95 protein-coding genes, 3 rRNA genes, 2 pseudogenes and 1 riboswitch are annotated in these 104,933 nt (G+C 38.2%); of the genes and pseudogenes, 32 read left to right on the top strand and 68 right to left on the bottom strand.

The annotated features are described in order from the left end of the window. Positions 1–93, bottom strand: a 16S ribosomal RNA gene (locus B5473_RS01130); the annotation flags it as partial. A gap of 337 nt (positions 94–430) precedes the next feature. On the opposite strand from B5473_RS01130, the gene B5473_RS01125 reads away from it, so the two are divergent. Beyond that, positions 431–1,918: a carboxypeptidase M32 gene (locus tag B5473_RS01125; protein WP_079523289.1), complete on the top strand. Its 1,488-nt coding sequence runs from the start codon at positions 431–433 to the stop codon at positions 1,916–1,918. Between the two features lie 416 nt (positions 1,919–2,334). Here B5473_RS01125 and B5473_RS01120 read toward each other — a convergent pair whose 3' ends face one another. Beyond that, on the bottom strand, positions 2,335–2,949 hold the full coding sequence (locus tag B5473_RS01120; RefSeq protein WP_079523288.1) for an NUDIX hydrolase: 615 nt from the start codon (positions 2,947–2,949) through the stop codon (positions 2,335–2,337). A 139-nt stretch (positions 2,950–3,088) separates the two neighbouring features. On the opposite strand from B5473_RS01120, the gene B5473_RS01115 reads away from it, so the two are divergent. The 3 genes from B5473_RS01115 to B5473_RS01105 are packed head-to-tail and all read left to right on the top strand — an operon-like array spanning position 3,089 to position 5,597. Beyond that, a complete protein-coding gene (locus B5473_RS01115) occupies positions 3,089–4,066 on the top strand; it encodes an ABC transporter substrate-binding protein (protein ID WP_079523287.1) in 978 nt (325 codons plus the stop codon). Then, positions 4,067–4,813: an ABC transporter ATP-binding protein gene (locus B5473_RS01110; protein WP_079523286.1), complete on the top strand. Its 747-nt coding sequence runs from the start codon at positions 4,067–4,069 to the stop codon at positions 4,811–4,813. Beyond that, a complete protein-coding gene (locus B5473_RS01105; RefSeq protein WP_079523285.1) occupies positions 4,803–5,597 on the top strand; it encodes an ABC transporter permease in 795 nt (264 codons plus the stop codon). The genes B5473_RS01110 and B5473_RS01105 overlap by 11 nt, the downstream gene beginning before the upstream one ends. A gap of 210 nt (positions 5,598–5,807) precedes the next feature. Here the strand turns inward: B5473_RS01105 and B5473_RS01100 are convergent, their stop codons facing one another. Next, positions 5,808–6,314, bottom strand: a complete 507-nt coding sequence (locus B5473_RS01100) for a GNAT family N-acetyltransferase (protein ID WP_079523284.1) — start codon at positions 6,312–6,314, stop codon at positions 5,808–5,810. 191 nt (positions 6,315–6,505) lie between these two features. Between B5473_RS01100 and B5473_RS01095 the strand changes: the two genes are divergently transcribed. Next, the gene (locus tag B5473_RS01095; RefSeq protein WP_079523283.1) at positions 6,506–7,090 is read left to right on the top strand and encodes a helix-turn-helix domain-containing protein; all 585 of its coding nucleotides are present in this window, start codon (positions 6,506–6,508) and stop codon (positions 7,088–7,090) included. Positions 7,091–7,151: 61 nt separating this feature from the next. Here the strand turns inward: B5473_RS01095 and dacB are convergent, their stop codons facing one another. Together dacB and B5473_RS01085 are read right to left on the bottom strand one after the other, a co-directional pair. Next, positions 7,152–8,546, bottom strand: coding sequence for a D-alanyl-D-alanine carboxypeptidase/D-alanyl-D-alanine endopeptidase (gene dacB / locus B5473_RS01090; RefSeq protein WP_079523282.1), 1,395 nt, complete (start codon positions 8,544–8,546; stop codon positions 7,152–7,154). 199 nt (positions 8,547–8,745) lie between these two features. Beyond that, positions 8,746–9,483, bottom strand: a complete 738-nt coding sequence (locus B5473_RS01085) for an SDR family NAD(P)-dependent oxidoreductase (protein ID WP_079523281.1) — start codon at positions 9,481–9,483, stop codon at positions 8,746–8,748. Between the two features lie 199 nt (positions 9,484–9,682). On the opposite strand from B5473_RS01085, the gene B5473_RS01080 reads away from it, so the two are divergent. Beyond that, on the top strand, positions 9,683–10,285 hold the full coding sequence (locus B5473_RS01080) for a TetR/AcrR family transcriptional regulator (protein WP_079523280.1): 603 nt from the start codon (positions 9,683–9,685) through the stop codon (positions 10,283–10,285). A 192-nt stretch (positions 10,286–10,477) separates the two neighbouring features. On the opposite strand, the gene B5473_RS01075 is transcribed toward B5473_RS01080, so the two are convergent. The 7 genes from B5473_RS01075 to B5473_RS01045 all read right to left on the bottom strand — a co-directional run bounded on the left by B5473_RS01075 (position 10,478) and on the right by B5473_RS01045 (position 17,316). Beyond that, entirely contained in the window at positions 10,478–11,239 is a 762-nt protein-coding gene (locus B5473_RS01075; RefSeq protein WP_008407528.1) for an amino acid ABC transporter ATP-binding protein, read from the bottom strand. After that, positions 11,236–11,919: an amino acid ABC transporter permease gene (locus tag B5473_RS01070; RefSeq protein WP_079523279.1), complete on the bottom strand. Its 684-nt coding sequence runs from the start codon at positions 11,917–11,919 to the stop codon at positions 11,236–11,238. Before B5473_RS01070 ends, B5473_RS01075 begins: the two co-directional genes overlap by 4 nt. A gap of 76 nt (positions 11,920–11,995) precedes the next feature. Further along, positions 11,996–12,832 carry a transporter substrate-binding domain-containing protein gene (locus tag B5473_RS01065; RefSeq protein ID WP_079523278.1) on the bottom strand — a complete coding sequence of 279 codons (837 nt, stop codon included), beginning with the start codon at positions 12,830–12,832 and terminating at the stop codon, positions 11,996–11,998. Continuing rightward, positions 12,833–13,357, bottom strand: a complete 525-nt coding sequence (locus B5473_RS01060) for a thioredoxin domain-containing protein (RefSeq protein ID WP_079523277.1) — start codon at positions 13,355–13,357, stop codon at positions 12,833–12,835. 242 nt (positions 13,358–13,599) lie between these two features. Beyond that, positions 13,600–14,442: a sensor domain-containing diguanylate cyclase gene (locus B5473_RS01055; RefSeq protein WP_254865213.1), complete on the bottom strand. Its 843-nt coding sequence runs from the start codon at positions 14,440–14,442 to the stop codon at positions 13,600–13,602. A gap of 325 nt (positions 14,443–14,767) precedes the next feature. Next, positions 14,768–16,183, bottom strand: coding sequence for a purine-cytosine permease family protein (locus B5473_RS01050; protein WP_079523275.1), 1,416 nt, complete (start codon positions 16,181–16,183; stop codon positions 14,768–14,770). A gap of 509 nt (positions 16,184–16,692) precedes the next feature. Continuing rightward, positions 16,693–17,316, bottom strand: coding sequence for a LysE/ArgO family amino acid transporter (locus B5473_RS01045; protein ID WP_079523274.1), 624 nt, complete (start codon positions 17,314–17,316; stop codon positions 16,693–16,695). A 118-nt stretch (positions 17,317–17,434) separates the two neighbouring features. Here B5473_RS01045 and B5473_RS01040 point away from each other — a divergent pair, with 118 nt between their 5' ends. The 8 genes from B5473_RS01040 to B5473_RS01005 all read left to right on the top strand — a co-directional run bounded on the left by B5473_RS01040 (position 17,435) and on the right by B5473_RS01005 (position 24,140). After that, positions 17,435–18,889 carry an aminotransferase-like domain-containing protein gene (locus B5473_RS01040; protein ID WP_079523273.1) on the top strand — a complete coding sequence of 485 codons (1,455 nt, stop codon included), beginning with the start codon at positions 17,435–17,437 and terminating at the stop codon, positions 18,887–18,889. A 190-nt stretch (positions 18,890–19,079) separates the two neighbouring features. Next, on the top strand, positions 19,080–19,469 hold the full coding sequence (gene crcB, locus B5473_RS01035) for a fluoride efflux transporter CrcB (protein WP_254865214.1): 390 nt from the start codon (positions 19,080–19,082) through the stop codon (positions 19,467–19,469). Further along, on the top strand, positions 19,463–19,825 hold the full coding sequence (gene crcB, locus B5473_RS01030; protein WP_079523271.1) for a fluoride efflux transporter CrcB: 363 nt from the start codon (positions 19,463–19,465) through the stop codon (positions 19,823–19,825). The genes crcB (B5473_RS01035) and crcB (B5473_RS01030) overlap by 7 nt, the downstream gene beginning before the upstream one ends. A gap of 109 nt (positions 19,826–19,934) precedes the next feature. Beyond that, positions 19,935–20,387 carry a general stress protein gene (locus tag B5473_RS01025; protein WP_079523270.1) on the top strand — a complete coding sequence of 151 codons (453 nt, stop codon included), beginning with the start codon at positions 19,935–19,937 and terminating at the stop codon, positions 20,385–20,387. Positions 20,388–20,543: 156 nt separating this feature from the next. Beyond that, positions 20,544–20,999 carry a general stress protein gene (locus B5473_RS01020; RefSeq protein ID WP_079523269.1) on the top strand — a complete coding sequence of 152 codons (456 nt, stop codon included), beginning with the start codon at positions 20,544–20,546 and terminating at the stop codon, positions 20,997–20,999. Between the two features lie 167 nt (positions 21,000–21,166). After that, positions 21,167–22,009 (top strand): aldo/keto reductase, encoded by an 843-nt coding sequence (locus B5473_RS01015; protein WP_079523268.1) that lies wholly within the window; start codon positions 21,167–21,169, stop codon positions 22,007–22,009. 109 nt (positions 22,010–22,118) lie between these two features. Further along, positions 22,119–22,218: riboswitch (purine riboswitch) on the top strand. A gap of 51 nt (positions 22,219–22,269) precedes the next feature. Then, entirely contained in the window at positions 22,270–23,463 is a 1,194-nt protein-coding gene (locus B5473_RS01010; protein WP_079523267.1) for an MFS transporter, read from the top strand. Between the two features lie 122 nt (positions 23,464–23,585). Further along, positions 23,586–24,140, top strand: a complete 555-nt coding sequence (locus B5473_RS01005; protein ID WP_079523266.1) for a GNAT family N-acetyltransferase — start codon at positions 23,586–23,588, stop codon at positions 24,138–24,140. A gap of 76 nt (positions 24,141–24,216) precedes the next feature. Here B5473_RS01005 and B5473_RS01000 read toward each other — a convergent pair. The 8 genes and pseudogenes from B5473_RS01000 to B5473_RS00965 form a co-directional block, all read right to left on the bottom strand. After that, a protein-coding gene (locus B5473_RS01000) for an IS3 family transposase (protein WP_439848463.1) occupies positions 24,217–25,547 on the bottom strand; the annotation gives its coding sequence in 2 pieces (ribosomal slippage) (positions 24,217–25,166 and positions 25,166–25,547; 1,332 coding nt in all). A gap of 141 nt (positions 25,548–25,688) precedes the next feature. Further along, the gene (locus tag B5473_RS00995; protein ID WP_079523265.1) at positions 25,689–26,414 is read right to left on the bottom strand and encodes a 3-ketoacyl-ACP reductase; all 726 of its coding nucleotides are present in this window, start codon (positions 26,412–26,414) and stop codon (positions 25,689–25,691) included. Positions 26,415–26,514: 100 nt separating this feature from the next. Next, the gene (locus B5473_RS00990) at positions 26,515–27,000 is read right to left on the bottom strand and encodes a glycosyl-4,4'-diaponeurosporenoate acyltransferase CrtO family protein (protein WP_079523264.1); all 486 of its coding nucleotides are present in this window, start codon (positions 26,998–27,000) and stop codon (positions 26,515–26,517) included. 12 nt (positions 27,001–27,012) lie between these two features. Further along, on the bottom strand, positions 27,013–28,104 hold the full coding sequence (locus B5473_RS00985; RefSeq protein WP_254865211.1) for a glycosyltransferase: 1,092 nt from the start codon (positions 28,102–28,104) through the stop codon (positions 27,013–27,015). Between the two features lie 63 nt (positions 28,105–28,167). Further along, on the bottom strand, positions 28,168–29,661 hold the full coding sequence (locus B5473_RS00980; protein ID WP_079523262.1) for a phytoene desaturase family protein: 1,494 nt from the start codon (positions 29,659–29,661) through the stop codon (positions 28,168–28,170). Positions 29,662–29,689: 28 nt separating this feature from the next. Continuing rightward, positions 29,690–30,532, bottom strand: a pseudogene (locus B5473_RS00975) (phytoene/squalene synthase family protein). 25 nt (positions 30,533–30,557) lie between these two features. Further along, entirely contained in the window at positions 30,558–32,075 is a 1,518-nt protein-coding gene (locus B5473_RS00970; RefSeq protein WP_079523261.1) for a phytoene desaturase family protein, read from the bottom strand. A 590-nt stretch (positions 32,076–32,665) separates the two neighbouring features. Next, on the bottom strand, positions 32,666–37,123 hold the full coding sequence (locus B5473_RS00965) for an S-layer homology domain-containing protein (protein ID WP_176141990.1): 4,458 nt from the start codon (positions 37,121–37,123) through the stop codon (positions 32,666–32,668). Between the two features lie 653 nt (positions 37,124–37,776). On the opposite strand from B5473_RS00965, the gene B5473_RS00960 reads away from it, so the two are divergent. Beyond that, on the top strand, positions 37,777–38,961 hold the full coding sequence (locus B5473_RS00960) for a CaiB/BaiF CoA transferase family protein (protein WP_079523259.1): 1,185 nt from the start codon (positions 37,777–37,779) through the stop codon (positions 38,959–38,961). A 46-nt stretch (positions 38,962–39,007) separates the two neighbouring features. On the opposite strand, the gene B5473_RS00955 is transcribed toward B5473_RS00960, so the two are convergent. The 3 genes from B5473_RS00955 to B5473_RS00945 form a co-directional block, all read right to left on the bottom strand. Then, positions 39,008–40,450 carry a Fe-S-cluster redox enzyme gene (locus B5473_RS00955; protein WP_254865210.1) on the bottom strand — a complete coding sequence of 481 codons (1,443 nt, stop codon included), beginning with the start codon at positions 40,448–40,450 and terminating at the stop codon, positions 39,008–39,010. A gap of 199 nt (positions 40,451–40,649) precedes the next feature. After that, positions 40,650–41,168, bottom strand: coding sequence for a hypothetical protein (locus B5473_RS00950; protein WP_079523257.1), 519 nt, complete (start codon positions 41,166–41,168; stop codon positions 40,650–40,652). A 103-nt stretch (positions 41,169–41,271) separates the two neighbouring features. Continuing rightward, entirely contained in the window at positions 41,272–42,567 is a 1,296-nt protein-coding gene (locus B5473_RS00945; protein WP_439848464.1) for an acetamidase/formamidase family protein, read from the bottom strand. A 252-nt stretch (positions 42,568–42,819) separates the two neighbouring features. Between B5473_RS00945 and B5473_RS00940 the strand changes: the two genes are divergently transcribed. Beyond that, positions 42,820–43,173 (top strand): YbgA family protein, encoded by a 354-nt coding sequence (locus tag B5473_RS00940; protein ID WP_079523255.1) that lies wholly within the window; start codon positions 42,820–42,822, stop codon positions 43,171–43,173. A 60-nt stretch (positions 43,174–43,233) separates the two neighbouring features. Here B5473_RS00940 and B5473_RS00935 read toward each other — a convergent pair whose 3' ends face one another. The 5 genes from B5473_RS00935 to B5473_RS00915 form a co-directional block, all read right to left on the bottom strand. Then, the gene (locus B5473_RS00935) at positions 43,234–44,016 is read right to left on the bottom strand and encodes an SDR family oxidoreductase (protein WP_079523254.1); all 783 of its coding nucleotides are present in this window, start codon (positions 44,014–44,016) and stop codon (positions 43,234–43,236) included. Between the two features lie 159 nt (positions 44,017–44,175). Continuing rightward, entirely contained in the window at positions 44,176–44,685 is a 510-nt protein-coding gene (locus B5473_RS00930) for a hypothetical protein (RefSeq protein ID WP_079523253.1), read from the bottom strand. Positions 44,686–45,457: 772 nt separating this feature from the next. Next, entirely contained in the window at positions 45,458–46,420 is a 963-nt protein-coding gene (locus B5473_RS00925; protein ID WP_079523252.1) for a S8 family peptidase, read from the bottom strand. Continuing rightward, entirely contained in the window at positions 46,410–46,694 is a 285-nt protein-coding gene (locus tag B5473_RS00920) for a hypothetical protein (RefSeq protein ID WP_079523251.1), read from the bottom strand. The genes B5473_RS00925 and B5473_RS00920 overlap by 11 nt, the downstream gene beginning before the upstream one ends. A gap of 14 nt (positions 46,695–46,708) precedes the next feature. After that, a complete protein-coding gene (locus B5473_RS00915) occupies positions 46,709–47,383 on the bottom strand; it encodes an ABC transporter ATP-binding protein (RefSeq protein ID WP_176141989.1) in 675 nt (224 codons plus the stop codon). A 98-nt stretch (positions 47,384–47,481) separates the two neighbouring features. On the opposite strand from B5473_RS00915, the pseudogene B5473_RS00910 reads away from it, so the two are divergent. Next, positions 47,482–49,028 (top strand): annotated as a pseudogene (locus B5473_RS00910) (IS3 family transposase). Positions 49,029–49,188: 160 nt separating this feature from the next. Here the strand turns inward: B5473_RS00910 and B5473_RS00905 are convergent. From B5473_RS00905 to B5473_RS00845, 13 genes are all read right to left on the bottom strand, one after another. Continuing rightward, the gene (locus tag B5473_RS00905; RefSeq protein ID WP_079523249.1) at positions 49,189–50,244 is read right to left on the bottom strand and encodes an ABC transporter ATP-binding protein; all 1,056 of its coding nucleotides are present in this window, start codon (positions 50,242–50,244) and stop codon (positions 49,189–49,191) included. Between the two features lie 28 nt (positions 50,245–50,272). Next, positions 50,273–51,619: a lanthionine synthetase C family protein gene (locus B5473_RS00900; RefSeq protein WP_176141988.1), complete on the bottom strand. Its 1,347-nt coding sequence runs from the start codon at positions 51,617–51,619 to the stop codon at positions 50,273–50,275. A gap of 1 nt (position 51,620) precedes the next feature. Further along, on the bottom strand, positions 51,621–54,662 hold the full coding sequence (locus B5473_RS00895) for a lantibiotic dehydratase (protein WP_176141987.1): 3,042 nt from the start codon (positions 54,660–54,662) through the stop codon (positions 51,621–51,623). 109 nt (positions 54,663–54,771) lie between these two features. After that, on the bottom strand, positions 54,772–54,957 hold the full coding sequence (locus B5473_RS00890) for a hypothetical protein (protein ID WP_079523246.1): 186 nt from the start codon (positions 54,955–54,957) through the stop codon (positions 54,772–54,774). Between the two features lie 37 nt (positions 54,958–54,994). Further along, positions 54,995–55,180 carry an FDLD family class I lanthipeptide gene (locus tag B5473_RS00885; RefSeq protein ID WP_079523245.1) on the bottom strand — a complete coding sequence of 62 codons (186 nt, stop codon included), beginning with the start codon at positions 55,178–55,180 and terminating at the stop codon, positions 54,995–54,997. A gap of 525 nt (positions 55,181–55,705) precedes the next feature. Continuing rightward, positions 55,706–56,287: a hypothetical protein gene (locus B5473_RS00880; protein WP_079523244.1), complete on the bottom strand. Its 582-nt coding sequence runs from the start codon at positions 56,285–56,287 to the stop codon at positions 55,706–55,708. Between the two features lie 16 nt (positions 56,288–56,303). Further along, positions 56,304–57,056 (bottom strand): IS21-like element helper ATPase IstB, encoded by a 753-nt coding sequence (istB, locus tag B5473_RS00875; RefSeq protein ID WP_079523243.1) that lies wholly within the window; start codon positions 57,054–57,056, stop codon positions 56,304–56,306. Position 57,057: 1 nt separating this feature from the next. After that, a complete protein-coding gene (gene istA, locus B5473_RS00870; RefSeq protein ID WP_368483368.1) occupies positions 57,058–58,578 on the bottom strand; it encodes an IS21 family transposase in 1,521 nt (506 codons plus the stop codon). Positions 58,579–58,694: 116 nt separating this feature from the next. After that, the gene (locus B5473_RS00865; protein ID WP_079523241.1) at positions 58,695–59,045 is read right to left on the bottom strand and encodes a helix-turn-helix transcriptional regulator; all 351 of its coding nucleotides are present in this window, start codon (positions 59,043–59,045) and stop codon (positions 58,695–58,697) included. A 989-nt stretch (positions 59,046–60,034) separates the two neighbouring features. Continuing rightward, positions 60,035–61,030, bottom strand: a complete 996-nt coding sequence (locus B5473_RS00860) for a nucleotide kinase (RefSeq protein WP_254865209.1) — start codon at positions 61,028–61,030, stop codon at positions 60,035–60,037. Between the two features lie 167 nt (positions 61,031–61,197). Continuing rightward, on the bottom strand, positions 61,198–63,795 hold the full coding sequence (locus B5473_RS00855; protein WP_079523239.1) for a cation-translocating P-type ATPase: 2,598 nt from the start codon (positions 63,793–63,795) through the stop codon (positions 61,198–61,200). A 226-nt stretch (positions 63,796–64,021) separates the two neighbouring features. Then, complete coding sequence (locus tag B5473_RS00850) at positions 64,022–64,264, bottom strand: spore protein Tlp (protein ID WP_079523238.1); 243 nt, start codon at positions 64,262–64,264, stop codon at positions 64,022–64,024. Positions 64,265–64,860: 596 nt separating this feature from the next. Next, positions 64,861–66,192 (bottom strand): FAD-dependent oxidoreductase, encoded by a 1,332-nt coding sequence (locus tag B5473_RS00845; protein WP_079523237.1) that lies wholly within the window; start codon positions 66,190–66,192, stop codon positions 64,861–64,863. A gap of 291 nt (positions 66,193–66,483) precedes the next feature. Here B5473_RS00845 and B5473_RS00840 point away from each other — a divergent pair, with 291 nt between their 5' ends. The 3 genes from B5473_RS00840 to B5473_RS00830 all read left to right on the top strand — a co-directional run bounded on the left by B5473_RS00840 (position 66,484) and on the right by B5473_RS00830 (position 69,841). After that, positions 66,484–67,422, top strand: a complete 939-nt coding sequence (locus tag B5473_RS00840; RefSeq protein ID WP_079523236.1) for a Gfo/Idh/MocA family protein — start codon at positions 66,484–66,486, stop codon at positions 67,420–67,422. A gap of 154 nt (positions 67,423–67,576) precedes the next feature. After that, positions 67,577–69,178 (top strand): gamma-glutamyltransferase family protein, encoded by a 1,602-nt coding sequence (locus tag B5473_RS00835; protein WP_079523235.1) that lies wholly within the window; start codon positions 67,577–67,579, stop codon positions 69,176–69,178. 207 nt (positions 69,179–69,385) lie between these two features. Then, positions 69,386–69,841: a helix-turn-helix domain-containing protein gene (locus B5473_RS00830; RefSeq protein WP_079523234.1), complete on the top strand. Its 456-nt coding sequence runs from the start codon at positions 69,386–69,388 to the stop codon at positions 69,839–69,841. A 35-nt stretch (positions 69,842–69,876) separates the two neighbouring features. Here B5473_RS00830 and B5473_RS00825 read toward each other — a convergent pair whose 3' ends face one another. After that, on the bottom strand, positions 69,877–70,182 hold the full coding sequence (locus tag B5473_RS00825) for a DUF6509 family protein (RefSeq protein ID WP_079523233.1): 306 nt from the start codon (positions 70,180–70,182) through the stop codon (positions 69,877–69,879). 134 nt (positions 70,183–70,316) lie between these two features. On the opposite strand from B5473_RS00825, the gene B5473_RS00820 reads away from it, so the two are divergent. Beyond that, the gene (locus tag B5473_RS00820) at positions 70,317–71,492 is read left to right on the top strand and encodes an alanyl-tRNA editing protein (RefSeq protein WP_079523232.1); all 1,176 of its coding nucleotides are present in this window, start codon (positions 70,317–70,319) and stop codon (positions 71,490–71,492) included. A 196-nt stretch (positions 71,493–71,688) separates the two neighbouring features. Here B5473_RS00820 and B5473_RS00815 read toward each other — a convergent pair whose 3' ends face one another. The 13 genes from B5473_RS00815 to B5473_RS00755 form a co-directional block, all read right to left on the bottom strand. Next, positions 71,689–72,045 (bottom strand): rhodanese-like domain-containing protein, encoded by a 357-nt coding sequence (locus tag B5473_RS00815; RefSeq protein ID WP_079523231.1) that lies wholly within the window; start codon positions 72,043–72,045, stop codon positions 71,689–71,691. A 172-nt stretch (positions 72,046–72,217) separates the two neighbouring features. After that, complete coding sequence (locus B5473_RS00810; protein ID WP_079523230.1) at positions 72,218–73,036, bottom strand: metallophosphoesterase; 819 nt, start codon at positions 73,034–73,036, stop codon at positions 72,218–72,220. Positions 73,037–73,073: 37 nt separating this feature from the next. Continuing rightward, positions 73,074–73,703: a glucose-6-phosphate isomerase gene (locus B5473_RS00805; protein WP_254865208.1), complete on the bottom strand. Its 630-nt coding sequence runs from the start codon at positions 73,701–73,703 to the stop codon at positions 73,074–73,076. Between the two features lie 38 nt (positions 73,704–73,741). Beyond that, positions 73,742–74,455, bottom strand: a complete 714-nt coding sequence (locus tag B5473_RS00800) for a silver transporter (RefSeq protein WP_079523228.1) — start codon at positions 74,453–74,455, stop codon at positions 73,742–73,744. Next, positions 74,421–75,308, bottom strand: a complete 888-nt coding sequence (locus B5473_RS00795; protein WP_079523227.1) for an ATP-binding cassette domain-containing protein — start codon at positions 75,306–75,308, stop codon at positions 74,421–74,423. The genes B5473_RS00800 and B5473_RS00795 overlap by 35 nt, the downstream gene beginning before the upstream one ends. A gap of 4 nt (positions 75,309–75,312) precedes the next feature. After that, positions 75,313–75,684, bottom strand: coding sequence for a GntR family transcriptional regulator (locus B5473_RS00790; protein ID WP_079523226.1), 372 nt, complete (start codon positions 75,682–75,684; stop codon positions 75,313–75,315). A 484-nt stretch (positions 75,685–76,168) separates the two neighbouring features. Beyond that, complete coding sequence (locus B5473_RS00785) at positions 76,169–76,573, bottom strand: Na+/H+ antiporter subunit G (protein ID WP_079523225.1); 405 nt, start codon at positions 76,571–76,573, stop codon at positions 76,169–76,171. Continuing rightward, a complete protein-coding gene (locus tag B5473_RS00780) occupies positions 76,551–76,835 on the bottom strand; it encodes a Na(+)/H(+) antiporter subunit F1 (RefSeq protein ID WP_008407457.1) in 285 nt (94 codons plus the stop codon). The genes B5473_RS00785 and B5473_RS00780 overlap by 23 nt, the downstream gene beginning before the upstream one ends. Further along, a complete protein-coding gene (locus tag B5473_RS00775; RefSeq protein ID WP_079523224.1) occupies positions 76,832–77,314 on the bottom strand; it encodes a Na+/H+ antiporter subunit E in 483 nt (160 codons plus the stop codon). The genes B5473_RS00780 and B5473_RS00775 overlap by 4 nt, the downstream gene beginning before the upstream one ends. Before the next feature lie 14 nt (positions 77,315–77,328). Further along, positions 77,329–78,813 (bottom strand): Na+/H+ antiporter subunit D, encoded by a 1,485-nt coding sequence (locus B5473_RS00770; RefSeq protein ID WP_008407454.1) that lies wholly within the window; start codon positions 78,811–78,813, stop codon positions 77,329–77,331. Continuing rightward, a complete protein-coding gene (locus B5473_RS00765) occupies positions 78,806–79,144 on the bottom strand; it encodes a Na(+)/H(+) antiporter subunit C (protein WP_008407452.1) in 339 nt (112 codons plus the stop codon). The genes B5473_RS00770 and B5473_RS00765 overlap by 8 nt, the downstream gene beginning before the upstream one ends. A gap of 1 nt (position 79,145) precedes the next feature. Further along, positions 79,146–79,568, bottom strand: coding sequence for a Na(+)/H(+) antiporter subunit B (locus B5473_RS00760; protein ID WP_079523223.1), 423 nt, complete (start codon positions 79,566–79,568; stop codon positions 79,146–79,148). Further along, entirely contained in the window at positions 79,555–81,966 is a 2,412-nt protein-coding gene (locus B5473_RS00755; protein ID WP_079523222.1) for a Na+/H+ antiporter subunit A, read from the bottom strand. Before B5473_RS00755 ends, B5473_RS00760 begins: the two co-directional genes overlap by 14 nt. Positions 81,967–82,299: 333 nt before the next feature. Here B5473_RS00755 and B5473_RS00750 point away from each other — a divergent pair, with 333 nt between their 5' ends. The 5 genes from B5473_RS00750 (at position 82,300) to B5473_RS00730 (ending at position 86,712) form a co-directional block, all read left to right on the top strand. Beyond that, on the top strand, positions 82,300–82,986 hold the full coding sequence (locus B5473_RS00750) for a histidine kinase (protein WP_014825050.1): 687 nt from the start codon (positions 82,300–82,302) through the stop codon (positions 82,984–82,986). Between the two features lie 80 nt (positions 82,987–83,066). Further along, positions 83,067–83,759, top strand: coding sequence for a FadR/GntR family transcriptional regulator (locus B5473_RS00745; protein ID WP_254865207.1), 693 nt, complete (start codon positions 83,067–83,069; stop codon positions 83,757–83,759). A gap of 109 nt (positions 83,760–83,868) precedes the next feature. Continuing rightward, positions 83,869–84,585 (top strand): (Fe-S)-binding protein, encoded by a 717-nt coding sequence (locus tag B5473_RS00740; protein WP_008407443.1) that lies wholly within the window; start codon positions 83,869–83,871, stop codon positions 84,583–84,585. A 22-nt stretch (positions 84,586–84,607) separates the two neighbouring features. Continuing rightward, positions 84,608–86,035 carry a LutB/LldF family L-lactate oxidation iron-sulfur protein gene (locus B5473_RS00735; protein WP_079523221.1) on the top strand — a complete coding sequence of 476 codons (1,428 nt, stop codon included), beginning with the start codon at positions 84,608–84,610 and terminating at the stop codon, positions 86,033–86,035. After that, complete coding sequence (locus tag B5473_RS00730) at positions 86,032–86,712, top strand: LutC/YkgG family protein (protein WP_079523220.1); 681 nt, start codon at positions 86,032–86,034, stop codon at positions 86,710–86,712. Before B5473_RS00735 ends, B5473_RS00730 begins: the two co-directional genes overlap by 4 nt. Before the next feature lie 42 nt (positions 86,713–86,754). Here the strand turns inward: B5473_RS00730 and B5473_RS00725 are convergent, their stop codons facing one another. Further along, positions 86,755–87,954, bottom strand: a complete 1,200-nt coding sequence (locus tag B5473_RS00725) for an MFS transporter (RefSeq protein ID WP_079523219.1) — start codon at positions 87,952–87,954, stop codon at positions 86,755–86,757. Positions 87,955–88,126: 172 nt separating this feature from the next. On the opposite strand from B5473_RS00725, the gene B5473_RS00720 reads away from it, so the two are divergent. After that, positions 88,127–88,807 (top strand): YetF domain-containing protein, encoded by a 681-nt coding sequence (locus tag B5473_RS00720; RefSeq protein WP_079523218.1) that lies wholly within the window; start codon positions 88,127–88,129, stop codon positions 88,805–88,807. 101 nt (positions 88,808–88,908) lie between these two features. Here B5473_RS00720 and B5473_RS00715 read toward each other — a convergent pair whose 3' ends face one another. The 5 genes from B5473_RS00715 to B5473_RS00695 form a co-directional block, all read right to left on the bottom strand. After that, entirely contained in the window at positions 88,909–89,691 is a 783-nt protein-coding gene (locus tag B5473_RS00715; protein ID WP_079523217.1) for an ABC transporter permease, read from the bottom strand. Beyond that, positions 89,678–90,580: an ABC transporter ATP-binding protein gene (locus B5473_RS00710; protein WP_079523216.1), complete on the bottom strand. Its 903-nt coding sequence runs from the start codon at positions 90,578–90,580 to the stop codon at positions 89,678–89,680. Before B5473_RS00710 ends, B5473_RS00715 begins: the two co-directional genes overlap by 14 nt. Further along, the gene (locus B5473_RS00705; RefSeq protein ID WP_008407429.1) at positions 90,577–90,777 is read right to left on the bottom strand and encodes a PLD nuclease N-terminal domain-containing protein; all 201 of its coding nucleotides are present in this window, start codon (positions 90,775–90,777) and stop codon (positions 90,577–90,579) included. Before B5473_RS00705 ends, B5473_RS00710 begins: the two co-directional genes overlap by 4 nt. A gap of 12 nt (positions 90,778–90,789) precedes the next feature. Continuing rightward, complete coding sequence (locus B5473_RS00700) at positions 90,790–91,896, bottom strand: helix-turn-helix domain-containing protein (protein ID WP_079523215.1); 1,107 nt, start codon at positions 91,894–91,896, stop codon at positions 90,790–90,792. A 460-nt stretch (positions 91,897–92,356) separates the two neighbouring features. Continuing rightward, positions 92,357–93,304, bottom strand: coding sequence for a carbohydrate kinase family protein (locus B5473_RS00695; protein WP_079523214.1), 948 nt, complete (start codon positions 93,302–93,304; stop codon positions 92,357–92,359). Between the two features lie 149 nt (positions 93,305–93,453). Here B5473_RS00695 and B5473_RS00690 point away from each other — a divergent pair, with 149 nt between their 5' ends. The 4 genes from B5473_RS00690 to B5473_RS00675 all read left to right on the top strand — a co-directional run bounded on the left by B5473_RS00690 (position 93,454) and on the right by B5473_RS00675 (position 97,543). Next, positions 93,454–94,014, top strand: a complete 561-nt coding sequence (locus B5473_RS00690) for a GNAT family N-acetyltransferase (RefSeq protein WP_079523213.1) — start codon at positions 93,454–93,456, stop codon at positions 94,012–94,014. A gap of 18 nt (positions 94,015–94,032) precedes the next feature. Beyond that, positions 94,033–94,947 carry an EamA family transporter gene (locus B5473_RS00685; protein WP_079523212.1) on the top strand — a complete coding sequence of 305 codons (915 nt, stop codon included), beginning with the start codon at positions 94,033–94,035 and terminating at the stop codon, positions 94,945–94,947. A gap of 132 nt (positions 94,948–95,079) precedes the next feature. Then, complete coding sequence (argH, locus tag B5473_RS00680; protein ID WP_079523211.1) at positions 95,080–96,603, top strand: argininosuccinate lyase; 1,524 nt, start codon at positions 95,080–95,082, stop codon at positions 96,601–96,603. Beyond that, complete coding sequence (locus tag B5473_RS00675; protein ID WP_079523210.1) at positions 96,596–97,543, top strand: N-acetylglucosamine kinase; 948 nt, start codon at positions 96,596–96,598, stop codon at positions 97,541–97,543. The genes argH and B5473_RS00675 overlap by 8 nt, the downstream gene beginning before the upstream one ends. 53 nt (positions 97,544–97,596) lie before the next feature. Here the strand turns inward: B5473_RS00675 and B5473_RS00670 are convergent, their stop codons facing one another. From B5473_RS00670 to aceA, 5 genes are all read right to left on the bottom strand, one after another. Then, positions 97,597–97,977 carry a YkvA family protein gene (locus B5473_RS00670; protein ID WP_079523209.1) on the bottom strand — a complete coding sequence of 127 codons (381 nt, stop codon included), beginning with the start codon at positions 97,975–97,977 and terminating at the stop codon, positions 97,597–97,599. An 85-nt stretch (positions 97,978–98,062) separates the two neighbouring features. After that, positions 98,063–98,773: a glycosyltransferase gene (locus B5473_RS00665; protein ID WP_079523208.1), complete on the bottom strand. Its 711-nt coding sequence runs from the start codon at positions 98,771–98,773 to the stop codon at positions 98,063–98,065. Positions 98,774–98,823: 50 nt separating this feature from the next. Next, complete coding sequence (gene ade, locus B5473_RS00660; RefSeq protein ID WP_079523207.1) at positions 98,824–100,563, bottom strand: adenine deaminase; 1,740 nt, start codon at positions 100,561–100,563, stop codon at positions 98,824–98,826. Positions 100,564–100,681: 118 nt separating this feature from the next. After that, positions 100,682–101,857: a pyridoxal-phosphate-dependent aminotransferase family protein gene (locus tag B5473_RS00655; RefSeq protein WP_079523206.1), complete on the bottom strand. Its 1,176-nt coding sequence runs from the start codon at positions 101,855–101,857 to the stop codon at positions 100,682–100,684. Positions 101,858–102,282: 425 nt separating this feature from the next. Further along, a complete protein-coding gene (gene aceA / locus B5473_RS00650) occupies positions 102,283–103,566 on the bottom strand; it encodes an isocitrate lyase (RefSeq protein ID WP_079523205.1) in 1,284 nt (427 codons plus the stop codon). Positions 103,567–103,781: 215 nt separating this feature from the next. Here aceA and B5473_RS00645 point away from each other — a divergent pair, with 215 nt between their 5' ends. Next, entirely contained in the window at positions 103,782–104,453 is a 672-nt protein-coding gene (locus tag B5473_RS00645) for a LytTR family DNA-binding domain-containing protein (RefSeq protein WP_079523204.1), read from the top strand. Between the two features lie 66 nt (positions 104,454–104,519). On the opposite strand, the gene rrf is transcribed toward B5473_RS00645, so the two are convergent. Together rrf and B5473_RS00635 are read right to left on the bottom strand one after the other, a co-directional pair. Further along, positions 104,520–104,635, bottom strand: a 5S ribosomal RNA gene (gene rrf / locus B5473_RS00640). 185 nt (positions 104,636–104,820) lie between these two features. After that, a 23S ribosomal RNA gene (locus B5473_RS00635) occupies positions 104,821–104,933 on the bottom strand; the annotation flags it as partial.

Raw genomic sequence — 104,933 nt, 5'->3', positions numbered from 1 at the left:
AAGGTGCAAGCACCAATAAAATTTCCGCTCGACTTGCATGTATTAGGCACGCCGCCAGCGTTCGTCCTGAGCCAGGATCAAACTCTCCATAAAAGTAGTTTGAAAGCTCATTTGCTTTGCTAGCGATCCAACTTCGTTAGAAGTTGAAATCTATTGTTTGCTTCATTTAAGAAGCTTGTTTCATTAACGTTGCTTGTTCAGTTTTCAAGGTTCATTTTCTCGTTTGTTATCAGCTCGTTGCTGACGACTATTAGAATATTACACTCCTTTTGATAAACCGTCAACAGTTTTTAAAAACTTTTTTTCACTATTTTTTTTGTTATTAGTTTCTACTTATTTATATATCCTTTGAAAATTATTTTATATTTTATACTAAAAAAACAGATTCCAAGTACTATATAATAAATGTGAAAGGAGTGAGTAACCTATTATGCAACAAACTTTTATTAATTATGTGAAGAAAATGCAAAACTATTCAGAGGCGCTTTCCGTTATTTATTGGGATATGCGTACAGGGGCTCCCCGAAAAGGGTTGGAGCAACGTGCGGAAGTGATCGGAACATTGTCTGCAGAATTATTTGCTCTCCAAACGAGTGACGAACTGGGGAAAATACTGTCTGAGCTTCAAAATGGAAATTTGGACTTTGTGACACAGCGTCTTTATGAAGAAGTTAAGAAAGAATATGACGAGTCTAAAAAGATACCGGCTGAGGAATTTAAAGCTTACACGATTTTAAAAGCGAAATCGGAAGCAGCATGGGAAAAGGCAAAGGAAAAATCAGATTTCCAGATTTTCTTACCGTACTTAAAAGAAGTAATCGATTATCAGAAACGGTTTGTTCAGTACTGGGGTATTAAAAACGGTTCTGCCTATAATACACTATTGGATAAATATGAACCAAATATGACGACGGATAAGCTTGACGTGTTATTTGGTGAGCTGAAGGCTACAATCGTTCCTTTAGTAAAGGCAATCAGTGAATCTAAAAACAAACCGGACACTTCCCTATTATTTAAACGCTTCCCGAAAAGCGGACAACATGCAGCTTCACTGGAATTGCTGAAGCAGCTTGGCTACGACTTTGAAGCAGGTCGGTTAGATGAGACGGTTCATCCATTCATGATCGGTTTAAACAGCGGAGATATCCGGATTACAACAAAGTATGATGAAAATGATTTCCGTTCCGCTGTTTTTGGTACGATTCATGAATGTGGACATGCTTTATACGAGCAAAATATTGATGCCTCATTAAACGGCCTGCCATTATCTACAGGTGCTTCGATGGGAATTCATGAATCTCAATCTTTATTTTATGAAAACATTATCGGACGAAATGAAAGCTTCTGGAAACATCATTACGCTATTTTACAAAAGCATTCTCCTGAACAATTTGGGGACGTACCGGCAGAAGCATTTTTAAAGGCAATCAATTTCTCAGAGCCTTCGTTAATACGTATTGAGGCAGACGAGCTTACTTATCCGCTTCATATAGTGATCCGCTATGAAATTGAGCGAGAGATTTTCAATGGAGATTTACAGGCGGAAGATTTGCCGCGCGTTTGGAATGAAAAATACGAAGAATATTTAGGGATACGTCCGCAAAATGATGCAGAAGGTGTACTGCAGGATATGCACTGGAGTGACGGCAGCTTTGGCTACTTCCCAAGCTATGCGCTAGGTTTCATGTATGCTGCGCAATGGAAATTTGCAATGGATCAGGACATTCCGAACTTCGATGAGCTTTGCGAACGGGGAGAATTAGCACCTATTAAAGATTGGCTAACGAATAAAGTCCATCAATTCGGTGCATTGAAGAAACCGAATGAGTTAATATTGGAAGGTACCGGAGAACCGCTTTCCGCAAAGTATTTGGCTGACTACTTACTGAATAAATATACGCAGCTTTATAATTTGTAGATTTTCAAGCAAGCCTTTCTTAAAAGGTTTGCTTTTTTTATTAAAACCCGCCGCTTTTAATATGCGACGGGTGACTACGGACTTATGAAATTATTTTTTGCAGCAGTTGATAACCTAATCCTTTAAACGCAATATCTAAAGCTGTAGCAATCACAATCGCCACTACAACTCCTATATATAACATCTTTTTCCCTTTCATAAATGCCTCCTGATTCTATGTTTGTTATGATTCCCTGTTCTTTGTACCGCTTTATTTAAGCTATATACGATTCTTCATTTTCTACGTGTCAATATTAGAACAATACACTGATTTTAACATAGGATTTATATATTTTCCCGCCTCATCAAAACTATTAATGATCTAAGGCAATCAAAGGAAAAGGCGTCTCCCCGGTAATAGGAAGACACCTAAATTTTTATTTTAATTTTTCAATAAAGTGCTTTAACAATCGTGCGGTTAAACCCCAAATTGTGTACTTTCCATATTCATAAAACCATTCTTCCATCCGGCTTGAACGCCACTCGTAATTTTCGCCGTTCGCAATTTTATCATACGGAAAATCAATCGGAGGCTTCGGTTCAACCGGAACATAATGCACATACGGCTCATGCGTCAGCAACCAGTTTAACGGGACTGTAAACAGTTCTTCGACTTCATCCTTATTAAATGTGTTCAGTTCCGACTGCTCGATGATTCCGATGAACGGATAGACAACAAAAGCCGGTGATATAACAAATGGACTGAGATTGCCTATTAGTTCAATCGACTGTTGATCGATTCCGAGCTCTTCATGTGTTTCCCGAAGCGCTGCAGCGAGCGGCGATTCATCCGTCTCATCAATTTTTCCGCCCGGAAAGCTAATATCGCCAGGTTGTTTGCGCATTGTTAACGCACGCACCTCAAACAAAATATGCCACTCGCCCTGTTTTTTTACAAGCGGGATGAGCACGGCCGATCGAAAAGCAGTGTCTTCCCCTAAAAACAGAGGCTGCGGTTTTGCAAGCTGTCCTTTCAGATGATTTAAATCCATAACATTCTCCACCTTACTAAATAGTTATCTTTATCGTACCATGACCGCCTTGCATGGTGAAATGGAAATATGGAAGTAACACCTCTCACCCCTTTACTGCATACGATACAACAACACTATTAGAGAAAAGGATGACCAAATGAAATGGCTTAGAACCGCCCTTTTCGTTGGGCTTTTATTGTTGTTGGTCGGCTGTGGACAGAAGGATTTACAGGAAGTAAAAGTAGGCGAAGTAACCCGTTCTATTTTCTACGCTCCTCTTTATGCAGCGATTGAAGAAGGCTTTTTTGAAGATGAAGGTTTATCGATTCAACTGTCAACTATCCCTGGTGGAGACAAAACGATGACCGCGCTTTTATCGGATGGCATTGATATTGCCTTAATTGGAGCTGAAACGTCGGTTTATGTATCAGGGCAAAATCCGAACGATAAAGTAATTAACTTTGCACAGCTTACGCAAACAGACGGAACATTTTTAGTCGCGCGTGATCAGAATGTTGACTTTAGCTGGGATGGTTTAAAAGGCAGCACATTTTTAGGTCAGCGTGTTGGTGGAATGCCGCAAATGGCCGGCGAATTTGTGCTGAAAAAACAAGGGATTGATCCACAAAACGATTTAACTTTGATTCAAAATATCGATTTTGCTAATATTGCGAACGCCTTTGCTTCAGGTACAGGTGATTATGTACAACTTTTCGAACCGACTGCAAGTATTTTTGAACTGCAAGGCATCGGAAAAATCGTCGCTTCATTCGGCGAAGAGCTTGGCGCCATTCCATATACGGTATTTATGGCGAAAGAAAGTACATTCTCTGAAAAAGAAATGATGGATAGCTTTACGAAGGCCCTTTATAAAGCACAAAAGTGGGTTTACGAAGCATCGAGTGCTGACGTGGCAAAAGCGATTGCTCCTTACTTTGAAGATACAGACCAAAAAATTATTGAGCAGGTTGTGACGCGTTACCGTGATCAGGAGTCTTTTGCAAAAGATCCGATTATCGATGAAGAGGAATTCCAAAATCTACTTGATGTAATGACCGAAGCAGGCGTACTGGAGTTTGAGCCAGCATACAAAGATTTAGTAAACCGGTCATTTGCAGATGCGGTTGTGAAGTAAATGACTTATTTGGAAGTGAAAAATGTTACCCATCATTTCTTTAAAGAACAGCAAGTCGCAACAGCTCTTGAAGATGTAAATTTTACAGTTAATTCAGGAGAATTTGTCTCCTTTTTAGGTCCGAGCGGCTGTGGGAAATCCACACTGCTCTCATTACTGGCAGGCTTATTAAAACCAACAACCGGTTCGATTGATTTTGCTGAATCGGATGTTGAAATCGGCTATATGCTTCAGCAGGATTTTTTGTTTCCATGGAAAACAATTGAAGACAATGTCGCACTCGGTTTGAAACTGCTAAAAAAAGAAGAAGATCACTCGATTGTTGATGAATTGCTCGAACAATTCGAATTGGCCCATACGAAAAAGCTTTATCCGCCGCAGCTTTCAGGGGGAATGCGCCAACGTATTGCGCTTGCCCGTACACTCGCCGTGAAACCAACATTACTTTTGCTTGATGAACCGTTTTCTGCACTCGATTTCCGATCCAAACTATCACTTGAAAACTTTGTATCGGATACATTGAAACAATTTTCAACGACTACTATTTTAGTAACGCATGATATTAGCGAAGCCATCGCGATGAGTGATAAAGTATTTATCTTTAGCCCTCGTCCGGGATCTATTGTGAAAAGCTTCATCATCCCACAGGAAGTTCGTGAACTAACACCATTCGAAGCAAGAAATGCCCCTGCTTTCCAAGTACTATTCCAGGAAATATGGAAGGAGCTTGATTCGGATGAATATTGAACAGCTGCAGCAGCAATATAATGAGAAACGGCGACGTGAAAAACGCAAAATTTTCTCTTTCCAAATACTGCTCCTTGTCGGTCTTCTTCTATTTTGGGAGATTACGACACATTTCCGCATACTGGATCCGCTCATTTTCAGTAGTCCACGTGCGGTTGGGAGCCTATTTATCACAAAAATAACGGACGGCACCTTATTCCCGCATATTGCGATTACATTGTTCGAAACCGTTGTTGGCTTTATATTAGGGACTCTTCTTGGGACATTGCTTGCGATTTCCTTATGGTCTTCCAAAACATTTGCCAATGTAATGGACCCCTATCTTGTCGTATTAAATGCAATGCCTAAAGTAGCGATCGGACCGATGATTCTCGTTGTTTTCGGACCGAATATGCTTGCAGTTCTAGTAATGGGTGTGCTCATTTCAGTTATTATTTCGACCATCGTTATTTTTTCAGCTTTTCAGCAAGTAAACGAAAACTATATTAAGGTAATGCAGCTTTTCCGGGCATCCAAATATGAAACATTCCGGCATGTTATTCTTCCTGCCTCTACCCCGACGATTATCTCTACTTTAAAGGTGAATGTCGGCTTGTCATGGGTTGGGGTTATTGTCGGAGAGTTTTTAGTATCATCAAGCGGTCTTGGTTATCTGATTATTTCCGGGTTCCAAGTGTTTAACTTTACGTTAGTATTCTTGGCGCTTCTCATCATTATTGTATTGGCAACGATTATGTATAAAGGCGTTGAACTGATTGAACGAAAGGTATTGGAAAAGCAGTGATTAGTGAGTTGAAGAAGTCGCCGGGGCAAATTGAAAAACATCCATTTTCCTCTGGGGGGAGAAAAGTGGATGTTTTTTTGCTTTTATATGGAGGGAGTGACGAAAACCTCTACTTGGAATTTATATTTTTCCCTTGACGGTTAACATATCCATACGAGGCACTAATTGATGTAGATTGAATTGGAAAATCCATTCGCACCACTGAATCAATTAGCTAAGAAGGTTGAGCTGATAGCCTTTCACAATGATTCCGTCATTCAATGGTTCCAAGTCGCGTTCTGGAACACGTTGGAAGCCCATACTTTCATAAAGAGCAGATGCTTTTGTCATGAATGAAGCTGTATGGAGTCCAATCTGTTCGGAACCTGTTGCTTTCGCTAATTCTAGGCAATGAACAACTAACGCCCGACCGATGCCTTTCCCCCTAATATCAGGATCTACAGAAAGCATGCGAATCTCTGGAAATTCCTGCACATCATCCGTCCAGTCATAGGCTTGAGTGGAGGCAGGAAATAATACGATGCTGCCGACAATAGCTCCATCGGTTTCGGCCACGAAAATCTGGGCATTATTTTTAATGTCGTTATCCGAAAGCAGACTGGTTTTTAATACACCCCAGTGTTCTGGTGAAACGTGCTGTTCGTATTCCCCATATCCTTTTACACGCAATACACGCACTGCCTGAATTTCCTCTTGCTTCATTTCTCTAATTTTCATTTGTTCAAGCCCCTTTATATTGTTTCTCTCATTACTATACCAAAAGGAGAAATTCCTTTTGGAGCCTCCCGGTTGTAATTAAATTTGGAAGCAGCGTATCAAAATACCATTTAACATATTCCAACTCTACGTTCCGTTTGTTGCGAATCGACTTCAATCCTTTTATGCTAAATACAGTAGGAGGGAAACGAATGGATAATGAAAAAATTGGCCAATTAATTTATACATTGCGTAAGGGAAAAGGGATGACACAAAAACAAGTAGCAGATGCACTGTTTTTATCAGACCGCACCATTTCAAAATGGGAAAGAGGGATCGGATGCCCTGACATTACACTTCTCCCTCAGCTCGCTGCCCTCTTCGATATTCCGATAGAAAATTTACTGACAGGTGAAATAAATCAAAACGATTTCGTAGGAGGTAATATGAAAAATTCAAGCTATTATGTATGTCCAAGCTGTTCGAATATCGGTTTAGCAACAGGAAATTTTACAGTTTCGTGCTGCGGACGGAAATTAGAGCCATTAACTGCTGTAAAAGCTACGGACGAACAAAAACTAAGTGTAGAAGAAATCGATATGCAATGGTCCATTTCTGCAGACCACCCAATGACGAAAGACCATTACGTATCATTTATCGCACTGGCAACAGGTGATCAGGTTCAATTGTACAAGCAGTTCCCTGAATGGGCTTTGCAGGCAACGATTCCTCGTAAAAAACACGGGAAACTAATTTGGTTTGACACTCGTGACGGATTATTTTATCAGTATATTTAATGCCTTAATAAACAGTCTCCAACTATTAGACAACAGCTAATAATTGAGACTGTTTTGTTTTTTATACTACCTCAATAATCGCCTTCAACCCTTCATCCAAAAACGGAATCCCCTCTTCCCTTCCTTCAAGCATAATCGAGAAAATGTAGTCTCTCCCGCTTTTTCCTGTTACATAGCCTGATAATGTATTCACTTCATGAATATAGCCTGTTTTAGCGAATATTCGCTGTTGCAGTTCCGGCTCTAAAAAGCGGTCTTTTAATGTTCCGCCTACTAGTCTGTTTATATTCCCTCCAACTGGAAGTGATTCGTAAAAGTTCTGGAAATACGGTTCTTTTTGCAGCACATACAACAGCTCGGATATACCATTTGAGTGCAGACGGTTATGATGTGATAAGCCCGAACCATCAGCAAATTGCCACGTCGCAAAATCAATTTGCTGCTTTTCCAAATAAGCGCGCATTACTTTTAGGCCATGCTCGTAATCGCCTACTCCATGCTTTTGTTTCCCCATCGTTTTCAGGAAAATATCGGCGATGCTGTTATTGCTTAATTTCATAAAAATTGAAAACATCTCCGCGATTGAACGAGACTTATGCGTGTGTATTAGTTTTGCATGGTTTGGCGTTATGCCGCTATCAATGCTTTCTTCCTGTTCAAAACGGATGCCTGCATCTTTGCATAGTTCTTTGAAAAACAGCAGCGTGTTTTTCGTAGGGTCCTGGTGGGACACCCAAACTTTCGCCGTTTCTCCTTCCGGTATTTCACCTGTAATCATAATTTGACTTGTATTATTAATGCGGTGGATTTCCAATGTGTTTTCAGCACTTTTGTCTACTGATTTTGCTTCATTAGAAAGTTGCATACCACTTAAATGCGGGATGACGTTAAAACTCGGCTTTTCTCCGACATTCCCTGCAGTTGCTTCCACAATAATTGTGCTCGCATCAAAATCGTCATTCGGTGACATCGTAATGGGCGAGATACGGGCCCCGTAATAATGGGTTTCCCCTTCATCATCAACACCCGGTGGCAATGTATCACCCGAGAAATATGTATCATCCCCGATTAGCTTACCCTTCACCTGATGGATGCCTTTTTCCCTTAAAACTTCCGCAAAATGCTTAAGTGTCGCTTCATTTATTGTCGGATCACCGTAACCCTTCACGTAAATATCCCCGTTTAACGTGTGGTCCTCAACATTTCCGTCGATATAAATTTCTGTCTTAAACCGGTAGTCCACTCCAAGCTCCGCGATTGCAGCCGCCCCCGTAAGGATTTTCATATTGGACGCAGGACGCATTAAACGATTCCCTCGGTATGTATAAAGAATCTCCCCAGATGTCCGGTCACGCAGCGTAAAAGTGGCCTTATCTCCCCCTAAAATTGTTTCCACTATTTCGTCCAATTTCGTAATTGCATCACCATTTAAGTTCTTCTCTTGAATCTCCTCCATACTAGGCCCCCTAAATTGTTAGAATTTACTGTAAATTTATTCTAACAGAAATATTTAGTTACGGTTAGCAGGAATTGAAGCGGACGAGACTTTCTAATATAAATGAAATTGTTCTAATATCCCACTCAACTGTTCTAATAAAAACAGCAAACACATAAAAAACGCACTTCCAAATTGAAAGTGCGCTTTGAATTAAAAATTATTGAGCTGTATATCCACCATCAACTGTTAAGCTGTTGCCAGTCATGAATGAAGAATCGTCACTTGCCATAAATAATACTGCTTTTGCCATTTCTTCTGCTTGTCCAAGACGTTTCATTGGTGTCATTGAAGCTAATGCCTGTTTGCTTTCTTCCGGAATAATCGGTGTGTCAATGAAGCCTGGGCATAGTGAGTTCACACGAATATTTTGCTCTGCATATTCAAGTGCAAGTGAGCGTGTTAAGTTAATAACCCCACCTTTTGCTGCATTGTATGCTGCCGATCCTGGTGAACCAACCCAGCCGTACATAGAAGCGGTATTGATGATTGACCCTCCGCCAGATTTCAGCATTTCACGGATAGCTTCACGGGCTACTAGGAAAACACCATCTAAGTCAACATTGACTGTGTTGCGCCACTCCGAATATTCCAGTTCATGTGAAGGGAAAACGCGGCCAATGCCTGCATTGTTAAATACTATGTCTACTTTGCCAAATGCTTCAATTGTCTGTTTGAATATATTTGCTACTTCTTCTTCACTTGTAATATTTGCTTTAACAAATAATGCGTCCGCGTTAAGCGCTTTCAATTCCGCTTCGAAAGCTTTACCCTTTTCTTCATTTAAATCAACTAGTACTACTTTAGCACCTTCAGAGACAAATAATTTTGCTGTAGCTGCACCAATACCTGATGCCCCACCTGTGATGACTGCTACTTTACCTTGTAATTTTCCCATCTTTTATTCCTCCTATATAATGAGTCATTGAACACATACATATTTAAGTTAAATTGAACAGAAATAGCAGAAATATGCGCATTTTCTTTACACTTCAATTTTAACAATTCCAATAAATACATCAATCATTAGAATATTGTAAAATGTATAATAAGTAGACACTTACTATTATTTTGTCTTTTTACATGGAGGGAATGTCGTGGAAAATGATACATCCAAAAGAAAAAACCGAACAAAAGAACATTTAAAGTTGGCGTTAATTGACCTTATTAAAAAGAAAGGCTACCATGCGATTTCCGTAAAGGATATTGTCGATCATGCTTCTTACAATCGCAGTACATTTTATGTACATTACCAGGATAAATTTCAATTGGCAGAGGATCTACTTGAAACAATGCTTGCGGGATTGGAAGAATCTGTAGGGAAACCGTATTCTCCTGGTCAAAAAGTATATACGAAAAAACTAAGCGAACCCTCTTTTAATATTATTTCTTACATTTATGATAATCGAAATTTCTTTGAACTGATTAAATACGATGATACATTAACAGGCTTACATACAAAATTTCCTCAAACGATATTAAAAATATACGGGGAGCAGTTTATATTTCAAACAATCAATAATATCCCGGTAAATATGGATTACTTTAAACGATATACTGCATACGGATTTTACGGACTTATTCAAAATTGGATTAACAGCAATTTTAAAGAATCCAAAGTAGAGTTTATAGAAGAAGTCATTGCTTTATCCCAAACACATATTTATTCACTGGAGTTTGTGGGAAAACAAAAACGTTAACCGGTTTGAGGTAAAACAGGAAATAGGATAATTAGCGAAACGGGATCATTACCGTGGATAACATTCAGTTGCTTTAGAAAAATTATTGATCAATTAAAGTCATTAACCTCTCAAAAAACCGATACGTAAATCCGTTTTTCAATTTATCATATCGGTTTTCATTTTATTACGTCATTACATAGGATACTGAATTTAAATGCCATCTCCATCTAAATTATGTAGTGTTAAGTAATTTTTCAAGAAACGTTTTGTTCGTTCGTTTTGGGGGTTCTCGAAAATCTCTTCCGGTGTTCCCTCCTCAATAATATGTCCATCTGCCATGAAAATCACGCGATCTGCTACCTCTTTTGCAAACTCCATTTCGTGAGTTACAACAATCATAGTTCGACCTTGTTTAATAACTGCCTTCATTACGTTTAATACTTCTTCTACAAGCTCTGGATCTAGTGATGAAGTCGGCTCATCAAATAAGATTACATATGGATCAAGTGCAAGTGCTCTGGCTATGCCAACTCGCTGCTGTTGCCCCCCTGAAAGTGCTACAGGATAATTAAGTTCTTTCCCTTTCAGTCCAACCTCAGCTAGTATTTCATATGCTATTTGTTCAGCCTGGTTTTTGGGGATTTTCTTAGTTAGACGCAATGGCTCAGATACATTATGTAAAGCCGTTTTATTTTTAAATAAATTATAGTTTTGAAATACCATTCCCGTTTTTCCACGTAACTTCACTACTTGGGATTTTTGATATTTCTCTAAATTCACTTCTTCGCTATCAATCTGAATAATACCCCTTTCTGGCTTTTCCAAAAAATTTAAGCACCGTAAAAACGTAGATTTTCCTGACCCCGAAGGACCGATAATAGCTAGTACCTCACCATCTTTTAACTCTACGTCAATTCCTTTTAATATCTCAGTGCTTCCATAGCTTTTATGCAAATTTTGAATTTTAATCATTTCGTTGCCTCCTTTCTATAGGGACGCTCTACATAATTTTCAAGTTTTGATTGTAAGTATGCTAATATTACGGTGATAGCCCAATAAATTAAACCAACTGTTAAATAGGCTTCTAGAAATTTATAAGTAACAGCTGATTCTAATTTTGCCCGAGCAAGCATATCTATAACACCAATCGTAAAAGCTAATGAAGTTTCTTTAATCATCATAATGTAATAATTTCCGGATGACGGAATTGCTACACGTAATACTTGTGGCAAAATAACCGTACGTAATCCTTGCCACTTTGTCATGTTTACAGCATCACATGCTTCAAATTGGCCTTTATCGACTGCTAAAAATGCCGAACGAAATACTTCAGATAAATATGCTGCATTTTTAACACTTAACGCAAAAATAACAGCTGTAATAGCATCTAATGAGTTAAAGCTAGGGAATAATTGTGGCATTCCAAAATAGAAAATAAAAATTTGAATAAGCGTTGGAACCCCTCGGAAGTATGAAATAATAACAACTAAAATCTGATAAATAACCGGAACTTTAAAATTAATAATTACTGCAAATATTAGACCAATAATAACCGCTAATATAAATGAAAGAGTTCCCATGTACAAAACAATTGGTAAATACTCAATGATCCTAGGAAAAATATCAATCATATAGCCAAAATCAAAATTCACAAAACCCCTCTTTTCTATTAAAATAAAAATCACAGAAGGCTGTTCAGAGATTACTCTGGACAGCCTACATTAAAAATTATTTATGTGGAATTGTAACGTCAATTGCACTCCACTTATCTGATAACTCTTTTAATGTGCCATTCTCTTGAAGCTTTTGAATTTCTGCACTAAACGCTTCTAAAAACTCTTTGTTTTCTTCAGAGCGTACAAATGGGAAGCCATAATCAAAGTTAACTAAATATTCTTCACCATAAATTTTTAATGGTAAACCTTCATCACGAATACGAGATGCTGCAGTAATTTTCACATCAATAAATGCATCTAATCGACCTAAAGCCACTTCATTATATGTTCCGCTAACATCTTGATATGGTGTAATAATAATCTCACCACCATTTTCTTCATTCCATTTCTCTAAAAATTGATGCAAGTTATTTCCTAATAAAACACCAACTTTTTTACCCTTTAAGTCTTCAATACTGTTAATACTATTATTATCTTCATGAACAACTAGAGTAGCACCTGAATAAGCGTAAGGAGTTGAAAAATCATATTTTGCACGCCGTTCTTCTGTCATTGCAATTAAATTGGATACCGTATCAATTTTTCCAGCATCAAGCATACCAAAGATACCCGAAAACTCAGCAAACTTCCATTTTATTTCATACCCTAAAGCTTCGCCAACTTTTTCTAATACTTCCACGTCATAACCTTGCGCTTTGCCGTCTTCATCCACAGAAATAAAAGGAGGATAGATTCCTGATGAACCAACAACTAAGACGTCCTTTTTCCCGCTATCAGTATTTGTTTCTTTTGCCGTTGAATCCGTTCCATCCTCATCACTACAAGCAGCTAAAAGTAATATGAAAGTACTTAATAAAAATAGAAATGATAATTTCTTTAGACTCTGCATTTAAACTTCCGCCTTTTCTAGTTCTTTATCTATAATTTCCACTAACTCTTCTGCAAAAATCTCACGTGGATATTGGAATTCCAATTCATTGATGAATACAGTTGGCACCATTTTCACATTACGTTCAATTGCCTCAGCAGTAATTAGTAAGCTACGGTCAATATTTGAAAATTCTTCTTTTAAGTTATATTTTTCTTCAATGTATTTCTTTATTTCAAAACTTGAATACTTATCCCATGTTGCCTGATTCTTAAATAGCTCACTAATAATTTCTAATGTTCTTTCTGGATTAGAATAATCTAAATTTGCATTGATTAGCGTTCCAGGCAATAGCATTTCACGTGGCTTATCATAATGCTTTACTACTAATGCTACCTTCTTTTCTGTGAAATACTTTGGTAGCGTATTATCAACTAAATCATAAAACGTAGCACAGTACGGACAAGCGTAATTTAAAAACACTTCAATTTTTACAGGTGCGTTCAAATCGCCAATTACTAAATAATCATTTTTAATTTCTGTCATATTACCCACCCTTTTATTTACTATGAATATTCTAAAAATTCAACATCCATATTGTATACTATATTTATAGGAATTGTAAATAATGTTTTGGAAAAGTTTTCTAACGAACAGCATAGTTAATTTGAAATGGAAGTAGAATTTTCCCATAGCACCTCCCTTTACTATAAAAAAAACTAACCTCAGCCAGCTTTTTGCTTAGAGATTAGTTCCAAAATATATTAAATGAATGATTACTGAAAAATTTATCTGCTCAACAACACCTTTTTCATCTTTTTATTTTTATACATTTTCTGATCGGCTTTATTAAGCAGTTGTCTCATTACACCATATGAAGAAGGTGAATATTCATATCCAATTGAAATGTGGATAGGCGAGAATGGTAAGGTGTTAGAAAATTCCCTCATTTTAGAGCATACATTTTCTATATATTGTTCAACTTCAAAGTTATCTTTATGCGGCATCAAAACTATGAATTCATCTCCGCCAACTCTTGCAACAATCATTTCTTCGTCTGCAAATTTTTTTAAGCAATCGGCTGCTGCAATAATTAACCGGTCTCCCATTTGATGGCCATATTCGTCATTAATTTCTTTCAAGTCATCTAAGTCTGCGACAATTACAGATATAGGGATTGCAATTTCATTAAATTCTTTCTTTTTCAATTGGAAATACTCTCTATTGTACAAACCTGTTAATCCATCATGAGTCGATTTGTATTCCAGCTGCTCCTGCAAAATATATTGACTATGTACGTTTCTGTATACGCCTTGCACTGCAATCACTTTCCCATCTTTGTAGACAGGTGTAGCATATTCTTCAAACCAAATGTATTCTCCTAAATGGTTTTTAAACCTTACTGTTATCGGTTTATCGAAATTAAGTGTTCCCAATTGTTTCTTCCTTAAAATATCGTGGTCATCAGGGTGAACAATATCAAAAATTATATCCGGATTATTTAAATGTTTTTCCAGCGAATTTAGCCCTAAATTACTGTCTATACTTGGGCTTAAATAAAGATATTTTAGTTTCGGGTAAACTTCACAGTAATATAACATATCCCGGATGCCTTCAGTCGTTTCAATCATTGGTTTAAATAAATTTATTTTTTGTTGCAACTTCGCCTTCTCATTGTGCAGACGTATACATAATACGATGAGGCAAATTAATATACCTCCTACAACAATACTCATAAAAATGACCCGCTTTCAATTTAACTCTCCAATAGCCCCAGTAGTATTATTTTACTATAATTATAATTTGATTGTATATATTAAATTCCCTAATAACAAGTACTTTTTGGTATTTTTCTGAAGAGTAAAATCACTATATTTCACCGTTAAACACAACTCCCTAACACCTTAAATAATAAAAACCGTACTCCCATTAAAACGGTAAGTACGGCTCAATTTTTTAACCAATCCAATCCTCTTTCGGAATATCATTTGCTTCTTTCTTGCTATAGTATCGCCCCTTTGTCGCCAACCCTAAAATGACAGTCAGAATTGCTGCCATAAGGGCTGCGAAAAAGGCGGCAGTATTTTGCAGGAAAGTGCCCATATATCCGAGCGCTGCAATTGTACCGATTATAGTTGGGACAATTAAAGCAATGACACCAACCGGGTTCCATTTAAACAGGTTTTCCTGTCTGGATTCGTAATAACGTGTGCCGATTTTCAGCCATTTTTTGAGCACGAGTGCTTCCGTTACGAGAACTGCTGCCCAGCTCATCAGTGCTACACCTTGGAATGTCATCGCAATTTGAAGATGATCGACAATACCACCAAGCATCAAGATCATCGCAATGACACCGCCTACTACTACCCAAAAACGGCGTCCTGGTGTAAAACCAAACATGTTTTCAAAAAAGTTCGAGAGGGAAAGTGAGCTGCTGTAAATATTCGTTATATTAATTCGAACCTGTGTCAGTACCGTGAATACGACACCACCGAGCCCTAATAATGTCACGATATAAACGCCGGGATTAGCTTCGGCGAATTTTACACCGAACCAAATGCCAAGGCCACCCATTACACCAAAACAGAAGATTTGCGGAATAAATCCGATTGCAATTGAACCGACTTTCAAATCTTTCGGTTTCAGGAATCGTGCATAATCCGAGGCAATTAAAGCCGTAAGTCCCATGATACCATGTTGCATTCCGATACATAACAGCAATGCAGTACCACCTATTTGAACACCCTCAGGCATATAGGTCCAGAAATTTCCGGAGTTAAGTGATGGGGTGTTGAAAGCAATAACAATTGCCGTAATGAGGAAGAACCCAAAAATAGGCAATGACCACTTTTGAAGTTTGTCCAATTGTTTAATGCCAAACCAGTTTAACGGAATTACTAAGGAACCAAAGAATACAATTAAAAGCCAGATCGGAATCGCCGGGAAGAATGCATGAACTGCAGCGACTAGAATCATACCTTCAAATGCACAATACATAATAAAGTTTGATGCGTAAATTAATGAGGTTAATGAGGCTCCGATATAACCGAATCCTCCGCGGGATAATAAGTTGACGTTCATGCCGGACTTTGCCGATAAATAAACTATGATGCTTCCAAGAATACCAGCGACAATGATGGCATAACCAGCTGAGATGAGCGCATTGACCGCTCCGAATTGTAGTGCCATGACGCTCCCCATTTGGAAATAGAAGATGGCAGTTGCGATGCCAAACGTTATATTTGTGATACTTAACCAGCCCATTTTGCGCTCTTCACGCGGAACTCGGTCAAAAGTATAGTCACTAGTTGCTTCTTCTTGATATAAGTTTCGTTCTCTTAAATTTTGATCTGCAGTAATCTCAGATCTCATTCAATCAAATCCTTTCTGTACTTATACTTCTTTTGTTTCAAAGGAACATTTAATAGAGGTAGATGGATCTTTTAAGGGAAAGGGCGGTTACGGTAAATCATCTGCAATTGATCCCTTCAATTCAGAAACAAAAAAAGAAATGATTTTTTTACCGCGCAGATAGTCGTGAGCGTAAGTTAAATAGCTCCATTAAATATTCTAACATAATTTAACGCAATTATTTGCGACCTTAGCCCAAGTCGTTCTTTAAGGCTACAAGAAACCCATTCTTTTCCAGGCAATAAAAAAGCTCGAAAAACATAAAATCCCCTTGTTTTCCGAGTACTTATTATAGCCAAGATGACCATCTGTTTATTCTACATATTCTTTTACACTTACCGCAAAATGACTGTTTGAAGTTATTGGTTTCTGAGTTTATAAATGCATTTATAGCATTCCGGTAAGAGTATAATTTTCCTAACACAATATTATTCGTTATTGTAAGCCCGCTAACGGTTCCGTCGTCTTTCCTATTCACCCAGTAATACATAAAACTGATAGCCCATATACAGCGCCATTATCCATATAATTACTGCAGATGTCTTATTAAGATAATTTAGAAATTTGCCGTTCCCGTCAATTTGTCCAATCTTTCTCCCGACAATGGCAAGTGAAAGAAACCATACCCATGATACGACTATACAGGCCAATGTAAACATCCATTTCTCATAACCTGTATAACCTAATGAACTTGTTCCGATTACCCCGATTGTATCCAAAATAGCATGAGGATTAAGAAGCGACACGGATGTAGCAAATGTTATTTGGCGTCGAGCTGAAAATCCTTTTTGTTCCCGCTTTGAATTTATCGTAGGGTTGTCTTTCCATATCACCCATCCCATATACGCTAAGAATAAAAACCCTGCTAAAAATAACAGCAATTTCAACCATTCAAAACTAAAAACTATTACCGATACTCCGGCTACTGCCAAATAAATTAAAATCGTATCACAAATGCCTGCTGTTATTACTGCGGGCAATGCCTTCATAAAATTCGTATGGGTTGCACCTTGATTAAAAATAAATACATTTTGAACACCTAAAGGCAAAATTAAGCCAAACGCCAATAGGATTCCATGAATTAATGGTTCCACTTTCATTCCTCCAGTTCTTTTTAAGAATACCGATGAAGAATTATCTTGTCTCCAACCAATTGGATGGGAACTAACCCAACCATTTGTTACAATGGAGAAAAAAGAATGGAGAAAAAGGATGCCTGAAATTGATTGGAAACCTCAAAAATGTTCATCCGTACCTTTACATCAGCAAATAACGAACTACTTGAAAAACAAAATAATCAATGGGGAATGGACAATCGGCACAAAAATTCCCCCACAAAGAAATTTGGCAAAATTATTTGAAGTCAATCGCAGTACAATCGTCTTTGCTCTTGAGGAGTTAGTGGCTGATGGATTGATTGAAACTAAAATTGGCAGTGGAACGACTGTCATTAATAATACATGGGGTCTGCTAGCGTCTCCCCCACCTCCCGATTGGAGTCATTATGTTAGATCAGGGATGCACAAACCTAATATCTCCATTATCCAAAAAATAAATGAAGCGGAAACCCAACCCCACATTATTAGGCTCGGAACAGGGGAACTTTCACCAGATTTATTACCTCACAAACAAATGAAACTACTTCTTAATCTCGACAATACACAGGCTCTTTCACTTAGTTATTTGGAACCTAAAGGGAGTCTGGCTTTAAGAAGAACCATTAGCCGGCATTTAAAAGGAAAGAATATCGATGCGTCCGCGGAGTCAATTTTAATCGTTTCAGGAGGTCTTCAAGCATTGCAGCTGATCTCTATCGGCTTATTGAAAAAAGGTTCGACAATACTCTACGAATCTCCATCCTATTTGAATTCAGTCCATGTCTTTCAATCAGCAGGAATGAATTTACTGGGGATTTCACTTGATGAAGAAGGCATGGAGTATAAGACAATTAGCCGGTTAAAGCGCCAACACCAAGCTGCCTTATTGTATACGATTCCAACCTTTCACAATCCTACCGGGACGTTAATGTCCGAAAAAAGAAGAAGGGAATTATTAAATATCTGTCAAACAGAGGCAATTCCTATTATTGAAGACGATGTTTATGGAGACCTATCTTTTGAAGGACCTCCTCCAAAGCCAATAAAAGCTGATGATGTACAAGGTAATGTCCTTTATATAGGTAGTGTGTCTAAAGCATTAAGTCCTGGTTTACGAATAGGATGGATTGTTGGTCCTGAAGCTGTTATCGAACGCCTTGCAGATATAAAAATGCAAACAGATTATGGGTCAAGTTCCTTATCGCAATATGTAGTAGAAAAAATGATTTCAAGTGGATTGTACGAAGAATCTTTGAGAGAAATTAAAATAGAATTGAAATTAAGAAGGGACTTCACTCTTAAAATTTTAGGCAGGTATTTTTCAGAACTGGCAACTTGGAATATACCAACAGGAGGTTTTTATATTTGGCTCAAATTAAATGCCGGAATCTCTACACGTAAATTGTTTGAGGTTGCCCTTCGAGAAGGTATCCTACTTAATCCGGGAAGTGTGTATGATAAAAACGATGATCAGCATCTTCGCCTATCATATTCATACGCTTCAATTGATCAATTGGAAAAAGGATTGATTCAGTTAGCAAACCTTATCAGAAACCTTGATGAACAATAATCTATATGTTTTTTATTTGTTTATCTTCTTTAAAGCAACTTGACTTACCATTAATTGATAAATTAATGTAATCAATAGAACATGATAGGCGAGAAAGTTCGCCCTTAACGGCCTATAGACGAATGACTCCTGTCAGTTTAGTGAACTGGCGGGAGTCTGTTTTATTTAAGGGAGGTTACTGGATTTGCAAATGATTTTAATAGGAATCGGCGGTGCTATTGGAGCGGCATTAAGATATAGTGTCTCCCTGCTTTTATTAACAAACGAGACAGCTGCCTTCCCCTTTGCGACGGTTGCAGTAAATTTGGCAGGCTGCTTTCTTTTAGGTATGCTCTCCTCGGGTCTTGAACTAAAATTAACAGCAAACCCTGACTATTTATCAGCATTTAAAACCGGTTTAATCGGTTCGTTTACGACTTTTTCCACGTTCAGTGTCGAGGTTATCCAGCTGCTGCAGCATCACTTTTATTTTTCCGCCATCCTTTATATTTTCATTAGTGCCATCTTCGGATTAATTTTTGTTGCGCTTGGTATGAAAATCGGGAAAAGCTTTTCGGAAAGGGAAGAACCAGTATGTTGAATTTCTTGTTAGTGGCCGTTGGTGGATTTTTTGGAGCCATTTTGCGCGCTTTTATTTCTAAGCGGCTCAATCATAAAAACCGATTTGTTCACCTTGGTACTTTTACGGTAAATATGCTCGGCTCGTTTGCATTGGGATTTTTGGTTAATATGCATCTTCATACAAATGCAAACCTTATTTTGAGTATCGGATTTTTAGGAGCATTCACTACATTCTCTACTTTCAAATTGGAAAGTCTGACACTTGTCCATACAAAACAATGGAAGCAATTTGTACTCTATACTTTACTCACATACACGGTCGGCCTATCCATTGCTTTTGCCGGATTTTGGATGGCTAAATTATATTTATCCTAATGTTTTTGTTTCCCCTCTAATCAGCATCTGTTTTAACATGCCATGTTTACATTCAAATTGCGCGGGTAAATTTACATTGTGCAACATTCAGATGAGGAGGATGATAGAAATGGTAAAACATATTGTGGGGTATTATGATACAGAAGCAGAAGCAATCGATGCAATTGAGGATTTAAAACGACAAGGTTACCGTACTGAAGATATTTCAGTTATCAGTAAAAGCCAATCGGATGTTGATACGATTTCCGATGAAACAGGTGCAAACGTTGCAGAAGGTGCAGCTACAGGCGCAGCTGCGGGCGGTGCATTAGGCGGAATTGGCGGTGTACTTGCAGGTCTTGGGGCATTGGCCATTCCAGGTATCGGCCCGATTGTGGCAGCAGGTCCGATTGTTGCCGGTATTACAGGCGCGGCAGCTGGTGCAGGTGTCGGTGGCTTGACAGGTGCTCTTATCGGAATGGGTATTCCAGAAGATGAAGCAAACCGTTACAACGAACAATTTGAATCTGGTAAAATTTTAATTATGGTAGATGAAAATACACGCGGTACAACACTTTTATAATAAAACAGCAGAAAGTCATTCCTGATTCATCAGGATGGCTTTCTTTTTTCGTTCCTTCAGGAAGCAGATTTATCCCTTCCCCGTTTCCTCATGTTTACAAATATTCCTCCAGGGTAAATTTTAATATATGAAAAGAGATTTGAGAGGATGAGGGAAATGGCAAAACATGTCGTAGGATATTATGATACAGAAGCAGAAGCAATTGAAGCAGTGGAAGAATTAAAACAACAAGGATACAGTGCACAGGATATTTCAATTATTAGTAAAAACGTATCGGATGTAGATGCAATCTCCAATGAGACCGGCGCAAATGCCATGGAGGGCGCAATTACAGGTGTTGCTGCCGGCGGTACATTAGGCGGACTCGGCGGTGTTATTGTCGGGCTTGGTGCACTTGCGATTCCAGGTATCGGACCTGTTGTTGCAGCCGGACCAATCGCTGCAGGGTTAACCGGATTAGCTACCGGTGTAATGGTCGGCGGAATCGTCGGTGCTTTAGTCGGTATGGGTATTCCGGAAGACGAAGCAGAGCGCTACAACGAACAATTTGAAGCCGGCAAGATTTTAATCATGGTGGCAGAGGATAAACGCGGCTCAGGCACCATTTCATAAATAAAAGAAATTTGGCCATCCTATATATCGGGATGGCTTTCCTGCTTTTTTAACAACCTTTTATGATTGATTCTACCTCGTGCCCAATCAGTAGGTGGGAGCTGAACTTCATGGTATATTATTGAAGTTGCACTATTAAGTGTTATTTTACAGATGGAGGTTTTACGATGCTCAAAAATTTGCAAGATACAACAACATTAAATAACGGTATTAAAATGCCTTGGCTAGGAATCGGTACATATTTAGTTGAGGAAGGACCTGACCTGTTAAACGCTATAAAATTTGCGATTAAACACGGTTACCGCAGTATCGATACAGCTGCCGTTTATCAAAATGAAGAGGGCGTCGGTGAAGCAATCCGTGAAGCACTAAAAGAAACCGGCATTTCAAGAGAAGAATTATTCATCACTTCTAAAGTGTGGAATACAGATTTAGGCTATGAAGAAACACTTGCTGCCTGCGAAACAAGCTTAAAGAAATTAGGTCTTGAATACTTGGACTTATACCTTATTCACTGGGCAGTGGTAGATAAATACAAAGATGCATGGCGCGCGATGGAAACACTTTATAAAGAAGGAAAAGTGAAAGCAATCGGCGTTTGTAACTTCCAGGTTCATCATTTAGAAGACTTGATGAAAGATGCGGAGATCAAACCGATGATTAATCAGGTGGAATACCACCCTCGCTTAGCTCAACCGGAAGTAAAAGCTTTCTGTGAAAACAACGACATTCAGTTCGAGGCATGGTCTCCGTTAATGCAGGCAAAATTATTGGACAACCCCCTCTTAAACGAATTGGCTGCCAAATATAATAAAACTGTTTCTCAAGTTATTTTAAGATGGGATCTGCAAAACGGTGTTGTAACGATTCCAAAATCAACGAAAGAACATCGCATTGTAGAAAATGCCGATATTTTTGATTTTGAACTGACTTCTGAAGATATGGAACAGATTAATGGCCTTAACCAAAATTTACGTATCGGACCGGATCCTGATAACTTCAGCTTTTAATTTACTCCATTCAAAAAGCTGCCCTCGTCTTATTTCGAGGACAGCTTTTTTACAGAATAATATATACTTGAAATTTTTTTCGATAACTAGTAAACTATCAAAGTGCTCATTCATCCAAGTTAATAGTAACTGTATAACCTCAAGAATATGGCTTGAGGGTCTCTACCAGGAACCATAAAATCCTGATTACAGAAAATGATTTTTTTCATTTTTTGTAATCAGGATTTTTTTATTTTTATAGAAAGGAAGTTAGAAAAATTATGAATTTCAAAGTTTTAATACTCGCATTATCAACGGTTGCTGTTGGATTAGTAGAATTAATCGTTGGAGGCATTCTCCCAATTATCGCAACTGATATGGATATTTCAATAAGTACTGCAGGACAGCTGATTACCGTATTTGCCCTTATTTATGCAATCGCCGGTCCTGTGTTATTAGTTTTAACGAGCAAAGTTGAACGGAAAAAGTTATATCTTATTTCGTTGTTTATTTTCTTCATCAGTAATATCATGATGTATTTCAGTGTGACATTCACATTTATGATGGTTGCACGTATTTTGAGTGCGATGAGTACTTCACTGATTACTGTACTTTCATTAATCATCGCAGCAAAAGTTGTTTCACCGGCTCATCGTGCGAAGGCACTTGGTTTCATTTATATGGGGATTAGTTCTTCGCTCGTATTAGGTGTACCGCTTGGCATTTTAATTTCCGATTATTTCGGATGGCGTGTAATTTTCCTAGGCATTGCGATTTTATCGGTAGGCTCATTTATCCTCATTTCAATCTTCTTAGAGAAGGTTCCAGGGGAAATGACAATTCCACTTTCCCAACAATTAAAGGCGGTTGCCAGCTCCAAAATCGGAAGTGCCCACCTTGCAACAATGTTTATGCTCGCCGGACATTATACGATGTATGCCTACTTCACGCCGTTTCTTGAAACAGAACTAAGTCTGAATTCCAGCTGGATCAGTCTTTGCTACCTATTATTCGGGATTGCTGCAGTAAGTGGCGGCGCATTTGGCGGGACGCTTTCGGATAAAATCGGCGCACCAAAGAGTATTATTTTCGTTATTGTTTCATTTGCAGTCGTTTTATTCATCCTGCCATTCACGACCTTCTCTCTTATCATCTTCATACCGATTATGATGATTTGGGGAGCGCTAAGCTGGAGTTTATCACCACCACAGCAAAGCTACTTGATTCAAACAGATCCTGCTACATCCGATATTCAGCAAAGCTTTAATAATTCAGCTTTACAGATCGGAATTTCAATGGGATCAGCATTTGGCGGTATTGTTATAAATCAGACATCCACAATTTCACATGCAGCTTGGTACGGTGGCGCACTTGTACTAGTTGCGTTAGCATGTGCAGTCTTTTCTTTAACGAGAAAAACAAATGGAAGAGAAGAAAAAATTTCTACTTCGGCTGCCCATCATTCGAATACTTAATTCTTAAAGCAACATCCATTAGCAGGATGTTGCTTTTTCTTTTTAGTTAAAAAATGTATATTATGTTATGATAAGCAAGCCTATAACACTCTCGAATAATAATATAATATTGGAGAAAACTAATGGAAAATCTTAATTTACTGCTTGAAAAACACAGTCATTTGGAAAGCGAACGTCTTTTTTTACGTCCGATTTCAATTGAAGATACTGAAGATATGTACGAATATAATGCGGATGAAGAAACAACAAAATTTCTTTATCATGCACACAAAGACTTAGATCAAACGAAGAAAATGATTGAAAATTATTTTATGAAAGAACCTGCTGGGAAGTATGCGATCGTATTAAAAGAAAGCAATAAAATGATCGGTGCGATTGAATTCCGTGTCCATGAATGGAATAAAAGCGGCGAACTTGGCTTTACATTAAACCGCAACTTCTGGGGAAATGGCTATATAACAGAAGCCAGCAAAATTGTATTGGATCTAGCCTTCAATACACTTGGCTTAGAACGAGTATTCTCGGAATCACACGTTCAAAATGCAGCTTCTGCTAAAGTAATGCAGCGTTTAGGGATGACCCATGAAGGAACGATGCGAAAAAATCATATGATTAAAGGTACTCTTGTAGATAGTGTATATTACTCTATTTTAAAAGAGGAATTCCAGCAGGCTTAATATAATCTTGCTCATTAAATAAAGCCCTTCATTCTGATTTAAAGTGTACCCTTTGTAAAGGACATTTTGAAAAAGCCTAGGCAACTTGTTGAAGCTGCTGTCTGTATTTTACAGGCGGCAGTTTTTTTAAATTCCACTGGCCTCGATAATAATTGTAATACGTCATATAACTCTTTATCTCTCGTTTTACTTCTTCTAACGTCTCACACTCTTTTAGATTGGCTTCATCTTTAAAATGCCCGAAGAATGATTCCTGGGGCGCATTATCCCAACAGTTCCCACGCCGTGACATGGACTGACCTAAGCCCAATCGCTTCACCAATGCTTGATAGATCGGGCTTGTATAATGAAAGCCCTGATCCGAATGGATAAAGGCATCTTTCACTAAATGCTTGTGTTTTTTCAATTTCTTTAATGTATCGAGGGCGATATCCAACGATAAGGAATTTGATACTTCATACGCTAAAATTTCGTTCGTTTCAGCGTCTTTAATCGTGGATAAATAAGCGCGTTTTCCGTTTCGATACGTCAAATACGTGATATCTGTTAATAACACTTTTCCTACTACACCTTGTTTGAAATTCCGTTTTAAGTCGTTTGGGCATGTACGGTGTTCTTTCGTTGCTTTTACCATACGTCGATAAGGATTCGCTTTTCGAATGGGACAAACAATATCATACTTTTTCATAATGCGACGAATTCGTTTTAGGTTGTAGGTGATACTATATTGATTTTGAAGTGTCATTTTGATTTGGCGCGCTCCCTTTTTGCGTCCTCGGAAATGATAGGCCTTTAAAATGATTTCTTTCACTACTTCATCTGCCGCATCTTGGGTTGCCCGGTTTTGGGCGGATTGTTCATCAAAATAATTGTAATAACCCGAACGGGAAACACCCATCATTTCACATAAGTAGCTCACCATGCGCTTCAATTTATACTTTTCGATGGCTCCTTGAATTAATTCAAATTTTATTTTCGCTTCAATTGTGATTTCTTCTTCAACATCTGCCTTTCGAGTAGATCCAGCTTTTTTAGTAGTTCATTCTCTGCCTCAAGTAATCGCGTTTTCGCTTCTAAACGTGCATATTTTTCTTCAAGGCTTAATTCACGTTCAAGTTGGCGTCCCGAATTCGTTTTACGTGTATCCTGTAAACCATTTATTCCGGCTTTTCGGTAAGCTGCTTGCCAGCGTTTTGCGGAAGAACGAACACGCTCCAAACCGATTAATTCAACGTCCAATCCCGCTTCTTCAAAAATGGCTCTTGGTAATTTCCCCTTTTCATTTTCTGCAATAAAATGACGCTTAAATTCATCTGTATAGGTAATGGCCTTGTCACTGACGGCCTGTACATTCGGATTACATTTTAATTGTGCTTGTTGTTTCTCTGTGAAGTAGATTTTTGTCATTCAATTCCGCTCCAGTATCTTTTTTCTTATTATAAATAAAAATACCCTACAAGATAGGCTTTTTTCAAAGTGTCTATCTTATAGGGTACATTTTAATTTTAGAGTGAAGGGCTTTTCAAATTCAATTGGTTCTTATAGTAATTAGAATGGATTTGTATTCATTAATGTTGCGTTTTTAATATACATGCGGTTGTTCAGCTTCAATTGCGCGATAATATAATCTGCAATATCTTCAGGGTGCATATATTGATCTCTTTTTTCATCTGGCACTAAGTTCAGTGCATCCGCCAAATCTGTTGCGATCGTACTTGGCGCTAATGCAGTAACACGAATATTGTTGCGGCGAACTTCTGCTGCAAGCGACTCTGTTAAGCCGATAACACCAAATTTAGAAGCACTGTATGCACTTGATGTTGCTGCACCATTTAAACCGTTTGTTGATGAAATATTAATAACATCACCTGCATTTTTTTCGATTAATTGCGGTACAATTGTGTGTGATACATAAAAAGTACCCATTACATTGATGTCGACAATTTCTTTAAATTCTGCCGGGTCCATATCAACGAGCTTTTCAAATTTCCCTACGCCCGCGTTGTTCACTAAAATATCCGTTAACCCCAACTCTTCTTTTAAGTGGGCAGCAGCCTTCTGTACTTGTTCTAAATTTGAAACATCCGCCACTGCATAGGCAGCTTTAACACCATGGCTTTCAATTTCTTTCGCCACTTGCTGTAGAGCTTCTTCCGAACGTGCAATGATCCCTACGTTCACACCCTCTTTTGCTAATGCTACCGCTACCGCTTTACCGATTCCGCGTGCAGCACCTGTTACAACCGCTACTTTACCTTGTAATGACTGACCCAATTTCATCGTCTCCTTTAAACACGTTATTCCAATAAAATTTTAACATAGTGAACTTCCATACGTCTTATATCGCGTTCGGTTGATGTATAGTTTTACTTCTCTAACTACGACGGTTAGAGAAATCTAAAATATTCTCAATTCGTCCTCTGTTGTAACGTTGCGTTAGGATAAATGGTACGTTGGCAAAAAGTGCATAGACAATGTTAATGGAGCCTGCCCAAACAGGATTCCACAGGAAAAATAGAGGCGCAGGCAAAATAAGCAGCCAATGAGTCATTTCCGCCCTTTTTGTTTCCGCTGCAAAAACTAGTAAATCTTCCCGCTTCGTACCATGCAGATGGCTTTTATTGTAACTTTTCTTTGCAATCGAAGATCCATCAATTAAGTGCTTTTTCCAACTCTTCACTAAAAATAATCGGTTCCAAATCTTCCCGTGCTCCTCCCACTTTGCAATACGGAAAAATACAACATCCTTCAGAAAAAAGCGTAAAGGAATTTTGAAACAGAGCGCTGAAATCGAAAAGTGAAGAACGAACCATGCCACTATGTTAACAACGAGAAGCCAAATTGCATTAATAACTGTCATACCTCTCTCCTATTACACTTTGATTTTTCTGCCTCTCCACATTACCGAATGCAAAACATGCGTACAGTATAATGAGTACAAAAATACGGCTGTAAAAAATAAAATAAAAAATGGATAGATTAAGAAAACGATGAAATGGAAATTCCCCGCTCTTCTCGCAAGAAAGTACAAATGCCCACCGTATAATAAATAAACGACAATACTGCAGAAGAGCGCTACAGAAGATTCCGTTAAAAAGGCCAGCAGGGGCGACAATGCTGCCATAATGACACCAAGAATCCAAAGCTGGATAAGCAGCATGACAAATTTATGAGTGGATTGGGAGGCTGTTGCTAAATTCTTTGTCCAGCCTTCCATTAGTTGCTTCGGTCCCTCTTCATACATACGCATATTAATAATCCCTTTTCCTGCATAATTGGTCACCGGCAAGTCTTTCGCTATGAAAACATCACTCAGCGCGAAGTCATCCATAATCGATTCTTCCGCAGCTTCATGTCCTCCCGTTGCAATATAGCTCTCCTTATCACAAAGAATACATGGTCCAAATGATCCTGCAGTTGCAAACTTTTCTTTCCAAACAGTAAATACATTCATTCCTGTCAGCACAATAATATTAAATATTACGGATAAATTTTCATATCGTTTTACAATTCGGTGATATGGCTGAATGGATAATATCCCTTTTCCTTCTTGCTTGCTAAAACTGTTTACAATGCGCTCAAGGCTGTTCTCAGCGGCAAGCTGAACATCCGCATCGAAAAACAGCAGCCATTCTCCTTTTGCAGATTGGGCCCCATACGCGCAGGCATTGGATTTGCCCGGACTCATCTTGCCAACTTGTTTACATTTTAAAACTTTCGCTCCGTATGACGATGCAACTTCAGCAGTATGATCTGATGAACCATCATCGACTACAATTATTTCAAAACGCTTCCAACTTTGCGCCTGTAGCGATTTTAGCAATGGCGGCAAACGTAGCGCTTCATTTCTTGCTGGTATGATAATAGGTAATGGTTGATTCCCCTCTTTTGCTGGCGGTTTTCTTGTAGACCAAAACATCAGCACACCACATAATAAACCGAGTAGGGATAGTATTTGCACCATCAAATACAAAGTTTCCATTAATCATGTTCCTTCCATTTGCATTTGTGTTTTAGCTAGTACTATTTACTTCTTCCTATCTCTTTCAATCAGTTTCTTAGCCACCTGCTGCCCGCTAAGCGTAACCATTGGCATACCGCCACCCGGATTGACAGTTCCCCCGACGAAATATAAATTGTCATAGCGTTCACTTTGCTTAGGGTGTTTAAATCCTTTATTCACTTTCTTATCGGATACAGTCCCGTAAATTGCCCCGCGGTCAGAAGAATACGTTCGTTCAATATCATGTGGTGTCCACATATCCTTTGTGACAATACTTTCTCTAAGGTTGTCCAACCCCATATTTTCCAGCTTTATTAATACCTTTTCCGCAAACTCGGTATACTGCTGCCGAGTTAGAGGCTTATCTTGAAGGTAAGGAATATGCGGAAGGATTTTAAGGTTCTCATGACCAGGCAGTGCTTGATTTGGATCTGTTTTATTCACATTTACTAAATAAATGACCGGATCATCTGGAAGTTGATGCTTCTCAAAGATCAGATTCATTTGACGTTTCATATTTTTAGAGAAAAAGAAATTATGATGGGCCAGTTGAGGGTAGCTGTTTTTAACCCCTAAATGTAAAACAAGACCTGAGCTTGCAGGTTCGAATTTTTCCTCTATTTTATCGGTATAGCTTTCTTTTTCCTCGGTCAGCTGTTTATAAGCCGGAATGACTTCCATATTGGAAACAAAATAATCAGCAGTCAGTTTCGTCCCATCATCTGTATAGGCCGCCGTAATAACTCGCTTGTTTTTATCCAGCTTCACGATCTTTTTCCCAAGATGGAATGTTACACCGATCTCTTCAGCCAACTTCACTAAAGCATTTGCTAAATTGTGCATTCCTCCAGGCACATACCAGATTCCCTGTGCATGCTGCATGTAAATCATCATATTAAGAACTGCCGGTGCATGATAGGCGGAAGATCCAACATATTTTACAATATAACTCAGCATATCCCGGAATTGCGGGTTCTTAATTCTTTTATCAATCGCATTGAACATTGTAGAAGATAAATCAAATTTCCTCAATGATTGAAACGCACCGTGAAATTGGAGCACTTCCTTTAGATTGTCTAACCCTTGATTAAAATAACCTTGCTCCGTTATCTCGTATAACCCCTTGGAATATTCCAGTAATTTATTGTATTGCTTTATATCTTTTTTCGTTAGAGACGGGTTCAAGTTTTCCATATCGCGCAGATTCTCATATAAATCTATTGTATTACCGTCCGGGAAAAATGAGCGCCACTGATGGCTCAATCGCTGAACCTTCACATATTCACTCATTTGTTTTCCGCTTTGCTGAAATAACGTTTCGAATATATGAGGCATTGTTAGAATCGATGGCCCTAAATCAAAACCAAAACCATCCTGCTCTAAACGGTTCAATTTTCCGCCTAGGTGATTGTTCTGTTCATATATATCAACATCGTATCCTTTTTGCTGGAGCGAAATTGCTGCAGATAAACCGCCAAGCCCTCCGCCTATTACAACTACTTTTTTCTTACCGGACATATTGTCTCCCCCTCTGTTTGCCTTTTCTTTAAACTCTAATCTGTTCTAACCGTTCCTGGGCAACAAAATTTCTTTTCGTTAAACAGTCGTATTGATTTTCCCGAATCACATTTAAAATCTCGCGGTAAACATTTGCCGCCATCATAAGCGGTTCTTTACTATCGTTATCAAATTTCACAAGATGATTTGAAAACTCATCATATAAAATTTCGGCTCGTACCGCCAAATGTTCCCAAAGCGTGATAAACGATTCATCAATTAACTGTTGATCCAGCTTTTCTTCGCCATATCCGAAGTGTAACCGCTCCATTACCGGAAGCTAAATGCGGTTCTTTTCATAAAAATCTTCGCCAATATCTCGTAAAATATTGGTAATCTGCATTGCAATACCGAGTTTAACCGCACTCTTTTTTAGATATTGGTGATTTTCCGTTGCAATAATCGGAAGAAGCATCAATCCTACAGAGCCGGCTACATAATAGCTGTACTCTTCTAATTGTTGGAGTGTTTTTGGTGAAGAAAATTGAATATCCATTTCTTGTCCTGTCAATTGATCGTAAAAAGGCTGAATATCCATATTAAATGTATTAAATACATGTCTTAGTGCTCTCCATAATGGATGATTCCGTTCTTCATGACGGCTGAAAAGATCGAGCTCATGGCGTAATTGATTTATAGCCGCACTCTTAAATGCAATAATTGGATTTTCGTCCACGCTATCGTCGGCTATTCTACAAAAAGCGTAAATTGCATAGACAGCATATCTCTTTTCTGCCGGAAGTCCTGAAAATGCAAAATAAAAGCTTTTGGAATGCTTTTTAATGATGTTTTCACAGTATTGTAAATCGGAGTTCAATTGGTGCTGTATCATATCAATTTCCCCTTTGTAAAATAGTTTAGTAGTCAAACTGAATCCCTTGATCATCTGAAATAAGTTCCTGAGCAGCTATTTTCGCAGAAAGGAGAACGATTGGCACACCTGCACCGGGATGCGTACTACTGCCTGTAAAGTATAGGTTTTCACAATGGGTCGCTTTACTTTGCGGGCGCATATGATTACTCTGTCTCAACGTCGGCTGCAATCCGAATGTTGCGCCATTGTATGCATTAAACCGCTGTTTGAAATCCATCGGTGTTGTGTACGATTCCGAGACAATTTCTTCTTCCAGATTTTCAAACCCTTTTATTTTTTTCATTTCATGAATCAAGTAATCACGGTAATATTGAATCGTTTCTTCATTCCATTCATACTTCGCTGTTGAAAGTTCAGATACCGGCAGCAGTACATAAATCGCTTCCTTCCCTTCCGGTGCCATCGACGGGTCAGCTTTTGACGGAATGTGAATGTAAAATGCGCCATCCTGAAGCTTTTCTCCTGAAAAAATATCATTTATATTTTTCTTCATCTCACTTTTGAATACAAAATTATGCACTCCTTCTACTTGATCGTATTTGCGGTTAGTTCCTAAATAAAGGAGAAAGCAGGAGCAGGAATATTTCATCGCATCGATTTTTTCATCTGTATATTTCCCTTTGGCTTTTTTATCTTGAACGAGCTCTTTCATTGCATAAGGAAAGTCTGCGTTACACATAACGTAATCCGCCTTTTCCTTTCTCCCATTTACGTAAATCCCATTGGCACGACCGGACTCGATGGAAATTTTCTCGACGTCAGCATTGTAGTGGATCTTACCACCAAGTTCATAAAACAGTTTTTCCATCGATGTCGCCATTGTGTGCATCCCGCCTTTGATAAACCAAACTCCGTACAAAAATTCAATCATAGGAATAATCGAGTACAGTGAAGGCCCGTTATATGGGGAGATGCCTATGTACAATGTTTGAAAACTAAGCATATTTTTAATTCGTTCATCTTTAATATATTTACCAATGAAATGATCAGCGCTGTCGAAGGTTTTTAATTTCAAAGTTTGCTTAATCATAAATGGATTGTAGAAGTCTTTAAATTTGCGGAAAGGTCGTTGGATAAAATAATTTTTTGCAACGATAAATCGTTTATATATTTCCTGTAAGTAATCCAGAAAGCCTTGTGCATCATCAGGGTTTATACTTTCCAGTGTTTTCATCATTTCGGTTAAGTCTGACGATCCTTTATACGGGCGGTCCATCTCATCTTTAAAATAGACTTGAAACATCGGATCGAGCTTCTCCATTGGTATGTAGTCATCAGGATCCCGGCCGCATAATTCGAAAATCTCCCTATAAAGTTCCGGCATCATCACAATGGTTGGCCCCAAATCAAACTTAAAACCATCCTTTTCTATTCGATGCATTTTTCCGCCCGGCATTGTTTCCTTTTCAAACAGTTCCACTTCGTAACCCGCTTGCTGTAGACGAATTGCACTAGCCAACCCTGCTACACCCGCTCCAATAACAATGACTTTTTTTCTCATATTTGCGCTCCCCTACTAATTATTAAAATGACATTTTCTTTTTCTCATATATGTAGATTGATAACTTTTTTTGTCAAACGTTATACATTTAAATCAATATTGTATAATCTTTACCAATAATGCATTTTCAATTTTTTTACTTTTACTCTAAAACGTTTACCCTTTATTTCTTGATTTCAATCCTAATTAATAGGTAACTTTTTCAGATTTATTGTTCGAATTTAAATTCCAATCCTTTTACAATTTCCATTAAATTTTATTACCTTTGTATAACGTTTATAGAGGGCAATCCAGCATCAGCCAAACAAAAAAGACACTAATTCAAATTGAATTGTGTCTCCGTTACTTATAGCTCTGTTACCTTAATCTTGCCACGCCAAATTTCTATACAAGCTTCTGTACATGTAAAAACTATAGGGATTGATTGCATAACGCCGCTTATTACAACGTGCCTATACGAAATGTATTGTTTGAATATGTTCAATATTTACATACGTTCGTTTCTCTTTCGCTGTTTTCAGCTCGAGCATCTTAGCTTTCGCCTTGTGGAATTGGTTTGAAATTAGTGTAATTAAAAAGAAAAATATAGGTTAATCCTCAATAGGTTTTGGTGCTGGTGTAGTCACATTGGATGGAATAACAACATGATTTGCAGTACCATCTGAATTTTTCGCCTGAATTATATTACCGAAATTATCAACAGTAAAGAAGTAGATTTTTTGTCCACCACCAAATACATTTGTCGCATTGGATGGTAAAGTTAAATCCCAGATTCTGCTTCCGTCACGAGCTTCGTCCATAATATTTGTTCCAGCTATAGTCATACCTGTTATTTTTGTTCCACCTTGCGCTGCTCTTCTTGCGTCTTCAAAGGTTGGAGGTGTAGATGCATTACTATTCATAACTGCATAGTAGAAGCGTTGACCGTACTTCACTGGTATACTAGACTCCACTCGAATTCGAACAAAGTAGTTTCCATAGTTCGTGATTTCTTTAATATTAACTGCCAGTGCTTCAACCGGGTAAATATACTTACCAATCTTGGAAATATCGAATCGATTATGACCTTTATAATCATATACATCAACCGAATCATCCATTGTAACTGTTATTGTTTTATTAGCAGTTGTAACATCTTTTGCTTTTAATACTAAAGTGGATTGATTTGTTGTAGCTGGAGTTCCTTCAGTATAAGAAACAAATTCAAAATTTTCTTCCGTTACACCGTCTCCCGCAATATTTAAAATTCCTTTCCAGTTGGAAGAATTTAAACTGCTCTTATTAAAGTTATTTACCGTATTTTGGCGCATTATTGTTTCATTGAATGTAATCGTAAATTTCAATTGATCAGCATCACTCGAATTTAACTTTTCTCTATAAATCAAAGCTTCATTTTCCATTAAAACGTATGCTTGGTCTATCGGTTTCACCGCATCATTTCGAGTGGAATCGATAATATACGGCTTCACACCATCTGTATAAAAATTCTCAACAATTAGTTCGCCATTTGGCTGATCTGAAGAGGTTAACGGTTTGTCCTCATCTACTTTTCGAACAGTAAAGTTCCCGTATGCATCTTCCACACCGATTAAAAAGTTGTATTCCATATGAGGGTCAAGATTTTCGATTGTTACTGTAGGATTCCCAACCTCATATTCTTTCGAAATATATTTTCCTGCTTTAATTCCAAAGTCTTTAAAGTACTGCAAACGTGCAGCATTATTATACGTGTTAATATCATCAATAATATTTATATCTCTACGTGTCGTATTTAGGGTGCCATTACCCGTATTGAAATAACTTTCTCCCGAAGAGTCTTTATTCCAAATATAATTGTTGTTATTTGGCGGTAAATCCTTCTTATATTTTGGAATTGCAGCAACATGAAGTGTACCGCTTTCATCCGCATTAAATGTTATTAAGGCTGTTTTATTTTTATAACTATCATTACCTGTCACCGGTGCTTGAATTTTATAATTCGAAGTTAAAGGTGGCTTCGTATCAGTAATTAATGTTTTTTGATCCCATACCGAGATTTTTCCTGAACGGTCCTTCAGCAAAATATAAATGGCGTAATCTTTAAATTCACTAACTCCACTTGGTCTTGAAATAGGTGGCAACTTAATTTTCCCTACTTCAGCCGGCCCTGAACCTTTAGCTAAATAATCATTTAAGCCGTTTGACTGAAAAGCCCCTGTTACTGTTTCAGAATCAAATTCATCTACAAAATCGCGTGGTGTAATATTAGAGTTTTTATCAAAATACCCCTTCTCTAATATCATGTAATAGTAAGTACCAGCTTTATTAGTCGTTACATCAATTAAAAATTTATTGTCTGTTGGTGAAGCTTCCACTTTATCGATCTTTAATTTTGGTGCTAATGCATCAGTATGGTTATAAACCGCATAGTTACGTGGCGGATTTCCTCCTGGAGCTGTTAGTGCACTTTCAAATTCATTTTCCGCTAAGTCTTTTACTCCTGGTAATATCGTTGTACGAATTGTATCCCCATTTACTAACGCTGTAACAGAAGGAATTTTAATACGAATACGTTTATTCGAGTAAACTACTTCACTTGGTTTGATTTCCTTTTGACCTGTAATATTGACGATACCGGTTCCTGATAATACATAGTTATTAACATTTTCAGCACTTGCTTTATCTAACTCTTCACTGACTGAAATGTAGAAATAACCTTCATTTGAATTAGATGAGCTTGCAGGCATTAATTCTGAATTAATAACATAAGGGTAAGTCGTATCCGGTGCTTCGGTCTTCAACGTAATCTTCGGTGCAGGGTTACGCATTTTATTACCTGATTTATCAACCATCACTGCATATATTTCATACTCTGTATTCGGCTTAATATCGCCGATCGCCGGAGTTGCACCATATTTCGTTTCGGTAATAACGATATCATCGGGTTTTGTAATAGTTCCTTTTCCTGTATAGCGCTTCATAATTTCATCGACAGTCGGATCCGGCATCGTAACTGGAGACTTTTCACGAATATAATAGTAGTATTCGCCCGGCTCGGTAATTCCCTTAATAACAAATTGCACGCGCTTTCCGCCGTACATCGTTTCGCCTTTATCGAGGCGGAATGTCGGTGGTCGGTTATCGATTGTCGAGAATTCCTGTTCTTCCTTCTCCGATACATTATCCGCATCATCAATTACAATTGCATAAATGACATAGTCCGTCATCGTTTCCAGACCGGGTACAGTAAATTGCACAGGCTCGTCCATTACGATTGGCCCATTGCCGTTGTATTTTGTACCGCCAGTTTTAATCTCGCTGATTGTTGGCGCTTTTTCATCTGCTTTTTTAATAACATAGTAGTACGTTCCATCTTCATCCGCTGTTAATGTCACATCGGCTGTCGATCCGCCCGCTGCCACATCCAGCTGTGTAATTGTAGGGGACGTAACATCAGTAATAATTGTATTTTCCACCGGATCACGGTCAACCGCTTTTCCGTTTTCATCTTCTACATACCCAATGTTCGGATCATCCGTTTTATAATCGTCAAACACATCGTTTACGGTTTTATTGTTCGGCATAATTGCTTTAGAAATATAGGCATGTGTACCAAGATTCGTAAAGCCGTTGCTTGATGTAATGTAATAATAATCATATGTGCTGTCTGTATTCAGGTACACATTTTTCAACGTGTTTTTATACATGTATTGAATATCATGAACACCATAAATCGAAACATTATAATCCGTATCGATATACATCGCGGTCGGGCTCGCATACAATTCCATGTTTGCTACATTTCCCTGTACTGTCAGGCGGTCGATATCATAGTTGGCCTTTAAAAATGTACGGTCAGCAGTTACATACAAATGACGTATATCCGAGTTTTCAAAGTCAACATACTTCTTAACGTTTGCCATACGTTCTGTGTATTTTTGCAGGTGCTCAGGCTTTGTCGGGTCCGGTTTATCCTGCAATGTTTCTTTATCAACAGGGTTCAGGAAATCTTCGTTTTTAGGATTTGTTGGTGTTTCCCAATCGATAAACGATGCGAAGTTTCCTATACTTGCAATACGCACATTCCCCAATGCTCCAAGCGAACGTCGTGGTGCTTCCGCAACTTCTACACGTCCGGTAAAATTAATATTTTTGAAGCGCACATAGCTTCCATGAACGACAAGTTCCCCTGCAAACGAAGAATAGCCCCCATCAAGCGCCAATAAACGCGAAGAATTTCCGCTCGCATTGATTGTCAGCTTCGAAATACTTTGAAGGGTCTTTCCTGAATAGCTTCCCTCGATGTAAGCACCTTTTAATACATTTTGATTTCCTGCATTAATGATACTGCGTAAATGGGATGCCGCCATGTACGCGACACCGTTTATGTATATTTGATTCCCTACAATATCCCCGACTGTGTAGACAGGATTGCCGCGGTCCGCTTTTTCTGCACGCCAAATAAATGTCGCCATCTGCCCGCGTGTTACGGTATTAAAAGGATCAAATGAAACAGGTGTTTTTCCTTTTGTAACATTTAAATCGTATAGTGTCTGTATAAAATATACATTGGCATTTTTATTTGAAACGTCCTTGAAACCATGGTTAAGTTTTGTGGAAATGCCAAACTTGAAGCCAAGCGTTAAAATTTTCGCCATTTGTCCACGTGTAATCGGCTCTTTTGGTTTAAAGGTTTTATCTGAATAACCACTAATTACACCCGCCTCTGCCAATGCGGCGATGTAACGGTAGTATGGATTATTCACCGTCACGTCTTTAAAGCCGGGGTTTTTTGGATTTGTTATATTTACATCAATCGTCAGTGCCAGCATTTTTGCGGCATCTTCACGAGTAATTGCTGCATTTGGTTTAAATGTACCGTTTGAATAGCCTGTTGCAATTTTACGATTAGCTAAATCAATAATAGGCTCATAATAATCCGCATTTGGGTTTAAATCACTGAATGAATAGGCATTTGCCTGGTGGGGTATTGCAACTAGCACACCACTTGTCGCCAAAACCGTTGCGACCGCTGCCTTTGAGAGTTTTTGTGCTTTTTTCGAGTCCATGTTAGAAAATCCCTCCTTTTTGAAATGTCGTAACATGTTCAATCTAGTAAAAACTTCTATTATTTATATCGGCTAACCGTGCGCAAAACTGTATGAAATTTATGCAGTTTTTCATTTTTATTCTGGTTTTCTAAATTTGGACAAAAAAAGGAACGATCCTGCTCCGACTTGAATGTCATAAAGCAAAATCGTTCTATAAATAAATAGCCAACCATCCATACTTTACCCTAGCTAAAAACTTTCTAATCTTTAATAGGGTTTCTATACTTAGTTAATATTCACTAAAATACCATTATATTACTAACTATAGATACTTTTTTTAAAAAACAGTAAATAATCTATCTCTGTTTGTTTTTCCTATATTTCTGCACAATTTGCTTATTTTCGCACTATAATTTTCAGAGTATTTAAAATATAATAGATAATAGAGAATTAGAAAATAAGGGGACTCTTTTTCTTATATTTATATTTTAATGAAAGTGTTGGCATATTCGGATCTTTTTAAAGCTCTCGATTTGGGTTGGTTCTACTTTTCACTCAGAACTTTCCACTTTATCACCAATACTTTCTACTTTCAGGCAAAGGTTTTCTACTTTCCATAATTAACATTTAATACTTCAACAACAACTGTTCAACACATAAGGGGGATGGGTATGACTATTTTAAATGGGTTAAAAGTTTTGGATTTTTCTTCTCTATTACCTGGACCGCTTGCGTCCATGATGTTTGCGGATCTCGGGGCAGATGTGATTCATGTGGAGTCAGAGCGCCGTGTTGATTTAATGCGGATTATGCCGCCGTATGATGAAAATAAAGAATCTTACTTCCATCAGCATTTAAACCGTTCAAAAAAATCTTTGCAGCTCAATTTAAAGTCTGCGGAGAGCATTGAAATCATTAAAAAGCTTATCCAAGATTACGACATTGTCATTGAAGGGTTCCGTCCTGGTGTGATGAAGCGCCTAGGAATCGACTATGAAACACTGCGTGAATACAACCCGCGTCTCATTTACTGTGCAATTACAGGCTATGGGCAAACAGGGCCATATGCAACGCGGCCAGGCCATGATAATAACTATTTATCAATTGGCGGGGTGCTTCATCATTCCCGTTTAAAGGATAAAAAGCCTGTTGCAATGGGTATTCAAATTGCGGATATTGCAGGGGGGACGATGCATGCTGCTATCGGAATATTAGCTGCTGCTCTTCACCGTGAAAAAACGGGTGAAGGAAAATTTATCGATGTTTCAATGACCGATGCGATGTTTTCGATGAATGCTTTATACGGGACGCAATATCTTGGAAGCGGCCGTCCACCTCAGCCGGAAGAGGAAATTTTAAATGGCGGAACATTTTATGATTACTACCGTACGAAAGACGGTCGTTACTTTTCAGTTGGCAGCCTGGAGCCACAATTCCGCAAACTTCTATGTGAAGCGCTTGGCATTCCGGAACTGATCGACAGCACATTTAATGACTCCTACTATACACAGCAACGCTTTAAAGAAGCAGTTACCGATGCGTTTTGCTCGAAAACATTTGATCAATGGCTTGAAATTTTCAATGAAGATTTCCATGGATGTGTGGAGCCGGTACTTACATTTGACGAAGCTTGCGAACACCCGCAAATTAAAGCGCGGAATATGCTTGTAGATGTTCAGAAACCGGACGGATCCTCACAGCGCCAAATTGGAACAGCCTTAAAAATAAGCGGTGTTGAACCGACTTACAAACATGTCGGGGCAAAAATAGGTGAACATACCGAGGAAATTTTAACTGCTTACGGCTATACTAAAGAACAAATCGAACAGCTAACAAACGATGGCGTATTACAATAAAACAAAAAGGTGAAGCATGCATCGGCATTGCTTCACCTTTTCATTATTAACATAATACAACACGGCGCTCAATAAACTGGCGCAAATATTGGAAATGATGCGGTATGAGCAAATATTTCTTATAGACCGCTAACAGTTTCTCCACTAGCAGGTCTTCTTCAGCCCAAAACAGTATTTTCAGCAAGTTGCATATATGTTGTGATGTCATTTCAGCTATACGATAATAATCATTGTTTTTATTTGAATATTGCTGTTGCCAAATAATGATTGATTCCCGGATATTTTGTGGAGACCCATCAACTAATTGAGCAATATCACGTTGAACAGTTGCCTCGATCATATGCAGAATTGTTTCCGTTTCGTCGGCATGAAGAAGCTGAAATATGGCTGCACATGACGCAAGCTCATAATTTTTTAACAGCTCTATCCCAAGCTCAAACTGCTCCTCTTTTACAACACTATTAATCAGTTCATAAAAGACATGCTCCAAGTAGTTTTCCCGGTAATCTTTCACAAGTGTATCGGGCTGCGGGTTCATGCTGCTCAACACATCTGCATATTCAACAACAAGTTCGATTGCATGATTATTTATCCGCTCCTCCTCAATTAAATACATCCCTTGCAGCAAAATACTCCGATAATCTCTTTTATAAACCGCTTCCTGAAACAACATATAGCCAAGCAGTGTTTGCTCTTTCGTATTCAATGCAAACTTTCCGGTTGACCAATTTTCCAGTAATGCCTGAATGCATTTTCGAAGCTTCAGCATGTGGCGTCGCCCGCTCGTAAAATGCGTGCGGACATTTAATAGATGCAGCTGCTTTACTTCATCCGATTTCGGATTTTCATAATCAATCTTCTGTACAAGCTTATGAATGATTGTCGCTATCCGATTCGCCGTCAATTGTCCGGCAAGCAATGCTTTAAAATGCTTCATTAATTCAACAGGTTTCGTAATTTTTCTTAAAGGTACTTGTAAAAAAAGTGAATAAATCTTTTTCGCACCAATTATTTCCCAGTACTTTTCATTCGCACAATAAATCGGTTGCACAAAAAAATGATTGTTCACTTTGTACACATAAATTTTCTTAAGTTCTGTTTGTATATGAGATACAGGGACTGGCTTTGAAAAAATATATTCAATCAGCTGGTCAAATGCCACTTCCCCCTGTGTATGTAAAAATGAAAATAGCGCTTTTCTGTTTTGCTGCTTGGCAAAAAACTGCTCCATTTTTTCATTCACTGTATTCGTCTCGTTAACTGAATCATAAAAAAATAAATCTAATCTTCCCCAATAGTTTTTGATTAACTGAAAGCAAAACTTCTCTGCACGCTCCTGCTCCAACAAAAATTCATTGCTTTGTATAGGTGCGCCCCAAATCGCAGTTTGTTTTACAAATAGAAACTTTTCTTCCAAAGCTTGCTCTAGCTTTTCCCCTGTTTGTCCGTTCGTCTGTTGAAAGAGCTGCTCATCAAATGAAAGCAACAACAAAGATCCCTCCATTTTTTCCACCTTATTTCTATACAAAAATATACCAAAAAATAAATGTGTATGTAACGTTTTTAATTTTTTTACTTTCCTTCATGCTGATTCCACAAAAAAAAGCATATCGCTTCATTTGCAGCAATTCGTATGAAATCTTGCTTTATACATACGTACTAACAATAGAAATCGATATGCCTCATAGCTATTCGTTATGCAAAATAGAGGTCACGATAATTTTTGATGGATTGGCTTGCACTGGTTTGCTTTTTGTTGCACGATCATAAAAAACGAACAGCATCTTTCCTTCCAAATCTTTCTGATCCACGCGCTTTCCAGTCAAATCCACAATTTCTGTTTTTTCACTGACATGGAGTTTAAGCTTCAGCTGATCACAGTAAAGCTGCCGATCAAATGCACCGACACATACTTCGCCATCTTTATCAAACTGATCAAAAATAATCAGTAGTGGCGTTGTATGCGGCGGGGAAACCATCGGCAACGGATTTCTGGAATCAATAAAGGCAATAATTTTCGCCTTGACCGGAATGGCAGATGCCCCAATTTGGTACCCGTCCTTTGTCATTAAAGGCGTTTTTGATGTAATTTGAAATATGACTTTCTTATTGCCGTCTTTTTCACTAATTGCTTCAATAATACCAATACCTGACTGAACGCTAATTGAGATGACAAGAGCTTCTATTTTCTTGATCAATGGCTGCATCGCTTCATCCCCTCTACTTTTCTAGTAATTTCCTATTTCCCGAAAAATAAAGAACAAAAACTTATCTAATTAACTATGACATTGCTGCTTTGATAAACGGTATTCAGTCGTACTGACGCTTAACTGTTTTAAACAGTCGTGCTTTTTTCAGAAGTGTTTTTGGTATTTGAACTGTAGCGGTCACAACACCCGGATGTCGTCCTATTTCAATTCCACCGGTAATGGTTGCACGGTTTCTCACTTCTTCCACTGTCAGTTCAAATAACTTTGCCGCGCGCTCGAGTGCATTTTCTGTAGCCACATTTAAGTTAATCCCTGTTCCTACAATCGATAACGGGAAACTTTCCTCAACCTGCTTCACACCAAATTCCTCTGCCAAATCACGAGCAATGCGCTTTTCTTCTTTCGTAAAAGGTTTTGCGGTATAAGGCAAATCTTCAACATTCGGCAGCAAGATAGGACCGTCCAAATTTACTTTTTTCAGTACACTTACCTGTAGCTGTACAATACCCGATACATCAGTCGTATGTCCGGCAATTTCACCATCGCCCTGCATTGCATGCATATCCCCTACATATACACCCCCACCAGGAACCTTTACAGGACAAATGACAACTGCCCCTTCGCGCACACGGTTAATATCCATATGTCCATCTGTACGGTGGATATTCAGCTCGTCTTCGGTCATTGTAAATTCATGTGGCGCTCCAATTAGAAATGTTCCGAAATCACCAGCATTATGAGAATCCGGCATCGCTTTTGACGGCGTTGTCCCAAGCTGTCCAACAAACGGACGCATTCTTGCTAGTACCCCGATCAGGTCACTCGGCGCGAATGAAGTAATCGGATTTTGAATCGAATTTTCCGGAGTTCTCATATAATTTTTGCTGTCTTGGGCAATCCGGCGAGCAGCTTCTTTTCCGACCGTCAATCCGACATTCCCTTTTGAATTAAATGCCATCGTATAGCCGTTGGAAATTTTAAATGGTGTTGTATCCGTCCCGCATGTCATACATTTTACCGACTCCTGACCGATTCCTTGTACAATTGTCGGCGGATGTAGCTTCCCGCACCCCGGACATTTCACCTTTACGAAAGGATCCCCGATAAAGCGTTCATTTTGTGCTTCGTCTGTTCCCGAAGAAGTCGCAATCGATGTAACTTGAATCGATTTAATTTGAATAACGATTGCATCCCCGACTTCCGCCCCTTCCACATATACGGGCTTTGTTACTTCGTGCCCCCCGCGAATCGTCGGTGTAATCATTGGGCCCCAACAACCAGGTGCTGTATTGGCAATGATTGTACCCCCATCTTTTAAAGGTCCTAACATTGGTGCATTCGGATTTAACACACCATCTGTAAATTCATTGACGAAAATTGTTTCGGCAGCCTGAATAACTGGTTTATCCCGGTATACCGACTCTCCTGTTAATTGTCCATTCACTGTTGTTAGTTCATTTACCATTAGAACCCCTCTTTTCCTTCAATTTTAAGTAAATTCAGTAAATTTAAAACCTATCTTCATTATACAAACTTTTTACACTATAAGTTGGATTTGACTCCTTATAAAAGCAAAACTTTTATCTATCTTATATAATGTGAACAACTAGTAGATTATGCAAAAGTGGAATGGGAGGATGACTCTTTTATGAATCAAAAAAAGACGGAAATCCTTTGGCGTGAGGAAAAATACAATGTGATGTTTTATAGCCAAAATCATTACAATGTAATTCGTCAGGCGATGAAAAATAAAGCCTCTTATGAAGAAATTTCAGCGCTGATCGAACAGGCATTAAGCTTAACACCAACAGAAGGCAGCATGCGCAATGCTTGCCAACATATGTGGGGTTATTTTAAAAAGGTTGCAACCGAAGAAGAGAAAAAACAGTATGAACAATTGATACAAAGAACAAACTTCAGTGAACTACTAACCTTTTTAAAAGGACTGGCTGAGAAATACGAAGTAACGTATTTATTGGAAAGCCGGGTATTGAAGCGTTAAAAAAGAAAGAGAATCAATGAGTACAAAAAATCCCCTTAAATGTTTTAAGGGGATTACCATTTAATATTTATAGGACTGCCCGCCGTCGATTGGAATAACCGCTGCGTTAATGAAGTCCGCTTCGTTAGATAGCAGGAATGCTACTAAATAACCGACTTCTTCCGGCTTACCGAAACGTCTCATCGGATTTGGCTTTACAAACTCCTTGCCGACTTCCTCCCAGTTATCGCCACCCATTTGGCGCAGTGATCCTTCTACCATTGGCGTCATAATCGCACCCGGGGCAATTGCTTTAATCGAAATTCCGTATTGGCCGTATTCAATCGCCGAGTTACGCGTTAACCCGACAACACCATGTTTACTAGCCGCATAGCCTGACTGGTTTCCGACACCGCGGATTCCGCCAACCGAAGCTGTATTGACAATCGAGCCGTATCCTTGCTCCTTCATCACTTTCAGCACATATTTCATACCATAGAAGACACCGTTCAAATTGACGGATATAACTTTATGAAATTCCTCAATACCGTAATCTCCAGTTAAGTTTTGCTTCCCTTCAATTCCCGCATTGTTAAAGAAACCATCAATTTTGCTGAATTTCTCAACCGTTTGATTCACAAAATTTTCAACTTCACTTTCTGTAGCTACGTTTGCTGTCACTAACAATGTTTCAGCATTTGGTGCTACTTCAAGCACTTTTTTCTTCGTTTCATCCAGTCCTGCCTGATTTAAATCAACGAGTACAAGCTTTGCGCCTTCCTTTGCAAGCTGCAATGTGGCAGCTTGTCCTAATCCAGAACCTGCACCGGTAACAATTATAACTTTTCCTTCAAAACGATTCATGAGTTGTCCTCCTTTGTAATGAAAAGCTCACCATCAGCATACAGTATTTTCTGTTTGAGTAAAATTTATAGCCCCTAAAAAATTTATTATTTCGAAAACTTATAAATTATTTTAAAATAGTATTAATCATTCAAGTTCGCTAGTTTTAATTTACGGATTCTACAGCATGCTTCTCAGTATCGCCGCCATTTTTGTATCCTGATGTACTCCACTAATTACTTCATTTACTTCTTCAAAACTAAAATTATCAGCCCAAACCTTTCCTATTCCGAAAAGTTGCACTCCGAAAAGAATAGAAGCCCCTTCTTTAGGTACATCAAGTATCATTGAGTACTGATTCCAATCTGTATTTTGTTGTAAACTGCTGTTATCTATACTCTTAAACATAATTACATCGTCATACGAATCATTAATTTGAAGCCAAGCCTGACATCTTGACAATTGCTCCGTTTTTAAATAACAAGACATTTTTATTTGTTTTCCTATATAAATGCTTGCTTGAAATTTCTGCATTATTGTTGCAAATTCTCCAATACCAGCACCTTTTTTTGAATAAAGTAATCCTGATTTTCTACCCGAATAGAATATATTTTCGTCCAATTCGAATTTGTATATATCAGGATTAGAACTGATGAGTTGCCATCCTTTAAGTGATTCTTTTTTCTTCATCTTTATACATCTCCTTTAATTAACTTGTTTATTTTAAGTTATATTAAATTTAACTATTATTTTTGATATTTATTGCTCTTTAATAAATTCCTCACTTCCCCTTGAAAAAAGAGCAGGAAACAATCAAATGGTTGGCGTCCCCGGATTTCCTCCTCTATCCAATGTCGAAGTACAATTATTGGCTATGTATGCGTACTAGAAAAAAGACTAAGATCTACTGCTAATAATGGATATTGATATACTTGTATTTCAGTATAGATTACTAGATTATCCTTACTCTCTTGTCAAAGGTCCCCTTGTCTAAACAGCTGCTTTGTATTCTATTTTGTTGCTCTTCTGTACAAACACTCAGCTGATAATTGCTAGATAAGAGATATCACTTTCGGCTTTTCCTTTTGTCTATGCTAGAAAAGTTTTTATATTTTTATATTTGTTTAATCATCTGGGTTTTTGGCAATAAAGTATTTAATTAATGTACCAACGAGTCACGATTACGTACGAGGTTAAGTTGAGAAGATGGAGTCGCAGCGAAAGCGAGTCTGAATGGGGCGAATTAGTATGTGCTCGTAGCCCCGAAACCAGGTGGTCTACCTATGTCCAGTATGAAGGTGAGGTAACTCTCCCCGGAGGTCCGAATTGTTGTGGGAGTATATAACAGTCCTGTCATTCAAATCCGGCTTATTTTATCAAAGTATAAGCAAGTATGAAATTAAATTATGATTTCATACTTGCTTTTAATTTTAGATTTGACATTATTTATGATTCTTATACTTTAGAATATATTTCTCCATAGGTTATTAATGTGTGCATTACGAAAACTTAATTCCCCATGTAGTGAATCCTCTGATTTATCTAAACGAGATAATTTTATCAATATACTATATAGTTCATTAGGTTTAAGAATTCTTTTGAATTTATCAAAATAATCAGATATCAAAAACGCGATAATCCCTGTACAATGAGCAGTTGCTATACTAGTACCATAACCTATGCAATATCCTTTTGATATACCTATATTATTGTTTAACTGATCCATTGTATGCAAATATGTAGGAAAGCATGTAACAATTGGATCATCTAAACTAAATTCAACTTGTCGCCAGTCTCCACCAGGTACTAAAAAATCTATTGCACCATAATTAGAATAACTACTCTTTAAGCCTCCTCGGTCTGTAGCTCCGATTAAATATACATTATTAAATCTATTAGTAAAGTTAGGTGGGATTTTTTTATTTTGATTTCCTGCAGCTATAGTGATGAAAATATTTAAGCTGTTTGCTTTTTCAAATAACTTACAAATAATATCTATAGTTGACTGATTCATTTTATCAAAAGGTAAGGATAAGCTTAGATTAATAATTTGAACTTCGGATTCTATTGCTTTCACAATGGCATTTATTAAGTTTTTTATCCTATAAGTATTATCATTAGAGATTTTATATACGATTAACTCGACATTTGGGAAACAACCTTTAATTACTTCTTCTGCACAAATAACTCCGGCCACCATGGTCCCATGTCCAGTTAGATCTAAAATATCACTATCATCACCAGAAAAATCAAAAGAATCTTCTATATTAATTTTTTTAATTAGCTCTGGATGATATTTATCAATACCACTATCTATAAGTGCTACTTTGGGAACAAAGCATTTTTTAGCATATAATTCTTCATAAGGTATTTTTAACATTTCTAAATTCCATTGGAAATGATGTAAAGGTATTTTATTTTTCATTAATAAGGTTCCTATTAATATTTAAAAGATTTCTTATTTCATCTACTAATTTTTCTTTATCTTCCTTACTTTTTACTGGGTGCTTTAATATCAAAGTTGAAAGCTTTTCATCATTCTCAAATAAATCTTTATCACTTATATACAAATTATATAATTCAGGACTATATTTCGCTAGTTTATCCATCTTAGTATTGATTTTATGTTGAGGTGTACCAAACCCTAAAGAAGTATATATAGCAATAAATATATCGAACAATATATCTAGTAAAATCATTATTTATTCCCACCTTAATCAAATGATTGTGTTTGTACAAAATATCGATATTTTTCGTGTGATATTACGAGTTCATCATGCTTACCTATACCTGTAATTACACCATTATCTAAAAATATAATTTGATCGGCATTTTTTATTGTAGAAAGTCTGTGTGCAATTATTAAAGTAGTTCTATTTTTAATTAATTTTGAGATGGCTTCTTGCACATAGAATTCACTTTCACTATCCAAACTAGAAGTTGCTTCATCCAGTAATAAAATATTGGGATCCCTTAAAAGTGCCCTACCAATAGAGATTCTCTGCTTTTGCCCACCTGATAACTTAACGCCTCTCTCACCGACCTGTGTTTGAAATTTGGATTCAAATTTAGATATAAACTGGCTTGAATTGGAAATACTTGCAGCATATTCTAAATCTTTAATTTCATAATTTTCATCAATGCCATATACTAAGTTTTCTTCTAAAGTACCCGCCATTAAACCACTTTCTTGCATTACATAACCTATTTGCTTTCTCCATTCATCTAAAGGATACTCATTTATATTAATATTATTTAATAAAATTTCTCCTTCAGAAAGTTGATATAACCTTTCGAGTAAATAGAATATTGTAGACTTTCCTGATCCAGAAGGACCTACAATAGCTGTCACCTTATGTGCTGGTATTGAAAAGTTAATATTTTTCAATACTTGCTCTTTTCCATTACCCCCTCTGTTAGGATAGATGTCGTACCGAGCTTACGTGGCATAGTAAAGTAAAAACACGGAGGTCGAGACAAATGACAATGAAAAGAGAACGTATCCGCTACACGGCTGAACAAAAAAAAGCCGTTGTTGCACGCATGATGCCACCACAAAACGAAGCGGTAGCGAAAATAAATGAGGAAACAGGCATTACAGAAGCCACCCTATATAAATGGCGCAAGGAAGCACGTGCAGCAGGTAGTGCAACACCTGGCAATGGTCAAACAAGCGACAAATGGAACAGCCATGATAAATTTTTAGTAGTAATGGAAACCTTCTCGATGAATGAAGCTGAGTTAGCGGAATATTGTCGTCGAAAAGGCTTATATCGTGAGCAGATCGAAGCGTGGAAAGAAGTTTGTCTTCAGGCAAATGGTCAGGCATTTGATCAGGCAAAGCAGTTGAATGGGCAATTAAAGGAAGAAAAGCAGCGGGCAAAGGCGTTGGAGAAGGACTTACAGAAGAAAGAAAAGGCATTGGCAGAAGCGGCAGCCTTATTACTCCTTCGAAAAAAGGCCCAAGCGATTTGGGGGGACGACGAGGAAGAATGACCTGCCCGTCAAATCGCAAACTCGCAGTAGAATTGATTCAAGAAGCGAACCGAAACGGGGCGCGATTGGCAAAAGCATGTGAAGAATTGCATATTAGTGTTCGCACGTATGAACGTTGGGTAAAGGACGGGGAAATCCAGTGGGACCAACGCCCTATCGCTAAGCGTCCCCTACCGAAAAATAAGCTGTCCGAAGAAGAACGAACAGAGATTTTAACCGTTGTGAAGCAGGATGAATATGCCGATTTACCACCAACACAAATTGTCCCAAAGTTAGCCGATCAAGGAACGTACATCGCTTCAGAATCAACATTTTACCGTGTATTACGCGAAGAAAAGATGCAAAATCACCGAGGCTTTAGTCAAAAACCGACGAAGCGGGTACCGGAAAGTCATCTTGCTGTGGCACCGAATCAAGTATGGACATGGGACATTACGTGGTTAGCAGGACCTGTGAAAGGTATGTTTTATCGTCTTTATTTAATCATTGATTTATTTAGTCGCAAGGTTGTCGGCTGGGAGGTTTGGGAAACCGAAGAAGCAAACTATGCGGAGCAACTGGTGCAAAAAGCGGTACTGAATGAAAAAATTCAAGGTGCACCACTCGTCCTTCATTCGGATAATGGCAGCCCGATGAAAGCCTCCACTTTTCAAGGGTTTCTGGAGAAAATGGGCATTCAAAGCTCGTATTCAAGACCACGTGTCAGCAACGATAATCCCTATTCAGAAGCGATGTTTCGGACGTTGAAATACCGCCCTGATTTCCCGCGAAAAGGGTTTAAGTCCGTAGTGGAAGCACGTGCTTGGGCATTAAAATTTGTCCGCTGGTACAACGAAGTACATTTACATAGCGCCTTGAAATTTGTGACGCCGGTGCAGTGCCATACTGGTAAACATATCGGAATTTTAGAGAAAAGAAAATTAGTGTATGAAGAAGCCAAACAAAAGCATCCAGAACGTTGGGCTGGGCAGACACGCAATTGGTCAGCGCAACAACAAGTCGCACTGAATCCGATAAAAGAAGTCGTTCAGGAATAAAAAATCCCCCTTTTCCCTGTTGAAGTTCAATGGAAAGCGATTTTCTTTCCATTGAACTTCAACAGGACAGCAAGCACAGCGCGCTAGCTTCGATTGAATTGGGGATTTGATTGGAACGAATAGGAGTTTAGTAGAAAAGTAAAATAGCTCGATGCGACAACTATATTGACAAACACCGATTATAAGAGAACGACACATTACTAAATGTAATATTTTCATTAAGATTATTTACTAAAGATTTAGATGTTCCTTTATTATCAAACTGATCAAGCTGCTCTGATTCTTCTAAATACAAATCATATAATTTTTTCGTAGATCCTTCCGTTTTCTTAAATTCTGTATAAAATGCTGATAGTGATGCCATAGGGGTAATGGCTTGTACTAAGTAAAATACAACCGCTACAAAGGTTCCTGCTGTTAATGTTCCATTGGAAATACGATAAACCCCATAACCAAGAACAGAAAATAATACACCTAGAACTACACTTGTAACAATAGGTGACACAATCGATTGAATTTTGGCTTCTTTCAAATTTAATCTATACATATTTTTTAAACTTTTATTAGCTAAATTAAATTCTTTTTTTTCAGCATTATATACCTTAACTAAACGAATTTCTGATAATACTCTATTCATCAAACTTGTGAAATTGGCTAAGGAATCTTGTTTCTCAAGAGCAACCTTATAAGTCATATTTCCAATTGGTAATATAACTAAGAGAACAACTGGAATAGCTATAAATATAAGTAATGTAATTTTCCAATCAAGGACAAATAACATAGAAACTGCACCAATTACTATAATAATTTGAGAAAGTAAATTCGTTACTTTTTCGGTTACAAAGCTATTAATATTTTCAATATCATCTGTCATCCTGCTTATTACGATTCCTGACTCCGTTTGATCATAAAAAGCTGTTTTCAGTTTTAAAATATGTGCAAATATTGTTGAGCGTAAATTATACATTATTTTACTGCCCAAAACTTTGATTAAATAATATGTAAAGCCACTAACTAATGCGTTTACAATAAATAGCCCTATAAATATTAATATTTCATTATTAGTTATACTTTGGTTTGTTAAAGCATCAATTAAATCTCTCGTTAAAATTGGCAATGTCAAAGATATACCGGCTGATACAATTGAAAAGATGATAATTATAATTAATAACTTCTTTGGCCATTTTATTAAACGTAGTAAATTTATTAAAGTCATAAATTTCCCCTCACTTAATCTCTTCCTTTCAATTATCTAATAAAAACAATGACATCCAATTTGTTTTTACAGTTCCCTTTATTAAATAATTTAAAGTCAAATATACACCTGAGTTACCAGAAAGGAGACTATATTTATTTAAATAATTTAATTTTCCATTATATTCTTCAACATCCCAAAAGCCGAACCTGCTTGTATTATCAAAGGAGGAAGTCAGCTTTTCAGTTAGTTTTTTGTATAAATCAGAAAGTATCTGTTCGCCCTTCTTTAATTGTATTTTTTTTATTACTAATAAGGTTCCTGCAAACCCATGACATATCGTAGGAGACAGTAAATCTATCTCAATTTGACTTTGATCATATTTGGTACAACAATCATTTAAAAAAGTTTCTATTTTTTCATCGTTTAAGATTTCATTTGCACACAATAAGGAATAAATTATCATTAAATCCCCGTAACACCAGCTTAGATTTACTTGTTTTTCATTATATGAGATAACATTCTGTAAACTTTCAAAGCTTAATTTTTTTTCCCAAACAAAATAATCACGATGGCTTGATTTAGTATCATAATACCAATTCACTATACGTTCAATTGCTTGTTGAATTTCTGGATTTTTATTTAATTTATAAAGACTTACTAGACTAATTAAAACACCACATATTCCATGGGATACTCCCTGATTAAAATTACCATTTGCAAATTTAGTTTTTTCATTATCTAAAAACTGATGTTCAGCTTTAATCAACCAGTTTGGAACCTTTTTGTTTTTAATATCGGTTGATTTTGTTAAATCGATAAAATACTCTGATATCTCCTTAAGAATATTTTGAAAATCTATATCGGCTTTTTTGTAAGTTAATATATACTGTACAATTCCGACCATGCCCTCCATGAGGTCGTAATCTCCCATTTTTACATTTTGATTTTCTAAATTACATTTAACTTCTTTTATCTTATCGTGAATAAGCTTTTTTAAAATCTCATCACAGTTATTAATTACCTCTTGATATTGGCCATTAGAATTTAATGTCTCTAAACTAAAGCACACTCCCGAAAGTCCTGACCAAAGACCCGGATTGTCTATTTTCTCAATGCCATTTCTTGAAATCCCTAATTTAAATATATTGTGGGTATAGTATTGATAAGTTTCTTTACCTGTTTGATAAAACATTTCAGATAGGAAAATACAGTTACCTAATAACCCATTTGCAATATCATAATACGAATAGTTATAAAATAAGTCTCTTATAGGTGAATCTATTTTTTGATACTCCTCATTGATAAAACTTATAATATTCTTAATATCCTTAAATTCATGAGCATATTTGTAGATAGCTTCTTCTAAATATTTATTATCATTAATTACAGACATGTTAGACAATGACTTCCTCTCCTTTCTTAGCAAGCTTATTTGGAGTTTTTAATTTATGAGACCTTTCTTTTAAATATAAATATATTAAATTCATCATTTTATTTTCTTCTATATTATGTATTCCTAATCTGTTTAAATGCATATGAAGAATAGATAATACATAATTATCAAAGTTATCCTGATCTTTAATTTGCTCTCTATAATCCCCTAAACTAATTCGCCAATTTTCACCTATATTTGATTTCATTAACATTAAAAGAGAATTTCCAACTTGTGGATTTTTTTGCTCTACTTCTTTTATTTCTTTACGAAATTCTTGATAGTACTTTTTATCAAATACATAGTTTTTTTCTAGCCAATTATAAATTTGTTCATTTTCTATAAAACTTTTTAGTAATTCTACACATGTATAAACTAAAAAGATTGATTTATACTCGCTTCTATTTATAAGGGGCGATATATTAAGAGTTAATAATGAATCTGCAATAAATACATTTTCAGCATACTCAATTCTTTTTGGTCCACCGTATCTATCTAATTCTCGATTATATTTAGTAGAGACTACATCATATATTCTTTTTTGCTCGTAAAGAGTTTCTATAAAATCTTTTAGTACTTCTTGAACCAATAACTTATTTTTTTCCTCATATTTTATTCTTAATCGAATATGAGGTTTAGGGTCTGCATACTTTATATAGAAAAATTGACCCTTGCTGGTTAAATTATTCGCTAAATCTTTTAAGTTTTGAGATATTATTTTTCCATCTTTACCTAGCGGATGATATAGCTTTAAGTAATACCAATTTTTTGCTTCACTTTGTTTGTAGATAAGTGGATCATATAAAGTAACCTGCTCTTTTGCTGCTGATTTATTTGAATTGTTTTGTACATAAATTGAATAGACAATTTCATTTATATAATGATTTCCGTATGAATCTTTTAAAATACTTTCGTAGAGCAGCTCATCAGCATCTTCTAGTTTTAACTTTCTTTCTTTTTTTAACATTTTAAGTAAAATATCAATATTAGATTTATTTTCCAAATCTATTAGAATAAAGTTATCAAAATCAACTATTTTAACAAATCTGGAAACTTGGTATTTTACTTTGAAATCATCTAAATACTTGTTTAAATCCATATTCTTGTTTTCTATATTTAAATTCCAAGTTTTAGCTTTAATTATATAATTTCCGTATCTGACAAGGGGTAATACAGGTTTATCATCAAACATGCCCCAATCAAATTGATATGTAGGGAAATTTCTAAACATTTCCACATCCAAAATGAACCTGTAAATATTCGGGCTATTCAAACGGTGATTTAACATATGAGAAATAGAAAATCTCATTTCTTTCCCTAATTCTTTACTATAAAATTTAAAATTTTGTCCATCCGTATAGACAAATACATCATCTAAGTTTATCTTCTTTTTTTCTTCATTATTGTATGAATTAATAGTTAACTCATAATCACAATGGGTTTTTGCTTTCATAACATTAGAAGATCTAGGAATAAAGGGATTTATATTTACATTTACTAATTCTAGATTAGGATTTATATAAGTTATCTGTTCTTTTTGTTCATCTATAAACTGTTCTACTTGTTTATGAGGCAGTCCATAAAGAAATCTACCTGCTGTCCTCCCAGCAAATGGCGAAAAAATGTTTCCTGACGGATAAATTCTAAATTTATCTCCATCTTGGTAAACAGATACATAAATATCTGCACTTCCTTCTTTTATAGGCATTTCCTTATTAATATATTTATCTACCAACGTCTTAATATCTATTTCCCCATTATTAATAGTATTCAGCTTATAAATTAGTTCACTAAAAAATTGATTATCAGAGCGTTGATTTACATGTTTGGAGTTATAATATTCATAATCTAATACCCCCGCCGGATTTGTATATGTTGGTGGAGGGCCTAACTCAGATTTATCATTAATTAATGTCTTTAATGGGATACCAATATTAATTCCATAATGGTCCATAAATTTGTTTAAATAGTATTCCATAGCATAATCCTTTGCATCGAATAATATACCTAATCTATATAGGAGTTCTGCATACGATTTCAGTTCTAACTTTAACTCATTCGAAAAATTTAATTCTTCAGAATAAATACTATCAATTTGAATATATTCTTTTGAATTTACAACGGAACTCATCTCTTTTTCAATTTTTGTATAATCGTTATTTTTTTCATCTTCTATGTACGAAATTATCTTCTCTAAAAAATTCTTATATACTGAAGAAGTTACTCCTAAACTTTCTAATACCTTTATCAGTTCTAATACTTTATTATTTGTGGAATTTGAAATTCTTAAACTTGAAATTAAAAACTCTTTTTGCAATAGACTGCTGATATAATTATTGGCAGTTTTTGTATCAACACCTTTATCTTCCAGGGTCTTGAGATATCCCGAAACTTTTGCTCCTGATTTAAAATAATTTAAAGTATAAACTAATAAATCTGTTCTATTTAACTGGACTTCTTTAATGGATGTATAATCTTTCACATCGCCACCAGTATAATATGGTAAATAATATAGGTCATAATCCTCTTCTAATAATTCATTTGTTTTTAGTTCTAATAATGTTAATAAATCTAAGTTTTTTTCTAAATAATTTATATATTCATTTAACCATTCTTCAGAAATCCTAACTTTCTTCTGAACTTTTTCAGAGACTATAGTTGATTTAGTACTCCCTTCAAAGGTTCCTAGAGCTACTGAAGAAAATCTACTAAATGGTGTTGGCCTACTATGAAATCTTACGTAATATTTAAATAATGACTGGAATATATTATTTATATCTTTTTTATTTTTATTGTTATAATTTAATAAGCTTTCATAAAGCGACGGACTTGCCGTTTTTATATTCTCTACAAAACCTTGATCTTTCAATATCTTTTGTATCCAATTTATTTCATCAAATTTTGTATATTTCGATTTATTAAAGTCTTGCATTAGTTTATTTATAGATCTATTCGGAAATCTAATAGTAAAGTTATTTCCTATGTTAAAAATTTGTGAATTCATGTTAGACATCCTTTCGTTTTTTTTTACTTTTGTAAGCTTAAAACTTCAATTATATATATTTTTAAGGTAAAATTAGTTATTGATAGCTATTCATCTCGGCAAAGATGAATTAAAACCAACCGCAACTGAATGTACATGCACATGTACATGTTGATTTTTGAGTAACTTTAGTAATGGTTTTGATAGTTGTCAAAGTTTCGAAATCACCTGACATTTCCATAGTGTCCGCCGTGATTTCGAAATTTAATACGAAATCATCCTTTTTTAATTCTAATTCCTGATTTTTATATTCCATAACTATTCCTCCCTTATTAGCATTTAATTTAAATCAATTAGAAACATGCAGCAGTACAATATTGTGTACATTGGCAAGTACATGTAGCTTTACATGTAATTTTCGTTAAAATTGTCTTAGTTATTGATAAAGTTTCTAAATCAGCTGAAACCTCCATAGCATCACTAGAAATTTCAAAGTCTAAAGAAAAGTCAAGTTTAGTTAGGTTTTCAATTTGGTTCATTTCTTCCTTCCTCCTCTTTTTTCAAATTACCTTTTATACATAATTGAATGTTTTAAACTTACAAAAATAAAAAAAGTGTATTTCCTACGTGGATTATTATGTACTTTATTTTCCATTTTTGGAACCCTTTGAAGGGTTGGTAAATATTAAAATACTAATATTATCAAAAATATTAATATACTAATATCTCCACTTTTTAACAATAAATGTATGTATAATACAGGATAAGTATAAAAAAGGGAGGTTTAAAAATGAAAAGGAAAGTTTTATCTGGATTATTATTTACATATATCTTGACAGGATTCATTTTTGATTTACCAATTTTACCACTTGATTTACCTTATGAATTTGATATGTAGGAATTGTAGAAGTTCTGACTTTAATGAGGCTACAGACTAATTATTACTGACAAATCGTTTGTAGAATGCCTCACACTCATCACAAACATTAAATAAACAGTAAAAAAAGGCATTTCTAAAATACTTTAGAAATGCCTCTGGATTGATTATTAAATTAAACAGCAAATTAAACGAGCCAGCGCCCTTTCAATTCTCTCAATATCTTTAAAAGAGCGGCTCGTTCTAATATTTCAAAAAAGATCTCTGCACGCTTGTATTGGTATTTAATATCTTCTTCTGGATATCCAAGCTGCTCATAACATTGTCCGAGATAATAATAAAAGTTCCCTATATATGTCATTTTTTCATTTTTAATCGATTCAGCGATACCCTCTATCGCCTGCTCGATTGCATCTTTATAAAATCCCATATCATACGTCGTTTTTACTTTATTAAATATAACTTTCAATTTGAAGGTATTAGGATCAAAGATAAAATTGCTACCTAAAATATTTACGTCAATTTTATTATAATAGAACAACGACTTACTATATTCTTTTTTTGTTGCATACAAAACTGCCAATGAATTTTGTATACGTGCTAATAAATAATTTTTATTCAATTCATAATCGGGTGTCTCTTGAGATAGCTTTGTAATTTGCATGATTGCTTCCTCAAGCGACACTTTTTTTATGTAATATCCACTTAGGTAATATAACCATTTAAAATAATTGTCACCGTCAACCCAAATTGAACATTTTTTGCTCATTAAGGATGAACACTTTTTATTCGTTAAAGATTCTTTGTTGATGTTTTAAACGATGACTTTCATTGTTCATATGAATGACCTCGACTCTGTGTAACAGGCGGTCTAAAATAGCAGTCATCATCCCTTGGTTATCCACTAACTCTGTCCATTCTTCTGGACTTCGATTTGATGTCAATATTAGCGAACTTTGTTCGTATAGCTGATGTACGAGTTGAAAGAATAAAGTGGCTTCCCGTTGATCTAAAGCCATATACATCACATCATCGATAATAATTAAATCTGACGCTCTCAAACGTTTTAATTGGATTTGTGAGCGATGTGTAAATTCCTCTGTTTTCAATAACTGAATTAATTCTCCCATTGTTATGAAATAGACTTGAAAGCCTTTTTGAATGGCTTCAATGCCTAAGCCTACGGCCAATAACGTTTTCCCTGCACCAGGTGGTCCTAAAAGAATTAAATTGTAACTTTGCTCTAACCATTGGAACTCTTGTAGCTGTTTCATTTGGCGCTCTGTAATCGCTGTTTGCTCCTCTAACTGAAACATATGCAACGGCTTATGGTATGGGAAACGTGCCCACGATAAACGCTTTTCGATACTCTTTTCTTCTCGTCTTCTAAGCTCTAATGTTGTTAGCTCATCAATGAATTCTAAATACGTCCACGATACTTGTTCCGCTTGGCGGAGAAGCTCTGGGAGCCCCTCAGCCGTTTCTGCTAAACGTAATTGCTTAAATGCCTGTTGGATATCTGCCACACTTTTACTCATATTATTTGCCTCCCATACGTTGAATGTATTCTTTTAAATCTCTCGTTTGAACTGCTATTGCTAGCGATTCTTTTGATTCTTTTACAGTAGTTATTGGCTGCTCTGGTTCAATTTTTGTTCGCTTAAAATAGGCGACCACATCTCGAAACTCATTTGCGCTATATAACTTTTCTTGAATACATTTATCAATTGCTGCAGAAATCCATTCTGGGTTCTCTTTCGCAATTTTTTGGAATAACAATAATTGATCTCTACGATATCGACCGTATGTATGACAAACATCTTGAATATATTGCTCGGCTCCTTTATATGGAAATAAAGTGAGCACATTACGTTGTAACTCATCGAGCGACTTAGAGCGATCACGTCCATGATTTATATTTTTTATCAGTTTGCCTTTTTCTAAACTAATGGTATGTTCCGTAAGAATTTCGCCAGTATGCGGTACTAATATTTTTAATTTCTGCCCTTGGGGCACTATTTGTATGACTGGATAGTTCGTATATGTTCCCAGTGGAACGGAATATCGATTAGATGCGTACCGAACTGTGTTGTCCTTGTTGACATTCCTTGTTATAATTTCTGTATGGTTGCTTTCTAATTTAGGAAGCGGTGTAGAGATTTTTCTTAAGTGTTGCTTTTCCAGGAGAAACACTTCGAAAGGTCTCTTTTTTGTTGTATTGTGCACTTTATAATTCCCTGTACGTTCTAACCATTTTAAAGACCTATCGTTCCAGTCCTCAAGTGTTGTATAAATTCGATTTTTAGCGAAATTATATTTTACGTATTTTACAACACTCTCTATTTTGCCTTTCGATTCGGGATCTGCTTTGCGGCACAGATAGATTTTAAATTTCCGGTCTTTTACGTATTGTTGAAACTCCTGAGTTAAAATAAGATCCCCAGCGTTTTCACTTACCGCAATTAAATTGTCTTGATCGTAAACAATTTCATCCGTTATACCGCCATAAAACTGAAAAGCTTTTTCATGACAGTCTATTGTATCTCTTGTTGTAAAAGGTCGATCTAACCACACCGTGAATTTATGCCGGGAGTGTGCTAACACAAAGGCAACGAAATATAATTTCACTTCTTTACCAACCGTTGTTTTTTGAATGGTTTGTCCCCAATCTACTTGTAATTGCTTCCCTGGAGGCAGCTCAATGACGGCTTCGTATTCGCGAGGTTCATCTACTTTTTCAATTTGATAAATTTCACGAATTTCATTTACATAACGCCTAACCGTACTTTCTCCTACATCAATCGTTGGGAATTTTTCTTGTAGCCAATCTAAGACTTGCGCCCCCGTTAAGCTAGGAAACTCAAGTAACCAACCTACAATCCAATCTTGGTATTCATCCAGCTTCTTTTTGCGTCCAGTCTGACTAAATTCATTTACTGCATCTTCAAATGACATATCTAAATATTTATACACGGTGTTACGTGATATTTTTAGTCGTTTTGCGATTTGTGCAACCTTAAATCGACGATTGCGTAATTGATGAATTTCGATATGTAACACAAGCTTCTCCTCCATTAGTACAGCCTCCTTATAAACTGATAATTCCAGTTTACAGGAAACTATTAAATTGGTGAAAAAGTGTTCAATTGAAATGAGCAAAAACTGTTAAGTTTATTTTAGCGGTTACAATAATATTTGTACCAATTATACTCCGATTCCGAATTTAGTTCGTTATTGGCAAGATCAAATATTTTTTCATACTCCATTTGGGAGAGCAAACGCTCAACTTGATCAAGTAAATCTGTTTCTAAGTTTGCATTTTCTAAATATATAATATCTACAAAATGTGTGATTGGTATATTTAATCTAAGCGAAAGCGATAACAAAATATCAATACCCGGTAACATTTTACCTTTTTCTATAATACTAATTGTTGCCTGTGAACAAATATCTTTACAAAGTTGCTTTTGTGTAATATTTCTAAGCTTCCTCATCTTTATAATTTCTTTCCCTAATAATATTCCCATTAAAAATCAACTCTTTCTCTATAATTTTATCTAGGGTATATCATGTACTATGTGCCCAATATAATTTGCTATTTTTTTGCTATTTAGTTGTATTAAATAATATTATTAAGACTCTTTTAATACTTTTATAATTGATTAACAACAATAATAATTCCTTCCATTTATATAATACTTTATTCACTATTATGAATTTAAAACACCCTAATATTATCCTATCAATAGTATGAGTAAATTTCACTATTTTTTCAAAATATGTTAAATAAACTTTTTTATAGAAGTAAGACCTTCTTTTATTACCGTTATTTTGGACAAAGAAAGTTATTCGGTGAGCATCTGCTTGAACGAGCCGGAAGATAATCATTTGGATATAAAGATTGAAGACAATGTAGAAATATTAAATTTGAAACTAAGTAATATGTATATACATAAGTAAAGCCATTCGTTGGCTATTTTTAGTTGGAAACTAACTATTAGAAAATAAAGTCGCTAAATAAGCGATTTGACAAAAATTCAGCTCTTAGTCTGCGTTGTGGTGGTGCAGGTTTCCACCCCAATGCAGACTTAGAGTTAGGCGCGGTTATTTCAGGCAACCTGTGAGGCACGAGTTCGATATTGTATCGGGCTCATGCTTTTTAATTCAACGAAACGCACTTATTCACTGTGCTTACGTACTGATTATATTAGTTACATCAGTTATGTCCGTTATACCTGATATATCTGATATGTCTTATTTTGTAGAACGAATTATAAAGGAATGTAGTGATTTTTTACGATTTGTATGTATTAAAGGGGGGATATGTTATGTCTGATACATCGAATATAAATTTTATATCGGATATATCTAATACAACAATTGGTGGGGAGCTTATTTATGACACTGTTACAGTAAGTAAAATGCTAGGGGTCCAGGAAAGTTAGATCTGCTATCAAAAATAAGGCATGGATCCGGTATGAAATCGGACCCATGCCTATTAAAATTCTTATCTTAATTAAAAAAGCTCAAATAGTAAGGATGTTCGTTTATTGAATTCATCCAAATTGATAGCAGCATCTATTGCTTCTCGAACTTTCTTTTCCTGTTCTGCGTATTTTGCTGCAAAATATTTTGCATCCGCCATCGTTGTTTTGTACTTTTCTACGATTGCTTCTATATTCTTTTCCTCTACTTCTGTCGGATGACAATACTGGGCAATATCGAAAATTTCATCACCAGGACGATTTTCATCCGGAAAATACACATGTGGCTCCGTGCTATCAAAAATACAGAATTTCAGTTCCGGGATAATGACCATATCGATCGAATTGGAATCAAGTCCGCACCAAACGAGTTGTACATCAAACCCTCTGCTTACCGCTTCGTTCGCCAACTTTTTCATCATCGAAGACTTCCCTGTTCCTGGATACCCTTTAATAAACAATCTCTTTTCCAGGTTTTGTGTAATACTTTGTACTGTGTCCTGTGCTCCTGTTGGAGTTAATGTTCCAAGTAACCGGTGTGTAAGCTGGCCGGATTTCTGCCGATTCGTTGCAGCAAATAGATTGATCGATAACTCAGCAAACTGCTGATCCAACCCGCTCCATTCCATTTGCTTTCTCGTCTCCACTTCCCAGTCATCATGAATGTGTATAGCATTTGAAAGCTTGGTAAAGCACCGGTCATAGTAGGCTTGTTTCGATTCGTTTACCGAAGACAAATTTTCATTCAATGCAATGTGTTGTTCATCCAAACAGTCATAAAGGGAAATGACATGGTCCCGTACCCCTGGCAGTACTGGTTCTAAAGACGGGTTTGTCGCTTGAACAATTAATATACGATGAGGGGCTTGAATATAAACAGCTTCGACCGTATTTTCAAATAAAGGATCATGGAAAAACTCAATGTGTGCCCCTTTTTCATAGTAGTGCGACCCGATTTTCTGCAGTAACTCCGAAATTTTGAAACCGTGCGCTCCCTTTAATAAATACACAGCTTTTGCTTCATCCATCAACTCTTTATAAATATTTTTAATACCCTGCCCTGTCATTGCCTGGCCGAAGAAATGTTTAATTGTCGTGCTAATAATGTCATCCTTCCATAACCTTGTTAACTTTATTTTTATGTTAACCAGCTAAAAAAGTTGCCATATACTGTTTTGTTCATTACATTTTCTATTTATGCCTTAGCAGATCCGAAAAACAGCTTACGAACCTGAATAATAACTAACGGTACTAATGATAATCCGTAAATCATTAAATATTGGCTATTTGTCAAGTTAGCTACCTCGAATAACCCTTTGATCAGTACAAAGTTCAGTATTGTAAACCCGAGTAAGAAGGCAATCCACACTGCCAAATTCGAGAAAATTCCTATTTTAAAAATGGAGTCTTCCGAGCGGCAATTGAATCCGTGCAGCAATCTAGATAAACATAATGTTGCAAATGCCATTGTTGTCGCAACTGCTGTATCACCTGTCGATAAGCCTACCTGGAAGGCGATGATTGTGACTGCCGCAATAATCAGTCCTTCAAATCCTACTTGGGATACGAATTTTTTATTTAATAGTGACTCATTTATATTCCGCGGTTTTTCCTTCATCAGCTTCTTATTATGCGGTTCCAAACCAATCGCAATCGCTGGGAGGCTATCCGTCAATAAATTGATAAACAACAGGTGGATCGGGAGAAACGGAGCCGGTAATGCGAAAAGCGTCGCATATAAAACAACAAAAATTGCCCCTGCATTTCCGGATAACAGGAATTTAATCGCGTATTTAATATTGGCATAAATACTCCGTCCATTCGAAATCGATTTGACAATCGTTAAAAAATTATCGTCTGTTAAAATCATCGCTGACGCATCTTTGGCCACTTCCGTTCCTGTTTTCCCCATTGCTACACCAATTTCAGCCTGTTTTAACGCCGGAGCGTCATTTACCCCGTCCCCGGTCATCGCAACAACATGTCCTTTTTTTTGCCAAGCCTTTACAATCCGAATTTTGTGCTCCGGCGATACACGGGCATAGACGGAGAAACTTTCCACCTTGTTTTTCAGTTCCCGGTCAGAAAGCTTTTCAATTTCTTTTCCTTCAATTGCTTCGTCAGGGCTTTTTAAAATACCAAGCTGTTTTGCGATCGCAATTGCCGTAATCTTATGGTCACCTGTAATCATGACAGGTTTAATTCCCGCTTCAATACAGTCTGCAACTGCCTGTGCCGATTCATCACGCGGAGGATCCATCATCGCGATTAACCCGACAAATGTTAAGCCTTGCTCGTCCTTTTCACTTATATTGGAAGAAAATACTTCTTTATACGTAATGGCAATTACCCTTAATCCGGCATTCGAAAATGCAGTATTTGCTTGATTAATCTGTTCCAGCTGCTTGCTCGTAATAATTGAACTGCTGCTTGAATCAATGCGGCTAATACGGGGAATAAGCTCGTCCACTGCGCCTTTTGTAATCATGACATTCCGGTTCCCCATTCGGTGAACGGTACTCATTAATTTTCGAGTAGAATCGAAAGGAATTTCTCCAACACGAGGATGAAGCCCACGGATCAATTGCTCGCTCAATTTATACTCATGCCCTAATTTTACGAGTGCAAGTTCTGTCGGATCCCCTATCGTTTTATCCTTTAACATCATGGAATCATTGCACAGTATTGCGAAATCGAGCAATTTTTTATGATGCGGGTTGGTCGGCTCCAGCTCGTTAGAGGAGAAAAACTGCTCGTCCGTATAAACTTCCTGAACAGTCATTTTGTTTTGTGTCAGCGTTCCGGTTTTGTCTGTACAAATTATCGAAACACCTCCTAAACTTTCTACTGCCGGCAATTTGCGGATAATCGCATTTTCTTTCGCCATATTCTGGGTCCCTACGGCTAGTACAATCGTTACGATCGAACTTAACGCTTCAGGAATTGCCGCAACAGCCAAGGAAACTGCGAACATAAAGGAATCAATCAGCTCACGCCCCCGAATAATATCCAAAGCAAAAATTACGATACAAATCAGGATAATTCCGATGGCAAGACGTTTTCCGAATTTATCAAGATTGACTTGCAAAGGTGTTTTTTTCTCTTTCGCATTGTCAATCAGCTTAGCAATTTTTCCGATTTCCGTATTCATCCCGATTGAAGTAACTGCTACTGCCCCACGACCATTTGTTACAAAGCTGCCGGAGTACACCATGTTTTTTCTGTCTCCTAGTGCAAGCTCTGTTTCAACAATCGTATTGGCTACTTTATCGACCGCCAAAGATTCGCCTGTTAATGAACTTTCATTTATTTGCAAACTATGACTTTCAACTACTCGTCCATCCGCACTAATAGAATCGCCCGCTTCCAAAATGAGCAGATCTCCTACTATTACATTTCTGGATGGTATTTCAATAATTTCTCCGTTACGTTTAACTTTTGAAACGGGTGCCGCCATTTCTTTTAAACTGTTCAATGATTTTTCTGCTCGTGCATGTTGAACCGTTCCGAGAATGGCATTTAGTATAATGACGATTAAAATGACTATGGAACTGTCCATATCTCCAAGGAACATTGAAACAATTGCCGCAACAATTAAAATGAGCACTAAAAAATCCTGAAACTGCTCGAAGAAAACTTGGAAAATACTTTTCTGCTTTCCTTCTTTTAATTCGTTATAGCCATACTTTTTCTGGCGGCCACGGACTTCATAATCAGTTAATCCATATTGCGTCACATCTAACTTTTTCATTACCTCTTGTACAGATGCTTGGTAATATTCTGTTACCTTCATTTAAAGCCTCCTTCAAGTCATTTGGTTTGTGCAAAAAACTATTTTGAGTAATCCCATTTAAAATAGAAGAACTCTCCCAAAACACTGTATGATAGTTTTAGTATGAAAATGAAAACTTCCCAACAAAAATCTTAAAACTTAGTTCTGTTTTATACATAAAAAAACGTTAATCTAAAAATTAAGATTAACGTTTAAAACGGTTATTCATTTATATACTAAGAACACGCTATTTGAATGAATCCCTTCTAGCTTTGGCTGCTTTTCTTTCTCTAATTTGTTCTTCCATTTGGGCAATGGCTGTTCTGCGTCGCGCATTTTTCTCTTCAATATTTTCCAGTTCTTCAGGAAATGCAAATTCTTTACTAATTTCAGCCTCGTGTATATTTTCTTTGGTATTGTTAATCATTTTCCCTAAACTTATCGCATTTTCCGATCCTTTGTTAAAAACATCATGTCTGTCGTTTTTCATCATGATTCCTCCTTTTCGATGATAAATTTAGTTTGTTTTGCTTCACTTTATTTATTCCAAAATAATTTTTCCTTTATTTCGTCACAGATGTCATATTTTTGTTATACAAATACAATAAAATAATTTTAAAAAACACTAAAAACACCTTTAAACCCTTGATATGAAAGGTTTTGCTAGATAATCCGCTATTTTACATGTTATTTACATATTCATTAAAATGGCGTTTTGCTAATAATTATGCGCTATAGTATGGATAAGTTCAAAACAAGTAGTGAGCCTTCATCATGATTCCACCTTTGCAGAAAGTCATAGCTGCTAGCATGAGTGAACGCATAACTATACATAATTAATTTGAACAAATTTGACTAACACCTCTTTGCCGATTACGTCACAGCGTAATTGTATCCAAACGTTGGATATCCACCCGAGGTTTTAACTTCAATTAGCGAGTGTTTATAACACACACTTAAAACAAATATAAACACTTCCTCCAGCCATCTTGCAACCTTTCATAGAGGTGGGAAGATGCTACTAATAGAAGTTAAGCACCAAAAAGCTCCAGCTATTTCCCAATAGTAGCTGGAGCTTTTGACGTTTTATTCTTTTTTACCATAGCGTTTTGGTGCCTGCATAATCGCATCCCAAACACCGCTAAATGGAGGTGCATACGCTAAATCCAAGTCCAAAAGCTCCTCAAAGGTCATTTCATTGTAAAGTGCTGTTGCAAATACATCAATCCGTTTATCAACACCGTGCTTTCCTACTATTTGGAGACCAACGAGCTTGCGGCTTTGCTGTTCGACAAGCATACGAAGCTTCATCGGCTGGACATTCGGATAGTAGCTTGCAATATCATTCACTTCCATTACATACGCTTCTACAAGTGCATTTAAACGATCTGCAGCTTCATTATTTAATCCTGTCATGCCTATATGCAGATCAAAAAACTTTAAGATGGATGTCCCGACAATTCCCCGGAACTTCTGATTAAAACCGGCTATATTCAACCCGGCAATACGCCCTTGTTTGTTTGCTGTCGTTCCGAGCGGTAAGTAATCATCCTTTTGATTTACACGGTTAAAATGAGATGCACAGTCCCCTGCTGCATAAACATTAGCAATCGAAGTCTCCATTTTTTCATTGACGATAAGTGCCCCGTTTTCCAGCTTGGCAAAACCTTGAGCAAACTGTGTATTCGGACGTACTCCTGTTGCGACGATGACGAGGTCTGTTTTATGCACACCACTGTTTGTTCGGACTGCCTCTACAAATTCGGTTCCTTCATAGCCTACCGTATCTTCATTTAATAGAACTTCCACACCATTTTTGACTGCTTCCTCATAAATAATATCTGTCAGTTGCGTATCAAGAATCGACATTAATGTGCTTCCGCGTTGAATGAGACGCACATCCAAACCGCGCTCCCGTACTGTTTCAACAACTTCAAGACCAATATAGCCCCCACCGATGACCGTGACGTGCTTCACATTCGGCAACTGTTCCATCAGTTCATTCATTTGTGGAATTGTTTTTACTGTATGAATTCCTTTTAAGTGGGCATTTTCAATTTTCGGCATAGTCGGTGATGCTCCTGTAGCGATGAGCAGTTTATCGTATATAAATTCGAACGGCTCCTTGCTGTTTACATCAATGCCACTCACTTTTTGCAGTTTTGTATCAACTGCTGTAACTTCATGGAAAATGCGTGCATCAATTCCATATTTCGAGCGGAACTCCTCGACATCCCTTGCAATCAAATCTTCTGGATGAGGGACTTTCCCGTTAATTACGTACGGCAATCCGCATTGTCCATATGAGTAAACCTCTCCTTTTTCCAATACGACAACGTGGGCAGCCTTATTATTTCGCACAATTTCCATTGCTGCACTCATTCCTGCCGCGTCGCCTCCTATAATTACAACTTTCATACTCGATCCACTCCTCAATACACTTTTCTCATTCTTATTAAAATGCTCCCGAAAATTGTTTCTCCTAATAGCATATCATTCCTTGTTGTTTCGTAATCCTATGTATTCCCAAAATATGTTACACTAACTATCAGAAAAATCCCATATTTCTTTCGTCCGCCATACATCGGATGAGAATTAAGCCTCAGGCGGATGTCATGGATTCGATAAGGTCATCTTTGCGCCGGGCCTCAAAGCCAAATCCAGGCGCATTTACGCCAAGGCATAATTGATAAAAAAGGAGCCATTTAAATGACTAAAACAACGACGATTGGCATTATCGGTACTGGTGTTGTCGGTGAACGCATTATTAACCAAGCACTACAAAATGAACATTATGAAATTGCGGCTATTTTTGATACGAATGAAGCTCGTACAGCTCAACTGGCCGCTAAATATAATGTACCCACTACTAATGATTTACAAGCGCTATTGAATTTAAAACCGGACTGGGTGTATATTGGCACACCACCTGTCAGCCATGCAACATTAGCTGCAGAGATCGCAAAGCACAAATTACATATTTTATCGGAAAAACCGCTTGCCCATGATGCAGCAGACGGAGAAACGATGGTACAGATCGCTAATGAAGTAAATGTACAAACAGCGATGCATTTTCCGTTAATGTACGGTGCGGCAGTTCATCAGCTTAAACAAGAGCTGGCAAAAGATATGGGTGACATTAAACGTATTGAGCTGCATACGTATTTCCCTGAATGGCCGCGTAAATGGCAGCAAAATCCTTGGATTGCTTCACGTGAGCAAGGCGGGTTTATTCGGGAGATTTTCCCGCATTATTTGCAATTAACGCACCATTTATTCGGTGATGTTGAAATTTTGGCGCATGAAACTGCTTACCCTGAAGATGAAGCACTTTGTGAGATTGGGGTATCTGCTTTAGCTAAAACAGCAAACGGCATCCCGATGGTCATTAACGGGCTTGCGGGTATCGGACAGGAAGAACGCATAGACTATAAAATTTTCGGAACAGAAAAAGTTTTAACATTACGAAACTGGTCCGAAGTTTACACTAGCAAAGCATATGAGCCGGAAGTGGAAATTACCCCTACTGAAATCCCTGAAACAATGCTAGATGCATGCCGAAAAATCCTTTTAGGTGAGGAAGCATTTGTCGTACCATTCGAGGAAGGCTTAAAAGTGCAGCGTTGGATTGATGAATTGCTAAAATAATATAATCAGGAAGTTGTTTGGAAAGAGAATTCCTCTTTCCAAACAACTTTTTATTTCGGATTCTGAAATATTTAAATTGTAAAAACCTGCTTTCTATACTAAAATAATTGTAATATTCTTTTTATTGCGTCATTAAATCAAAGGGGGATTATTTTTGGACTTTTTACATTATCCGTTTCCAAGCAAGCGGAATACAGTCATCGCCAATCGCGGAATGGTCGCAACATCCCAGCCGCTCGCAGCACAGGCCGGACTGGATATTTTGAAAAAAGGCGGCAACGCAGTCGATGCAGCAATCGCAACAGCAGCAGCACTAACAGTTGTTGAACCTACATCAAATGGAATCGGCGGGGATGCCTTTGCGCTCGTCTGGATGAAGGATGAGCTTTACGGGTTAAACGCTTCAGGTCCTTCTGCCAAGTCGATTTCCAAAGAAGCGTTAGCAGAGCGAGGATTAGATAAAATTCCGATGCATGGAGTTATCCCGGTTACTGTTCCAGGCGCTCCATCAGCATGGGCAGCCTTATCGAAGCGATTCGGGAAATTGCCGTTAAGCGAAGTATTGGCCCCTGCCATCTCCTATGCAGAAGAAGGATATCCGATTTCCGTAACACTCGGACATTACTGGCAATCAGCCTATAAAAAGTATAAAAAAAATTTCACATCCGAAGAATTCCAACACTGGTTTGAAACATTCTCAATCGATGGACGGATGCCGGAAATCGGTGAAGTATGGAACTCTTCAGCACATGGAGATACATTGCGTAAAATCGCCAAAACAAATGGCGAAGCTTTCTACAAGGGCGAAATTGCTGACAAAATCGATGCCTTCATGAAAAAAAATAACGGCTTTATTTCAAAGGAAGATTTGGCAAGCTATGAACCTGAGTGGGTAAACCCGATTAAAGTACATTACAAAGGCTATGACGTATGGGAAATCCCGCCGAATGGCCAGGGTATTGTTGCACAAATGGCACTGAACATTTATCAGCATGCCGAGCCAAAATGGCATGATGTACAAACATTACATAATCAGATTGAAGCGATGAAACTTGCATATACGGACGGTAAAGCGTTTGTCACAGAATTAAATGACATGCCGGTAGATGTCGAAACATTACTATCTAAAACTTACGGCGAGTCTCGCTTTGCAGAAATCAGCGATACAGCACTTGATCCAAAACCTTTCGACATTCCAAAAGGCGGTACGGTGTATTTGGCAACAGCTGATGCGGACGGCAATATGGTATCCTATATCCAAAGTAACTATATGGGCTTCGGTTCAGGCATTGTCATTCCGGAAACAGGCATAGCGCTTCAAAACCGTGGCTATGATTTCTCACTGGATGAAACACACCCGAACTTCTTAAAACCCGGAAAACGAACATTCAATACAATTATTCCAGGATTCTTGACGAAGGATAATGAAGCGGTCGGACCATTTGGCGTAATGGGTGGCTATATGCAGCCTCAAGGGCATTTTCAGGTCGTTACATCCACAATCGACTTTGCACTCAACCCGCAAGCAGCACTTGATATGCCGAGATGGCAATGGATTGGTGAAAAGCGCATTGAAGTCGAGCCGCACTTCCCTAGTTATTTAGTGCAGGCATTGCAGCGTAAAGGCCATGACATTCATGTTGCAGTCGACGGTGGCAGTTTCGGACGTGGTCAAATTATTTGGCGAGACCAGAAAACAGGCGTGCTGTATGGTGGAACAGAACCACGTACAGATGGCGCAATTGCCGCTTGGTAAAATACTTTATTACAACAAAACAGGAGTATCCCGTTAAAGTAACTTTGTGGATACTCCTGTTTCTATTTTTTGGGGACCATCTTAATGTATGATTAAGCTGCGTAAATTGCAGTGGCAACATGAGGTTGCGCCCTCATGCACCTATAACTATCTTTACTTAACCAGTACACTTCATCAATACTGAAAATAAGGAAGGGGATGACTCACATGATTTTTAGTGAACGATTAAAAAAAGAGCGAGAAAAAAGAGGTTGGTCACAAGCGGATCTTGCCGAAAAAATTCATGTTAGTCGCCAATCCGTTTCTAAATGGGAAACCGGGAAGAACTATCCGAGTATTGAAGTAATCATTGATTTGAGTGATTTATTTGGCATCACTATCGATGAAATGTTGAGGAGTGACGGAGAATTGAAAGAAAAAGTAATTCGAGATAGTAAGAAATTGGCGTATCCGAAATGGAAAGCGTTCTTTGATAGCGTATTTTTATTAGGGGCATTTTTATTAGTTGTAAAACTGCTTATTATGGGCTTAAATCATTTTGCTGGAATGGATGTTATCATTCCTGAAGGCTTACCAAAAATCCTATCAAACTTCTTGCCGTTAGCTTTAATGGTAATTGGCGGGATCGGTGCAGACCAGTTGAAAACAAAATATATTGATTAAAAAAAGGTAGCGCATGCGCTACCTTTTTATACCGATTATTCAGCTGTTTCACTTGAATCAGCTGATAATTCCTCTTTGCAAAATGCTAAAATCATCGCTTCTTCGTCTTCTTCCAATGCAAAATCCAAAAACTCATTATTTGCTTTGTCCGTAATGAAATAGTTCACGATGCGTACGTTGTCGTCAATTACCCCAACGATTACGCGAATTTCCAACCCTGCAGGTGAGTACAGTTCATCTTCCTCATCCACTTCTACATCTAATAAAAACTCATAACGCTTACCTTCAATAATCTTTGTCGGATCTAAAATTTCTTCTATTGAAAATTGCGTAATATTCATATTCATGCTCCTTCCGGGAAATGCTTCTATTTTATCATAAACGAAAATTGCCCCGCGTCAAATATCAATCATTTATTTACACCGTGACAGCGACGTTTCCATATGACAAACTAGAAATTAAGGAGTGATGGACTTTGAAAAATCTATTTTATTACGAAGATGCAATGATGAAGGAATTTAAGTCACAAGTTGTGAAAACAGGTAAGGACGAAACAGGAAATTTCATCGTACTAGACAATACCGCTTTTTATCCTACTGGTGGCGGGCAACCTCATGATACCGGCTGGATTAATGAATTGGAGATTATTGATGTAGAGAAAATTGATGAGGAAATTCGTCATTATACGGCAGCCGATGTGTCGAATATTTCCGGGGAAATATCCGGGAAACTTCATTGGTCGCGCAGATTCGACCATATGCAACAACATGCGGGGCAACATATTTTAACAGCCGCCTTTGTGGAATTATACGATATGGCGACAGTGAGCTTCCACTTAGGAACAGAGCTTGTCACAATCGACTTAAATGTTGGCGAAGTATCTGAAGATCAGCTGGCAGCAGTGGAAAAACGGGCTAACGAAATTATTTTGGAAAACCGTCCGATTGAAACTAAATGGGTGACTAAAGAAGAACTTGCGCAATATAAATTACGGAAAGATGTAAAAGTCGACGAAGATATCCGTTTAGTCATTATTCCTGACTATGATTACAATGGCTGTGGCGGTACACATCCTACTTCTACCGGACAAGTAGGCTTGTTAAAGATTTTAGCTACTGAGAAAATGAAGAAGCAAATTCGTGTACACTTCGTCTGCGGCAATCGCGTATTACAGCAGCTGGCTATGCGTAAACAGGTTTTAAGCGATGTGGCACGCCAATTGAGCGCACCGGAAGAAGAAGCAGCTGATGCGTTACGTAAATTCGCGAAAACAGCAAAGCAAACAGAGAAGAATTTAACGGAAGCGCAAGATGCCCTTCTTGAATTTGAAGCAAAAGAATTAGCAAACGAAACAGTTGCTGCAGCGACATTCGAAAACCGCTCGATTCAAAGCCTGCAGAAGCTGGCGCGTTTTATTACTCAGCAAAATGATGAGGCAATCGCCCTTCTCGTTGCCAATAATGAAGACAAGTTGCAATTTGTTGCGGCACGTGGCAGTGAGCAAACAAAATCGATGAAAGATATTTCCACTGCTGCTTTACCGCTCATTAATGGTAAAGGCGGCGGAAATGATGCACTTGTACAAGGCGGCGGTGAAAAAAACGTTTCTGCAGAAGCACTGATTGAAGCAATGAAAGAAGCAATTCAATAAAGTGAACCTTCAATCCGTGGGGGTTTTCCCCCACGGAATGTTAGTTGAACCAATCGGACTTTTACGGGGAGTTGATCTCCCGCCTCTTCCTTTGCCCTGCCTAAACCTGGAGGTTGGAGTCTTACTACCCGTTAATGCGGGATAAATGTAAAAGAAGCTAATGATGGGTTCAAACCATTCATTAGCTTCTCAAGTTTTATCCTGCACGCAGTCCATTCATCCCACGGCGAACATTTGTTATATCGGTATAACCAAGCTTTACAAGTTCCTTGCACGCTTTATTACTGCGCACTCCACTTTGACAAATGACAACAATAGGCCGATCTTTCGGTAAATCCCCTAAATACGTTCCAAGCGGGCGATTAATAAAATGAGGAATGTGGGCTTCTTTATATTCTTTTTCCGTCCGGACATCCACAAATACATATTTCTCGTCTTCCAGTAAAGGCTGAAGCTCTTTTGTCGTAATATATTTCACGCCTTTTTTCGGCATAAAACGTACAATCATTGCAATAATTCCCACCATTGCAAGTAGTGTAATAATCCCTTCCATTTGCATGCTCCTAAAATCTATTTTCACTTATTTTACGATACTCTGCACAAGCTTACGAATATTTTGCGCTTTTAGAAACGGGATTGCCGTCCTTCATTATAGAGACGTGGAATATATTATAACTTTTTTGAATTTATTAGAAAACACGCAGCATATATTAAAAAAATACTAACTAGCTTTCCTTTTTCAACTCTACGACGTAAATTTCTGGCAGATTAAAGATCCGGTAAGGAAACAGACTATTCCCCAACCCTCTGTTTACGATCATTTCTGTTTCCTGCTCTTTATAAATCCCCGCAGTGTATTTCGGCATAAATCCTTGTGTAGGTGCAAAAAGCCCGCCGATAAATGGCAGACGAATTTGGCCGCCATGTGCATGCCCTGTAAACACTAGATCGATATCCTTTTCAACATATACTTCAAACAGCTCAGGACGGTGCGACAATAACACTTTAAATGCATCCGGATCCATACTGTAAAGGGCTTCATCAATCGACTGGCCCACTTCTTTTCCCATTAACGGGTCCTCAATACCCGCAATGACGATGTGCTCTCCGTTACGCTCCAGACGTACCGCATCATTCGGCAATACATGGACACCGAGCTCATTTAAAGCCGTATAAATTTCATCTGTTAAATTCAATGCAACTTCGTGGTTACCCAGTACATAGTAAACGTCCGTAATATCGACTAACTGGCGGACAGCCTGTAAACTGTTTTCCAAGTCATAGCGTCGACTATCTACTATGTCACCCGTTATGAAAATAGCATCTGGTTTGGTAGCCCTCACTTTTTCCACTAACCTTGATTGATTTTCCCCGAAGGTCGCATCATGCAGATCGGTCACTTGTGTAATCCGGTAACCATCAAAACTCTCTGGAATTTTCTCTGACTCATGTACATAATCAGTTGTTACAAGCCAATTATTATTTATATATAAAAATAGATAGACTACACCTATAAAAATGATTAATTTCAATAACTTTTTCAATTTATTCGCTCAATTCATTGTGAGTTTTAAGCAGCTACTAATACCACCCATCTTTATCAATAATATTGAACTGTTTCGGAACATTCAAGTGTAAAATCCGTTTACCAATTAATTCGTTGAGTGGATTATTATAGCTTTCATACTCAGAAGAGTTAAATAATTCCATAGACAAACGCATTGATTTCGCCATAATTTTCGTTTCGGTCTCCACAATGTATAGCTTATTTTCATTCCACTCAATTTTTGGTGCTGTAACATACGGCGAAATATAGACTTTATTCAAGTAGAGCGGTGTTTCATAATAGGCAGCTTCTATTTTATTTTCAGCCGAATCCGTCCATGAAATAAAGACCGGTAAGTAATGACCTGTTTGATTTCGCACAACTTCAATATTTTCTTCCGTTGCTTCAAATGTTTTTGTAAATTTTAAATGCTCTTCCTTCAAACTTTCAAACTGGCGATTTTTTAAATCCTTCTCCAGCTGTTCAGTTTCCTCCAGTTGCTGCTGTAAAACTTTATCAGAAGCGATCTTTTCCACATTGCCCGACATAAACAGCAAATATACAAGTGCAATTATTCCACAACTAAAGTAAACTATCGCAAACCAAAACGTCCGTTTCGGCTTCCAGATCCGTACCTTTGAAGTTAATAAGTTTGTAAATATCATAACTATACCTATTATTAGGAGAAGTATCAGAACGCCACTCATATGCGTGTCACCTCTCTTTTCTGGCGGATCAATGCAATCAGAAGCCAAATAACTATTACATAAACAGCACTTCGCCCCATAATCTGCATCGCTCCATCACCAAAAACAAATTGCCATGTATCATACGTATATTGTCTAATTAACATGAAAATACCGGCAGCGAGTATGATAAAAGCGACCTTTGAGAAATTAAAAATAGCGTGCAAAAAATAGCCGATTGATGCGGCAAGCAATGTACAAACAATAAAACCGATCATTGCAGTAAGTGAAATAGTAGAGTCGTAATATATATTCTGCTCTCCCGTACTAAGCAGATTGATTAAAACCGAAATAATTAAAGTGCTAATTGCAGCTGCAAGTGTAAAAATACATAAAACTATAAGGAATATTCCTGTCGAAACGACTTCCGTTAGATTTGTCGTTACAATCGAATAGTTTTGACGGGAAAGCTGCTTCGAAGCGAGCATCCACCCTAAAATCAGCATTAGCATGATTGTATAAATAAATAGTCCGTCCAGTGAATAGAATTGCTCTTCATAATTCACAAAACTGACACCTCTTCCTACAGTACCACTATGACCAGCTGTAAGTAACCCCATTAAAATATATACAATCAGCACCGTACTAAACATCGAGCTGTATGCCTTACATTTCCACTTTACCTGCTCATAAATATTACGCATTGGACTTACTGTTACTATAGATATCATCAACGGAACCCCCTTTCGATGTCGTCAACACTTTACACACATCACTTGCCGATAGATTTTGCATCCTTACTCCATCAGGTAATGGCAACTCACTGTTTTTTACAAACGCTTCAAAAATTGGGCCGTTTTCATATGTCGCAAGCACTTCATACGCTTTTAATGCCGGCTCCACGTTCTCTTTTTGCCCAACTAGCTTGACCGCTAGCTGCTGCACATCTTCTACAGGTGCGAATAACTCGACTTTCCCTTCATGCAACAGTAAAATGTCTTCGATTAAATGCTCCATTTCATTTAAATAATGGCTGGAAATGATCATTATGCGTGGATATACCAAGAAGTCCTTTAAAATCACACGGTACATATCATCACGGATTGTCTCATCCATGCCATTCATTGGCTCATCCAGCAATGTAATCGCACAGCGGCTAGCAATACCGTAAATTAAATTGAATACTGCTTTTTGACCTTTTGACAGGTGATGGTGGTGATTTTTCTCGGATATCCCGCTAAACTTCAATAGTTCAAACGCTAATTCTGTTGCGAAGTTTTTATAAAACTTCCCACCCGATTCAAGAATTTCCTGTAAATTCATTACAGACGGAAATGTCATCGCATCTTCGGTAAAAATGGTATTTGCGGCAACCGTTAAATTTTGAAATGGTTTTTTTCCAACAACTTCAATTTTCCCGTCCGATGTTTTTACATGACCTGCTAATATTTTTAGCAATGTCGATTTGCCGACACCATTGCGTCCAATCAGACCAATAATCTTTGGCTCCGTAATTTTAAAAGACAATTGTGTCAAAATCGTTTTTCTGCCGTACCGTTTTTCCACTTGTTCGCAAACAATCATTCGTTCACCCCTCCTTTTGAATATGCTTGATTAGTTCGATCAAATCTTCATCCATCACGCCTAAACGTTTTGCTTCTTCTACGATTTCCTTTGCCATCTTCGTCAATGTGTCACTTCGTCTTGTTGTTAAAATCCGATGTTTTGCATCCCCGATCACGAACATTCCAAGCCCTCTCTTTTTATATAAAATTTCTTTTTCTACTAAAATTGTCAGGCCTTTTCCTGCGGTCGCCGGATTAATATTAAAAATTTCGGCAAGCTGATACTGGGAATACACTTTTCCTTCCGGAAGCAGCCTATCCGCTAATATCTCATTTTCGATCCATTCCGCTACTTGCATATAAATAGGCATCGTACTTTGTGTATTAAAAATCAAAGAGATCCTCCTTTCTAAGCTATTCAGTACATTAGTGTTGTAATGTACTATATAAAAAACGAGCTTATTTGTCAATAAATCGAGAAATATTATCCACATATACTATTTATCCACAAAGTTATACACATTAACGTTGATTATCCACAATTTAATCACGATTTTTCAACAGATTGCATTATACTTATCCACAAAAAATATTGTGGAATTCTATTTTAGAACAAGATTTCAAAAAAATATTCGAATATATTTTCATTTGTTCTAAAAATCGTCACATCTTTCTAAGTTAAACCTACCAATTCTCATAAAAAAACGAATAATTTAATTTCTTGTACTAATGCTTAGTTAAAAAATATATAACTGTCCCCTTACCTATGGATAAATGCGAAACTTTATCTACAAGTTATCCACATTACCCTATTTTTTATCCACTAAAAAAGCATTCTAAAAGCGACATGTCATCACTTTTAAAATGCTTTTCAACTCATTACTTAATTTCTTTCAATGTAGCTTCCACTTCTTCTTTTACTTGCAAATTTTCTTCGCCGAACAGGATTTCGTTTAACGCATCGTCTCCAGAACCTTCAGCTAGTGGTACGCGTGAACGATATGCAGCGCGACACACTAAATGCCCGGAAACAGGTGCTGTAATAAATACGAAGATGATTCCTAAAATGAGACGAATGCTCACATAGCCATCATGAATCCAAAAGTAAACGAATCCGCCAAACAAACAAAGCAATACTGAGAGCGTCGCACTTTTCGTAGCTGCGTGTGAGCGTGTGTATACATCTGGTAAACGTATCATGCCAAATGCACTAATGACACTCACAATTGCACCAAACAAGATAAGAAGTGCCGCCATTAATTCAATCAGCTGATTTACGCTCAACAATGACACCTCTTTCTATATATTTCGAGAATGCAATCGTTCCGATAAATGCTAAAATCCCCAATATTAAAATCGCTTCCAAAAATGCCTTTGTTTTTAAAACAATCGACACGATGGCGATCGCAGAAATTAAATTAACACCAATCGTATCAAGAGCGATTGCGCGGTCAGGCAATGATGGCCCTTTTATTACACGAAATAGTGATAGTCCGATTGCCACCATAAATAGAACAAGTGCCGCCTTTAGAATCAAATCGATCATTGTGTCACCTCCAAAATGGCACGTTCAAACTTGCCGATTGAACGGAGTACCGTTTCTTTCGATTCTTCTATATCCATCGCATGAATATAAAATGTACTGTTATCTTCTGAGACTTCCATTACAACAGAACCCGGTGTCAACGTTAATAACAGGGCCAATGTCGTCACTTGATAGTCTCCTCTCAATTCTGTTTCATAAGTAAAAATACCCGGTGTAAAATTCATCTGTGGATCCAGTACTTGTTTTAATACTGAAATACTTGATGAAAGCAGCTCTCGAATAAATATGAGGATGAGCTTAATAATCTTTAATACACGACGCAAGTAAAACTGTGTTCCGAAAAACCGGTGCATAGCATATAAAATCAATGTTCCGACTAAAAATCCTGACATAAATGTCGTAAAGTCTGCAGTTGGATCATCCTTTAACAAAAACCAAAGCGCCGCAATAAATAAATTAATAATAAATTGACCTAACAAGTGCTCACCCTCCTTTATTTATTCGTATTTAAAACCGCATCAATGTAAACAGCAGGGTTTGATAATGTGTATGCTGCGTCATTAACATAGACCGCCAGTCCTTCTGCGCCAACTCCCAAGCCAACGATACAAATCGTCAAGAGTATGAACGATACCATCGCACCACGTGGCATCCGAATTTTGTCCTCTTCATTAATCGATGTTTCTCCAAAAAATGAAGCAAGGAAAATACGCAATAATGAATAGAGTACGATGATACTCGAGCCAAATGCCAATGCCAATAAAATATAGGCCTCTGCTTCAACAGCACCCTGGCCGATCAATACTTTCCCGATAAATCCGCTTAACGGCGGAATTCCGACAAGTGCACACATCATAATAAAGAACAGCCAGCCGAACAATGGATAAATTCGAATTAAACCATTCATATTTTTTACGACAATTTCCCCTGTTAATAGCACCATTGTTCCAATAAGTAAAAACAGTAACGCCTTACCGAGCATGTCGTGGATTAAATAATAGACCGCTCCTGCCATTGCGGATTCTGTTCCAATCGCAAGTGCCACCAGTATAAAGCCAACACTAATGATGACGTTATAAGTAGCAATTGTCCGAACATCTCGTCCGGAAAATGCGCCCATACAACCCGCTATAATCGTCAGCCCTGCCATCACACCGATAGCCGTATGCGTAATTTCCGGCTGTAACGGGAACATGAGCGTGAACGTACGGAACAATGCATACATGCCGACTTTTGTTAACAATGCCGCAAATAATGCCTGTACTGCTGTTGGCGGCACACTGTATGAACCAGGCAGCCAAAAGAACAGCAGCAAGCCTCCTTTTAAAGCAAAAACAATTAGGAAAACAAGTGCGACAACCGTTAATAACGGGTCTTGACCGGCTTCTGCAACACGCTGTGCAATATGCGCCATATTAAGTGTCTTTAGCGTTCCATACAAGAATGCCAGTGCAACGAGGAAAATCCAGGATGCGACAACATTAATGAGCACATACTTGATTGACTCGCGCAGCTGTATCTTTCCACCGCCAAGAGCAACAAGGACGTATGACGCAAGAAGCATTACTTCAAAACAAACGAATAAATTGAAAATATCGCCTGTTAAAAACGATCCGTTTACACCTGCTAGTAAGAATAATACAAACGGATAGAAGTACATTTTTTCATGACGCTCGCCGATTGTGGAAAAGGCATAAATTAAACAGAACATCGTAACAAGACTTGCCGTTAAAACAAGGAGTACCGAAAATGAATCGGCAACAAATAAAATACCGAACGGCGGTGCCCAGCCACTAAAGTCTATACGCATAATACCTTCTGTCTGAATAAGCTGCAGCAGGACAACAGAAGTCCCCACTACGAAAATCATTGTTACTAAACTTACTACCCGCTGAAGTTTAATATTATTATTTAAAAATACTAACAATGCGGCCGTTATAATCGGCACGATCATTGGTAAAACAATTATATTATTCATCTGATGACCCTCCAAGTTCCCCTAGATCATCGGTTCCGTTCATTAAATACATTCGATAAGCCAGTACGAGTAAAAAGGCCGTAACAGCAAAACTAATAACGATTGCTGTTAAAATCAACGCTTGTGGCAAAGCGTCGGTATATGGTGCAGCCGCCTGACCTAATAGCGGCACACTCCCTTTTTTTAACCCGCCGACCGTCAATAACAATAAATGAACGGCATGAGATAAAATGGCGGTGCCGACAATCACACGTATGACACTACGAGAGAGGATTAAATAAGTAGCGACTGCGACTAGAATGCCGACAAGTACAATCATTAATGATTCCATACTAATCATCCTCACTTATATTTAAAATAATCGTTACGAGTGTACCGACAACCGTCAATGCGACACCTGCTTCAAAAATCGTAACAGTGGACAAATGCTTTTCTCCTATTAACGGGAGATTATAATAGCCAGCTGTCTGTGTTAAAAATGGTACGTCAAAGAAAATCGAGGCAATGGCCGAACCGGTCGCCAGCAATACACCGATTGCCGCCACTTTTTTAAAGTCGAACGGCATCCCCTTATGCACAGTTTCAATATCGTACGTCAAATATAACAGGACAATCCCCGAGCCAAGCACTAACCCGCCGATGAATCCTCCGCCTGGAGCATTATGTCCTGCAAAAAATAAATACATCCCAAGCGTAAAGACGATGAAAACAACGCCTCGTACAACTGATTTTAAAATAACATCATTTACTTTCAACGTCTCCATCCCCCTTTTTCGCCTTAAGCTTAATAAGTGTGTAGACGCCAAGACCTGCAATGAAAAGTACAACTACTTCAAGCATCGTATCAAATGCACGGAAATCGCCTAATATCGTGTTGACGATATTTTTCCCGCCTGCCAGATCATACGAGTCCTCAAAGTATTTCGAGATTGGTTCAAAACGATCGTAATTCATTACAGCTAATCCAATCAGTGTCACGGTTGCACCGACCGCAACCGAAATTGTCACCTTTGCAAAACGCCAGCTTTTCGAAATATACTCATTTTTAAGCTTCGGTAAATATTTAAATGATAGTAAAAACAGTGCTGTTGTAACCGATTCAACGACAAGCTGCGTCAGCGCCAAATCAGGAGCTCTAAATACTACGAAGAAAAAGGCAACAGAATACCCGAGTACTCCATTCAACAGCACGACTGTAATACGCTGCTTTGCAAAAATAATCGCAATTGCAGCCGCAATCATAACGAATACAAGAACTAATTCATATGGCTCAATCACCGAGTCTTTCGAAGGATTCCAGCTGAATACGTCCGCATAAATCATATACCCTGCCAGTAGCGTTACAAAAAATACATAGATATAAACGAAATAATACGTTAAATTACCGTTCATATAACGGTTTGTTACACGTCCTGATACACTCTCACTTGAATTAATCACACGTTCATAAATCGCATTTAGCGTAAAGCTTTGCGGTATCCACAGATAGACAGGACGCCATTTTTTTAATGTACGGTATAAGAAAACCCCTACAACAATGACACCAAACGTCATAATAAGTTCCGTATTTATATAACCATGCCATGCTGCGATATGAGGCGTCATTTCCTCTACAGATGGGAACATTGGGTAAATGCTTGCCATCGCCGGACTTAAAATATAATGTCCCAAAACATTCGGGAATATAAAAATTCCAATCACGAAGGCAACTAAAATAAATGGTGAAATTAACATACCAAACGGCGCTTCATGTGGCGGCTTTTCCAAACGATCCGGCTGTATTTTCCCGAAGAATGTACGCATAACGATAATGACACAGTAAATAAACGTAAATACACTGGCCACCCAAGCGATAATCGGGAATATAAGACCGATGCTATCAAGTGAGAAAATATCAAGCTGTGTAATTTTTAATGTAGCTGTAAAGAACATTTCCTTACTTAAAAAGCCATTGAATGGTGGTAACCCTGCCATTGAGGCACTTCCGATTACAGCAATCGTGAATGTAAACGGCATTAACGACATCAATCCGCCTAATCGACGAATATCGCGTGTTCCTACTTCATGGTCGACTATTCCGACCATCATAAAGAGCGCGCCTTTAAATGTCGAGTGGTTGATTAAATGGAATAATGCAGCAAATGTAGCCTGCGTATAAATTACCGACTGTGTTGAATAACCAAAATGCAGTGCTGCTGAACCAAGACCGAATAAAGACATAATCAGTCCAAGCTGACTAATTGTGGAGTATGCTAGCAATGCCTTTAAATCATACTGGCGGACCGCATTGAAGGAGCCCCAGAATAATGTAAGAAGACCTACCCCGCTCACTGCCCAAAACCATACCTCGTGCCCGCCAAAAATCGGTGTTGTACGAGCTACTAAGTAAATACCCGCTTTTACCATCGTTGCAGAGTGTAAATAAGCGGAAACAGGTGTCGGTGCCTCCATTGCATCCTGCAACCAAATATGGAACGGGAACTGTGCCGACTTCGTAAACGCACCTAAAAGTACAAGACACATTGCCGGTACAAAATAAACGCTCGATTGAACGACATCCAAATTCGCAATAATTTCGCGAATACTAAACGTTCCTGATGCAACATATAACATTAAAAAACCAGCCAGCATCGCAACACCACCAGAAACCGTAATGGTCATTGCTTTTCGTGCGCCTGCACGAGATGCTTTACGATGATGCCAAAATGCGATTAATAGGAATGACGATACACTCGTTAATTCCCAAAATACATAAAGCACCATTAAGTTATCTGAAAAGACGACGCCTAACATCGCGCCCATAAATAATAGTAAGTAGCAATAGAAATGGTGTAATGATTCTTTCGTTGATAAATAGAAAATTGAGTAAAGTATTACTAAACTGCCTACCCCAGTAATGAGTAAGCTAAAAATCATACTCAAGCCGTCTAAATAAGTAGTAATATTAATACCGAAAGTGGGGATCCACTCAAATGTCCTAATGAATACTTCACCATTGGCAATTCGAGGGATATATGTAGCTAAAAGCGAAAATAAAGCAACAGGAACAAGTAAAACGAACCAACCTAAATGGATATTCTTAAATTTCCTGTATATTAATGGGATTAATGCTGCAACAAGAAATGGGAGCATAATCGAAAAAGCAACAACCAAAAGCGATAACCTCCTAACCGAGTGAGCCAATAAAAATATGTAAAGTTCGGCATTCGAACAATCACACTTGACTATCTATATAACTATCTTCATAATAATGTGGCATATGGGGAATATATTTTCCAACAACAGTAATTTAATAAAAATTACAAAAGCAAAAATATAACATAAAATTTACTGAATATAAATATGCATCATAGAAATAAGTATACAATAATGATGAGTGCATTGCACTGTAATAGCCTTCGTTTTATCTCAATTATGCTTAGTTTCTCAAAATATATTCGGATTTAATTCATTATTATAGGATAAGAAAAAGAGGTGCGAACTAAAATGAAACATGTTAAAGGCCGATTAGACGAAAGTATTTTGGTTTGTGTATATTACGGACAAAATGGTGAGCGTTTAATTCGCCGAGGACACAAGCTTGCTACATTACTTGACTGCCCATTATATGTGTTGACTGTTGATTCAAAGCCAATTGATGCATTTGATGCGGAAAAATCCGGCTATATCGAGCAGTGGAAAGAACTGACTGATGAGTTGGAAGTAGAACAGTTTATTATTAAGGATAATGAAAAGCGTCCATTCCATAAAGTCATTACAGAAATTGCAATGGACTTTAACATTACCCAAATCATCGTGGGTCAGAGTGCCCAAAGCCGCTGGGAGGAAATCACAAAAGGTTCTTTCTTGAATGTTCTCTTAAAAGAAGTACCATTCGTCGATTTTCATATAGTATCGGTAAAGCGTCCTTCTGAGGATGAACTGATCGATGTATACGAAAAAGGTGTTCGTGCTTATATAATCCAGGAAAATGATTATTATAAAGTCGTGTTTACATGCCCTAAAATTGTGGCACTTGAAGGAATTTTCTTTAAGGAAATTGGGACAGACTTCGATAATGGTATATTCAAGTTTAATTATAACGGGAAGCTTTTAGAAGCTGATATAACAGAAGGTACTGTTAACAACCCTGAAATTCTCCCTAAAGATCGCTTTACATCACTAAAACCTTAATACGAAAGCTGTTTCCAAGTTATTGGAGCAGCTTTTTTTAGAATTTATAAATAGGAAGGATTATTAATATGAAATTTGAAGTGCCTAAAACAAAAAAACTATATGAACAAATAGCCGCTATTATAGAACAAAAAATTACGAACGGGGATATTTCACCTGGCGATAAACTGGATTCTGTTGAACAGCTTGCAAAAAATTTTGAAGTTGGCCGCTCTGCTATTCGTGAAGCTTTAACAGCTCTTCAGGCTCGCGGTATTATCGAAATCCGCCAAGGAGAAGGAACTTATATCCGCAAAGTAACGGCCCAGGATATTTCATTGAACATTCCTACATATGCCTCCTTTTCACAGCAGGATTTACAACAAATATTTGAAGTACGAAAAATTCTAGAATTAGGTTTAATTGAAAATGCCGCAAAGCGCAGAACGGCTCGTCACCTTGAACAATTAAAAGAAGCGCTCATCAAAATGAACGATGCCTTGATCGATCCTGAGACAAGCAGTAACGCCGATATGCGCTTTCATGCAATCATTGCTGAAGCAGCGGACAACCCTTTACTCGTTTCGATGCTACAAAGTGTTTCAAAGCCGATTGCACAGCAAATCCAGCATACCCGTTCCATTTTATCCACTACAGATCATGCGGCTTTATACAATTTGCATGAGGAACATACCGCTATTTATAGCGCTTTAGTAAATGCAGATGATGTACAAGCTAAACAAGCGATGGCAAAACATCTTGAAACAGTCGAATCATTACTTTTCGACAAATAATGTTTTAATTCAATATAATTCTCTTTAAATACTAATTTACAAAGTCATCAGATGACCTGTTGACTTAATTATCAGAAAGTTGTAAATTTAATGGAACAGGGGGGATTGGATGAATGTATCATTATTCGCTACATGTTTAGTCGATATGGTTCAAAGTAATATCGGGAAAAACACGGTTGAGTTGTTGGAACGCTTAGGTTGTACAGTAAGCTTTCCAAAAGGCCAAACTTGTTGCGGTCAACCAGCCTATAATAGTGGCTATGTAAAAGCCTCTAAAGAAACGATGAAAAATACAATTCAAGTATTTGAAGACGCAGAAGTCATCGTCTGTCCATCAGGTTCTTGTGCTTACATGCTAAAAGAATATGTTCATATTTTTAAAGATGAGCCGCTTTGGCATGAAAAAGCACAACGAATCGCAGACAAAACATATGAACTGACACAATTTATTGTCGATGTACTTAAAATTGAAAATGTCGGAGCAAAACTAAACGGAACGGCTACTTATCACCCTTCCTGTCATATGACGCGCTTATTGAAAGTACAGAAAGCTCCCCTCACATTGCTCCAGCATGTAGAAGGCCTTGAATTGCTGGAAATGCCTTTAAAAGAAAATTGCTGCGGTTTTGGCGGGACATTTTCTATTAAAATGGGCCAAATATCTGAACAAATGGTAGATGAAAAGATTGCTTCTGCTGAGCAGATTGCTGTCCACTACTTAATCGGGGCTGATGCAGGCTGTCTTATGAATATCGGCGGACGGATTGACCGGAAAAACATTGACATAAAAACAATGCATATCGCAGAAATATTGAATAGCCGTTAATAGAGAGGAGGATGTGTATCAAATGGCGATGAAAATCAGTCAGCAAAAATTTAATGAACGCCTTTCGTCCAACTTGGAAAATGATTTTATGCGTGGTGCCGTAGCCGGCGCACAGCACCGTTTTCAAACGAGACGAAGCGCCGCTGTAGATTCTTTAAACTGGGAAGAATGGCGCAATCATGGAGAAGAAATCCGGCAGCATGTACTGGAAAATCTCGATTACTATTTATATGAATTGAGTACAAACGTCGAAGCGCGAGGCGGCCATGTATTTTTTGCACAAACTGCTGAAGAAGCTACTGAATACATTTCAACAATTGCCAAACAAAAAAATGCCAAGAAAATAGTGAAAGCAAAATCGATGGTAACCGAAGAAATCAATTTAAACTCACGCTTGGAACAAATCGGATGTGAAGTTATTGAAACTGATTTAGGCGAATATATTTTACAGCTAGATGACCATGACCCGCCTTCTCATATCGTGACACCGGCACTTCATAAAAATAAAGATCAGATTCGGGAAGTATTTGAACAAAAAATTGGCTATACGGCTTCCTCCCAACCAGAGGAACTAGCACTGCATGCCCGCAAAGTTTTACGTGATCATTACTTAACAGCGGATATTGGTATTACAGGATGCAATTTTGCAGTTGCCGAAACAGGTTCTGTTTGTTTAGTAACTAATGAAGGAAATGCGGATTTAGTAACAGCCTTGCCGAAAACACAAATTTCCGTCATGGGAATGGAGCGTTTAGTTCCTACATTTGAAGAAATGGAAGTTCTTGTCGGCATGCTGACACGCAGCGCGGTTGGCCAGAAGTTGACGAGCTATATAACCGTGCTTACAGGCACAAAAGAAGCGCTCGAAGTCGATGGTCCCGAAGAATTCCATTTAGTTATTGTAGACAATGGACGTTCCTCGATTTTAGGCGGAGAATTCCAGTCAATTTTACAGTGCATTCGCTGTGCTGCATGTATTAATACGTGCCCTGTTTACCGCCATGTCGGTGGACATACGTACGGATCTATTTACTCAGGTCCGATTGGTGCCGTATTATCCCCCTTATTGGGTGGCTATGATGATTATAAAGAGCTGCCTTACGCCTCTACTTTATGTGGCGCATGCACGGATGTATGCCCAGTGAAAATTCCGTTGCACCAATTGCTTCATAAGCATCGGGAAGTAATCGTTGAACGGGAAGGCCGTGCCCCGATAAGTGAAAGTTTGTTAATGCAGGCATTTGGAATGGGCACTTCTTCGCAATCAATCTATCAGTTAGGCACTAAAGTAGCTTCAACCGTTATGAAGCCGTTCACGAAAAACGAGAAAATTACAAATGGTCCTGGTCCTCTGAAAAACTGGACAGCGTATCGTGATTTTCCCTCTGTGCAAAAAGAACGTTTTCGTGACTGGTTTGAGCAGCATAACAAAGGAGGCAAATCCAAATGATCCAAAATCGAGAATCCTTTTTACAAACAGTGGCTGCTCGTCTTGGCAGGTCCGCCCCTTCTTTAACAAAACCGGAGCGAAACTGGAAGCACCTCCCTCAACACGAAGTATTAAAGGATGCTTCGATGGAAGAACTTATCGAAGTGTTGAGAGAACAATGCTTGAATATCCACACTACATTGAAAAAATGCACACAGCAGCAGTTGCCTGAAATATTAAATGAAACAATTGCAGACTATGGTGGCGGGCGTGTAATTTACACCAATGATCCGCGTTATGGAGTATTGAATGTGTTATCGGTTTTTGAACAATACGAACATTTAAAGTGGCAAGCTGCTAACGGTAAACAAAATATCGACTTTGCTGAACAGGCAAATGTCGGTGTCGTAATCAGCGACGTGACATTAGCGGAGTCCGGCACAATTATGCTTCAGGCGTCACCGGAAGTTGGCCGAACGCTTTCATTTTTGCCTGAAAATTCGATTGCCATTATACCGAAAAGGAGCATCGTTCCCCGTATGACACAAGCTGCCCAGTTTTTACGAGAGCAGTCACATGTATCGTCCTGTATTAATTTCATTACAGGACCAAGTAACTCTGCAGATATCGAAATGAACTTAGTCGTCGGCGTGCATGGACCGGTGAGAATGACTTATATTTTGGTGGAGGATTATTAAAAAAGAACTTCGGACATTAGAGTCCGTAGTTCTTTTATTTTCCTATTCCCCTACTCGATCACGCGGCAGGAAAAATGCTACGAGTAACAATAATGTCAGTACCGATATGGCATTCATTGTAAAGTGAATGCCCATCTTATCGATAAGGATTCCGATAACAACCGAGCCAATTGCCCCCATCCCAAATGCTACACCGACTGTTAAACCGGCCATTGTACCGATTTTCGATGGGACAAGTTCCTGTGCATACACTACCGTCACTGTAAAGCTAACCATAATCAGCAATCCGATAATAATGAGTAAAACGATTACAGCAGGCAACGGAACAAACGGTAGTGCCAAGCAGAACGGAATCGGTGCGATCACCGACAGCAATATAACATTTTTCCGACCGAAGCGATCTGACAATGGACCACCAAAAAATGTACCTACAACCCCAACTGCCATGAAGATAAAGATAAACAGCTGACCGCGCTCAACACTCATCCCATATTGTTCCGATAAATAAAAGACATAGAAACTTGTTATATTCGTAACGTAAAACGAACGGGCAAATATAATGAACAGCAGCACGAGTAAAGCCATCCCAACTTGCTTTTTCGTTAAAGGCGGCAAGGACGAAATCAGCATTTTTTTGATTTTTGATTTCTTTTCCGCTTCGAGCTGACGTTTATACCACATCGATATTTTCGTTAATAAAAAGATACCGATCGCTGTAAAAATAAGAATAACGGAAACGCCGTACATCCCGAATGGCAAAATGATAAATGCGCTTAGCAATGGGGCTAATGCCTGTCCGCTATTGCCCCCCACCTGATAAATAGACTGAGCTAAGCCGCGCTTATTACCCGCAGCCATAAACGATACGCGTGAACCTTCCGGGTGGAAAATGGCTGAACCAAGTCCCAAGAATAGGACCGACACTAAAATCATCCAGTATTCGCCCGCTAATATGAGCATTGTCAGCCCGATAAACGAGCTCACCATTCCAAGCGGGAGTGCATACGGAAATGGCTTCTTATCTGTCATAAATCCGACGGCCGGCTGTAGCAGACTGGCAACCATGTTAAGAACAAATGAAATCATACCAAGCTGCGTAAACGTTAATCCTAAGTCCCGCTCCAATAATGGGAACATTGCCGGTATAACTGCCTGCATCGTATCATTAATTAAGTGACATATCCCTATTGAGACCATAATTGGGTAGACAGGGTTTGATTGTTTTACTGTTGTAGTCGACATTTTTTCACATTCTTTCTGCTAGTTCAATAACATTTCGCACAATTTTTTAATTATATAATTTCCCCTCAATTTCACCTCTCGTATCGAATGTGTTAAGGGTGCATAGTTTATCGCTTATTATTCATACTACCCTTTAAAAGGAGGGATTATTATAGAACTGAACCTTGGCGAAATGATTTTACGTGCAAGCTGTGCATTTTTCGCAATTTTAATACTCGCCCGGATTATCGGTAAAAAGCAAGTGAGTCAGCTCACTTTCTTCCACTATGTAACGGGTATCACATTTGGTTCGATTGCTGCCGAAGTCTCGACTCAAGTGGAAACCCCTTTTTTAGACGGCATGGTATCTTTAGTAGTGTGGGCTGGATTAACAATAGCCGTTAGTTATATTTCATTCAGATCACAAAAAGCACGTGTCCTTTTTGACGATAAACCATCGATTGTCATTCAAAACGGTGTCATTTTAAATAATGAATTGAGAAAGGCGCGGCTTCATCCAGACGAACTTGCTATGCTGTTGCGTGAACAGAGTATTTTCTCATTTGACGAAGTACTTTATGCTGTTTTTGAAACAAACGGAGAACTGAGTGTCCTGAAAAAGCCGCTTGCCCGGACAGCAACAAAAGAAGACGTATCAGTGTCTGCCCCTGCCCCGCAATACTTTCCTCTGGAATTGATTTCGGACGGGAAAATTATTCAAAAAAACTTAACGGAGCTTCAGCTTACTGAAGACTGGCTCAGAAAAAAATTAGCAAAGAAAAATATCTACGAGATCGATAACGTTTATTATGCGCAAATTTTAGAAAATGGATCGCTCTATATCAGTATAAAAAATGCTAGTCCACCTTCATAAATTTGAAAAAGACAATTAACTCTCATTATATTCCTTATTTTCCTGGAAGTTAATACAAAAAAGCAGAAATCAATTAAAGGAAAATGATTTCTGCTTACTATTTATACTTTTAAATAACGAATATTCTTCTTGCTCATCTTAATACCGATTCCCACTATGACAACAATTAGGATGAGGACAACGAATAAAGTATACCAATAATTTTCCATTAATACATTGTCTGTAAGAAGGCCTGTTCCGTATTTTGCGAGCTTCCAAGGTGTAATACTCCAAAAGCTGCCGATTAATGTGTCAACAAGCAGACCGACTGGAATGAGAATAATTGTAACAGCAGCAGCGACCGATGTTTGGAATGCTGCACTCATCGCAACAGTTAGTGCCATAACAAATAATAACCAAATACAATACGTACCGAGCATCGCCAAAAACTTCGCTATATCAACTGTCCCGTAAAGCAGTGCCGTATAATACATGCTCCCCGCATAGCCAGCGATTGCACTGATGATTGCAATTGTGCTTGAAACAATCCATTTACTGAAAAATAATGCCGTAAAAGACATCGGACGTACATAGAGAAGGGTCGCAGTACCATTTTGGCGCTCCCGGCTTACGGACCCGATATAGGCAGTAATCAATACGAGCAGTCCAATTGTCTGAAATTGACCAGTTGATGCAATAAGCAAATCAGCCGGCTGAAATTCAGGCATTGTCATCATAAATCCATCAGGCATATTGCCGACCGCCTGCAAAATATCTTCCATAAAGTAATTCATGAGCGGGTCACTAATACCGAGCAATACAAAAACGAGCGGAATCCATAAAATTTTAAAGCTGCGAACACTTTCACGCCATTCTTTTAAAAGTAATGCTTTAAATTGCTGCATGTTTCCCCACCACCTTCATAAAGATTTCTTCCAGGCTTGCCGTTTCCCGCTCCACTTTTACAACTTCATATGGTGATGCCGCCAACTGCTGAAGCAACTGTTGCATCGAAGGGCGTCCGTCTAAGATTTCCACATATGCCGCTATTCCGTTAGCAACAGCTCTTAATGTAGCCTGACCCGCAAATTGTCGCGCCTCTTCCGCATTTGTGAACGTTATTTTATAACGTGGTTCCTCAAACTTTTGCTTCACCTCTGTCAGTGACCCTTGCTCAACAAGTTTACCGTCCCGTAAAAACAGCAGCTGATCGGTCATTTCCTCAGCATCGTTTAAAATATGCGTTGAATACAAAATCGTCGTCTGTTGCTGCACTTCTTTCAATAAGTTCATCACTTCCCGACGTCCAACCGGATCAAGTGCCGATACCGGTTCATCCAGCAACAGGAGCTTTGGTTTATGAACTATTGCCTGGGCAATACCTAAGCGCTGCTTCATTCCTCCTGAAAACGTTTCGGTCTTTTTATTCATCGCTTCCTGCAAACCTACAAATTCCAGCATCTTTTTGCATTCTTTTTTTAATGAACGCTTTTCAAGCCCGTTTAAATTGGCTACCATCTCCATATATTCAAGTGCAGTCAGCCAAGAATAGTACTGGGGATATTGCGGTAAAAAGCCGATTGCACTGCGTATATCCTTTACACCCGGCATAATGATCTTGCCGCTTGTCGGCTCCAGTATATTGGAAAGCATCGAAAGTGCCGTCGTTTTCCCTGCGCCATTCGGACCGATCAGCGCTGTAGACGTATGCATCGGCAAAGTGAACGATAAGTCATCCACTACTTTTTTTGCACCAAATTGCTTTGTGAGGCCATTCACTTCAATACAGATCATTGGCTTTTCCGTCCGAACAGAAAGTAGGCGATCGGTCCAAGAGTATTAACAAACAATGATACGAGCACCCATACCCATTTCGGGCCGCGCGTCTCATAACTGCGTACAATATCCACTATGGCAACCGCCCCAAGCACCAATTGCAATACTAATAATGGCGCAATGAGTCCCCAAGGAATATTCGATAATTGATCCATTATAAATCCCCCTTAAATTTTTAAATGATGTTTTAAATTGACCAGTAAACTTTTATAGCGCATATCGTTTTGCACATTTGCCAACATCGGATTATCAGCAATACCTTCATAAATGGATTTTTTGATCGATTCCTCATCCCGTGGTGATTGTGTACTCAGCATAACTTCCTTTGCGATCCAGCCATCCAGCAAGTAGAAATAATCATCCCCTGTAATTTGAAATGGAAATTTGATTTGCGTACAAATTTTTACATAGCGCTCAATACAGCGAATTGCTTCTTCTATATTATTTTGTGTTGCATATCCGCTCGCTGCCTTTATATAAAACAGCAGTGTGTTGTGTATATTCAGTTTATTTAAATGAAAAGTGTCTATTATTGTTTCAATCCGGCTGACCGACTGTTCAAAATAAGATACATTTCCTATTTCCAATCCAAGTGCTTCATTCGCATTCGTAATCATATACAGCAAATGCTGGTACATGTTGACCTGGTGAATTTCCTTCGCCTTTTCTATATTGCCCAGCATCGTTTGTGCCGTAGCGATAAGCTGTTCAGTACCAAGCTGAACTACAGCATTCTCCCCTAATAATTCGAGCACATGCTGAGGTTCCCCTTTTAATATATACGTATATGCCTCAAGTAAATTCGCTTCGTTATTCAGCCGGTAATCTCCACTGAACTCCTTCACACGTTTACAAAGATCCTGGATTTTATCAGCAACGACTTCCTTTTCTTGTGCGAGATTAAAGTAATTGACGTAAAGCTGCGCCATCTTCAGTAAAAACGGGAAGCAACTATAATATTCTTCTATGAGTTGATCAATTGCTGTATCCACTTCAGCAAATGGTTCCTTTGAAAAGCGCTTTGCTAATTCCGCATACATTTTTAAAATTCGTTCATCCGTCAATTGCGGCTCATAACCGAGCAGTGCATCAATTGAAATGTTGAAAAATGTTGCAAGCTTCGGCAAAAGTGCGATATCCGGATAGCTTTGCCCTTTCTCCCACTTTGAAACAGCTGCCCTTGATACTCCGACATGCCGTGCAATTTCCTCTTGTGTCACTTGCAGTTGCTTGCGGCGTTCTGCAAAAATGGCCGCAAATTGAAAATTGGTCATCCCCCTCACCTCTTACACTTATTATAAAAAGAAAGTTGGCTGTTTAATAGCGACTAATTCTTTCAAAAAGGAGATTTTGTCAACTGATGGTTACGTTTCGTCGGGGAAGTGGGATTTGCGGGGTGAAATGTTCTAATATATTGGGGGAAGTTCTAATATATTTTTATTTGTTCTAATAAAAGTGGGATTTTCTAATATAACCGTTCATTGTTCTAATAACTGGTCGTATTGTTCAAATATCCGCCCTCTATTTTCTAATATCGCTCCGACTTTTTCTAATAACCTGGGGCATTGTTCTAATAAAAATCAAAATGCCGTTCTTTTACCTCTATTCACCACGAAATGAAGCCTCGTATCTCTTCATCTTCCAATAAACCTGTTACTTGTTCTAATAACCACCCAACTGCATTAAATGAAAAAAGCCGCCTCCACTTCGGAGACAGCTTGCTATATATAAAATTTATTTAATTAAATGCTTAATTTCCTCGTAGCTTGGCAGTGCCGTTAATGCACCGGCTTTAGTTGCGGCCATTGCGCCCAGCTTGTTGCCGAATGCGACACAGCTGACTAAATCTTCTTTTACTGTAGGTAAACCATTGAAATGAACATAGCGGAGTACGCCTGCCATAAACGCATCACCTGCGCCTGTTGTATCTACCGGAACAACTCGTTCAACCGGAACATGTGTAACTTCACCATTTAATACCGCATAAGCTCCATCGGCTCCAACTGTAATCAGCACGATTGGTACTAACAGCTCATCCAACTTTTGAAGGCCTTCTTCAATTGTTGTTGTTTCTGTCAGGAAATATAATTCCTCATCAGTAAGCTTTAAAATATCTGCATCCTCAAAGAATGAAGAGATTGTCTCACGGCAGATTTCCTCAGATTCCCAACGAAGCGGACGAATATTCGCATCGATTGCGATTATCGCTCCCTTTTCCTTAGCCATATCCACTGCGGCACGTGTTGTTTTTAATGCTGTTTCTTCAAACATCGTTCCTGAACAAACATTTAAAATCGAAGCTCGTTTGAATGCTTCTTCCTGTAACTGCTCAGGTGTTACTTGTAAATTCGGCGTCTCATCGACATAATCTTTAAATACTCGTTCACATTTTTCAGTTAAATGCACATATACACCACTTACACGCTTCTTCGCATCAAATACAGCGAAATCAAGATTCACACCCTCTTTTGCAATCTCCTGACGGCAAAATTCCGATGTTTCGTCATCGCCTGTAATTGTAATAAGTGCTGACGGTGCCCCAATACGACTAATCCCTGCTGCAACATTGATTGTTGCGCCACCTAAATACTTCGTAAATGAAGTATTGGTCTGATCATTTGCAATATAATCAACGAATGCATCTCCATAAACTAAGATGAATTCTTTGTCTATTTGACTCATTAATTGTCTAACCTCCGACGTTGTATGTTCTTACTAATTTACCATAGAAAAGATATATTTATAAAACTTTATACTATTCTGAAACTAATGCTTTCTTCGCGAATGAATTTATTTTCTGTTATACTTTGTTCGGTAAGGAGTTGATTATGATGACCATTACCATTCGACAAGCAGTTCGAAATGACGCGAAAGCTGTCGCACCTTTAATTTATGATGCAATCGGAGACATTGCAAACAATTTGACTGGTGAAGAGGAAGTTTCGCAGATTTTAGCTGCTTTAGAACAGTATGTCACAGAAACGACAAATCGACACAGCTATTTGAATACATTTGTAGCGGAACAGCAAGGTGAAATAGTTGGGATTGTCGTGCTTTATGATGGCCGTCTCGGGTACAAGCTTGATCGCAAGCTCGAACAGCAGCTGGCCCAAAAAGGAATACAGACTACATTGGATGTCGAAGCACATATGGATGAATATTACATCGATACCATTTGTGTCTCGAAAAAAGCGCGCGGTCTTGGTATCGGCACGCTCCTTTTGCAATTTGCCGAGCAAAAAGGCAAGGAGCTTGGCTTCGAAAAAATTTCTCTAAATGTGGAACTAGAGAAACACGATGCACGGCGCTTGTACGAAAAAATAGGCTATCGTACAATTGAAAGCTGGACAATAATTAATGAGCCATTTCATCATATGGTGAAGTCGCTTTAGAATAGGAAGAAACACTAAATGAAACAAAACTGGATTTACCCGCTATTAATTGTAATAGCGGCTAGTAGTTACGGAGTATTATCAACAATTGTAAAAGTTGCGATGCAGCACGGCTATACATCGTCAGAAGCCGTGACGAGCCAATATTTCGTTGGTTTTTTACTTGCACTTTTGCTCTTTGTTGTAACACAACGCACATTACCGAAGCTTTCAAAGAAAGGTGCCATCACTTTACTTTTAGCCGGAACATGTACAGCGATTACAGGTATTGTTTACGGGCACTCACTAAATTATTTACCTGCATCATTGGCAGTTGTTATGCTGTTCCAATTTACATGGATTGGATTGTTCATGGACTGCTTCCTGAAAAGACGCCTGCCAACACGTATTGAATTAATTTCGTTAGTGTTTTTATTTGTAGGTACGATTTTTGCAGCCGGTGTAATTGATGTAGATTTATCGCAAATCGCTTGGCAAGGATGGGCACTAGGGTTACTCGCTGCCTTTACTTTTGCTGCTTTTATGCAATTTAACGCCCAGCCTGTTGAAGGTGTGACGACGATCGGACGTACATTTATTTTATCTGTTGTATCCCTGATCATCGTTTGTATCTTTTTATCGCCAGAAATTGTATGGAACGGCCAATTGACAGGCGGTCTATGGAAGTTCGGCCTGGCACTCGGGCTCTTCGGCATTATTTTGCCGATTTTACTATTTTCGATTGCCGCGCCAAAAGTCGGTGGTGCACTTGTACCAATTTTGAGTGCAATGGAGCTGCCTGTAGCAATTACAGTATCAGTCATTGTATTAAATGAAAATTTAACACTTCTCCAAGTTTTCGGTATCGTACTTGTACTATTCGGTATGGTATTGCCATCCTATTTCGCTTCAAAAAAGGTACGTGTTATCGATCAAACACAGCAGCTGTCCTAATTATAGGGCGGCTGTTTTTTAGTTTTTTCCGTTAGTTTACTTTATTTATTTGAATTGATAAAATTTTCTAATAATTGTAGAATGAGAGTATCAGGTAACAGTTTCTATCATTTGATTGGAGGCCCATTCAACATGTTCTTTCAGAATTACCGCAATCTAATAAATGAAAAAGAAGGAATTTTATTTCCTTCCAATAGTTATCGTCAAATGGTTTTACAGCCCGCTTATGATGAGGCACGCAAGCATTTTTTGGATGCGATGCTTCAAATTCATATTGCCCATTTAAAGATGCTTGAAGAACAGGAATTGGTTACCCCAGAAAATGCCCGTCGCATCGGTCAAGCTATTCAAAAACTTGATCTGGAATATTATAAAACCCGTGATTATAACCCGCAATTTGAAGATTTGTTTTTCCGCATTGAAAACAAGCTAATCGAACTCGGAGGCGATATTTCCGGTAATTTACATATTGGACGCAGCAGAAACGATATGGGAATCGCCATTTACCGCATGACACTACGTAAAAAGATGCTTACGCTCATGCAGGAACTTTTGAATCTACGTCAATCGCTACTCGTCTTTGCCGAAGAGCATGTAGAGACGATCATGATTGGCTATACACATACACAGCAGGCACAGCCGACAACCTTTGCCCATTATTTAAAGGCTGTCATTGATCAGCTCACCAGGGACTATAAACGAATGCAGGCCGCATACAATACGATTAACCGCAGCAGTATGGGCGCGGCGGCTTTGACAACTACAGGGTTCCCGATTAGCCGTGAACGAATGCAGGAATTGCTTGCCTTTGATGACTTAATCGAAAATGCTTGGGATGCCGTTGCCGGTGCTGACTATATCGCGGAAGCCGCTAGCATCGTACAGCTTGCTGCCCTCAATTTAGGGCGCACATCGCAGGACTTTTTACTATGGGCAACACAGGAATTCAATGCTTTTAAGCTTGCCAGTCCTTATGTGCAGATCAGTTCCATCATGCCTCAAAAGCGCAACCCTGTTTCAATCGAGCATACACGTTCACTGCTCTCATCGGTTGTCGGGGATGCGGCAACAGTTCTACAGATGGTCCACAATACACCATTTGGGGATATTGTCGATACAGAAGACGATATGCAACCGTATTTATGGCGGGCAATCGACCGTTTAGTCGGAATTTATAAGCTATTTGCCGGGATGGTCCTTACGATGGATGTGAATAAGGAAAACTTGCTGAAACGTGCGCAAAACAGCTTTGCCAATGTAACAGAGCTTGCCGATTCTCTCGTACGCTCCGAAGGCATTTCATTCCGCCAGTCACATAAAATTGTCAGCCTATGTGTGCGGGAACTGATGGCAAATAATAAAGAATCGCTCGCAAGCCTGACATGGAAATTGGCCAACGAGAAATGCTTAGAAGTTACAGGAAAGCCGCTTCAAATTAATGAGATTGCCTTTTACCAGGCGATCCAGCCAGAGTACTTCGTTAATATACGTACATTAAAGGGAGGGCCTGCGCCTGCAACAATGCGAAAATCGCTAAAACAGGCAGAAGATGATACGGCCCACCTTGAAAGTTGGCTGAGAGAAAAGACAGAGGCAATTTTAAAAGCCGAAAATCGATTGGAACAAATTTTAAAGGGGTGGACGGAACATGAGTAATCGTTATGTATTAGCCGTTGATGGTGGTGCATCAAAAACAGTAATGAGCATTCGTTCTATAGATGGTCGTGAACTATTTACCGCAACTTCCACAGGCTCGAATTACCAGGCTGTTGGAATTGAACATGTCCAACATGTATTTACCGGCCTGCTCAGGAGTGCGGCAGCCCATTTACCGAGCCTGTTTATTGATGTAGCAATCTTCGCACTTTCCGGCATTGATACAGACCAGGATAAAAAGATTATCGAGGAAATTATTGAAGGAAGTATCGCCCGCTCCCCTTTTACATTCGGTCAAATTTTAATAGAAAATGATGTTGAAGCAACGTTAAAAGGTCTTGGGAAGACTGATATAAGCCTGCTTATTTCAGGTACAGGGGCTATTTGCTATAGTCTTATGAATAATAAGATCAGCCGTGGTGGCGGCTGGGGACACCGGATTGGTGATGAAGGAAGCGGTTACTGGATTGGAAAACATATTGCGAAATCGATTTTCCGCGCTGCTGATGGTCGCAACAAGCCGACCATATTAACAGATCTTGTTTTAGCAGGTCACCATGTTATCAGCACAGATGAATTGTTCAATCTCATTTACTCAGCAGATTATACAAATTCCCGATTGGCCAGCTTCAGTTCTTATTTGCAACAGGCGGTTGAAATGGGTGATGCCGTTGCACAGAAAATTATGCAAAAAGCAGCGGATGAACTTGTTTTATTGGCAGCAACGACATTAAAAAATGCGGGTTATGCAAATAAAGCCCATACACTGTTTTTAAATGGCGGGATTTTAAAAAATAATCCTGCGCTCGTTGAATTAATAACTACACAGTTCCAAACAACACACCCGAATATAACGTTAAAGTTATGCGAGGAGAAGCCGATTGAAGCTATTTTCAATCGTGGCTTACGTGAATTGAACGGAGCCCATCCCGTTAAGTAGACATAGAAAAATCCCCTTTAGCATCATTTGCTTAAAGGGGATTTTATCCTTTATTACACTACGTCTTCCTGACTTCCAAGCTTAGAATCGATTAACCCTTTTGCCTCATCCTTCATCTCATCTGTAATTGATAAATACACTTTTCCCAGTGCAGTTAAAATGATAAAAGCATCATCGGTTAAACCGAATAAAGGAAGGAAATCGACAACTAAATCCAATGGCAAAATGAAGTACCCCAGCGCTCCTAAAACAATGAGTTTGTTCGATTTAGGCATTTCCGGACTACGCAGGGCGACGTAAAGTGTAGCAGCTGCCTGCATCGCTTTATAGCCTAACCCGCCACCAAATTTTTTCATTTTATGCAGAAACTTTTTATCTGAATAATGTTGGTCTTGGCCTTCAATCATTTTTTCGAAGTTATATTGTTCGCTCATACGAATGCTCCTTTCCTTGCTATTATTTTATTATTCCTCAAATATGCGACTCGTAATCCTATACGTTTTCGCAATAAGAAAAGATTCATTTCGTATTTTGCCTTTTATGTAGGAAATTTGACCAAAGTTGCTGGAGTATTTTAGTCGGGTTCAATACTTCATCATAATAAATAATTGAATTTTTCCGGAGCTTTGCATGACCAATCGGCACCTCGTAGACAGGAACTTTTCGTCTTATCGCCTCAATCAGCATGTTCGTGTCATAGTGATAAGACTCTCCCTTCACTTTACAAAGCCATGGCAGATGTCCTCTTGGAATGTAACGTAATCCTGTTTGGATGTCGAGCAAACGTTTACGGATAAACAGTTCAAACACCATCGAGTAGGCACGGTTTTGCAGTTTACTAATGAGCGGGTAGTCTGAATCTTTGAAATCGCGAATACCTAGTATAATCCCATCAGAAAAGATTTTCGTACTCGACAATACCTGTTCCACATCCAATACCGAATGCTGACCATGCGCTCCTACTGTAATAATCCCCTTTGTCTGCAATCTGGATTTCAGTATATACTCCATCCCTGTTTTAAGTGCACGGCCTTTCCCCAGGTTTTTGTCATGTGTTAATACTTCGCAACCTTCTTGCTGTAATTGTTCAAACAGACCGTTGTATTTTTCTTCACTGCCATCATTAATGACAATAATATTGGCAATCGGCAATGCATTCAGTTTTCTGACAAACTGCAGAAGAGCCGGTAAAGGGTTTAGCGCTGGAATCATAACAATGACTTGCTCCATATTGCATGCTCCTTCATAGAATATTTAATGAAAAAATCTAAAATAGAAAGCTATTCATCAGCAGTTATAACTTCAACGGGAATATGCTGAAATTTTGTTACATCAAACAATCCTGTATCTGTAAGCTTAATATCTGGAATAACGGGCAATGCGAGAAATGATAAAGTCAGAAATAGATGATAGTCAAGTGTAGGATGAATGGTATGCAGACCTTCATGTAATTTCTCCAGCTCTTTCTTCGCCTGTTCAGCAGGAGCATCTGTCATAAGACCTGCGATTGGCAGACTGAGCGAAGCAATCACTTCTCCTTCATTTACTACGACTAACCCGCCTTGAATTTTTTGAAGTGCCTTAAGTGCAATTAACATATCTTCATCATTTGTTCCTACGGCAATCGCATTATGTGAATCATGGGAAATCGTTGTCGCTACAGCGCCGCTTTGAATACCAATACCTTGTACGATTGCGACTGCCTTTGTCCCAATGTGGTGATGACGCTCCACAACTGCCAGCTTCAATAAATCCTTTTCGATCGATGATACAAAATGTCCATTTGCTACGTCGACTTCCATCTCAACCCGCTTTGTAATGAGCTGATTTGGTACAATTTTCATTATATTTGCCCGATTTCCTGTAAACGGCAAGCGTAAATCTTCAACTGTCAACTCTGGTAAATGCATCGACTGTAAAATGGATGTTTCCACAGTAGATTTTTCCGGAATTAGTGAAAGCATTTCTCCATTTTCCGCAACTTTTCTTCCATTTTTCCATACAGCCAGTGCTTTCATCGTCTGCAAATCCTCAACAACTATAAAATCTGCATCATAGCCTGTAGCAACCGCGCCTTTATTTTTCAGACGATAACATTCAGCGGCATTTAATGATGCAATCTGAATCGCCAGTAATGGATCCATTCCTTCCGCAATCGCCAGTGCCACTGCGTAGTTAATGCTTCCCTGCTCCATCAGTTCATCCAAATGCTTATCATCCGTACAAAAAGCAAAACGCCGCGCATTCGCCATTGTTACAGCAGGTAAAATGGCTTTTAAGTTTTTGGCTGCTGAACCTTCCCGGATCAGCACATACATCCCCTGCTCCACTCGGTCCAATGCCTCTTCGGCTGTCACGCATTCATGATCTGTTGTAATTCCTGCTGCCCGGTAACCACGTATTTGAGAACTTGTTAAGCCTGCACAATGACCATCAATGACCAACCCATTTTCTTGAGCAAGTTTTAGCTTTGCGAGCATTTCCTTTTCCCCGTTCAGTACAGCAGGAAAATCCATTACCTCTGCTAAACCTAATACATTCTTATGACCGATAAATTCTTTTAAATCTTTTGCCGTCAGAACAGCTCCTGCATTTTCAAAAGAGGTCCCCGGTACACTGGAAGGCAGCATAAAATAAATATCCATTTCGACATCTTCAATATCCTGCAGCATAAATTCCAATCCTGCTTTTCCTGAGACATTCGCAATTTCATGCGGGTCTGTAACGACAGCCGTTACACCATGTGGAAGCACGATTCGATTAAACTGTTTTGGTACAAGCATGGATGATTCAATATGAATATGTGCATCAATAAAGCCCGGTACAATATACTTTCCGCTTGCATCTATTACTTGTTCCGCTTCAAATTCATCTGGCTCTGAAATTGCAATAATTTTGCCGTTTGCCACTACAACATCACCTTTTCGCCAACATAAATTAAAGACATCGGCAATTTGTGCATGTTGAATAATGAAATCCGCTTTACCTCGTTTTTGAGATTGATCGATAATTTGCCTCATATGCCACCCCCTGTTTATTTCAAATCTTTTAATAACTAAATAAAAAAGGGGACGCTTCAAAAATCGCACTGTCCCCTTTCCTATAATCGCACAACTCTATATGCTTTTCTGGCAGCTTTTAGCTTTGTACCAATGCTGCTTCTATCTCTTTAGCGAATATGCCTTTTGCCTTTTCAATATCGACTTGCAGCTGTTGCTCTTGCAATGCTTCACCAATCACAACAATTGCCTGTTCCAGCATTTCCGCAGTCGTATTCCCCATATGTCCAATGCGGAATGCTTTTCCTGCTAAGTGGGCTAAAGAACCCGCTACGATAATACCGCGGTTCGCTAAACTTGCTCGGAATTTTCCATCCTCAATACCTTCAGGATATAAAATACAGCTTAATGTCGGCGCAGCTACTTCCTCGTTAGCCAATGGTGTCATACCGTAAGAACGCAGTGCCGCACGGATCGCTTTACCAAATGCAATATGACGCGCTTCACGTTTCTGCATACCTTCTTCTAATACAATATTCAATGCAACATCATATGCGTAAATTAAGTTAACCGGAGGCGTCGCAAAGTACATTGCCGGGTTATCCATAATATTGCGCCAATTATGTATATCCGCATAATAGGCCGGCACTGTCCCGATTTGTTCACGAGCAGCCAATGCCTGCTTACTGAAAGCAACAATCGCCAGCCCAGGAGGAATACCAATCGCCTTTTGGGATCCTGTTAACACAATATCAATTTTATAGTCTTCTTCACCGTAAGCTTTACTCATGTCCTCTTGCAATGCTGCTGTTGCGACAACACCATCAACAATGACAAGTGCACCGGATGCTTTAATAATCGGAACAAGTGTCTCTAAGTCCGAAACAACCCCAGTAGATGTATCGGCATGTGTAATTGTTACAGCCTTATAATTGTTAGCCTTCACTGCTTCCTCAACAAGCGTTGCATCTACACGTTCACCCCATGTTGACTGCAGTACATCAACTTCAATTCCAAATGCCTTTGCAAGTGGTGTAAAACGATCACCGAAATAGCCATGACTAATAACAAGCAGGCGTTCACCTTTTGCAATAGTATTTACTATTGCCATTTCCATTGCTAATGTACCTGAACCCGCTACAACATATACTTCTCCATCTGTATTAAACAGCTTTTTCGTATTGGCAAGCGCATTTTTAAATGTTTCTACAAACCTAGGATCCGTATGGCCTCTCGTTTCACTTGCCAAGGCATCATAAATCTCATCCATTACCGGTGTCGGCCCTGGTACTAATAATAATTCTTTATTTTTCATTGATATTACTCCCTTTTCTTAATAGTAAAAATATTCTATCTATATAATATTCCCTACTCTATATTAGAACTCCTTTATTTCTCTAAATAGAAAATGCCTTTTTAGCCCCATCCAAGCTAAAAAGACATTCATCTTTATAAAAACCCCTTAGTTTTCCTTATATGTTGGGAGGCATCCCATACTAAACCGCGTTCCAATTCGATTTAGCATTGTTCATAGAGTCAAGCTGTTCAAGTTCAAGAATTTATTCCTCTTCCACATCCTACGTTTCTTTCAATAGTCGCTTCGGCATAACGTCTATTTACTCAGTGCACATTCCCCAATGTCACTTGAATCGGTAAAATAGAAGAAAAGGAATACGTTAATCCGAATAAGCAGTTCCCCGTTTATGAATCTATTCATAACACTGCCTATTAAACCTAATCTTATACAAATTGCTCTGTTTCAGTAGAGCCGGACATAGCAGTTGTCGAAGATGTACCACCTGAAATTGTTTGTGATACTTCATCAAAGTAACCAGTACCTACTTCACGTTGGTGACGAGTAGCAGTGTAACCTTTACTTTCAGCAGCAAACTCTGCTTGTTGTAGTTTAGAGTAAGCAGCCATACCATTGTCTTTGTAGTCATGCGCAAGCTCGAACATTGAGTAGTTTAAGCTGTGGAAACCAGCAAGTGTAATAAATTGGAACTTGTAGCCAAGTTTACCTAACTCACGTTGGTACTCTGCAATCTCTTCATCTGATAACTTAGCTTTCCAGTTGAATGAAGGCGAGCAGTTATACGCTAACATTTTTCCTGGGAACTCAGCGTGGATTGCAGCTGCAAACTCACGAGCTTCTTCTAATGACGGGTGAGAAGTCTCACACCAGATTAAATCTGCATATGGTGCATAAGCTAACCCGCGTGCAATTGCTTGCTTAATACCTGGTTTAGTACGGTAGAATCCTTCTGGAGTACGTTCACCTGTTAAGAATTCTGCATCGCGTGGGTCGATATCTGAAGTTACCATGTCAGCAGCATCTGCATCAGTACGTGCGATCAAAATAGTATCAACTCCTGCAACATCAGCTGCTAAACGTGCAGCAATTAAATTACGTACAGCGTTTTGCGTTGGTAATAATACTTTCCCGCCTAAGTGTCCGCATTTTTTCTCAGAAGCTAATTGGTCTTCTAAATGCACACCAGCAGCACCCGCTTCAATCATTCCCTTAACTAATTCAAATACGTTTAATGGACCACCGAAGCCTGCTTCCGCATCAGCTACAATCGGCGCAAACCAGTCAAAACCATCATCACGGCCTTCAGCATGGTCGATTTGGTCAGCACGCTGAAGCGCCTGGTTAATACGTTTTACTACTGCTGGTACAGAGTTTGCCGGATATAAAGACTGGTCCGGATACATTTGACCAGAAAGGTTTGCATCAGCCGCTACTTGCCACCCCGATAAGTAGATTGCCTGTAAACCTGCCTTTACTTGCTGTACTGCCTGATTCCCCGTTAAAGCACCTAAAGCATTAATGAAAGGCGCTTCATGTAATGATTTCCATAAACGAGCAGATCCTCGTTTTGCTAATGTTTGCTCCTGGATGAATGAACCTTGTAACTTTACAACCTCTTCAGCTGTATAGCCACGCTCAATTCCTTTCCAACGTGAGTTTTCTGCCCAATCCTTTTGTAAAGCTTCGATTCTTTCTTGACGAGTTGACATAATAAATTTCCACCTTCCCCATTGTGTATAGATATTCTGTTAGAAAAATTTGTAATTGACTGTTCCATAACAGAACATCTTGATGTAATATAATGTATAACAGAAAGTTTAACTTTTCATTATTTTCTGACAAATTAACTTTAATTTAGGATGAATGGGTATATTTGGCGGATGAATTATCATTTAGGCAATAATACAGAAGGAGTGGATTTGCATTGTCATTACAAAATATTGAAATCGAAAAGAGCATTTTAAATCAGTATAAAATTATTTTAGAAGATTGGATTCCTCAAGATGCATCGATTGCAATAGCAGTAAACAATAGCTTTATTTATTTCAGCACAGGTCATCACCATTTTTCATTGAAAGTAGGTTCCGCAGTTCCGAAAGACAGTATCGCTTATAAAGTACTTCAAACAGCAAAAAAAGTAGATGCTGTTATGGAGAATACACTTTTTGAAACACCTTATTATGCGATTGGATATCCAATTTTGGTAAACGGTGAACAAGGTGCTTTAGTTGTCGTGCTGCCCCCATTATTTAAAGTAAAAAGTTCAGATATGTATCAGTTTTTAACAGGAAAACAAATAGAAGATTGGGTACCCATTTCGATTGATGAAATTTCACATATTGAAAGTCTGCAAAAGCGAACATGGTTTTACTCCAAAGGTGAGCAGTACAAAACAGCCATTACACTTAAAGAGTTGCAGACTCGACTACCAAATAACTTTCTTCGCATTCATCGTTCCTATATTATAAATATTTGCTATATAAAGAAAATCTCGCGGGATCTGACTTCTAACTTTATTGTTCAACTGAAGGATGGCGTAGAATTACCAGTAAGTCAGTCCTATATCAATAACTTACGGGCAGTTTTGGAGTTTTAATATGTATTGACAGAGTTATATAAACAAAACAAAAAACCCACTGATTTCTCAGTGGGTTTTACATGTGCGAAGCGACGTCCTACTCTCACAGGGGGAAGCCCCCAACTACCATCGGCGCTAAAGAGCTTAACTTCCGTGTTCGGTATGGGAACGGGTGTGACCTCTTTGCCATCATCACTTCACTATTATCGGCTTCCAATCCACGGCGCTATCCTTCGTCAACTTCCTTCGATCTTTCAGTCACGTACTTGAGTACGCTCCTTCAATCACTCAGTCGTTTCCTCGACTAGCTTGTGTCTTTGAAACCCTTAGAAAGATTCATTCTTTCAAAACTGGATAAACGTTTCATTGAATTGTGCAATAAAATGTGGTTAAGTCCTCGACCGATTAGTATTCGTCAGCTGCATGCGTCACCGCACTTCCACCTCGAACCTATCTACCTGATCGTCTTTCAGGGGTCTTACTTACTTGCGTAATGGG

The organism is Solibacillus isronensis, assembly GCF_900168685.1.
GTDB classification, from domain to species: Bacteria; Bacillota; Bacilli; order Bacillales_A; family Planococcaceae; genus Solibacillus; species Solibacillus isronensis_A.
Note: the sequence above shows the minus strand (reverse complement) of the source record. Positions and strands in the feature narration are given on the sequence as shown.

What these genes read in the sequence shown, in the direction of transcription:
- B5473_RS01125 (WP_079523289.1), top strand. Translation starts at nt 431, where the DNA reads ATGCAACAAACTTTTATTAATTATGTGAAGAAAATGCAAAACTATTCA.
- B5473_RS01120 (WP_079523288.1), bottom strand. Translation starts at nt 2,949, where the DNA reads ATGGATTTAAATCATCTGAAAGGACAGCTTGCAAAACCGCAGCCTCTG.
- B5473_RS01115 (WP_079523287.1), top strand. Translation starts at nt 3,089, where the DNA reads ATGAAATGGCTTAGAACCGCCCTTTTCGTTGGGCTTTTATTGTTGTTG.
- B5473_RS01110 (WP_079523286.1), top strand. Translation starts at nt 4,067, where the DNA reads ATGACTTATTTGGAAGTGAAAAATGTTACCCATCATTTCTTTAAAGAA.
- B5473_RS01105 (WP_079523285.1), top strand. Translation starts at nt 4,803, where the DNA reads ATGAATATTGAACAGCTGCAGCAGCAATATAATGAGAAACGGCGACGT.
- B5473_RS01100 (WP_079523284.1), bottom strand. Translation starts at nt 6,314, where the DNA reads ATGAAAATTAGAGAAATGAAGCAAGAGGAAATTCAGGCAGTGCGTGTA.
- B5473_RS01095 (WP_079523283.1), top strand. Translation starts at nt 6,506, where the DNA reads ATGGATAATGAAAAAATTGGCCAATTAATTTATACATTGCGTAAGGGA.
- dacB (WP_079523282.1), bottom strand. Translation starts at nt 8,546, where the DNA reads ATGGAGGAGATTCAAGAGAAGAACTTAAATGGTGATGCAATTACGAAA.
- B5473_RS01085 (WP_079523281.1), bottom strand. Translation starts at nt 9,483, where the DNA reads ATGGGAAAATTACAAGGTAAAGTAGCAGTCATCACAGGTGGGGCATCA.
- B5473_RS01075 (WP_008407528.1), bottom strand. Translation starts at nt 11,239, where the DNA reads ATGATTAAAATTCAAAATTTGCATAAAAGCTATGGAAGCACTGAGATA.
- B5473_RS01065 (WP_079523278.1), bottom strand. Translation starts at nt 12,832, where the DNA reads ATGCAGAGTCTAAAGAAATTATCATTTCTATTTTTATTAAGTACTTTC.
- B5473_RS01060 (WP_079523277.1), bottom strand. Translation starts at nt 13,357, where the DNA reads ATGACAGAAATTAAAAATGATTATTTAGTAATTGGCGATTTGAACGCA.
- B5473_RS01055 (WP_254865213.1), bottom strand. Translation starts at nt 14,442, where the DNA reads ATGATTGAAACGACTGAAGGCATCCGGGATATGTTATATTACTGTGAA.
- B5473_RS01050 (WP_079523275.1), bottom strand. Translation starts at nt 16,183, where the DNA reads ATGAGATCTGAGATTACTGCAGATCAAAATTTAAGAGAACGAAACTTA.
- B5473_RS01040 (WP_079523273.1), top strand. Translation starts at nt 17,435, where the DNA reads ATGCCTGAAATTGATTGGAAACCTCAAAAATGTTCATCCGTACCTTTA.
- crcB (WP_254865214.1), top strand. Translation starts at nt 19,080, where the DNA reads ATGATTTTAATAGGAATCGGCGGTGCTATTGGAGCGGCATTAAGATAT.
- crcB (WP_079523271.1), top strand. Translation starts at nt 19,463, where the DNA reads ATGTTGAATTTCTTGTTAGTGGCCGTTGGTGGATTTTTTGGAGCCATT.
- B5473_RS01025 (WP_079523270.1), top strand. Translation starts at nt 19,935, where the DNA reads ATGGTAAAACATATTGTGGGGTATTATGATACAGAAGCAGAAGCAATC.
- B5473_RS01020 (WP_079523269.1), top strand. Translation starts at nt 20,544, where the DNA reads ATGGCAAAACATGTCGTAGGATATTATGATACAGAAGCAGAAGCAATT.
- B5473_RS01015 (WP_079523268.1), top strand. Translation starts at nt 21,167, where the DNA reads ATGCTCAAAAATTTGCAAGATACAACAACATTAAATAACGGTATTAAA.
- B5473_RS01010 (WP_079523267.1), top strand. Translation starts at nt 22,270, where the DNA reads ATGAATTTCAAAGTTTTAATACTCGCATTATCAACGGTTGCTGTTGGA.
- B5473_RS01005 (WP_079523266.1), top strand. Translation starts at nt 23,586, where the DNA reads ATGGAAAATCTTAATTTACTGCTTGAAAAACACAGTCATTTGGAAAGC.
- B5473_RS00990 (WP_079523264.1), bottom strand. Translation starts at nt 27,000, where the DNA reads ATGACAGTTATTAATGCAATTTGGCTTCTCGTTGTTAACATAGTGGCA.
- B5473_RS00985 (WP_254865211.1), bottom strand. Translation starts at nt 28,104, where the DNA reads ATGGTGCAAATACTATCCCTACTCGGTTTATTATGTGGTGTGCTGATG.
- B5473_RS00980 (WP_079523262.1), bottom strand. Translation starts at nt 29,661, where the DNA reads ATGTCCGGTAAGAAAAAAGTAGTTGTAATAGGCGGAGGGCTTGGCGGT.
- B5473_RS00970 (WP_079523261.1), bottom strand. Translation starts at nt 32,075, where the DNA reads ATGAGAAAAAAAGTCATTGTTATTGGAGCGGGTGTAGCAGGGTTGGCT.
- B5473_RS00965 (WP_176141990.1), bottom strand. Translation starts at nt 37,123, where the DNA reads ATGGACTCGAAAAAAGCACAAAAACTCTCAAAGGCAGCGGTCGCAACG.
- B5473_RS00960 (WP_079523259.1), top strand. Translation starts at nt 37,777, where the DNA reads ATGACTATTTTAAATGGGTTAAAAGTTTTGGATTTTTCTTCTCTATTA.
- B5473_RS00950 (WP_079523257.1), bottom strand. Translation starts at nt 41,168, where the DNA reads ATGCAGCCATTGATCAAGAAAATAGAAGCTCTTGTCATCTCAATTAGC.
- B5473_RS00940 (WP_079523255.1), top strand. Translation starts at nt 42,820, where the DNA reads ATGAATCAAAAAAAGACGGAAATCCTTTGGCGTGAGGAAAAATACAAT.
- B5473_RS00935 (WP_079523254.1), bottom strand. Translation starts at nt 44,016, where the DNA reads ATGAATCGTTTTGAAGGAAAAGTTATAATTGTTACCGGTGCAGGTTCT.
- B5473_RS00930 (WP_079523253.1), bottom strand. Translation starts at nt 44,685, where the DNA reads ATGAAGAAAAAAGAATCACTTAAAGGATGGCAACTCATCAGTTCTAAT.
- B5473_RS00925 (WP_079523252.1), bottom strand. Translation starts at nt 46,420, where the DNA reads ATGAAAAATAAAATACCTTTACATCATTTCCAATGGAATTTAGAAATG.
- B5473_RS00920 (WP_079523251.1), bottom strand. Translation starts at nt 46,694, where the DNA reads ATGATTTTACTAGATATATTGTTCGATATATTTATTGCTATATATACT.
- B5473_RS00905 (WP_079523249.1), bottom strand. Translation starts at nt 50,244, where the DNA reads ATGACTTTAATAAATTTACTACGTTTAATAAAATGGCCAAAGAAGTTA.
- B5473_RS00900 (WP_176141988.1), bottom strand. Translation starts at nt 51,619, where the DNA reads ATGTCTGTAATTAATGATAATAAATATTTAGAAGAAGCTATCTACAAA.
- B5473_RS00895 (WP_176141987.1), bottom strand. Translation starts at nt 54,662, where the DNA reads ATGAATTCACAAATTTTTAACATAGGAAATAACTTTACTATTAGATTT.
- B5473_RS00890 (WP_079523246.1), bottom strand. Translation starts at nt 54,957, where the DNA reads ATGGAATATAAAAATCAGGAATTAGAATTAAAAAAGGATGATTTCGTA.
- B5473_RS00885 (WP_079523245.1), bottom strand. Translation starts at nt 55,180, where the DNA reads ATGAACCAAATTGAAAACCTAACTAAACTTGACTTTTCTTTAGACTTT.
- B5473_RS00880 (WP_079523244.1), bottom strand. Translation starts at nt 56,287, where the DNA reads ATGAGCAAAAAATGTTCAATTTGGGTTGACGGTGACAATTATTTTAAA.
- istB (WP_079523243.1), bottom strand. Translation starts at nt 57,056, where the DNA reads ATGAGTAAAAGTGTGGCAGATATCCAACAGGCATTTAAGCAATTACGT.
- B5473_RS00865 (WP_079523241.1), bottom strand. Translation starts at nt 59,045, where the DNA reads ATGGGAATATTATTAGGGAAAGAAATTATAAAGATGAGGAAGCTTAGA.
- B5473_RS00860 (WP_254865209.1), bottom strand. Translation starts at nt 61,030, where the DNA reads ATGGATGAAGCAAAAGCTGTGTATTTATTAAAGGGAGCGCACGGTTTC.
- B5473_RS00855 (WP_079523239.1), bottom strand. Translation starts at nt 63,795, where the DNA reads ATGAAGGTAACAGAATATTACCAAGCATCTGTACAAGAGGTAATGAAA.
- B5473_RS00850 (WP_079523238.1), bottom strand. Translation starts at nt 64,264, where the DNA reads ATGAAAAACGACAGACATGATGTTTTTAACAAAGGATCGGAAAATGCG.
- B5473_RS00845 (WP_079523237.1), bottom strand. Translation starts at nt 66,192, where the DNA reads ATGAAAGTTGTAATTATAGGAGGCGACGCGGCAGGAATGAGTGCAGCA.
- B5473_RS00840 (WP_079523236.1), top strand. Translation starts at nt 66,484, where the DNA reads ATGACTAAAACAACGACGATTGGCATTATCGGTACTGGTGTTGTCGGT.
- B5473_RS00830 (WP_079523234.1), top strand. Translation starts at nt 69,386, where the DNA reads ATGATTTTTAGTGAACGATTAAAAAAAGAGCGAGAAAAAAGAGGTTGG.
- B5473_RS00825 (WP_079523233.1), bottom strand. Translation starts at nt 70,182, where the DNA reads ATGAATATTACGCAATTTTCAATAGAAGAAATTTTAGATCCGACAAAG.
- B5473_RS00815 (WP_079523231.1), bottom strand. Translation starts at nt 72,045, where the DNA reads ATGGAAGGGATTATTACACTACTTGCAATGGTGGGAATTATTGCAATG.
- B5473_RS00805 (WP_254865208.1), bottom strand. Translation starts at nt 73,703, where the DNA reads ATGATATTTACAAACTTATTAACTTCAAAGGTACGGATCTGGAAGCCG.
- B5473_RS00800 (WP_079523228.1), bottom strand. Translation starts at nt 74,455, where the DNA reads ATGATATCTATAGTAACAGTAAGTCCAATGCGTAATATTTATGAGCAG.
- B5473_RS00795 (WP_079523227.1), bottom strand. Translation starts at nt 75,308, where the DNA reads ATGATTGTTTGCGAACAAGTGGAAAAACGGTACGGCAGAAAAACGATT.
- B5473_RS00780 (WP_008407457.1), bottom strand. Translation starts at nt 76,835, where the DNA reads ATGATCGATTTGATTCTAAAGGCGGCACTTGTTCTATTTATGGTGGCA.
- B5473_RS00770 (WP_008407454.1), bottom strand. Translation starts at nt 78,813, where the DNA reads ATGAATAATATAATTGTTTTACCAATGATCGTGCCGATTATAACGGCC.
- B5473_RS00765 (WP_008407452.1), bottom strand. Translation starts at nt 79,144, where the DNA reads ATGGAATCATTAATGATTGTACTTGTCGGCATTCTAGTCGCAGTCGCT.
- B5473_RS00750 (WP_014825050.1), top strand. Translation starts at nt 82,300, where the DNA reads ATGAAACATGTTAAAGGCCGATTAGACGAAAGTATTTTGGTTTGTGTA.
- B5473_RS00740 (WP_008407443.1), top strand. Translation starts at nt 83,869, where the DNA reads ATGAATGTATCATTATTCGCTACATGTTTAGTCGATATGGTTCAAAGT.
- B5473_RS00735 (WP_079523221.1), top strand. Translation starts at nt 84,608, where the DNA reads ATGGCGATGAAAATCAGTCAGCAAAAATTTAATGAACGCCTTTCGTCC.
- B5473_RS00730 (WP_079523220.1), top strand. Translation starts at nt 86,032, where the DNA reads ATGATCCAAAATCGAGAATCCTTTTTACAAACAGTGGCTGCTCGTCTT.
- B5473_RS00725 (WP_079523219.1), bottom strand. Translation starts at nt 87,954, where the DNA reads ATGTCGACTACAACAGTAAAACAATCAAACCCTGTCTACCCAATTATG.
- B5473_RS00720 (WP_079523218.1), top strand. Translation starts at nt 88,127, where the DNA reads ATGATTTTACGTGCAAGCTGTGCATTTTTCGCAATTTTAATACTCGCC.
- B5473_RS00715 (WP_079523217.1), bottom strand. Translation starts at nt 89,691, where the DNA reads ATGCAGCAATTTAAAGCATTACTTTTAAAAGAATGGCGTGAAAGTGTT.
- B5473_RS00710 (WP_079523216.1), bottom strand. Translation starts at nt 90,580, where the DNA reads ATGATCTGTATTGAAGTGAATGGCCTCACAAAGCAATTTGGTGCAAAA.
- B5473_RS00705 (WP_008407429.1), bottom strand. Translation starts at nt 90,777, where the DNA reads ATGGATCAATTATCGAATATTCCTTGGGGACTCATTGCGCCATTATTA.
- B5473_RS00700 (WP_079523215.1), bottom strand. Translation starts at nt 91,896, where the DNA reads ATGACCAATTTTCAATTTGCGGCCATTTTTGCAGAACGCCGCAAGCAA.
- B5473_RS00695 (WP_079523214.1), bottom strand. Translation starts at nt 93,304, where the DNA reads ATGAGTCAAATAGACAAAGAATTCATCTTAGTTTATGGAGATGCATTC.
- B5473_RS00690 (WP_079523213.1), top strand. Translation starts at nt 93,454, where the DNA reads ATGACCATTACCATTCGACAAGCAGTTCGAAATGACGCGAAAGCTGTC.
- B5473_RS00685 (WP_079523212.1), top strand. Translation starts at nt 94,033, where the DNA reads ATGAAACAAAACTGGATTTACCCGCTATTAATTGTAATAGCGGCTAGT.
- argH (WP_079523211.1), top strand. Translation starts at nt 95,080, where the DNA reads ATGTTCTTTCAGAATTACCGCAATCTAATAAATGAAAAAGAAGGAATT.
- B5473_RS00675 (WP_079523210.1), top strand. Translation starts at nt 96,596, where the DNA reads ATGAGTAATCGTTATGTATTAGCCGTTGATGGTGGTGCATCAAAAACA.
- B5473_RS00670 (WP_079523209.1), bottom strand. Translation starts at nt 97,977, where the DNA reads ATGAGCGAACAATATAACTTCGAAAAAATGATTGAAGGCCAAGACCAA.
- B5473_RS00665 (WP_079523208.1), bottom strand. Translation starts at nt 98,773, where the DNA reads ATGGAGCAAGTCATTGTTATGATTCCAGCGCTAAACCCTTTACCGGCT.
- ade (WP_079523207.1), bottom strand. Translation starts at nt 100,563, where the DNA reads ATGAGGCAAATTATCGATCAATCTCAAAAACGAGGTAAAGCGGATTTC.
- B5473_RS00655 (WP_079523206.1), bottom strand. Translation starts at nt 101,857, where the DNA reads ATGAAAAATAAAGAATTATTATTAGTACCAGGGCCGACACCGGTAATG.
- aceA (WP_079523205.1), bottom strand. Translation starts at nt 103,566, where the DNA reads ATGTCAACTCGTCAAGAAAGAATCGAAGCTTTACAAAAGGATTGGGCA.